At 40.9% G+C, this 111885-nt stretch carries 90 protein-coding genes, 6 pseudogenes and 1 CRISPR repeat array; of the genes and pseudogenes, 44 read left to right on the plus strand and 52 right to left on the minus strand.

The genetic code is table 11. The features are described from left to right. Positions 1-1241: 1241 nt before the first annotated feature. From V7L12_RS20595 to V7L12_RS20625, 7 genes are all read left to right on the plus strand, one after another. On the plus strand, positions 1242-2450 hold the full coding sequence (locus V7L12_RS20595; RefSeq protein ID WP_335087040.1) for an ABC exporter membrane fusion protein: 1209 nt from the start codon (positions 1242-1244) through the stop codon (positions 2448-2450). A 60-nt stretch (positions 2451-2510) separates the two neighbouring features. After that, complete coding sequence (devC, locus tag V7L12_RS20600) at positions 2511-3689, plus strand: ABC transporter permease DevC (protein WP_335087042.1); 1179 nt, start codon at positions 2511-2513, stop codon at positions 3687-3689. Between the two features lie 200 nt (positions 3690-3889). Next, a complete protein-coding gene (locus tag V7L12_RS20605) occupies positions 3890-4894 on the plus strand; it encodes an NAD-dependent epimerase/dehydratase family protein (protein ID WP_335087044.1) in 1005 nt (334 codons plus the stop codon). Positions 4895-5115: 221 nt separating this feature from the next. Beyond that, positions 5116-6099, plus strand: coding sequence for a glycosyltransferase family 2 protein (locus tag V7L12_RS20610; RefSeq protein ID WP_335087046.1), 984 nt, complete (start codon positions 5116-5118; stop codon positions 6097-6099). A gap of 78 nt (positions 6100-6177) precedes the next feature. Continuing rightward, on the plus strand, positions 6178-6645 hold the full coding sequence (locus V7L12_RS20615) for a DUF2141 domain-containing protein (protein WP_335087048.1): 468 nt from the start codon (positions 6178-6180) through the stop codon (positions 6643-6645). 114 nt (positions 6646-6759) lie between these two features. Next, a complete protein-coding gene (locus V7L12_RS20620; protein WP_335087050.1) occupies positions 6760-8019 on the plus strand; it encodes a glycosyltransferase in 1260 nt (419 codons plus the stop codon). A 410-nt stretch (positions 8020-8429) separates the two neighbouring features. Further along, positions 8430-9707 carry a glycosyltransferase gene (locus tag V7L12_RS20625; protein WP_335087052.1) on the plus strand — a complete coding sequence of 426 codons (1278 nt, stop codon included), beginning with the start codon at positions 8430-8432 and terminating at the stop codon, positions 9705-9707. A 567-nt stretch (positions 9708-10274) separates the two neighbouring features. Here the strand turns inward: V7L12_RS20625 and V7L12_RS20630 are convergent. Continuing rightward, entirely contained in the window at positions 10275-10466 is a 192-nt protein-coding gene (locus tag V7L12_RS20630; protein ID WP_335087055.1) for a hypothetical protein, read from the minus strand. A 96-nt stretch (positions 10467-10562) separates the two neighbouring features. On the opposite strand from V7L12_RS20630, the gene V7L12_RS20635 reads away from it, so the two are divergent. The 3 genes from V7L12_RS20635 to V7L12_RS20645 all read left to right on the plus strand — a co-directional run bounded on the left by V7L12_RS20635 (position 10563) and on the right by V7L12_RS20645 (position 11907). Next, positions 10563-11219 carry a hypothetical protein gene (locus V7L12_RS20635; RefSeq protein WP_335087057.1) on the plus strand — a complete coding sequence of 219 codons (657 nt, stop codon included), beginning with the start codon at positions 10563-10565 and terminating at the stop codon, positions 11217-11219. A gap of 15 nt (positions 11220-11234) precedes the next feature. Beyond that, on the plus strand, positions 11235-11450 hold the full coding sequence (locus V7L12_RS20640) for a hypothetical protein (protein WP_335087059.1): 216 nt from the start codon (positions 11235-11237) through the stop codon (positions 11448-11450). 88 nt (positions 11451-11538) lie between these two features. Then, positions 11539-11907 (plus strand): hypothetical protein, encoded by a 369-nt coding sequence (locus V7L12_RS20645; protein ID WP_334822029.1) that lies wholly within the window; start codon positions 11539-11541, stop codon positions 11905-11907. A 231-nt stretch (positions 11908-12138) separates the two neighbouring features. Here the strand turns inward: V7L12_RS20645 and V7L12_RS20650 are convergent, their stop codons facing one another. From V7L12_RS20650 to V7L12_RS20700, 11 genes are all read right to left on the minus strand, one after another. Beyond that, the gene (locus V7L12_RS20650; RefSeq protein ID WP_335087060.1) at positions 12139-12645 is read right to left on the minus strand and encodes a DUF2085 domain-containing protein; all 507 of its coding nucleotides are present in this window, start codon (positions 12643-12645) and stop codon (positions 12139-12141) included. A gap of 34 nt (positions 12646-12679) precedes the next feature. Then, complete coding sequence (gene argZ / locus V7L12_RS20655; RefSeq protein ID WP_335087062.1) at positions 12680-14791, minus strand: bifunctional arginine dihydrolase/ornithine cyclodeaminase; 2112 nt, start codon at positions 14789-14791, stop codon at positions 12680-12682. 516 nt (positions 14792-15307) lie between these two features. Next, the gene (locus V7L12_RS20660) at positions 15308-16969 is read right to left on the minus strand and encodes a DUF1565 domain-containing protein (RefSeq protein WP_335087064.1); all 1662 of its coding nucleotides are present in this window, start codon (positions 16967-16969) and stop codon (positions 15308-15310) included. Positions 16970-17211: 242 nt separating this feature from the next. Beyond that, positions 17212-18633, minus strand: coding sequence for a hypothetical protein (locus tag V7L12_RS20665; protein WP_335087066.1), 1422 nt, complete (start codon positions 18631-18633; stop codon positions 17212-17214). A gap of 202 nt (positions 18634-18835) precedes the next feature. Beyond that, on the minus strand, positions 18836-19699 hold the full coding sequence (locus V7L12_RS20670) for a hypothetical protein (RefSeq protein ID WP_335087068.1): 864 nt from the start codon (positions 19697-19699) through the stop codon (positions 18836-18838). A gap of 739 nt (positions 19700-20438) precedes the next feature. Beyond that, on the minus strand, positions 20439-22820 hold the full coding sequence (locus V7L12_RS20675; protein WP_335087070.1) for a phosphoketolase family protein: 2382 nt from the start codon (positions 22818-22820) through the stop codon (positions 20439-20441). A gap of 301 nt (positions 22821-23121) precedes the next feature. Then, positions 23122-23541 carry a hypothetical protein gene (locus V7L12_RS20680; protein ID WP_335087072.1) on the minus strand — a complete coding sequence of 140 codons (420 nt, stop codon included), beginning with the start codon at positions 23539-23541 and terminating at the stop codon, positions 23122-23124. 131 nt (positions 23542-23672) lie between these two features. Then, positions 23673-24893, minus strand: a complete 1221-nt coding sequence (locus V7L12_RS20685) for a lecithin retinol acyltransferase family protein (RefSeq protein WP_335087074.1) — start codon at positions 24891-24893, stop codon at positions 23673-23675. Positions 24894-24985: 92 nt separating this feature from the next. After that, on the minus strand, positions 24986-25396 hold the full coding sequence (locus V7L12_RS20690; protein ID WP_335087076.1) for a hypothetical protein: 411 nt from the start codon (positions 25394-25396) through the stop codon (positions 24986-24988). Between the two features lie 752 nt (positions 25397-26148). Beyond that, complete coding sequence (gene rimM / locus V7L12_RS20695; RefSeq protein ID WP_335087078.1) at positions 26149-26739, minus strand: ribosome maturation factor RimM; 591 nt, start codon at positions 26737-26739, stop codon at positions 26149-26151. 58 nt (positions 26740-26797) lie between these two features. Then, positions 26798-28081, minus strand: a complete 1284-nt coding sequence (locus tag V7L12_RS20700; RefSeq protein WP_335087080.1) for a valine--pyruvate transaminase — start codon at positions 28079-28081, stop codon at positions 26798-26800. Positions 28082-28451: 370 nt separating this feature from the next. Between V7L12_RS20700 and V7L12_RS20705 the strand changes: the two genes are divergently transcribed. The 4 genes and pseudogenes from V7L12_RS20705 to V7L12_RS20720 form a co-directional block, all read left to right on the plus strand. After that, on the plus strand, positions 28452-29561 hold the full coding sequence (locus V7L12_RS20705) for an S-(hydroxymethyl)glutathione dehydrogenase/class III alcohol dehydrogenase (protein WP_335087082.1): 1110 nt from the start codon (positions 28452-28454) through the stop codon (positions 29559-29561). A gap of 490 nt (positions 29562-30051) precedes the next feature. After that, positions 30052-30246 (plus strand): type II toxin-antitoxin system RelE/ParE family toxin, encoded by a 195-nt coding sequence (locus tag V7L12_RS20710; protein WP_335087084.1) that lies wholly within the window; start codon positions 30052-30054, stop codon positions 30244-30246. A 4-nt stretch (positions 30247-30250) separates the two neighbouring features. After that, the gene (locus V7L12_RS20715) at positions 30251-30577 is read left to right on the plus strand and encodes a helix-turn-helix domain-containing protein (protein ID WP_335087086.1); all 327 of its coding nucleotides are present in this window, start codon (positions 30251-30253) and stop codon (positions 30575-30577) included. Positions 30578-30696: 119 nt separating this feature from the next. After that, a pseudogene (locus V7L12_RS20720) lies at positions 30697-30834 on the plus strand (DUF29 family protein); the annotation flags it as partial. A 36-nt stretch (positions 30835-30870) separates the two neighbouring features. On the opposite strand, the gene V7L12_RS20725 reads toward V7L12_RS20720, so the two are convergent. The 5 genes from V7L12_RS20725 to V7L12_RS20745 all read right to left on the minus strand — a co-directional run bounded on the left by V7L12_RS20725 (position 30871) and on the right by V7L12_RS20745 (position 38542). Beyond that, positions 30871-32550: a hybrid sensor histidine kinase/response regulator gene (locus tag V7L12_RS20725; RefSeq protein WP_335087088.1), complete on the minus strand. Its 1680-nt coding sequence runs from the start codon at positions 32548-32550 to the stop codon at positions 30871-30873. A 323-nt stretch (positions 32551-32873) separates the two neighbouring features. Further along, entirely contained in the window at positions 32874-34784 is a 1911-nt protein-coding gene (locus tag V7L12_RS20730; protein ID WP_335087090.1) for a GTPase family protein, read from the minus strand. A 367-nt stretch (positions 34785-35151) separates the two neighbouring features. Continuing rightward, on the minus strand, positions 35152-36252 hold the full coding sequence (locus V7L12_RS20735) for an AI-2E family transporter (RefSeq protein WP_335087092.1): 1101 nt from the start codon (positions 36250-36252) through the stop codon (positions 35152-35154). Positions 36253-36410: 158 nt separating this feature from the next. Continuing rightward, positions 36411-37844 (minus strand): bifunctional orotidine-5'-phosphate decarboxylase/orotate phosphoribosyltransferase, encoded by a 1434-nt coding sequence (locus tag V7L12_RS20740; protein WP_335087094.1) that lies wholly within the window; start codon positions 37842-37844, stop codon positions 36411-36413. Between the two features lie 98 nt (positions 37845-37942). Next, entirely contained in the window at positions 37943-38542 is a 600-nt protein-coding gene (locus tag V7L12_RS20745) for a cytochrome b/b6 domain-containing protein (protein ID WP_335087096.1), read from the minus strand. A 462-nt stretch (positions 38543-39004) separates the two neighbouring features. Here V7L12_RS20745 and V7L12_RS20750 point away from each other — a divergent pair, with 462 nt between their 5' ends. Then, positions 39005-40480 carry an SIMPL domain-containing protein gene (locus V7L12_RS20750; protein WP_335087098.1) on the plus strand — a complete coding sequence of 492 codons (1476 nt, stop codon included), beginning with the start codon at positions 39005-39007 and terminating at the stop codon, positions 40478-40480. A 462-nt stretch (positions 40481-40942) separates the two neighbouring features. On the opposite strand, the gene V7L12_RS20755 is transcribed toward V7L12_RS20750, so the two are convergent. Next, on the minus strand, positions 40943-42487 hold the full coding sequence (locus tag V7L12_RS20755) for a PAS domain-containing sensor histidine kinase (protein WP_335087100.1): 1545 nt from the start codon (positions 42485-42487) through the stop codon (positions 40943-40945). Positions 42488-42974: 487 nt separating this feature from the next. Between V7L12_RS20755 and V7L12_RS20760 the strand changes: the two are divergent. Together V7L12_RS20760 and V7L12_RS20765 are read left to right on the plus strand one after the other, a co-directional pair. Beyond that, a pseudogene (locus tag V7L12_RS20760) lies at positions 42975-44387 on the plus strand (AAA-like domain-containing protein); the annotation flags it as partial. A gap of 337 nt (positions 44388-44724) precedes the next feature. Beyond that, positions 44725-45528 (plus strand): PEP-CTERM sorting domain-containing protein, encoded by an 804-nt coding sequence (locus tag V7L12_RS20765; RefSeq protein ID WP_335087102.1) that lies wholly within the window; start codon positions 44725-44727, stop codon positions 45526-45528. Between the two features lie 495 nt (positions 45529-46023). On the opposite strand, the gene ebsA is transcribed toward V7L12_RS20765, so the two are convergent. After that, entirely contained in the window at positions 46024-46398 is a 375-nt protein-coding gene (gene ebsA, locus V7L12_RS20770) for a type IV pilus biogenesis protein EbsA (protein WP_334822054.1), read from the minus strand. A gap of 651 nt (positions 46399-47049) precedes the next feature. Between ebsA and V7L12_RS20775 the strand changes: the two genes are divergently transcribed. Further along, positions 47050-48456, plus strand: a complete 1407-nt coding sequence (locus V7L12_RS20775) for a glycosyltransferase (RefSeq protein WP_335087104.1) — start codon at positions 47050-47052, stop codon at positions 48454-48456. Positions 48457-48625: 169 nt separating this feature from the next. On the opposite strand, the gene V7L12_RS20780 is transcribed toward V7L12_RS20775, so the two are convergent. Then, a complete protein-coding gene (locus V7L12_RS20780; RefSeq protein WP_335087106.1) occupies positions 48626-50713 on the minus strand; it encodes a DNA polymerase III subunit gamma/tau in 2088 nt (695 codons plus the stop codon). A gap of 374 nt (positions 50714-51087) precedes the next feature. On the opposite strand from V7L12_RS20780, the gene V7L12_RS20785 reads away from it, so the two are divergent. From V7L12_RS20785 to V7L12_RS20820, 8 genes are all read left to right on the plus strand, one after another. Then, complete coding sequence (locus V7L12_RS20785; RefSeq protein ID WP_335087202.1) at positions 51088-51774, plus strand: hypothetical protein; 687 nt, start codon at positions 51088-51090, stop codon at positions 51772-51774. A gap of 197 nt (positions 51775-51971) precedes the next feature. Further along, positions 51972-55832 (plus strand): CHAT domain-containing protein, encoded by a 3861-nt coding sequence (locus tag V7L12_RS20790; RefSeq protein ID WP_335087109.1) that lies wholly within the window; start codon positions 51972-51974, stop codon positions 55830-55832. Between the two features lie 196 nt (positions 55833-56028). Further along, on the plus strand, positions 56029-56184 hold the full coding sequence (locus V7L12_RS20795) for a hypothetical protein (protein WP_335087111.1): 156 nt from the start codon (positions 56029-56031) through the stop codon (positions 56182-56184). 41 nt (positions 56185-56225) lie between these two features. After that, positions 56226-56408, plus strand: coding sequence for a hypothetical protein (locus tag V7L12_RS20800; RefSeq protein WP_179065491.1), 183 nt, complete (start codon positions 56226-56228; stop codon positions 56406-56408). A gap of 31 nt (positions 56409-56439) precedes the next feature. Then, positions 56440-58125 carry a M14 family metallopeptidase gene (locus V7L12_RS20805; protein ID WP_335087112.1) on the plus strand — a complete coding sequence of 562 codons (1686 nt, stop codon included), beginning with the start codon at positions 56440-56442 and terminating at the stop codon, positions 58123-58125. Positions 58126-58166: 41 nt separating this feature from the next. Continuing rightward, complete coding sequence (locus V7L12_RS20810) at positions 58167-58472, plus strand: GNAT family N-acetyltransferase (RefSeq protein ID WP_335087114.1); 306 nt, start codon at positions 58167-58169, stop codon at positions 58470-58472. Beyond that, positions 58473-58634 carry a hypothetical protein gene (locus V7L12_RS20815; RefSeq protein WP_335087116.1) on the plus strand — a complete coding sequence of 54 codons (162 nt, stop codon included), beginning with the start codon at positions 58473-58475 and terminating at the stop codon, positions 58632-58634. It abuts the gene before it with no gap. Positions 58635-58660: 26 nt separating this feature from the next. After that, complete coding sequence (locus tag V7L12_RS20820; RefSeq protein WP_335087118.1) at positions 58661-58984, plus strand: hypothetical protein; 324 nt, start codon at positions 58661-58663, stop codon at positions 58982-58984. A gap of 283 nt (positions 58985-59267) precedes the next feature. Here the strand turns inward: V7L12_RS20820 and V7L12_RS20825 are convergent, their stop codons facing one another. Beyond that, positions 59268-59957 (minus strand): hypothetical protein, encoded by a 690-nt coding sequence (locus tag V7L12_RS20825; RefSeq protein WP_335087120.1) that lies wholly within the window; start codon positions 59955-59957, stop codon positions 59268-59270. A 912-nt stretch (positions 59958-60869) separates the two neighbouring features. Here V7L12_RS20825 and V7L12_RS20830 point away from each other — a divergent pair. Then, positions 60870-62573, plus strand: coding sequence for a fasciclin domain-containing protein (locus V7L12_RS20830; RefSeq protein ID WP_335087122.1), 1704 nt, complete (start codon positions 60870-60872; stop codon positions 62571-62573). Positions 62574-62631: 58 nt separating this feature from the next. On the opposite strand, the gene V7L12_RS20835 is transcribed toward V7L12_RS20830, so the two are convergent. Further along, positions 62632-63297, minus strand: a complete 666-nt coding sequence (locus V7L12_RS20835) for a class I SAM-dependent methyltransferase (RefSeq protein ID WP_335087124.1) — start codon at positions 63295-63297, stop codon at positions 62632-62634. 67 nt (positions 63298-63364) lie between these two features. Between V7L12_RS20835 and V7L12_RS20840 the strand changes: the two genes are divergently transcribed. Further along, positions 63365-63772 carry a hypothetical protein gene (locus V7L12_RS20840; RefSeq protein WP_335087204.1) on the plus strand — a complete coding sequence of 136 codons (408 nt, stop codon included), beginning with the start codon at positions 63365-63367 and terminating at the stop codon, positions 63770-63772. Positions 63773-64003: 231 nt separating this feature from the next. Next, entirely contained in the window at positions 64004-64777 is a 774-nt protein-coding gene (locus V7L12_RS20845) for a hypothetical protein (RefSeq protein WP_335087126.1), read from the plus strand. A gap of 172 nt (positions 64778-64949) precedes the next feature. On the opposite strand, the gene V7L12_RS20850 is transcribed toward V7L12_RS20845, so the two are convergent. Further along, positions 64950-65360, minus strand: a complete 411-nt coding sequence (locus tag V7L12_RS20850; RefSeq protein ID WP_335087128.1) for a hypothetical protein — start codon at positions 65358-65360, stop codon at positions 64950-64952. A 277-nt stretch (positions 65361-65637) separates the two neighbouring features. On the opposite strand from V7L12_RS20850, the gene V7L12_RS20855 reads away from it, so the two are divergent. Then, entirely contained in the window at positions 65638-65916 is a 279-nt protein-coding gene (locus tag V7L12_RS20855) for a hypothetical protein (RefSeq protein ID WP_335087130.1), read from the plus strand. Positions 65917-66047: 131 nt separating this feature from the next. Here V7L12_RS20855 and V7L12_RS20860 read toward each other — a convergent pair whose 3' ends face one another. From V7L12_RS20860 to V7L12_RS20870, 3 genes are all read right to left on the minus strand, one after another. Beyond that, positions 66048-66932, minus strand: a complete 885-nt coding sequence (locus V7L12_RS20860) for a hypothetical protein (RefSeq protein ID WP_334822065.1) — start codon at positions 66930-66932, stop codon at positions 66048-66050. A 69-nt stretch (positions 66933-67001) separates the two neighbouring features. Next, complete coding sequence (locus V7L12_RS20865) at positions 67002-67595, minus strand: DUF1517 domain-containing protein (RefSeq protein WP_334926545.1); 594 nt, start codon at positions 67593-67595, stop codon at positions 67002-67004. An 83-nt stretch (positions 67596-67678) separates the two neighbouring features. Beyond that, positions 67679-69244, minus strand: a complete 1566-nt coding sequence (locus tag V7L12_RS20870) for a pentapeptide repeat-containing protein (RefSeq protein WP_335087205.1) — start codon at positions 69242-69244, stop codon at positions 67679-67681. Between the two features lie 70 nt (positions 69245-69314). Between V7L12_RS20870 and V7L12_RS20875 the strand changes: the two genes are divergently transcribed. Together V7L12_RS20875 and V7L12_RS20880 are read left to right on the plus strand one after the other, a co-directional pair. Continuing rightward, positions 69315-70151 (plus strand): prephenate/arogenate dehydrogenase, encoded by an 837-nt coding sequence (locus V7L12_RS20875; RefSeq protein WP_335087206.1) that lies wholly within the window; start codon positions 69315-69317, stop codon positions 70149-70151. Between the two features lie 207 nt (positions 70152-70358). Further along, a complete protein-coding gene (locus V7L12_RS20880) occupies positions 70359-70655 on the plus strand; it encodes a hypothetical protein (RefSeq protein WP_334822067.1) in 297 nt (98 codons plus the stop codon). 399 nt (positions 70656-71054) lie between these two features. After that, positions 71055-72180: direct repeats of the CRISPR family, unit length 37 nt; unit sequence ATTGCAATTCATCAAAATCCCTATTAGGGATTGAAAC. Positions 72181-72268: 88 nt separating this feature from the next. On the opposite strand, the gene hetF is transcribed toward V7L12_RS20880, so the two are convergent. From hetF to V7L12_RS20920, 8 genes and pseudogenes are all read right to left on the minus strand, one after another. Further along, complete coding sequence (hetF, locus tag V7L12_RS20885; RefSeq protein WP_335087133.1) at positions 72269-74815, minus strand: cell division protein HetF; 2547 nt, start codon at positions 74813-74815, stop codon at positions 72269-72271. A gap of 987 nt (positions 74816-75802) precedes the next feature. After that, positions 75803-76027 carry a hypothetical protein gene (locus tag V7L12_RS20890; RefSeq protein ID WP_335087135.1) on the minus strand — a complete coding sequence of 75 codons (225 nt, stop codon included), beginning with the start codon at positions 76025-76027 and terminating at the stop codon, positions 75803-75805. A 603-nt stretch (positions 76028-76630) separates the two neighbouring features. Next, on the minus strand, positions 76631-77386 hold the full coding sequence (locus V7L12_RS20895; RefSeq protein WP_335087137.1) for an FHA domain-containing protein: 756 nt from the start codon (positions 77384-77386) through the stop codon (positions 76631-76633). A 693-nt stretch (positions 77387-78079) separates the two neighbouring features. Further along, complete coding sequence (locus tag V7L12_RS20900) at positions 78080-79675, minus strand: serine/threonine-protein kinase (RefSeq protein ID WP_335087139.1); 1596 nt, start codon at positions 79673-79675, stop codon at positions 78080-78082. 470 nt (positions 79676-80145) lie between these two features. Beyond that, the gene (locus V7L12_RS20905; protein WP_292748868.1) at positions 80146-80976 is read right to left on the minus strand and encodes a phytoene/squalene synthase family protein; all 831 of its coding nucleotides are present in this window, start codon (positions 80974-80976) and stop codon (positions 80146-80148) included. A 1098-nt stretch (positions 80977-82074) separates the two neighbouring features. Further along, positions 82075-82518: an acyl-CoA thioesterase gene (locus V7L12_RS20910; protein ID WP_334926929.1), complete on the minus strand. Its 444-nt coding sequence runs from the start codon at positions 82516-82518 to the stop codon at positions 82075-82077. 41 nt (positions 82519-82559) lie between these two features. After that, positions 82560-83147, minus strand: coding sequence for a TetR/AcrR family transcriptional regulator (locus tag V7L12_RS20915; protein ID WP_335087142.1), 588 nt, complete (start codon positions 83145-83147; stop codon positions 82560-82562). A 160-nt stretch (positions 83148-83307) separates the two neighbouring features. Further along, a pseudogene (locus V7L12_RS20920) lies at positions 83308-83472 on the minus strand (NADH-dependent alcohol dehydrogenase); the annotation flags it as partial. A gap of 649 nt (positions 83473-84121) precedes the next feature. On the opposite strand from V7L12_RS20920, the gene V7L12_RS20925 reads away from it, so the two are divergent. The 5 genes and pseudogenes from V7L12_RS20925 (at position 84122) to V7L12_RS20945 (ending at position 87349) form a co-directional block, all read left to right on the plus strand. Continuing rightward, positions 84122-84919, plus strand: a complete 798-nt coding sequence (locus tag V7L12_RS20925) for a sulfite exporter TauE/SafE family protein (RefSeq protein WP_335087144.1) — start codon at positions 84122-84124, stop codon at positions 84917-84919. A gap of 691 nt (positions 84920-85610) precedes the next feature. Then, a complete protein-coding gene (locus V7L12_RS20930; protein WP_335087146.1) occupies positions 85611-85928 on the plus strand; it encodes a hypothetical protein in 318 nt (105 codons plus the stop codon). A 10-nt stretch (positions 85929-85938) separates the two neighbouring features. Next, positions 85939-86139, plus strand: coding sequence for a hypothetical protein (locus tag V7L12_RS20935; protein ID WP_335087148.1), 201 nt, complete (start codon positions 85939-85941; stop codon positions 86137-86139). Between the two features lie 49 nt (positions 86140-86188). Next, positions 86189-86947 (plus strand): annotated as a pseudogene (locus tag V7L12_RS20940) (globin); the annotation flags it as partial. A gap of 30 nt (positions 86948-86977) precedes the next feature. Then, entirely contained in the window at positions 86978-87349 is a 372-nt protein-coding gene (locus V7L12_RS20945) for a pentapeptide repeat-containing protein (RefSeq protein WP_335087208.1), read from the plus strand. Between the two features lie 34 nt (positions 87350-87383). Here the strand turns inward: V7L12_RS20945 and V7L12_RS20950 are convergent, their stop codons facing one another. After that, positions 87384-88046: a cadmium resistance transporter gene (locus V7L12_RS20950; RefSeq protein ID WP_335087150.1), complete on the minus strand. Its 663-nt coding sequence runs from the start codon at positions 88044-88046 to the stop codon at positions 87384-87386. 153 nt (positions 88047-88199) lie between these two features. Between V7L12_RS20950 and V7L12_RS20955 the strand changes: the two genes are divergently transcribed. Further along, complete coding sequence (locus V7L12_RS20955; RefSeq protein WP_335087152.1) at positions 88200-88910, plus strand: cadmium resistance transporter; 711 nt, start codon at positions 88200-88202, stop codon at positions 88908-88910. Here V7L12_RS20955 and V7L12_RS33280 read toward each other — a convergent pair. The 3 genes from V7L12_RS33280 to V7L12_RS20965 form a co-directional block, all read right to left on the minus strand. Continuing rightward, entirely contained in the window at positions 88848-89189 is a 342-nt protein-coding gene (locus V7L12_RS33280) for a DUF3574 domain-containing protein (protein ID WP_442947902.1), read from the minus strand. The genes V7L12_RS20955 and V7L12_RS33280 overlap by 63 nt on opposite strands. Before the next feature lie 140 nt (positions 89190-89329). Beyond that, complete coding sequence (cysK, locus tag V7L12_RS20960; protein WP_335087154.1) at positions 89330-90292, minus strand: cysteine synthase A; 963 nt, start codon at positions 90290-90292, stop codon at positions 89330-89332. An 18-nt stretch (positions 90293-90310) separates the two neighbouring features. Next, a complete protein-coding gene (locus tag V7L12_RS20965) occupies positions 90311-90793 on the minus strand; it encodes an RrF2 family transcriptional regulator (protein WP_194041908.1) in 483 nt (160 codons plus the stop codon). 213 nt (positions 90794-91006) lie between these two features. On the opposite strand from V7L12_RS20965, the gene cysE reads away from it, so the two are divergent. Both cysE and V7L12_RS20975 read left to right on the plus strand, forming a co-directional pair. Next, the gene (gene cysE / locus V7L12_RS20970; protein WP_335087156.1) at positions 91007-91735 is read left to right on the plus strand and encodes a serine O-acetyltransferase; all 729 of its coding nucleotides are present in this window, start codon (positions 91007-91009) and stop codon (positions 91733-91735) included. 248 nt (positions 91736-91983) lie between these two features. Beyond that, entirely contained in the window at positions 91984-92574 is a 591-nt protein-coding gene (locus V7L12_RS20975) for a Crp/Fnr family transcriptional regulator (RefSeq protein WP_334825229.1), read from the plus strand. A gap of 6 nt (positions 92575-92580) precedes the next feature. Here V7L12_RS20975 and V7L12_RS20980 read toward each other — a convergent pair whose 3' ends face one another. Both V7L12_RS20980 and V7L12_RS20985 read right to left on the minus strand, forming a co-directional pair. After that, positions 92581-92919 (minus strand): NIL domain-containing protein, encoded by a 339-nt coding sequence (locus V7L12_RS20980; protein WP_335087158.1) that lies wholly within the window; start codon positions 92917-92919, stop codon positions 92581-92583. 22 nt (positions 92920-92941) lie between these two features. After that, complete coding sequence (locus V7L12_RS20985) at positions 92942-93607, minus strand: NIL domain-containing protein (RefSeq protein ID WP_335087159.1); 666 nt, start codon at positions 93605-93607, stop codon at positions 92942-92944. 20 nt (positions 93608-93627) lie between these two features. Between V7L12_RS20985 and V7L12_RS20990 the strand changes: the two genes are divergently transcribed. After that, the gene (locus V7L12_RS20990; RefSeq protein ID WP_335087161.1) at positions 93628-93855 is read left to right on the plus strand and encodes a hypothetical protein; all 228 of its coding nucleotides are present in this window, start codon (positions 93628-93630) and stop codon (positions 93853-93855) included. Between the two features lie 581 nt (positions 93856-94436). Continuing rightward, positions 94437-95948, plus strand: coding sequence for a hypothetical protein (locus tag V7L12_RS20995; protein WP_335087163.1), 1512 nt, complete (start codon positions 94437-94439; stop codon positions 95946-95948). Positions 95949-96078: 130 nt separating this feature from the next. On the opposite strand, the gene V7L12_RS21000 is transcribed toward V7L12_RS20995, so the two are convergent. From V7L12_RS21000 to purE, 9 genes and pseudogenes are all read right to left on the minus strand, one after another. Next, complete coding sequence (locus V7L12_RS21000) at positions 96079-96345, minus strand: NIL domain-containing protein (RefSeq protein ID WP_335087165.1); 267 nt, start codon at positions 96343-96345, stop codon at positions 96079-96081. A gap of 149 nt (positions 96346-96494) precedes the next feature. Further along, the gene (gene cysW, locus V7L12_RS21005) at positions 96495-97370 is read right to left on the minus strand and encodes a sulfate ABC transporter permease subunit CysW (RefSeq protein ID WP_335087167.1); all 876 of its coding nucleotides are present in this window, start codon (positions 97368-97370) and stop codon (positions 96495-96497) included. Then, on the minus strand, positions 97357-98217 hold the full coding sequence (gene cysT, locus V7L12_RS21010; RefSeq protein ID WP_334825242.1) for a sulfate ABC transporter permease subunit CysT: 861 nt from the start codon (positions 98215-98217) through the stop codon (positions 97357-97359). The genes cysW and cysT overlap by 14 nt, the downstream gene beginning before the upstream one ends. Positions 98218-98370: 153 nt before the next feature. Then, positions 98371-99519 carry a sulfate ABC transporter substrate-binding protein gene (locus tag V7L12_RS21015; protein WP_335087169.1) on the minus strand — a complete coding sequence of 383 codons (1149 nt, stop codon included), beginning with the start codon at positions 99517-99519 and terminating at the stop codon, positions 98371-98373. Positions 99520-99933: 414 nt separating this feature from the next. Next, positions 99934-100584: pseudogene (locus V7L12_RS21020) on the minus strand (class II glutamine amidotransferase); the annotation flags it as partial. Between the two features lie 87 nt (positions 100585-100671). Next, positions 100672-102252 (minus strand): group II intron reverse transcriptase/maturase, encoded by a 1581-nt coding sequence (locus V7L12_RS21025; protein ID WP_335087171.1) that lies wholly within the window; start codon positions 102250-102252, stop codon positions 100672-100674. Positions 102253-102860: 608 nt separating this feature from the next. Continuing rightward, positions 102861-102989, minus strand: a pseudogene (locus V7L12_RS21030) (class II glutamine amidotransferase); the annotation flags it as partial. 160 nt (positions 102990-103149) lie between these two features. After that, positions 103150-103449: a putative quinol monooxygenase gene (locus V7L12_RS21035; protein WP_335087173.1), complete on the minus strand. Its 300-nt coding sequence runs from the start codon at positions 103447-103449 to the stop codon at positions 103150-103152. Between the two features lie 186 nt (positions 103450-103635). Next, complete coding sequence (gene purE, locus V7L12_RS21040; protein ID WP_335087175.1) at positions 103636-104154, minus strand: 5-(carboxyamino)imidazole ribonucleotide mutase; 519 nt, start codon at positions 104152-104154, stop codon at positions 103636-103638. Between the two features lie 159 nt (positions 104155-104313). Here purE and nagA point away from each other — a divergent pair, with 159 nt between their 5' ends. Continuing rightward, on the plus strand, positions 104314-105501 hold the full coding sequence (gene nagA, locus V7L12_RS21045) for an N-acetylglucosamine-6-phosphate deacetylase (RefSeq protein ID WP_335087177.1): 1188 nt from the start codon (positions 104314-104316) through the stop codon (positions 105499-105501). A 417-nt stretch (positions 105502-105918) separates the two neighbouring features. Here nagA and V7L12_RS21050 read toward each other — a convergent pair whose 3' ends face one another. Beyond that, the gene (locus V7L12_RS21050; protein WP_335087179.1) at positions 105919-106191 is read right to left on the minus strand and encodes a hypothetical protein; all 273 of its coding nucleotides are present in this window, start codon (positions 106189-106191) and stop codon (positions 105919-105921) included. 496 nt (positions 106192-106687) lie between these two features. Between V7L12_RS21050 and V7L12_RS21055 the strand changes: the two genes are divergently transcribed. Beyond that, a complete protein-coding gene (locus V7L12_RS21055; protein ID WP_335087181.1) occupies positions 106688-107149 on the plus strand; it encodes a hypothetical protein in 462 nt (153 codons plus the stop codon). 168 nt (positions 107150-107317) lie between these two features. Here the strand turns inward: V7L12_RS21055 and V7L12_RS21060 are convergent, their stop codons facing one another. Together V7L12_RS21060 and V7L12_RS21065 are read right to left on the minus strand one after the other, a co-directional pair. Then, entirely contained in the window at positions 107318-108127 is an 810-nt protein-coding gene (locus V7L12_RS21060) for a prohibitin family protein (RefSeq protein WP_335087183.1), read from the minus strand. A 93-nt stretch (positions 108128-108220) separates the two neighbouring features. Beyond that, a complete protein-coding gene (locus V7L12_RS21065; protein WP_335087185.1) occupies positions 108221-111508 on the minus strand; it encodes a two-partner secretion domain-containing protein in 3288 nt (1095 codons plus the stop codon). Positions 111509-111885 lie beyond the last annotated feature (377 nt).

Below are 111885 nucleotides of genomic sequence, written 5' to 3' on the forward strand. Positions count from 1 at the left end.
GTTATGACAAAGCAGTTATCTTTAGTTATTTTTAATTTAAAAATCTCAATGAAATAACTAGTTTGTCTTACCACTTTAAAGCATTGAATTAATAAAAAGACTAACATACTTTACAGAAACTAAATCATTCCTTTAAAGTTATTTTATAAATAACCACATACTCTTACTGATATCAATTTTGAATAAAATTCAGCATCAAAGTAGAATTCATGACTACATAAATATTTTCTTGATTAAGTTAACACTACAAATCTATTGTCTAGTAAGTAACAATTCAATGAATACATAGATAAGTTCAATAACCATAAGTATTATTGCTCAAAAAAACATCAGAATTGGGTCAAAGTTTTTGGTTATTTTTTAATATAAGTCAATTGAAGAAGCAAAGTAGTTATTTATAAAGCAAATATTAATTTTAAGTATGTTGCTTGATAAACATAATATGAGTTAAATGAATCTTCAGTAAAAAGTAAACTGAAGCAAAGCTCAGGTTTTGCATCTCATCTACCACTGACCTGCTCTGCAATCAATTACAGGACTAATAGCTTAAGTAGGAGTAATTGATGAATTGCCACTACTAGAAACCGCTATAGCGCTTCTCGTTTGCGTGAGTGCCCCTACACCCCGCGATATAATGTTGTACCGCATCTGAATGAGAACAGCTATATAAGAATGTCTTATATTACACAACCTTGATAATAATAATCTGTTAGTAATATCAAATCTGCTTAATAAATAACTATTTATCGGTATTCAATTGCTAGACAATAGATTAGTGAACGGTACATTTTTTCAGCACCTAATCCTACTGTGATGAAATAATTTTAGTGAGAGAATCAGGACTTATGCAAATTCAATTAGTTGACAATAATCAATTTTTAGTCCATACTTAATAACAAGTTTATCTAGGTTTTGATCTCATTTTCATTAGCGCTTCGTTGTTCTTAACAGTTAAGTTTTCTGACTAGCGCTATTGTATTTTACGCTACGGGATTAGATGACAAAATAGGATATAACTTAGGAAGCTTTGAAATAACACGCCATTAATTTTCACGCCACAATAGTAAGTTTGGGCGTTAAAAGCGTACAACAATTCATATAAAACCAATTTAGATCCATCCACTTAATTTAAGGTAGAAACGCTAGAGGAAAAGCCCTCTTGGTAATTTGCGGATGAGTCTATTCTAATCGACTAAATCTAACCAGGATATTCTCTAAAAAAGCAGAATTGGAATGAAAATATGGCAGTAAATAAAGAAAGTCGATTATTCACAAAACCCGTAGGCCGATCGCAAGTAATTTTAGCAGCTTCTCTCACTTTAGCGGCTGGATTAATCACTTTCTATAGCTTGGCACCCTATTGGTCTAAACCGAAAGTTGTGACATCGCCAGCGAATCCTCCCAAAGCTGCCACGCCTGCGAAAGTTGCTGTGACAGCCTTGGGACGTTTGGAGCCAGAAGGCGAAATTACTTCTTTGACTGCTCCTGCTTCTAATAATGGGGTACGAGTAGATAGACTGTTGGTGAAAGAAGGAGATGCAGTTAAAGCAGGGCAATTATTGGCCTATCTAGAAAATTATGGTCGTTCTAGAACCGCATTGCAACAGGCTTTAGACCAGCTGCAAGTTGCCAAAGCCAAATTAGCGCAGGTGAAATCTGGAGCTAAAACTGGAGATGTTGATGCTCAAAAGGCTGCGATCGCCCGTTTAGAGCCACAATATAAAGGGGACGTTGCTACCCAACAGGCGACAATTGACCGCATCCAGGCTGAAGTAGACAACGCTCAAGCTGAGAACGATCGCTATCAGCAATTATATAAACAAGGTGCGATCGCGGCTTCTGTAGCAGATACCAAAGCTTTGCAACTAAAGACTACACAACAGCAGTTAACAGAAGCTCAAGCCACTCTCAAGCGGACTCAAGACACATTCCAAGAACAACGCAAGCAAGCACAAGCGCAACTCACCAGTATTAGCGAAGTGCGTAGTGTAGATGTTCAAGTTGCACAAACCGAAGTCAACAGTGCAACAACTTCTGTTCAACAAGCAAAAGCCGACTTGGATTTAAGTTACATTAAATCTCCCATAAATGGCAAAATTTTGAAAATTCACGCCAAAACCGGAGAAGTAATCAGCACCAGCAGAGGATTTGCTGAAATAGGTAAGACATCTCAAATGTATGTGATTGCAGAGGTGTATCAAACCGATGTTCAAAAAGTGCGTGTAGGACAAAAAGCCACAATTACCAGCACTGCATTTACTGGAACAATAAAAGGAACTGTAAAAGAGATTGGTTGGCAAGTTGACAAGCAAAACATCTTTAGCCTAAACCCTGGTTCCGATACAGACCGCAGAATAGTTGAAGTGAAAATCTCCATCGATAATCCCGCAGATAGTCAAAAGGTCGCTCGTTTAACTAATTTACAAGTGGATGTCGCCATTCATATTTAGTTATAGGGCATAGGTCATTCACAAATGAAAAATGACAAATGACAAATAATAAATAAATCCATGATTTTCAAAATTCCTTTAGCATGGCTACAGCTAGCCCAGCAAAAAGTTCGTTTATTAGTAGCTGTAGCCGGAATTGGTTTTATTGTGCTGCTAATGTTTGTGCAACTTGGTTTTCAGGATGCCCTCTATTCCAGTGCAACCGCAGTCCATCAGAATCTTAAAGGAGATTTATTTTTAGTTAGTTCGCAATATAAATCTTTGACCTCAAATCAAAGTTTTTCACGGACTCGTTTGTACCAATCTCTGGGGTTTGATGGCGTAGAGTCAGTTAGCCCCATGTATTTGCAATTTGCCAAACTGAAAAATCCGGCAACTGGTGAGAAATATTCAATATACGTTATTGGTTTTGATCCGGGTAGACCTGTGATGAACATCCCAGAAGTTGAGAAAAATTTAGATAAACTCAAAACTCCTGATGTCATGCTTTTTGACCGGGGTTCTCGCCCAGAGTTTGGCCCAATAGCTGAAAAATTTAATGCGGGAGAGACTGCACAGACAATTGAAATATTTCCCTTCAATTCATTAATTGGTTATAGAGTTAGAATTGGTGGCTTATTCACATTAGGGCCTTCCTTTGGTGTAGACGGAAATTTACTTGTTAGTGACTCCACTTTCTTGAGGATAAATCCCAATACTCGTCCGGCAGATATGATAGATATTGGTTTGATTTCCCTCAAACCTGGTACTAATGCAGAAACAGTACTGAAAAATTTACAAGCAAGTTTGCCTAATGATGTCCAAGTTTTTACCCGCCAAGGCTTTATTGATTTTGAAAAAAAATATTGGGCTGTCAGAACACCCATTGGTTTTATTCTTAACTTGATGTTAACAATGGCTGCCGTTGTTGGTGTAGTTATTGTTTATCAAATTCTTTACAGCAATATTGCTACACAGTTCGTTGCTTACGCCACTTTAAAAGCCATAGGTTATGCCAATAGCTATTTACTAAATGTGGTATTTCAGCAAGCTTTGATTTTGGCAATCTTAGGTTATATCCCAGGATTTATTACTTCTGTTTTGTTATATAGTTTTGCCGCCGAAGCAACTAAACTACCAATACTTATGACTACTAATAATGCAGTGATTGTCTTAACTTCAACAGTTTTAATGTGTATCACATCAGGAGCGCTTGCTATCAATAAACTCCGCTCTGCAGATCCAGGAGACATTTTCTAACTGATTCCTGGCAGCAAAATGACTTGATTTTTTTGCCACGTTCTAGACTGATATCTGAATATTAGTACAGCTTATATACAGAAAAATTCTGCTTCTACCAATTTTAGATTAGAAGTATTTACCAATATTTGAATTTGGTATTACTTAAAGTCTTTTATCTAACAACTCAAATTCACCTATTTAACAATAATTTCGATTTTATGAACCTCAAAGACAAAACTCTCCTAATTACCGGGATTAATGAATTTGTCGGTTTGCGTACAGCCGAGTTAGCCATAGCGCAAGGGATGAAGGTTCGTGGACTACAAAGTTGTACAGAACAGAACAAACGATTACAGAATTTAGGTGTAGAGGTAATTATTGGTAGTATCACCGATTCTACTATTGCTCAAAAGGCTTGTCAGGGAGTAGATATCGTTTTACATACAGAGCAAATTGCCGAAGAAACTGGTGCAATTAAGCATTTTCGTGATGTTAATGTTGGCGGTACTGTCAACATGGCTAAAGCCGCTAAACAAGCTGATGTAAAAACATTTGTACATCTTTCCAGTGTGATGGTTTACGGTTTCAACTATCCTAATGGTGTTACAGAATCCGGGCCACTATCTGGCGAAAATAATCCTTACTGTCAAACTAAAATAGAAGCTGAAACCGCAGTTTTAGAACTGAATAATCCTCCAGATTTTGGCATCATCGTTATTCGAGCCGGAGATGTTTACGGACCAGGAAGTATCCCTTGGATAGTCAGACCAATTCTGATGATGCGCCAAAAATTATTTGCTTGCGCCAATGATGCTAAAGGAGTGATTAATCATGTATATATAGATAACCTGATTGATAGCATCTTTCTGGCAATAGAAAAAGAAATCTACGGTGAAATATTTAATATTACCGATGGACAAGAAACTTCGTGGAAAGAGTATTTTATGCGTTTAGCAGCAATGGAAGATTTACAAGCACCCCTTTCATTATCGAAAGATGAAATCAAGTTGTTTCTAAAGCTGCGTGTTCAAGGACAAAAGCTTTTTCGGAAAAAAGTTGATATTCTACCAGAGTCTATAGATTTTATGACTCGTCCTTACGCTTGTTCCATTGCCAAAGCCCAAAATCTGTTAAATTACAAACCAGTAGTTGACCTAGAATTAGGAATGCAGCAAACACATGAATGGCTGCAAAAAACAGATATTCAAAGCTTGATGAAATAGTTCACAGATTTTTGGAAATTCAGGAGTCACGAGTCAGAATTCAAAATGATTGCAAAATGAATAAGCTAGAAGACACTGGATTTACTTGAAATCATTAAGCTTGGTATCAAAGTATTCTTAATTCTGACTTCTGGATTCTGAATTTTGAATTTTTATGTTGCATCTACCTAACTACGATTAAGCATAAACTAATCCACAGATTTTCCGAATTCTTGTTTTCTATGAGTAACAATCAGCCACGATTGAGCATCGGATTACCTGTATACAATGGTGAAAAATTTATCAAAGAAGCCATAGATTCACTCTTGGCTCAGACCTTTGAAGATTTTGAGCTAATTATTTCAGATAATGCATCTACAGATAAAACTGAGGAAATTTGTAGAGCTTATGCCGAGCAAGACCAGCGTATTTGTTACTACCGCAATGACAAGAATATCGGTTGTGCTGGTAACTTTAATCGCGTCTTGAAACTGTCTTCAGGTGAGTATTTTAAATGGGCAGCCCATGACGATCTACATTCTCCAGATTTTATCAAGAAGTGTGTTGAGGTACTTGACCAAGATCCGACCATAATCTTGTGTCACTCCCAGGCATATTTCATTGATGAACAGGGGAATTTTCTCCAAAATTACGATATCAAAGTCAAGGCAGATGCACTAAAACCACACGAGCGTTTTCACGAGTTACTGACCAAGCATTTATGTAATCAATGTTACGGGGTAATTCGTGCTAGTGTTTTGAAAAAGATACCGCCTATGGGTGGTTATGGTAATGCAGATGGAATTCTCTTGTTAAGACTTGGTATTCTCGGTAGGTTTTATGAAATCCCTGAATACCTGTTTTTCTTCAGAAGTCATCCGCAACAATCAATGAGTATGTTTTTCCCCAATTATTTGTTGTTAACAAATTCAAACCAAAAATCATTCTTGAGTATGCTGCCTGATTTTTATGGGTATACAGTGTGGTTTGATTCAGCAAAGAAAGGACAAATTTTATTCCCACATTGGAGAATAATCTGGGAGTATATACTCTCTATATGGCGTAGTCCCTTGAGTTTGAATGAGCGGCTATGTTGTCATAGAAGTCTACAACAGCAGTTAAAAGGGACAGAACATCTTTTGCTGAAAGATTTGCTAAGTGTGCTGCAAGTACTTTGGAAAGGTTGGAAAACAGCATCCATTAAAGAAGATCAAGTCATACTTTGAAAGAATCATTTCATAAATAAAAGCTGGCTAAGGCAGCTTTATATCAACACCAAAATCACCTATTCTGACTACAAAATTATGCTGAAACTATCTCAACTATCTCATGTTTTGCTTGCTACTTTAGTGAGCATCAGCTTTGCTAAAATAGTGAATGCAGAGCCAACTACAACACTTAATGTTGTAGTAAATGGAATACATCACCAAAAAGGTGAGATTTGCTTCCGAGTTTATGCAAATGACAAAGGATTTCCTATGAGTAGTACTAGTGAAGCTCAAAGTGGCTGCGCTAAAATTACTGGCACTTCTGTAAAAAAAGAATTCTCCGGTTTGAAACCTGGAACTTATGCTGTCGCTGTGGTTGACGATCAAAATGGCGATCGCAAACTCAATAAAGACTTTTTCGGTATTCCCAAAGAAGGTTTTGGGATTTCCAAAAATCCAACTGTATCCATACAAACAGGTACACCAAAGTTCCGTGATGCCAGTTTTGTTGTAAACAAAAATACAACAGTTAACATCATTATGAAATATTCGCTTGATTCGTAAAGCTTACAGGGTACAGACTGTTCCCTGTACCCTAATTACCAATTCTTCAGAATTACGGTTTAGATCACACCTACATATAAACAAGCCGATATTCTACCGGAGATTAAAAATTTAATGGAAGATTTGGCAATATTTCTGTCTAAGTCTTTGATGGGTTGGCTGGTTATTCAGGTGTGTTTTACGCTTGTCTTTATATGGTATCTGCGCTCGTCTAAAAAGAACTTATTACCAGATGATCAGTTGCCCAAAACAGCAGTGATTCTTTGCTTACGCGGAGCTGATCCGTTTTTGCCTAGATGTTTGCGATCGCTCCTAAATCAAAACTATCCACAGTATGATTTAAAATTAATCGTTGATAGTCACGAAGATCCGGCTTGGAAAATTGCTAGTGAAACCATCACTGAGCAAGAAGCGACTAATGTTCAAATCAGCCCTTTGAGAATAGTACGCAACAATTGTAGTCTCAAATGCAGTTCTTTAATCCAAGCTATCCGTGAGTTGGACGATTCTTATAAGGTGGTTGCTTTAGTAGATGCTGATACTATAGTTCATTTGAATTGGCTGCGAGAATTAGTCAGTCCTCTAGGTGATGCGAAAGTCGGGGCAACAACCGGCAATCGTTGGTACGTACCAACTGGTAAGTATTGGGGTTCTTTAGTGCGGTACGTCGGCAATGTGTCCACAGTAGTACAAATGTTTATCTTCCAGATTCCTTGGGGTGGAACTTTGGCTGTGAAAACAGAAGTGCTTCGCCAAACAGAACTGCTAGATAAATGGGGACAAGCTTTAGGCGAAGATTTTATGATGCACAATATCCTGAAAAAACATGGTTTTCAGGTAAAGTTTGTGCCTTCGCTGCTAATAGTCAATCGTGAAGAGACTGATTTATTCAACTTAATAGATTATCTCAAGCGCCTTATCCTTTTTTCTCGACTGTATCATCCCCGTTGGTTGGCTCTTGTTAGTGAAGCTGTTTCTAGCATTTTGTTTCCGACTCTACTGCTCGTGTTAGTTCTAGAGTCGCTGTTAGAGGCAAAATGGGAAGCTGCGGCTATGTTGTTAGTCTGCTATGGAGTTTACACTGTCGGATTACTCTTGATAATGCTGGTGTTGGAATTAGAGATACAGCGAGTGGTTCGCTCTAATGACCAGGCGATTGCCAAATTATCAGCTGCTACAATCATCAAAATGTTGATTGGGATTCCGCTGACACAGTGGGTTTATGGGTTAGCGATGCTATCATCCCTGTGGACATCAACAGTTACCTGGCGCGGTGTCAGCTATCGCGTTAAAGGGCCTTGGAATGTCCGCTTAGTGGAATATCGCCCTTATCAATGGTTGGATCAGCCGATTAATAGCAAGGTTTCTCTTTGAATTAAATCGCTAAATATCAACTAGGGCATGAAAGTTATTACACTAAACATTCCCTAGTCTTCAAATTGTATTATCTTATATTTAGTAGAACTATGTTAGCTAGAACCCTTGTAAAAAGATACGTTTTTACTTGTTGAATACCAAAATGGATTTGCATTAATGGCAAGGGTTTAGACAAATGTATTAAGGGGAATTTTGACTTAGCATTTTGGATGTTTTGATAGTTTCAATCCAGATTTATAAACATCCACTTCAAAATCGAAAATTTCAGCTATTTGACGATGCGCAAATCCTTAGTCTAACTGTATTACTGGGAATTTATGAGCCAAATAATCAGGATGTTCATGAAACATAAGCTGCGTAAATCCTAAGTTAAAAACCAGCAATTTTGTGAAATATTCCCCTTTATTATGACTAAGCAAAAACTTCGCATTGCACTGTTTACAGGATTGTACGCTCCTTTCTTAACTGGTGTTTCCGTTGCAGTTCACCAACGAGTTCGTTGGTTGCTAGAGCAGGGACATGAGGTTTTTTTAATCCATCCGCAAATCAACGATCGCTACCCCAAAAATGTCGGCGATCGCCCGATGCCAGGTTTAGAGGAAATTCAGTCTTTCCCCAATTTCTCTGCTTACGCATTCCCTACAGAACCACTGGTATTCTACAAGTCTCTTCCTCAACCGTTGAATTATCGGCATTGGAGTGATACCAAGTTGCTGGAGAAATTCCAGCCTGACATTATCGTGGTTGAAGAAGCAGCGCAAATGAGAGGTTTATACTCATTTTTCTTGCAAGGTTATGGTCGCTCTGTCGGCACTCAATACGCAAAACGAACAGGCACGCCAATAATATCACTCTTCCATACAGATATCGTTGCCTATATCAAATATTACTTTGGAGATCGCTTCTTTAATTTGGTTCGTCCCATTATTCCCGTTTTGGTCAAGCAGTTTAGTGAGTCTTATAACTTCAATTACTTCTCTTCTAAAGAACAACTGACTAAATACGAAGAATTGAAATGCCAACGCGCTGAATACGTCGCTTATCAAGGCATCGATTGCGAAAAATTTCACCCGCGAAATATCTGTTACGATCCAATTCCTAATGATAACCGACCGACTCTGTTGTTTGTCGGACGCATCACACCCGAAAAGAATGTCAACCAATTACTTGATATCTTTCCAGTCATAGCTGCCAAAATTCCTGATGTGCATCTGGTGATTGTTGGTAGTGGCCCGTTAGATGAAGAGATCCGTGAGCGTGCTAAAAAGTTTGGAGCGGGTATTACTGTATGGGGTGAATCTCATGGTACAGAACTTCTGGGTTGGTTTGCTAGAGCAGATATTTTTGTCAACCCCTCCGTCACCGAGAACTTCTGCACGACAAATAACGAAGCATTAGCGTCTGGAACTCCTCTGGTTGCTGTTGTTGCACCCTCAACCTCAGAACAGGTATTTCCTGGTCGTAACGGTTTCCTTGCTCAACCTAACAATCCTACAGATTTCGCCCAAAAAGTGATTGCAATTCTGGAAAATCCCGGTTTGAAAGCAGATATGACTAGACACGCTCGCCCTTCCATACTTGACTTTGATTGGTCGGCATGTATGCAGAAATTTGAACACAAACTTTATCAAATCGTTGAAGGAGCGCAGAAGGTGGAGGTAGGTACAGGCAGTATAAGACCATAACGATAACAAACACGGCGATCGCTAGTATCTTAAGTACTGGCGATCGCTAGCACTGCAACTTTTTGCACCAACGAGTTTTAGGATTAGTAGAAGCTGTGAGTTAATAAAACTTTGAATTTTTCTTTTCCCTACTAGGCTGCACCTTAGATACATCGACCTGCACCTTAGTTGCATCAACCTGCACCTTAGATGTATTGACCCGCAACTTAGTTGTATCAACCTGCAACTTAGATGCATCGACCTGCAACTTAGTTGCATCGACCTGCAAAAATTAAACACCTTGCTGGCGTGACAAGAGTAATAGCCTTGGCGTAGCCCACCGTAGGTATCGCTTGCTGGCTTGACCAAAATCAATCATCTTAAAACTTTGCAATATAATAAATTGTTTAGAAATAACTTGGTGTCTTACCAATATTAAACACATCCGACTCGCACTGCTGTAGTTGCAGTTTCAGTGCGGTTTATTACTCCTAACTTATAGCGGTTTGCAGTTGAGTCCAATACAGACCTAACCCCCAACCCCTTCCCTACTAGGGAAGGGGAGTAAGATTCAAAGCCTCTCTCCTCTTAGGAGAGAGGAATGGAAGTGAGGTCAAAACTGTACTGCACCCAAACGAGAACCGCTATATTTAATACCTGGCTGACATGATGCCTGATGATAGAAGTACTCAGTTTTATTCGTTGAGCGATCGCTTCATTACTCAATCTTAAAGCAGCAGCGCTAACACCTCTTTTTGCCCCTTGCTCAGTTAATTGCATTGATCAATTGTCCGCAGTGGTTCTTTAACCCTCAGCAAGACTAGCTTTACCAACAACACGGCTATAGGCGGCACTGCGACTAACTCAGGTCTTGGCTTGGGTGGGGCGATTTTTATCATCCAGTCCCTCACCAATACCAACGGCAATAACCAAGGAATGCCAACTGTTCTGCCAACTGTTACGGCTGTAAATAATCCTACCTTCAGTGGCAACCGTGCAGCTAGTGATGCCGGGATATCCACCAATAATAATAATGTCTACGGCACAATTACTCCCCTCAACCTGACGGGAACTCCGAATGCAGATGTCGTGACTGGCACAGCTAGAAACAACATCATCAATGGATTAGCTGGTAATGATATCCTGATTGGCGGTGCAGGCAATGATACCCTGATTGGTGGTGCCGGTGCTGATCGCTTCCTTTACAATACGAATGCTCCTTTTGCCCTGACTGCTATTGGTGTAGATACCATTAGTGATTTCAAACACTCCCAAGCTGACAAGATTGTTTTAGATAAGACTACCTTTAATACTCTTGCTTCTACTGTGGGAACAGGTTTTAGTAACGCCAGTGATTTTAAAATAACTTCTTCAGCAGTGACTAGCACGGCGAAAATTGTCTACGACGCTGTCAGTGGGCAGTTGTTCTACAACCCTAATGGCAGCGCGGCTGGTTTTGGCAGTGGTGGTCAATTTGCGACTTTGACTGGTGCGCCAACTTTAACAGCTACTGACTTTATTGTTCAAGCGTAGCAAGAAGTTTAGTATATGGGCTGGGCAACTGTTTGTCTAGCCGACAAGCTTGCTGCTGCAATTAAGTTGCAGGTGGATGCATCTAAGTTGCATCCACCTGCAACTTCAATGCATCAACTTGCAACTTGGATGTATTGGCTTGCAATTAAGTTGCATCGACTTGCAACTTTGATGCACCGACTCGCAACTTTGATGCATCGACATGCAAAAATGAGCTTACCCTTTGCTTAACTTTGTTTGATCTAAAAATCTCACCTTACTGTTAGTTTTAGAGTTGTAATGGGCACATTAAATATGTACCTGACAAGAGTATATTGATATGTCTACCCAAGATACAACACGCCGTTTGCGCCCTCAATTAATTAGTGAAGATGTGACTTCATGGCACGGTTTGCAAACCATCAGTACATACGACACAAACCGTGCTGATGCCTCTGCTGCAAATTTACAGCAAGCTTATCAAGCTATGTTGACACAGCAACAAGCCGAAACCGAGAAACTAGCTTTATACCGTGCTGCTGCTGATGCTGCGCGATTGGCAGAATGGGAATTTCACAATGCGGTATTAGGGATGAAAGAAGTTGTGCGTGGGCAATATGGATTAGATAGCGATCAAGCCCAAGCGGTTGGACTAAAGAAAAAATCAGAGTACAAGCGTCCCAGCCGCAAAAAGTTAGTCGCATCATGAGCAACTGTTGACTAAGCGATGTCTACGACGGGCTACGCCTACGCAAAAGTTAAAAAGGCGGTTAGAAACCGCAACTACACGAGGCTTTACCCACTTCCGTGGGTTACAAAAAGCTTTATTTTCTCTTAGCCCACGCAGGTGGGCTTTGTTTGTGTAGCCGCGAATTCCATTCGCCGTGGCTTTAAGTTGACACCAATGAGCAACGCTGTGTCATTACGAGAAATGTGGTTTTTAAACTGCACCCCGCCACCCGTGGAATATGGGCATAGTAAACAATCCCCACGCCAAACCCGTAATCAACCCAAAAGGCGTGACTACATAATTATTAAAACTCCACAAACCAAAAATCTGTGCTGCCAATTCCAAAGGATAAGCCATCATCAGCACACTTGCAATCGCCACACCACTCCCGCCATACTGACTTAACCAGTAAAATCCTTTACCACCAGTTACGCCATACAGCAGACGAGTAATTAGCAAACCCGTGACAGTGCCGTAGCAACGCATACACACAGCCATAATAAACGGTGGTGCTAAATCTAACCCCATATCTGGTTGCGGACAGACATGATTACCCATGAAATAAATGATGTCCGCAATTCCAGGAAGCAAAGACACTCCAGACGCAGCCAAAAAGGGAGCGATAGGCGGGCCAAAAACCATCCCTACCAACAAGAAATCAGCTATAAAACTGACCCAATTAATCTGCAACTCTTCACTGAAAGCTACTCTTGTCATTTCCCTTTGTCTGCGCCTTTGCGTCTACGTTTTCTTAACCTAGCTTATTTACATAAGGACTTGTCAACTTATCCAACTGCTGAATCAACAGACTGAGGAACAAACCTACATCTGTCACCACACCCACTGATTCTACAGAACCGCGATCGCTTAACTTAGTCACCACAGCTGGATTAATATCTACACATACCATTTTCACACCAGCCGGGGTCATATTTCCCACCCCAATGGAATGCAGCATCGATGACAGCATCAAAATCATCTCTGCACCTTCTAGGAGTTTGGCATATTGCTCCTGTGCTTGAATCAAATCCATTTGGGTATCAGGTAAAGGTCCGTCATCCCGAATCGATCCCGCAAGCACAAAAGGTATATTATTGTGGACACATTCATACATCACGCCACTTTTAATTGCTCCCGCCTCCACAGCTTTCGGAATGCTGCCAAAACGGCGGATACTATTAATTACCTTCAGGTGATGGCGGTGTCCTCCATGCACGGCGACACCCCGCTTCATGTCCACACCCAAGGAAGTGCCCATGATATTTTGCTCAATGTCGTGAACTGCGATCGCATTACCAGCCAGCAATGCCTGTACATATCCTTCCCGAATCAGTTGCGCCAAGTGTTCGCCGCCACCAGTGTGAATTACCACAGGCCCAGCCGTGACAACTACTTTACCACCAGCATCGCGGATTTTACGTAATTCCCAAGCCACTTGTTCAACCACCAATTCCACGCGCCGTTCGCTGGAAACTCCTGCCGACATAAAGCTGAATTCTTGAGTGCTGCGGAGTTCCCGCGATTCAGTTTTCCGGATGGTGCGGATACCTAAAACGTCTACAATTACCTGTTCGCCAACTTTTAAATCGCGGAGTATTTTACACCGAGCAACTAAACCTGTGGGAGTTTGAGTAATGGCGATCGCCCCATCCATCCGCTGATTTTCTACCTTCACCCACTGACCATTAATTCGCACTTCGGTGGGATAAATTGTACTGACGTAGAAATCATCGGGCGCAACACCATCTTGAATTACTGGCTCTAGTTTGGCATCTCGCTCATCATGGGGTAAATCTACTGCACCCAATTCAATCAACCGGGAGATGATTTCTTCCATCACCTCATGGGATGGTGCTGATACTCTCACCTCGGCGGCTGAAGTACTTTGCCGTTGTTCTCCCAAATTGAAATTCAGGACTTTGAAACTTCCCCCAGCATCTATAATCAAATCCAAAGCACGGTTAATTAAGCCAGCATCTAGCAAATGTCCTTCCATGCGAATGACGCGGCTTTCTACCGAGACATTGGCATGAATTTCATCTCTAACTGGTTCTGTCACCCGCAAAGTTAAGCATTTAGCTGCACCACCAGCTTTGAGAAATTCGGTAAGTGGCGTTTCCAGCACTTGGAAACCTGCATCCGCAAGACGGGTTTTCAAAGCATCACTCGTCTTGTTCATAATGACGATGCTATCCACATTCACCGCATTACAAGCGAAGTTGACTGCATCAGCCTCTTCAATTGCGATTCGCTTTTCTGATGCGACTCGCATTTCAATTAAGCGATTGGAGTAAGAATCAAAAGCGCCGGGATAGTATAGCAAATAGCCATTTGCTAAGGGACAAAAACAGGTATCTAGGTGATAGAAACGTTCGTCTATTAATCGTAGAGATAGCACCTCAATATCCAGCCATTTAGCTAGATAAGGGTGAGAATCTAATTCCGAGCGGAAACCGTATCCCGCCCATAACCAGCGTCCTTCCCGATCCAGCAGTGCGTCTCCTGCTCCCTCAAAGGGCAAATCTTTGGGAAGTTCATTGACTGTATAACCATTTCCCTCAAACCATTGCTTGAAGTAAGGTTCCTCTCCCTGACGTTCTTTGTGCAAAAAGCGACTGAGGACGACATTATCGCCCAGAACTAAGCCAGCGTTGGCAGTAAAAACCAAATCAGGCCAGCCTTTTTCAGGTGGTACTAAATCTACAATCGCGTGTTCTTTGAGGATTTGATGTAGTCCCTGCCACTGTTCCACGGCGCGATCGCGCGATGATTTGTGAATATTCCCTTCCATCCAAGGATTAATCACATAGTCCACGTCGTAGTGGTCAGGAGGGCACATTAAAAAGCGAATCCGGGAAGTCATAAAAATCTTACAAGCGTTTTGTATGCTACAAGCTTACTTTGAATACAGACTTTTGTTTTTCTACAAGTAAAATCTGCTACTAGAGCTTCTATCTTTTGATAGTTGAAGACTTTACAAAGGCTTCAACTATCAATTCTATGGTAATAATACCAATTCAAAATTAAGAAAGCCTGATTTAATTTAGGTTTTCAAGAAAGTCGGGCAAGTAAAAACACCAGTTTATAGTATGCTAATAACAAGCAACTAACCATCATAACGGCAGGTACAGTCAAGCGAACGCTCATTTTCCCAGCGTTCGCTTTTAACTTTTTACTAACACCCGTGGCTTCTTGGTAGCAAAAGCCCCCGCAAGTCTTAGTGCAGCAGTGGGGTTTGGGTGAACAAAAAACTCTTCAAACGCAAAGGAAGAGAAGGAAGAAATGCTTAACTCAACTGTATTGTCATATAAATAATTTGCTCCTCCTCTCTCCTGCCTCACTTCGACTACGCTCAGTGACCACCTGCGCCCTGCCTCCCTCAAGCAGTTACTATATAAGACGAATTGATCGCTGCTACACGACCAGCATCTACCAAAGCTTGATACACTATTGCCGCTACCTCACCGCGTGTAGCATCACGGGTAGGATTGAGTTGTTTCAGGTTTGGGTAATTGACGATAATTTCCTTGTCTATAGCTTTTACCACCTCATCTTTGGCATATTCAGGAATCTTGGCTTGGTCATCGAAAACTTTGATAGTTGCCGTACCATCGCTAGATAACCCCAGTCCATTCACCAAAGAGACAATTACTTGCACGCGCTGGATATTTTTGTTGGGACTAAAGGTATTGTCGGGAAAACCAGAGAGAAATAAACCTTGATATGCCTGCTGAATTACCTTGGATGCCCAGAAGTCTGCTGGTACATCTTTGAATTTGATCGCTGCCCGGCTTGGTGGTGGGTTGAAAGCTTTTACCAGTATTGCCGCGTATTGTGCCCGTGTCATCGTCGCATCGGGTTTAAAAGTGCGATCGGGAAAACCATTAACTATCCCCAATTTTACTAATTCCCGAATAAACCCACCTGCCCAATGATTCGCAATATCGGTTAATTCAATAGTTGGCGTTGGCGTTGGAATTGGAGTTGGTGTTGGAGTTGGAGTTGGCGTTGGAATTGGAGTTGGTGTTGGAGTTGGAGTTGGCGTTGGAATTGGTGTTGGAGTTGGTGTTGGAGTTGGAGTTGGCGTTGGAATTGGTGTTGGCGTTGGGGTTGGGGTTTGGGTTGGAGTTGGCGTTGGGGTTGGAGTTGGGGTTGGTGTTGGGGTTGGAACCGAACTATCTGCAAACTCTATGTTTCCGGTAACTTTAGACGCATCTATTTTATTTCCTAGAGAAATCAGCTTGTTGGAACTGACATTTTGCAAATCAAATTTACCGTTATTGCGTAGAGTATTGCCCCCTGGATTATTGATACTGCCGATATCCGGTAGAGCAGTTCCAATCACTGTAATCCCATCATCAGTATTATTTTCACTAACATTATTACGTAATACGGGACGGGCACTACCAGAGATGACAATCCCAGAACGGTTTTCATAAATTCTGTTATCTCGAAGGATGGGTGATGCAGTATCACTAATGGCAATGCCAAAACCTGTTTTGAAGTAGGTATTATTTTCAATTTGACCTTTAGAATTTTTAGCGATCGCAATTCCATTAGCTGCATTCTCACTGAACACATTACCTAAAACAACTGGATTAGCATCGCCTGTAGCAAATACTCCCTCCCGCTTATTGTTGATGAAGGTACTATTAGCAACAGTAGGGGCAGTTGATTCAATCCAGACACCACTACCACGACTAGCCAAATTTGTTACAGTCACTCCTCGGAGTTCAGCTTTATCCAGCAGCACAAAAGTGACATTCTGACCAGCAAAAGTACGGCTCAGATAGCTACCACTTCCTTCAATCAAAATGCCATTGCCTTTATTGGTTTCATTACCCACAACTGTTACGCCAGATGGAATCGTTAACGGAAAGACTTCACCGCTAGCAGCATTGTAATTACCATTTGCCAGTTGAATCTTGGTATTAACAGTAGCTACCTTGAGGGCTTGCGTAATAGTTTTGAAGGGGGCTTGTTGAGTACCTGGGTTGGTATTGCTGCCTGATACTGGATTTACGTAAAAAGTTTGAGCCATATTTATACTTTCATAAAATACATAGCTATCCTAGCGCTAACCATGAAAGTAAGTAGTATTTGATGCATTAAGTAGCTTGAAGTATTTTTCAGTGCAAACTTAGAAAATTATGCAAATACTTTTACAGGGATATACTGTCAGCTCCTGTGGGGAAGTCAAAAGTCAAAAGTCAAAAGTTAAAAGTAAGAACCTCATAAATAAATTTCGGGGCTTGTACCTTTTTGTTTCTGGTCATAAGCTAATTACTGGTTAAAAACAGTTCCAAAGTGCGAGAATAACCAGTAGCCTAAAGCCGATACAGCCAGTACAGCTAAGATGGTAGTAACAATCGATTTGAGATTCGATTGTTTTTCCGGCAAATAATCTCTGACTTTTACCGTTCGTTGAGGGAAGTATAAGCTACCAGCACTTACTCCCTCTTCGACAACTAGGCTTAGACCAAGCCAAACGTATTGGTAATTATAATCATTTGGCCCATTCTTTACACCACCAAAATGTTTAAATAAAGCATCATCGTAATAACTCGTGTCTGTTACTGCTTGGTTATGAAAGGCAACCAAAGGAGGCTGATGCTGTTTGTTGGAGAGCGAAAAGTAAATTCCCTTTTCCTGACTAGCGATATAGTCAAAGTTAGATTTTGGTTGCCAGAATGATGTGTTAACCCAAGACTGGGGCTTAACAATATCGTCATCTACTCCGTGCATAATCCCAATGGGGATATTTAACTGACTACCGATGTCACTGATATTGATTGGCGCAATTGCAAACGGAGAACGAAACAGTTTTAAAATAAAGATGGCTATCCGAGGAATTCCCATCTCCGTACTTGGTGCTGGGTCAGCAGTAATAATTTGTTGGGGAAAAAACTTTTGTTGAGTTTCACCGCAGATATAAACAGGCCAACTCAAGGCTAACAATCCTCCTAGAGAATGACCAAATACGTAGAAATCAAACTCTTGCCCAGCGAATTGGGGGTTAACTTTGCAAAGATGTTGCCAAGATTGCTCGGTTAAAGCGATCGCGTTTTTTATCCACTCTGAAGGTTTATGTGCAAGACTGAAACCAACAGTAGAAATTAGGTGGATCAGATTCTTGCCATATGTGTGATTGAACCAAGTATAAATCAATTTCACGATTAGGATAATTGTTGCTACAGCCAAGGAAGTGCGAAGATAGTCAAATCGCTTCGGTTCGTCTAGATTTGCTTGAATAGTAGGAACCTCTGGTGATGTTTTTTCTTGTTCGGTGCTGAACAAGTCTTCAGGTTGAAACTTATTGAATTTTGAACTTCTATTAGTTGCAATTTTTAAAGCCCTATAAACCCAAAGCGATAAATGAGGTTTTTTTATGTTGGCTTTCTGTATTTTTTCACCGATTATAGAGTTGGGATATTCACTTTTTTGAAAATCTGGAAAGAAGATGTAATAGCCTTTTTTAGCCAATTCTTCTAAGTGAGCTTCATAGAATTGCGGCATACATAAGCCAAAACCGTGCAAATAAGCAATGAACTTAAGTTTGCCTTGGCTGTCCAGATAAGGATTATCAGGTACAAAAACTCTAATAAAATTGGCTTTTATATGGCTGCCACACTGATATATTTTATAGCCATCTTTTTGCTCGTGAGTGCAAATTTCAGGTAAATTAAAACTTGTATTATTTTCCATATATATTATCTACCATTAAATTAATAAATCTCCAGCTATCAGTAAATACTGATTTATTTAGAGGTTTTTCAGATTTTACACAGGCTTAAGAATAGTAGAAAATAAATTATCCAATATTCTTCAGGTGTATTAACGTATCTCCAAGCGAAGCAAGCTATGCATTATGTACTGTTTATAATAAACGTACAGTTTTGAACTTATCTTATTTTTGGTTGGCTAATTTTTGTTTTATATTTTCTGGAGCAATACCTTTCATATAAATTAACCAAGTAAATATAGCTACTCCTGCTTCTGTTCCTAATAAGTCGTGGAGGATATGAAATAAAGCATTGTAAAGTACTTGCGGATCGGTATAAGGATTGCCACCAAACTTATCTAGAAGAAAGACAAAGCTTAAGTTCACTCCTACTGAAAAAATGGGCACAAGAATAATTTTCCAATCTTGGAGAACCTTATAGCCACGATAAGTTAATACGCTAAAAACTAGTGTAAGTGCAATATAGATAGGAACTTTAAAGTTATCGTTGCTTGCTTCATAACCTAAAGGGTACAAAATTGAAACAATTAACAAACTAATTGCAAACACTATGTTGATTAATTTGGTGATTACGGTAGTCTTCTCAATTAATCCATCCGACCACAAAGTAAATGCTGAAATCAAGAAAAAGTAGAACATGAAGTTCAGTATTGTAAAATCGTTTTGATAATACCAACATTGCGTAACGTGCCAGCCAATTTCTGAGGCGATCGCTACCATAATAAAAGCTAAACCTAACTGAGAGGCAAAAATTGTTCTCAGTGGAAATCCTATATTATTTAAACTTTGGTAAAAAATTCTCATCGCTAAAGGGATGAGGCCAAAAGTTAAAACGTGGGTAATAATTAATCCGAGTTTCCAGCCTCCAGTAATGCAGGTTCGAGACTGATCTGTTGTAGACTCCGCAATTCCTGGCAAAATTGTCAAAACGTAAGCAAATCCAGCTAACCCGATGAAGAAGCAGAGGGCGATAAAACCTAACTCTATACTGAATATTTTGCTATTCGTTCTATCTTTAAGTTTGTCCATAAATTGAGTTATTTTGAGAAAATTTCAAACGACTGGTTCTGAATTAATTCTTCGAGTTAGAAGCTGTTTTATTTTTATATATTTCAATGCCACTTTTCTATAATCTTTGTGTGATAATTTCCACAATTAAGAAAGTAGCAACTGACTTATGCAGCCCTCAAAACTCCTTGCCGTGCCTGTGAAGTATGGTTGTTTAGCCCGTTAAGCAAACAAGTCTGTAGCTTAACTCTAGCTTTTGTATACACGTTGACTATCCTTCATAGAACGCATAAGCAAGCGAGTACAATAAACTAGCAACTAAGCAGCGTCTAGTTTATAGCTGATAATGTATAAAAAGCTTTTGCTACTTATAAGATGTCTGATTAGAGAACTTAGATATTAACTTGGGGTAGTCAATACTGTTTCAACAGTCTTATCAGTGTTTTAACTTTCAGTGAAACACTATAAATCTAGTAACTTGCTTTTTACATCAGTATTATTACTTAATATGTAAATAATTAATATTTATTTAAGGTACTTCCAAAAAATAAGATATATAAGCAGTAATAATAATCATTATGATTAAGGAGAGAAAAGCTGCCAACGTCAGCATCTCCCTCCCGCTTTTTGTACCTTTTTCAACCCGTTGAACTCATGTTAATTTCGATGTAGACCGCTCCACTGTTTGCAGGTGATCTATATCTATCTCGTGTGAGCTACAGTAAGGAAGGAAATTTTACCTTGTCTCTCTTATCCCCTTTTAATAAGGCCACTTCCAATCGCGAATTTCCGGCATATCGTCGCCGTACTTATCAATGTATTGCTTATGTTCGATCAGCTTATCTTGCAGATGCTGCTTGACATAAGCTGCCCTATATCCCAATTTTGGTACGCGCTCAATTACGTCCATCACTAAATGGAAGCGATCGAGTTCGTTAAGAACAACCATATCAAAGGGGGTGGTGGTAGTTCCCTCTTCCTTGTAGCCGCGCACATGCATCTGATCGTGGTTAGTGTGACGATAGGTTAAGCGATGAATCAACCAGGGATAGCCATGAAAGGCAAAGATAATGTGTTTATCGGTGGTGAAAATCGTGTCAAAGTCTTTTGCGCTCAAACCGTGGGGATGTTCGCTTTTTGGCTGTAGTGTCATTAAATCGACTACGTTCACCACCCGCACCTTTAAATCAGGGAAGTTCTGGCGCAGAATGTCCACAGCCGCCAAGGTTTCTAAGGTGGGAATATCCCCAGCACAAGCCATTACTACATCTGGATCGCCGTCTTGGTCGTTGCTTGCCCATTCCCAAATACCGATGCCTCTGGTGCAGTGCTTGATAGCAGCATCCATGTCTAGGTATTGCAATGCTGGTTGCTTTCCAGCAACGATGACGTTGACATAGTTGCGGCTTCTGAGACAGTGATCGGTTACTGATAGCAAAGTGTTGGCATCGGGCGGCAAATACACGCGAACGATCTCTGCTTTTTTATTAACTACATGGTCAATAAAACCGGGGTCTTGGTGGGAGAAGCCGTTATGGTCTTGCCGCCAAACGTGGGAGGTGAGTAGGTAATTCAGGGAAGCGATTGGTCTACGCCAGGGAATATGTCTGGTCGTTTTCAGCCATTTGGCGTGCTGATTGAACATCGAGTCAATGATGTGGATGAACGCCTCGTAGCAAGAGAAAAAGCCGTGGCGTCCTGTGAGGAGGTAGCCTTCTAACCATCCTTGACAACAAGTTTCGCTGAGAATTTCCATCACCCGACCGTCGGGGGAAAGGTGGTCATCTTCCGGGAGGATCTGGGCTACCCAATCCCGGTCTGTGACTTCTAACACAGAACTTAAGCGATTCGATACCGTTTCGTCTGGGCCGAGGATGCGGAAGTTGCGCTTATCTTGGTTAAGTTGCATGATATCCCGGAGGAAATTTCCGGCAACTTGGGTAGCTTCAGCGATCGCTTGCCCTGGTTTGAGAACATCTACGGCATACTTTTGAAAGTCAGGCATTTTCAGGTCGCACAGCAAAATACCGCCGTTAGCGTGGGGATTGTCACCCATGCGCCGATGCCCTTTAGGAGCCAGTTCTGCTAGTTCGGGAATGAGTTTACCGTTGCTGTCGAAGAGTTCTTCTGGTTTGTAACTCTTCATCCAATCTTCTAGGAGTTTCAGATGTTCTGGCTGTTTGGCTATATTACCAAAGGGAACTTGGTGCGATCGCCAAGAACCTTCAGTTTTTTTGCCATCCACTTCCTTGGGCCCTGTCCAACCTTTGGGGGTTTTCATGACAATCATTGGCCACTGAGGACGTTCGGTGAAACCATGTACGCGGGCTTCTCTTTGGATACTTTGAATTTCGGCGATCGCTATATCTAGAGTCGCCGCCATCTGCTGATGGACATCTGCGGGATCGTCACCTTCAACAAAGTATGGCTTGTAGCCGTAGCCTACAAATAAGCTTTCTAATTCCTCCTGGCTGATCCGTGCCAGTACTGTTGGATTAGCAATTTTATATCCATTCAAATGCAGAATCGGCAGTACAGCCCCATCATGCACGGGGTTCAGAAATTTGTTGGAATGCCAGCTAGTCGCTAAAGCACCTGTTTCAGCTTCGCCATCACCAACAACAGCAGCAACAATTAAGTCAGGGTTATCAAAGGCAGCACCGAAAGCGTGGACGAGGGAGTAACCTAATTCCCCGCCTTCGTGGATTGAACCAGGAGTTTCCGGTGCAACGTGGCTGGGAATACCACCGGGGAAAGAGAACTGTTTAAAGAGTTTCTGAATTCCCTCAGCATCCTGGGAGATGTTGTGATAATACTCGGTGTAAGTCCCTTCTAGGTAGGTGTTGGCTACCAGTCCAGGGCCTCCATGACCGGGGCCAGCAATGTAGATTGTGTTGAGGTCATATTTTTTAATCACCCGATTCAGGTGAACATAGATAAAGTTCAGCCCTGGCGTTGTTCCCCAGTGCCCCAAAAGTCTGGGTTTAACGTGTTCCAGCTTTAGGGGTTCTTTTAGTAGCGGATTATCCAGTAGATAGATTTGCCCAACAGAAAGATAGTTAGCTGCACGCCAGTAAGCGTTTATCTTATGTAATTCTTCATCGGTTAAAGGCTTTGTCTGTGGAGTCGTTGCTAATGTCATTATTGACACTCCATTCCAAAAGGTTTTTGATGGATTCATCAGTAAGTGATTGTACTTGTTTTCCTGATGATGGCCATCTACCCATGATGAATTTTTCTAGTCTTTGTGAATAAATTCCTTGGCTGTGGAAGATAGAGAGCATTCGCTATTGCTTAGGGTCTTCAAAAAAGATTGTTGCTCGTTAGTTGAATAAAAAAAGTAGCCTGACATTTTTGATGATATTTCTAACTTTATAAAGTTAGTTAAATTTGGTACTCATCAAATAATTTTATCACCATAAAGTCTGAAGACCCGCTTTCAATTATTTATTAAATGCTAATATTGTGAAAGCTACCCACAGAAAAACCATACTAGGAAATGTTTTCATTGTTAGTTTCAGCACAGATACATATAAATCAATTGGACAAGCTACCTGCGCGTTAATATTATATTGAGTATTACTATCCAATTCTTTCAACAACAAGGTTAGACGATTCTTACGAGATTCTAAATAATTAACTAGCTTTCTAGATACAATAAATGCAAGTATTTGGTGAAACACAAAATATAAGCAAATAATTAAAATTACCCATTTTGCTACATTTTTGTTTTCTGCTAACTGTTGAGCAAACCAACCATATCCAACTAAATTTACTCCTGCAAAAAAGATGAACCAGTGTCGATAATGCTCAAATGTTTTATGAACTGATGTTATAATTTCTTGAAATTCCTGTTCTAGCATAAATAACTATTAAATATGAGATTACTAAATTTCTCTTTGTTCTTTCATCACATTTTTCGTTACATTTTGACGGCGCACAGCACCCGCAAGCTTAAAGCAATCGCATGATTCATATTTTGATTCTACAACGCCTATTTTTTTTCTCCTAAGTCTCCTTGACAACCACCAGGAATTTTAAGTTCCCATCCTGGTTTGATATAATTCTCCTTACCTTTCGGAATTTTATCCTGATTTGCTTTCTGAATTTTATGCCACTGACTAGCATCACCATAACAACGTAAAGATATATCGCTTAATGTTTCTTTTCTGTCTTTTTTGTCTTCTACTGTATACAAGGAATCATTAGATTTAATTTTACTAGGCGAGGAAGGTTTTGTGGTTGGAGCCTCAGAAGATGGCTGATTACCAGATTTAATTACACCACATTGCTGTAAAATAAAAATAATAGATAATAAGCTTATAAATATAACTCCTACAATAATTGCTCCTTTTACTAGAATTGTTTTTCTTATTTCTATGTTTTCGATCATTTTTCTTTTTTCTATGTTTTTGATTGTTATTTTTTTATAATTTTGATAACCTAAAAAAAGATTCTCTGGAAGATTATTAACACTTAACTCATAATCACTATAATTTCTATGAAAAGTAAAATGACTAAAATAAGTTTCTTGAAGTTGTATTTTCTCCCAATTATTGGGAGGGTTTGAATCAGTTTCTGTAAATAAAATTGACATTCTATTAATAACATTGTTTGGATTTCTTTGCCGATAATTCCTAAAATTTTGCGATAGACCTTGGTTAATTATTCTAAGGCTTTCTTCGATTATATTTGTTAGCCCTTGCAGCAAATGACGCTGTTTTGTTAGGGGAATAAGAACAAGCTTTTTTCTTTCTAATAGAAAATCAACTAAGTTGCTTCCAAATTTAGTTTGAAATGAGCGCCACTCTCCTGTTCTACACCATACCGCAGTATGTTCACAGTTACTTTTATTTATGAAATACTTAGGAGTTAAATTTTCAAGTATCTTGGCACGTTCTAGAACAATTTCTGGAGAAACATCAAATTTTATGTTTACAATATATGCTTTTTTTGCAATTTCTACCTGTTCTGGAGTGTATGAGCTAGGTATTTGACGATTTTCAATATCTATAGCACCTTCTAAAAAAATACTCCAACTTGTTGCATGAAATTTGTTTTTAGGGTCATTAGAGTTTAAGGATTTTTTTACATCAAAATGATATACAAGGCTTGTATTATGTGCTATTATCCCATAATGGTATAATTCTTTTATTCCCAAACTATTAAAGAAACATGTAGCAACCAAATCTCCAGGATTGAGATGTCTCGCCATAAAAAACCTCTGATTTTTAAAAATTATTAAATAATCAATATTAACTAGGATTTTTACAAACCGACGCAGTATGTATTAAATAACCATGAAATTTATATTTTTATCAAATCTAGTATTAAAACAATCATTGATATTCCTACAATAAAAAAGGTAGCAGCAAAAACATATAGCACTAATGTCAACACATTCAAGTCAGGAAACTCTTTTAGCTCAAGCTCGTTTGCTAGTAACTTAACTTCATTTTTTGTTATTTTAAAAGCACGGATTCCATATATAGCAATATATAAAAAAGAGCCACTCATGAGAGTTGGAAGTAATAAAGCATACTTTATATATTGTTTTTGTGGATTTGAAAAATAAAATGTAAGAATGCCGCCAGTAATTGCGTAAAAGAAGACGTTTGCCTTAAAAGCTGAATCAAGATAATATTTGTAAAGGTCGATCCAAAGAATATATTGTTTCCATAACATTTCTGGATCTTGTCTTTGAAATTTAGTAGTCATATTTTTCTCCTGTTAAAATTAAGTATGAGTACAATTGGTAAAATAGCCGTCCCAGCCAAATTAGCAACACAACTCCATTATAAATTTGAGTATGTCATTTAGCTTATTTGACTTATGATTTCATGTCTGGGAACACACCCATAGTAAAATGAATAAGTATATTTCCTGTCGCCAGCATCCACTGTATTAATGCCAAAACGTATTAGCATAGAGCTCATTTGGTTATAAGTTGAAACTCTGTGAAACCGTTTTTTAATGTCATCTGCGATACTAATGTGCATAGATAGTACAGATATGAGGTTGTATGGAAATAGTATTTACACAACAAAGCTACAATTGTACAAGGTGTGATTTCGGATAAATATTAGTCATTGGTTATGGGAATTTGAAAATAATGCCCAATAATACATTCATATTTTTGCAACATCTCACCTGTTCTTTTACGTTTGCGTATACCATCAGTAGATCACAAATTTTTCTTTTAAGGGAGATCGCATACTGGGAATAGGGCGAACATAAGTACCATAAAGCCGCTCATTTGATAAATAAAACTTATGATTAACAGATGGAAAAAAGTATCGAAAACTACATAATTTTGGAGTGTTCATTTTTCTAGAAAAACTTTGTGATCTACTGATATTTCCTAGATTAATAGATAGAGTGTGTACTCTAATTTTCTCATGTCTTAAGCTTTGCTTCCTGTTGAAGTATCGAGTACAAGGAAACTAGCTAGAGGCAGATTGAGGAATAACCTAATTATTAATTTCCAATAAGCCAGGTGGTGGTGTAATTTCAATGCGACCAGATGGCAAGTCTACCACTGGTGCGATCGCTTCCACAAATGGAATCAAAACAGTCTTTTGCTTTTTGTCATTTGTGATTTGTCCTTTGTCTGTGGTAAAAGATGGGTGTAATTTTACTTCTAACAAATCATTACCAGCAGGGATGATGTCTACCACCGTACCCACGAGTTCGCCAGATACTTGCATGAAGACTTCCAAACCAATTAAATCGAGGACATGATATTCATCTTCGCCTAATTGGGGGCGATCGCTTGCTGGCACCATTAACTTACAACTGCGCAACGCCTCCGCCTGATCGCAATTTTCCACACCAGCTAATTTGATTACATATAAATTTTTATTACTGATATAACGTCCTGTCAATAATTCGATTGGTTGTGGTTCTGTATCACCTGAACACAACAACCAACGTTTTCCCGGCACTTCAAATCTTTCAGGAAAATCTGATACAGGATAAACCCTTAATTCTCCAGATAATCCTTGAGGAGCAACAATCTTACCAATTTCTAGCCAATTATCTTCTAATTTGTCATTTGTCATTTGTCATTGGGGAAAAAATTCTTATAATTCCAAACTCCTAACTCCTAACTTCCCCCGATCAGGCATTCACAGCCGCACGCTTATAAGTTTCTTCAGCCACTTTTGCTAAACGTTGCATGGCAGTGGCGATCTCCTCATCACTGCCGGTGAGGCTGATACGGAAGCATTGGTGCTTGTGCGCCCACTCTTCCTCTAAACCGGGGAAGAAGCTACTTCCTGGGACAATAATCACACCTACTTGCTTAACTTGCTGATAAAATTCCCAATCACTTATGGGTAAATCCTGTAACCACAACCAAGCAAAAATTGCTCCTTCACCGCGATGGAGGAACCAAGGTAAATCCTTGGGCATCGCTTGTTCTAGGCTGGTTTCTAAAACGGTAAATTTATTTTGGTAAAAGGGACGGATAACAGTGTGAGAAATTTCCACTAAAGCACCAGAATTGATTGCAAAAGCTGCGATCGCTTGGCCGTAACGTGAAGAATGGAGACTCATATTTGCCTGGAAACACTCTAGCGCCTCAATCCACTTTTCATCCCCAATGGCAATACCAATCCTTTCTCCTGGTAATCCGGCTTTCGATAAACTCATACAGTGAAGAATATTATCACCAAACACTGGTGTCATTTCAGTAAAGTTCAATGCTGGGAAGGGAGGCGCATAAGCTGAGTCAATTAACACGGGTAGATTATAAGGTGCAGCAAGGGCAACAATCTTTTTCACCTCATCATCCGTGAGGACATTGCCAGTGGGATTACAGGGGCGAGAGAAGAGGACACAACCTGTGTTTTCTGTAATCGACAGTTGGCTGAAGTCGGGGCGATATTTAAATCGGTGGGCAGTTGCATCAATATCAAGAGTCGGTTTGTGGGCGATTAAGGCTTTTGGAACTAAGCAGATACCGCCGTAACCTGTGTAGTCAGGGCTGAGGGGTAAAACGATTTGTTTTAACTCACCGCTGGGGGTGTAGCCACCGAAGGTATTGGCAGCGTAGAAGTAGAGGGTTTGACTACCGGGGGTGATCAGGATATTGCGATCGCTTAAGTTTAACCCGTAGCGTTTGTTAAAATCATTAGCGATCGCTTCAACAAATGGTGCATAGCCTTGACTTGAGCCATAACGGCAAACTACCTCGCCATATTCTGGACTAGCCAAAAGCTGTGCAGTACAATCCCGCCATAATTGCTCTACCTCTGGCAAAATCAACGGATTACCAGCACTCAAATTAATAAAATGCTGCCCTGCACCCGCTCGTAATGTCTCGATAATATCCTTCATGATTGCTCTGACGCCAGTCAGGTTGGACATTTGAGCGCCAATTTGAGTTAGGGCAGGGTTCATAAGCTGTGACAAAATATATTAATTTAGGGGTGGACAAATTATTTGGGGGTTGCTGCTGACATCCAGTTTACATTGTTGTCAAAACAGCTGTTGCCGCCTTTAACTAATCTAGCTAGAGAATGATATTTTAACAAAGTAATATTTATCGTTATAGTGGCGATCGTGCTTAGTAAATACGATGAAGTAATACAAAAGTTTATCATGTGTTCAATGCCTATGAGGGAACCGGGGAGTAAATAAAAGAATAGGAAATAGGGTACAGGTTACAGGGTACAGATTATTCCCTATCACCTGTCACCTCTCCCCTAATCCCAATGCCCAATGCCCAATGCCCAATGACAAATGACAAAACTATATAGGAGCGCTGACATTGGAAGTTAAAGCAGCAGTAGCTTACAGTGCAGGTAAGCCGTTGACGATTGAAACCGTTCAACTATCGGGGCCGCAAGCTGGCGAAGTGTTAGTTGAGGTGAAAGCCAGCGGAGTTTGTCATACCGACGCCTTTACCCTATCTGGTGACGATCCCGAAGGTTTGTTTCCAGCGATTTTGGGACATGAAGGTGCTGGTGTGGTAGTGGAAGTAGGCGCTGGTGTCACCAGTCTCAAACCAGGGGATCATGTGATTCCCCTCTACACTCCCGAATGTCGCCAGTGCGAATATTGTTTGAGTTTCAAAACTAATCTCTGTCAAGCCATTCGCCTAACTCAAGGACGCGGTGTTATGCCCGATGGCACCAGTCGCTTTAGTATCGATAGGCAGATGATTCATCATTATATGGGTACATCCACTTTTGCTAACTATACGGTGCTGCCAGAAATCGCCTTAGCAAAAATTCGGGAAGATGCCCCCTTTGATAAGGTTTGTTACATTGGCTGCGGTGTGACTACTGGTATTGGTGCAGTTATCAATACTGCCAAGGTGGAACCTGGAGCAAATGTTGTGGTTTTTGGTTTGGGTGGTATTGGCTTAAATGTCATCCAAGGAGCGCGGATGGTAGGGGCGAATATGATTGTTGGGGTAGATATTAATCCCAACAAACGCGCCTTGGCACAAAAGTTTGGCATGACGCACTTTGTTAATCCCCAAGAAGTAGAGGGTGATTTAGTTCCCTATCTGGTTGATTTAACAAAAGGCGGTGCTGATTACAGCTTTGAATGTATTGGTAATGTTAAATTGATGCGTCAAGCATTAGAATGCTGCCATAAAGGTTGGGGTGTTAGCGTGATTATTGGTGTTGCTGGTGCTGGACAGGAAATCAGTACTCGTCCTTTTCAACTAGTAACTGGGCGCGTTTGGAAAGGTTCGGCATTTGGTGGCGCTAAAGGACGTACAGATGTGCCAAAAATTGTTGATTGGTATATGGAAGGTAAGATAAATATTGATGATTTAATTACCCATGTGATGCCTATTGAGCAAATTAATGATGCTTTTGAATTAATGCACAAAGGTGAATCAATTCGCAGTGTGGTGACTTTTTAGCTGTTAGATGCAAAGCTTTTTCTCAAAATACAATTAGCTGTAAGAGCGCACAGATGTAATGCGTACTTCAGCCAAAATACGAGAGAAAATCCTTGTTTACAGCCTCTGGCTGTAAATGTTATATTCCCTGACATCTTTGCTCATCGGCGACAGCATCGCCAACGCCGCAGCCGCTCCCAACACCTGCTCGTCAGTCACTTCCAATCCGTAACTAAATTCAGAAATAGCTGGTAGTGGTGTACTAGTTTTGATACAACTGATTTACTTATTGACATAGTATGCTAAATCTAGCATACTAACTATTACATAAGCGAAACGCACCAAAAAGCTTTCAAATGGATTGGAAGCGCTTTAGATGACTTAAAGGATTTCCCTGAAGACGTACAAGACGTAATGGGTTACGCCCTTGATGTAGCACAACATGGGGGTAAGCATCCCGATGCGAAACCCCTGCGCGGTTTTAGAGGAGGCGGGGTTTTAGAGGTTGTAGATGATTTTAGATGGAGATACATACCGAGCAGTGTACACTGTAAAATTTGCGGGGTTTGTCTACTTATTACACGCGTTTCAAAAGAAATCAAAACATGGTATTGCTACATCACAACAAGATATAGATTTAGTAAAAAAGAGGTTAAAAGCCGCTCAGGAAGACTATTCGGAACAAGCTGCTAAACAAAAGGAGTAAATAAGTGAATAAAGAAAATAGCGTTTATACTAGCAGTGGAAATGTATTTGCTGACTTAGGTTTACCTAATTCTGAAGAAAGATTAGTGAAAGCTGAACTAGCACGCAAAATCAGTGAAGCAATCACTTTCCGTAAATTAACACAAGTTCAAGCTGCTGAACTTTTAGGAATTGATCAACCAAAAATTTCAGCATTGGTGAGAGGCAGACTTTCAGGCTTTTCAATTGATAGATTATTTCAATTTTTGAATGATTTAGATAATGATGTAGAGATTGTCATCAAACGAAAACCTGAAGACCGCAAGCAAGCTCGGACAACAGTTGTTTGCTAAGTAATAAATAAAACTCGTGACAGCATATAAGATACCCCTTTAGTTGATTCTAAAGGGATATCTTTAAAAGTTAGCGATAATCTGGTTTTGCATCGTTTTAAGCTTAAGAAGCATATCAAAACGGTAGGGATTTGGCCTCAAAAGAAACAAATCTGCCACTCTCAACTTTTCCCCAGCAATGTTTATATCCTTTTGAGGAAATTTTGAGCGATCGCTTTTATCCCGGTGAGTCTACCACAGATGATTTAATGAATTGACACTCCTCAGTCAAAATTCACGAGTAGTAAAATTTGTCAACTTGATAATACTTCATCAAAGTATCGATCAATTTCTGCTACCAGTATGTCAAAGTCTACAGGCTTGGTTAAGTGGCATTTGAAACCAGCCTGAAGCGCAAGCTGCCGATCCTCTTGGCTACCGTAGCCGGTAAGCGCAATCATAATTGAGCGAGTAAATTTGGAGTCTTTACTCAGTTCCTGTGCAACGGCGAATCCATCCATTTCGGGAAGTCCGATGTCACAAATAATCACATTAGGCTCAAGCTTCTTTGCGGTTTCTACCCCTAAAATTCCATTATTGGCAATGGAAACTTCATGCCCAAAATGCTCAAGTACTGCTTGTAATGATATGGCTGAATCCTCGTTATCTTCGATGACTAAAATCTTCAACGATTTTTTAGCCGCCTCTGTAATCTCTAAGTCGTTGTCCAAGGTTGTAATCTCTTCGCATACAGGGAGAGTGACTTTGAATTCTGCTCCCAGATTAATCCCTCTACTTGAGGCTTCAACATTACCACCATGAAGTTCCACAAGACTTTTTACTACCGAAAGTCCCAAACCTAGCCCGCCCCGCGAACGATCTAAACTGCGATCGGCCTGGGTAAACGGCTCGAAAAGTTCTGGTAATATTGTCGGGTCTATGCCGATGCCTAAGTCTCTTACAGATAAGACCGCTACACTACCTGAGCCATTCTCACCTGGAATAACTGAGAAATCCACCCAGATTGTCCCGTCTGGCTTGGAAAACTTTAAGGCGTTATCAAGAAGGTTCCCAAAGATTTGGAAGAAGCGAGTGGAGTCAACATAAGCCCACACAGGCGTGTTTGGTAGGTCTTGTACTATGTTAAGATTCCATCTCTTTATTGCTTGTGCATGGTCATTAAGACTTTGGCGAACTAATTCCAGCAGATTAACCTTCTCAAGGTTTAATGAAATCTTCCCATAAGTGATGGATGATACGTCAAGTAACTCATCGATTAATTTCGAGAGGTGCTTAATCTGGTGTTGCATCCTTAAAACTGTTTCCCCAACTGCGCCAGTCTCGCCTAGCTTTAACTTGAGTAGCTGAACGCCGTTAGAGATGGGGGCAACGGGATTCCTCAGCTCGTGAGCCAGCATGGCAATAAATTTGTCTTTCAAGGCGTTTTGGTTCGTCAGTTTCTGGAAAAGTTGCACGTTTGCGATCGCAACTGCTGTAGTGTCAGTCAAAATCTCAAGCATTCCGATCTCTTGGGGCGTGGCTAGGTGTCGTGTACTCCAGTAGGCTCCAATCGCACCCAGTGGATCGGAAACCCGAATGGGAACCATCACTAAACTTTTGACAAAAGTCACTTTGTACGCCTCAATAGGAATTCGTGCATCCTGGTAAATATCCTCAATTATGGCTGCTTTTTTATTGAGCATTGCCCAACCGGAGATGCAAGACTTGAGCGGAAAACGCATACCTTTCCAAAGTGGGCCAATGGCGTTTTCATCAACATAGTGGCAACATTCACCATCCCGCAATACAAAAGTTACTCCATCAGCATTAGTGAGATCGCGAGCCGCCAAACGGACAATCTCAATAATTTCCTCAATAGTCCGCACACAAGCCAAATCCTTCACGACCGAAAGCAGCCTGTTGTAAGACGAAATGCTATAGCTCTGATCTGAATTCTGTTCTTGATAGATGGAGATGTCTAATGTATTTTTCATAAAGAACTCCGAACAAAAGGGATGTCTATATAAAAACTCAGCTAAAGTGGGTAGGTTCAATAGACACCTACTCTTAATCGTAATCTTAACTTTAATCTTGAGAGTACAATCTGTTACCGCATTTTTCCTTTTCCTTATATAGTATGAAATTCTTCAAAATTTCTAAGTAAATATTCGCAATTTACTTTTATTTACTAATGCAACTTCTGGTGTTTAATCTACGGCGTTACGTAGCAGCTTAAACTCGTTATTTAGGCGTAGTCTTTGCAAGAGAATCGAAGATACGTCACAATCCTTTGTAGACATTGCCGATCGCAGGCAAATTATTTGGCGATCGCTAAATAATACTCAAATCGCTGCCCAAGTTGTTTAACCGTTAGATTCTGAGTCCAGTACTCCACTAAGGCGTGACCAAATGCCCAGGCGTTGCGATCGGGTGAAGCGGAGTTTTCCAGCAGTAGCGGCCAAAGGGATAGCAATTCAAAGTTGAGTGAGTTGGGGTTCAAGAGCGAGAAAAGTTCATATCCCATTTGCAGTTTGCCAATCACAATCGGCAACTGTTCGACGGGAATTTGCTCCGCCAGCATATACGCCAGGGCTGGAGATCCGGTTGAGAGCGTAGAAACAAACTGAAGGACGGGACTTTTGAGCAATGTCGTCAATCCTTGTGTTGTCGTCATCTGAAAGGTGTAGTGGTCGATGATTTTAGCGGCGGCGACGATGCGGGCTTCTAGATTACGCAAAAAGCGGGCGAGACGGAGTTGCTTGGTAGGTGCGATCGCATCTACTAATCCCAACGATAGCGCCTCTACTCCCCAGGCAACTCGACCCGTTTTGCTATCGCCTGTAACCACAGGCACAACCAGATTACAGAAGTTTCCTAGCAGTTTGGCACGATACTCAGTGGCTTCGCGAATGGCAATTTCCTTGGCGCGATCGCCCCATTCCCAATCATAAGGTGGTTGCCATTCACGGATCGGACGCAGCCGATCTACCTGAGTAACGATCGCGATCGCGGGTAAATCTGCAACTTCTGCTTTGATGTCTTGCAAAAAGTCCACATCCATTTGCAGGGCAGGATCGAGGGCAGGAGTAGCTAACAGCAGCAAATCTGAATTAATGGCATAATCAAGCACCAGATTTCGCAGCTCGGCACGGTTGACTTGTTCGTAACCAGGTGTATCCAAAAGCGTTAGGGTTTCTCCACTTTCAGTCTGCCATTGATAATTCTGAATGCGATCGGTACTGGGTAAAACATCAACAGCTGCAAGATCCGCCTGAAATAGCGTGTTAATCAGGCTACTTTTTCCCGATCCCGTGCGCCCCACCAGCAGAATATTCACGGGTTTTTGCTCAACCGCCTTGGCTGGTTGAGCTTGAGTCAAGATTTCTCGGAGTGTTTGGGTTTTTGCCTTGGGTAAAGTTGGTGGGGAAACTACGGTTGCTGAAACTGGTAATGTGCTACGTCCGTAGAGAGCGATCGCTTGTCGGCATAAGTTTCTCAAAGCAGCTTCTCGGAATAACTGGCTCAAATTCCCCAATAATTGCTGAGTTGCTTGGTTACTGAAACCCTGACTGGCTTGTTTTGCCACCGCCGCCACCGGATTTAAGATCCACTGTGCCCAGTTCCAAACTTTCCAGAATTTCCGAGCCGATGGTTCCAACTTCCGGTAGACCTCATATCCTTGGTATGCTTGTCCAACCGTTACCTGATTCAGGATAGGGGATAACTTTTGCATCCACTGATCCATATCATCCACCGTTCCGCGAATCAGCCCGTAAGCTTGGGGGACGTAAATATTCAGCAGGGGATATTGAATTTGAGGATTGTAGATATGAGCGATCGCTACCACTAAATCCTGACATCGCGTCCAAAAAGTTTGCCAGTCTTCCCAAATCGGGCGATCGCTTTGTGCTGCTTGGAGAATTTCTTGAAGGGCGGCTTCTGCAAGTTTTGTGGTGTCACCTCCCACAGGTAGCCCTACTGTATCCTCTGCTGTTGATTCAAGTTCTTCACGGACTTGAGTTAAAACAGCTTCTACTTGGTTAACAGCTGGTTGAGTCCATTTGACTAGCAGCCAACGCCAACCAACAAATAAAACGGTGAATACACCCCAAATCCAATTAATGCCCCACGCATGAATTTGTGAACCGGCAGACACCAGTAAAAAAATGATGATAAACGCGATCGGAATTGCTAAGACGACCCACTGCCATAGTTTTAATCGCACCATTGCTCCATACCTGCTTTGAAATGTTAGAGAATTCGAGTTTTTGTAAAAATTACTCTTATAAAAAGTCTATCGTCTCCAATGCAGGCAGGATGTTTAATATTCTTGGATTAATGCTAGACTCCTAATTATTAATGATACCTGGCATTTCAAGTGTTTACTGCTACACAGAAGAATTTTGGTCTAAATACAATCGCTCGATTCTAAGTTTCAAAGGCTCAATTAGTGTTACAAGATAAGTAATAATTGTAACTAAAGTATTTTATTGTTGAACAGCTTTGATAGAAGACGGTAACTCGTTTATTCTTCTTAATTATATAGATAATAGCGTCAGCATCAAAAGAGTAGAGATGGCAATTTTATCCACAACTCATTGCGATATTGATTTTTCTACCAACAATTTTGATGCTGCTTCACCCTCACCCACGTTATCAGAATTAACAGATTTAGAAAAACCATCTGCTACATCTTTGATAAAACCAGCTACAGGTACCGCAACTAGTAAACCCAATACTCCGCCAACATTGGTTCCTACAAGCAAAGCAACTAATACCCATATTGGTCTAATGCCAGTAATTTTACCTAATAAACGGGGTGCGATCGCCTGATCGATTAACTGATCGATGACAACAGCTACCGCAAAAACCTTAGCTGCTAGCCAAAAGTCATGTGACGCTATTATTAAAGTTATTAAAACCAGACTGACGACATCACCAAAGGGAATTAAGCTCAAAAGCCCAACTGCCAAACCAAAGAGTAAACCAAACTGGACTTGAAAACCTAAAAACAATAATGTTATTGAAACACCCATCAGCAAAGCCAAAGTTCCCTGACCAATTAAGTAATTTTGGAAGTTTTGCTGAATAGACTGGCTTACCTGTTGGGCAATATTTCTAGGTAATTTCTTAAATATTGCCTCCCAAATTCTTGGGCCATCTAACAACAAGTAAAAAGTTAGTACTACTGTGATCAATGCCTCAGAAATACTATCAATTGTATCTATAATAATACTTAAAAGTTTATCTGAAACAAACTCTAATTCATTAGGTAATTGGTCAGTAATTTGTGCTAATAGCTGACTTAGATTCACATTTAATTTATGTTTAAAAAACCAATCATTGACAATCTGAAGTTTTTCTTCGCTAGAATCAATCCATTGCGGAAAGACTTTAACCATCTCATTAAATTGCTCTAAAACAATGGGCACTAAAGTGATACCTAGAGCCACAACAATTACCAATGCTAATATAAAAACTAATGCTACTGCATAGCTGCGTTTAACTCTCCGCTGTTGGAGAATCGAAACAGGATAGTTTAAAACGAATGCAAGCAAGGTAGCCAAGACAAGAATTGTTACCACAGGTTGAAAGTTTTTAACCAGCAAAAATGCTAGCCAACCATTGAGGAATACTAGAGGAAATAACAGCGTAAAAATTAACCATCTAAGTAATTGATTCAGTGGAAAATTCATAATTAATTTCAAAGCGAAAATTATTCTATTTACTAGATTTAACCGAATAATCAAATCTGCTCAAGAGGACATAGACAATAAAAATCTTCCCCTAGTACAGACGCAATTAATCACGTTTCTCCCAATTCCCCATTCCCTACTCCCTATTGTTGCAATTACTAACTTTCAGCGAAAGCTAAAAATTGCTCCTCATTTATTCGCCCTGCTTGATAGAGAGTATTAGTAATTTCCGAAATAGTTAAAACCGCATGACTGCAATAACCATTTTGCTGTAACCTATCTTTCACCCCCTGTTCATGATCGATAAATACCACAATATCATTAACCTTTAATCCTGCTGATTCCAACTTTCCTGCCCCTTCCATGACACTTTTGCCGCTAATGAGAATATCGTCAACCACTACAACTGTTTCACCAGCATGAAAGTTACCCTCAATTACTCTCCGAGTTCCGTGTGCTTTCACCTCTTTACGCGGGAAAATCATCGGACAATGAAGGCGCAAAGCTAAACCAGTCGCAGTAGGTAATGAACCGTATGGAATACCTGCTAATCTATCAAAATTCAGGTTCTTCAAAATATCCTCATAAGCTGTGAGAACTTGATTAAAAAGTTGGGGATTGGAAATAATTTTGCGTAAGTCGATGTAATAAGGAAATATCGCTCCTGATGCTTGGACAAAACTGCCAAACATAATGCAGTCAATATCATAAAGTTGTAAAATCAAATCTTGGTGGGGATGCTGATTTAGAAAACAAACATCAGGAAACCACACAGAACAAGTAGAATTTTCGTGAATAATTTCAGTTTTGATTTGATTAATTTCTGCACGTAGAGACTGGACTTCCTCTGATAATTGTGTATTTACCAACATATCTTGAGGAACAGGAATCAGTAAACCATCACCATTACTATTCAAGCCAGCTTCTAAAATTTGCTTCAAGTTTTGACCCCCCGCCCAGATGCTACGCGCCATAATAATTCGTTCAGGTGCAACTGCTCGAATAAGTGCTAAAACTTCAGGATTTGTAGTTCCCACTTCCAAACCCAATTGTTCTGGAGTTCCCCAGGTTTTTGATTCTTTTACTACCTGTAAATAAAGGGGCGATTCGTTTGTAGGATATTGCTGTAGAGCTTCTGCACCTGGATTAGAAGTACAGCATAAAATAAACACCGCTTTATCAGGATAGACTAAAAAAGGTGCTACGTGATCTTGTCCTGTATAAGGACTGAGAGTGATTGCATCCACCTGCCATTTTGTAAACACAGTCTGGGCAAAGATGGTACTAGTATTTAAGTCACTGTGTTTGGCATCTAAAATCACTGGGATGTGGGCTGGAATAGCTGCTAAAGTTTTGTACAGCAGTTCTAAACCAGGAATACCTAACGCTTCGTAAAAGCCAAATGTCGGTTTATAAGCACAAACGAAATCAGAAGTTTCCGCAATAATGAATTGTAACCACTTTTCCAAACCAGCGATGAGTTCTTCAGATTCATAACGCCCAGGCATCATCTCTGGATTTGGATCAAGTCCTACAAATAGTAAGCTTTGATTTTCCAAGATATTACGATTCAATTTATCAAAAAAGTTCATTTTTTTAGTTTAAAAAAGAGTTATTAGTCATTGGTCATTGGTCATTGGTCATTGGTCATTATTGTCTGCGTCTTTCTATCTCCATGACCATAGTTTGTTTACTGAAACATTGATTCTGTTAGTTGAGTACCTCCAACTTTTTTCCCTAATTGATAGTGAATCACTGCAAATAAGATAACCATCGGCACTGAGGCAAAGTGAACAATTCGCAATGCTTGCCAATCACCAAATAAATCCACAATCCAGGGAAATTGAGCAGGTTTATACATTCCTATCCCTGTAAATAATGCCAGCAGCAAAATAGGAATAATTGCTGTATAAGCAATCCGATGCCAAGCATAAATTAGGCGTTGGGAATTTGGAGTTTTTTGTAATGCTTTGAAGTCATTAGCACCTACAAAGCGATGTCGCCAGCGTCGGGTAATTAAAATGTAAATTCCATACCACAACAGATTCAGCGAAAATAGCCACATTGCTGCAAAATGCCAGTGTCTCCCTCCTGCAAGCCAACCTCCTAAAGTAAATATCGGAGGAATGTGGAAACCTGCGCGTCCACCAAAAACAGGGTTGGCGTTGTAAATTTGTAGTCCACTGGTGAGCATGATAAATAGACTAATGATGTTACAAGAGTGGAAAATTTTGGCTCCTATTGCTTGAGTGGGTCGCTTTCGAGTTGGAGAGGGAACGGTGGAAGTCATAAATTTTGACTGATAAAATTTGCTGTTTATCTGTCTTGGGTAAATAGCCCAGCAAGTTTGGATGGGTATTACTCACTTTTATTTTCCCATCATTTAGATTCAGTATTTTGACATTGATGGTCTACCATCTACTGTTTTAGCTGTCAGTTTAGGTATGGCTAGGGTTGTCTAAGCTAAATTACGCCTACGCCTAATGTGAATTAAAGTCCAGATACGATTACTAGTAGACCAGTATCAATCCAATACCTAAATCAGCAACGCAGCAGTACAGGATTGCTCTTTTTTGATGGAATGGGGTTTTCTGACGACCCTAGAGTTGTCAAATTATCAGATTTTGGCTGGCGAATGCGAGAGCGTTTTTTATCCAGTATGTATTGGTGATAAACGCGGTTTACTTTTCAGACATCCTTTAAGATTAAAACATCAACAGGTATCAAACATCATTTAAGCAAGGAGAATAAGATGGCTAACACAGATAATCTCACAGGTGTGAGAAATTCTGGTCTTGCGATCGCCGATCCCCTCATTGGTAGCACTACTCAGATATTGGAAGTTACTGGTCAAGGAGAGGTCAGCGTTGCAACTACTTTAACTGATGTAGAATTGGGGATTAAAGTACAGGGAAAAACTGCAACCGAAGTTCAAGAACAAGTTGCTCAACGTTCAACTGCGGTGGTTGATGTACTGCGGAAGCTTGGGGCGCAAGAACTTCAAACTACATCTATTCAACTAAATCCTGTCTATAGCTATAAAGATGATACTCAAACCCTAACCGGCTTTGAAGGCCTCAACACACTTCAGTTTGAGTTACCAACGGTTCAATCTGGGGCAGCAATTGACAAAGCTATTCAAGCAGGCGCAAATGTCATACAGAATATTAGCTTCACTGCCTCAGACGAAGTATTGCAGCAGGCACGCCTGCAAGTTCTGAGCGAAGCTGTTAAAGATGCTAAAGCTCAGGCTCAGGCTGTTTTTAGTACCTTGCAGTTAACCCCTGGACAGATTATTGACATTGATATTAACTCAGATGATAATCCTAGACCATCTTCCTTGGTGTCTAATCTAACAGCAGATAGGGTTTCGGCAACAGCTAGTACAACTCCTATAATTGGTGCTCCTCAAACGATAGAAGCTAGTGTTTCTCTAGATATCGGTTATTCTCCAAATTCAGCAGGGACTCTTGCTTCGGCTACTGATAATCTCACCGGTGTGAGAAATTCTGGTCTTGCGATCGCCGATCCCTTGATTGGTAGCACTGCTCCAAAAACTACTCAGATATTAGAAGTTACTGGTAAAGGAGAAGTCAGCGTTGCCACTACTTTAACTGAGGTGCAATTGGGGATTAAAGTACAGGGAAAAACTGCAACCGAAGTTCAAGAACAAGTTGCTCAACGTTCAACTGCGGTGGTTGATGTACTGCGGAAGCTTGGGGCGCAAGAACTTCAAACTACATCTATTCAACTAAATCCTGTCTATAGCTATAAAGATGATACTCAAACCCTAACCGGCTTTGAAGGCCTCAACACACTTCAGTTTGAGTTACCAACGGTTCAATCTGGGGCAGCAATTGACAAAGCTATTCAAGCAGGCGCAAATGTCATACAGAATATTAGCTTCACTGCCTCAGACGAAGTATTGCAGCAGGCACGCCTGCAAGTTCTGAGCGAAGCTGTTAAAGATGCTAAAGCTCAGGCTCAGGCTGTTTTTAGTACCTTGCAGTTAACCCCTGGACAGATTATTGACATTGATATTAACTCAGATGATAATCCTAGACCATCTCCCTTCGTGTCTAATCTAACAGCAGATAGGGTTTCTACAACTCCTATAATTGGTGGTTCTCAGACGATAAAAGCTAGTGTTTCTCTAGATATCGGTTATTCTCCAAATTCAGCAGTGATTCTCGATCTACCTCTTAATGGATTGCAGCAATTTGCTTAATCAGGACTTATGCAAGTTTCACAAGCACGTGCGCGACTACACCGCGCCACGTGCCATTCTCATCGGTGGTGTAGGTGTTGACTTTTTCCTTTTGGATTCCTTGGAACAACACCAAATAAAATGTGAGCCAATACGGTTCGGTTAAGGTTTTTTGATGAAAATTCTAGATCGCAAAGATGCGATAAATCATCACAAAGACGCGATAAATCGCCGTCAAGACAATAATCAGTCGTTTTGTCTTGACGGCGATTCATCGCGTCTCTTGCCTTAACCTGTGCTGTAATTTAGGTGTTCAAAAGACAATACTAAATCTATCAAACTCAGATATTGTGAATGCATCAACCTGCATTGTGAATGCAAGGGCCGCCTTGTTAATGCATCGACTTACATTACAAATGCGACGGACGCCTTGTTAATGTATCAGCTTGCAAAAATTAACACCTCCTCCCCAAGGTTCATTACCTAAAAGCTAGCGTGTTTTCTAATCGCGGCATAGTGTCTTACTGTTGTATTCATTTCAATGACCAACTCTGTGCCTTGACCTAATTGAGAATTACACTTAAGTTTACCTTGATGTTTTTCAACTATAATTTGCCGACTAATTGATAGCCCTAGTCCTTGACTTTTGCCTACTGGCTTGGTTGTAAAAAATGGTTCAAATATATGTCTTTGGATATGGGGAAGTATACCTTTGCCATTGTCAAAAATGCGAATTATAACTTTGTGTTTTTTTCCTAGTAGTTTGTCATTTACCCAAGGTTCATGATTATTGACCAATGATAAATGACTGCTAACAACTTCTGTATGAATCAAAATTTTTGGAGTAAAAGAATAATCATGCTTCATCCTCTCTTCTAAGGCATCAATGGCATTAGTCAAGATGTTCATGAATACCTGATTGAGTTCACCAGGGTAACACTCGATTAAGGGTAATTCACCAAAGGTTTTAATTACTTTAATCTCTGCTCTATCAGGCTTTTCTTTGAGACGATGTTGCAAAATCCTGAGAACACTATCAAATCCTTCATGCAGGTCAACCTTTTTCATTTGACCTTCGTCAGAGGTGGAAAAATTCTGCAAGGCGAAAACAATTTCTTTAACGCGCTCAGAACCGGCTCGCATTGACCACAGTAATTTTAAAAAATCTGTCTTTACGAAACCAAGGTCAAGGTGTTGCAAATGTAAGGCAATAACTGGGGTAGGCGTAGGATAGTAATATTGGTAAAGTTCAATAATTCTGATTAAGTCTTCAGCGTATTGACTAGCGGGATGGAGATTGCCGGAGATAGAGCTAACGGGGTTGTTAATTTCGTTAGCCATATCCGCCACCAGTTGACCGAGATTAGCCATTTTTTGGTTATGCAATAACTGCTTTTGGGTATATTTGAGTTCTTCGAGGGTAGTTTCTAGCTGCTGTGATTTTTCCCTAACTTGGTCTTCGCTAAACTGGCGTTGAGCAATTTCTGTTTGGAGTTGTTCAAATAGTTGGGATTGTTGAGTAGCGATCGCTTTATCCTGATTAATATCCTTGTGCGTTCCCACCATCCGCACTGGTTTACCGAATTTATCCCACTGAAATACTTTGCCACAAGTCAAAATCCACTTCCACTCCCCGGATTTAGTCAACATTCGCAATTCGACTTCAAACACAGGTATGCATCCTTGGAGATAATCGTGCAATACCTGGCGAATTCTTGGTAAATCCTGTGGATGTACAAGTTGCTCAAAGGATTTATAATTGTTGTCGATTTCGTCTACTTTATATCCCAGGATGCTTTTCCACTGGGGATCGTAATAGGTTTTGTCCGTTATGAGATTCCAATCCCACAACCCCAAGCCACTAACGATTAACGCCATTTGTAAGGCGGCTTGTGAGCATTGACAAGTATCTAAATTTTCTGGAGATAAGTCTTTTTGAGATAAGTCTTTTGCTTCTGGGAAACTCTGAGAATCTTGTACTGAATGTGGAGCTTCCGATTCATGGGTAGCGGGTTCTTGGATATGCATAGCTGCTGGTACGATGAGGAAGATATTCTGTAGCTCTCTCTCTACGCTGTTTTAGCACCCTGACGATTCAGTTATGGACAAATCGCCTAGTTGGTTTATTAGGCTGTAATTTAGATCAGGGATATATCAGCCAATATCATAAATTGGGATGAAATTTAGAAAAAGGTAAACGGATGCGTGTAGCCTCTGTTGCGATCGCAATAGCAATCTTTTAGAAAAAATCGCTAGATTGTGTGCATCTACATTCTAAGATATGTCTAAAAAAAGTAGTTAAAGTCACATACAATTACCTAAAAACCCCGAAAAATTTGTAAAAAAAATTCTATGATTGAATCACGCCAAATAATTTCAGGATGCAAAAAATTGTCAAGGCTTTTTTGTAGCTTTTTTAGTCAGGGCTGGCTGTTATGCATACAAGGCAGTCTACATTGACTTCCAAAGCTTAATGGTGTGAGAAAATATCATACTGAATTAGAGTCAATGAGTAATGACTATAGATGAACTAGTATTGCTACTAAAAGCCAGTCAAGCAACCGGTTTAACGACGCTCCAAGAGTTGATATTGCGTTCTTCGTGGGAAGGAAAAACCTACACCAATATAGCTAGTGAAGCGCACTACGGCGAGGAACGTGTCAATAAAATCGCTGCTCATTTATGGCAAGTACTGAGTAATTTTTGCAAAGAGCCAATACATAAATCCAACTTTCGCCAGACTCTAGAAAATCACCCTCTTAGCGAAGCGCATCAGCAGTTAATTAAAGAATTCAACCGAGCCGCCACAGCGATATCCTTAGAATTTCCTACTGGCCCAGTATCCCTTAATTCCAGATTTTACATCCCTCGCCCACCAATTGAAGAACTCGCTTACGCAGAAATGGCTGAACCTGGGAGTGTAATTTGCATCAAAGCACCTAAAAAGATGGGGAAAAGCTCTCTGGTTTTACGGTTGCTTGCATACGCTAACAAGCAAGGCTTTCGTACCGTAACTTTGGACTTTCAGCAAGCAGACAAAGCAGTATTTGCCAGTTTGGATAAATTTTTGCGCTGGTTCTGTACCAATGTTAGTCAGGAGTTACAGCTAGAACCAAAACTCTATGATTATTGGGATGAAGATATGGGTAGCAAAGTCAGCTGCTCTATATATTTCCAAAAATATTTACTGTCTGCGCTCTCAAGTCCCCTGGTTTTAGTATTAAATGAGGTGGATTGGGTATTTGAGTATCAGGGAATTGCTGGAGAATTGCTACCATTAGTGCGATCGTGGCATGAACAAGCCAAAAGGGTAGAAATTTGGCAAAAATTACGTCTGGTTCTGGTTTATTCAACGGAAATTCTTGTTCCCATAAAACTAACTCAATCGCCATTTAATATTGGTTTGACAATTAATTTACCTCCCTTTACGAAACAGCAGGTGCAGGATTTAGCACAACGTCACGGGTTGGATTGGACAGATGGTAAAGATGCCGATAGTTTGATGGCAATGGTGGGAAGAAATCCTTATTTGGTGCGATTGGCATTGTATCACCTTGTGGGTAAAGGCGGATTAAAAGGGGATTTAGGGCAGTTATTGCAACAAGCACCTACAGAAGCCGGAATTTATAACGAGTATTTAAGGCAGTATGTGTTAGCACTTCGAGATGAGCCAGAATTGGGCGATGCTTTTTATGAAGTAATTAATACTACAAATTATGTGAAATTAGAGCCAAGATTGGCAGATAAATTACAGAGTATAGGGCTAATTAATTTAGAAGGCGATCGCAGTACTCCTGCGTGTGCATTATATCGTTTATATTTCCAACAATATCTCAAAACAAGCGAGCATTTCAACAATACTCATATTGAACTGTTAAAACAAGAACATCAACAGTTGCTCGTTCTGCCTAACTTAGATGAACTGACTTAATTAGTAAATCGCCACTACTTTTAAATCTACCTGCTACTTTAGTTAATGCTGCTGAATAAGCACTTAATCAGGCAAAAATAAAAGGACGCGATCACGTTGTAGTTTAATATAAAAATTAGAATCAAATCACGAGATTGAAATTGATTAATGAGGCGATTCTCTCCAAGATACTCCGCAAGCGCAAGAATAAAGATAGCGATTGACAAGACTTTTTGTTGCCGATGAAACTTCCATCACCAGCTTGGGAATAATAAATCAGGCTTGATAAATATTTGCAATTCATCTCAGCAGATTAAGTGTGTTTGCCATCGACAATTAAAGGAACAATTTGTTAATGAAAGTGAGTTCATCAGCGATTAAGCTAGGTTTTGCAGTTGTTAGTAGCAGTTGTCTCGCAGCAGTGGCGAGCGCTATCAGTGGAGCAAGTGCAATTGCTGCTCAATTCATTACAATTGAAAGTACTGGTACATTATCAGGAACTATCGAACTTCCCAGAAATAATCCCAATCTCAATAACAGTATTACTCGTATTGATACGGATGACACTGGAACTTATTACCGGAACTTAGGTACTAATAATAATCCTAATTATCTTTCTGTATACCAGTCAGATTATTTAAAGGTAGAAACACGCTCTGATGGAAGTCTGCATTACTTTGTTGACTTTAAAGGTATTCCGATTGTCTCGTTTGATGGTGTTCTTACATCGCCGGTTCTTTCTGGTGGTCAGTTGACTACCTTTCTCTACCAGGGACAATTGGCAGGAACCACATTTCAAGGAGTAGTTCAGGATGAATTTAATCTCACAAAAGCTTTCTACACTGGTACTGTCATCGACCCAGACACCGGAAAGCAGTATAAAGGTACTTTTGAAGTGAGTGGATATGGGGAACGATATAGTAATCCCAATGGTAATTTAACTCCCACGGTCTTTGATTTCCAGTCCGATATCCCAGGTTTGCCAGGCGTAACATCCTTGACCGTAACTAATGCTACCTTGGCAAATTTAAGAATCAAAGTACCTATAAATGAAACTTCTATTCCAGAACCCGCTAGCCTTCTTGGAACTCTGATGGTAGCTGGTTTTGGTATCGTTTTGAAAAGAAGAAAAGACATCGGACTTAGGAAGACGTTTTAAAACTGGGAGGTTGTTGTAAGAAAGCTCACAAGGCTTATAGCGGTTGCCTTCAGATGCGGTACAAAATTATATCACCAGGTGTAGGGAACATGCCCATTGGTGTCAATTTAAGCTGAAATACTTACCCAGTATACGTTTTACCCCACCCCCAACCCCTCCCCTTGGTAAGGGGAGGGGAGGTTTTGCGTTAGCAAAGCCGGGGTGGGGTGACTCAGGATTGATTGGTAATTGAGTAATTTTGATATAACGTCATTACAAGGTTTTTACGTTAAGTTGACACTTATGGAACATGCCGTGCCCCTACGCGTGTACCTCACGTAAACGAGAACCGCTATAAACTGAATTATAAACATCAGTGCCTTGTGAGCAAATGATCTTGGAAAATAAGCACTAAAGTCCTTACTACGAACTTGCTTACCCATCAATTTAAAATTGACAAACTATTAGTGTAATTTTAAATATAAGCCGGACTTTTGCAAATCCGGCTGAGTTTAATCAATCATCTATACGCAGTAGCTTGCGGTAAAACGGTTGTGAAAAATCGGTGACGCGATAACGTTTATAGTTGTCCATAAGTTCAATTAAAAAATTAATGAACTCGAAACTAGCCATCATCAGTTCATAACTCAGGTCAGCATTGCCATCAAACTGAATTCGGCAACGGGTTAAGTCTGAGGGTAAAGTAGCAACATTCCAGGAGGCTACAAAGGGGACATGTTCGCTGGCTTCGATCTTCCGATGTCCCTCCAAGACCCCTTTTTGATAAAGACCAATGGCATAGGGTAAGAAATTGCGCCTAGCGCCCTGAACATAAGGTAAGTAAACACTGGCTTGTTGTTGAGTTGCAGGCTGGAGTTGCTCAATAGACATAGTTAAATATTCCTCAACTTAGTTAGCAACTGGGGATATTAGTGGATGTTAGTAGTATTCCCCAAAGATGTGTCTAAAGCACATAGTGGTCAGTGAAGAAGGGAATAGGGTACAGGTTACAGGGTACAGATTATTCCCTATCACCTGTCACCTGTCACCTCTCCCTAATCCCAATACCAATGCCCCATGCCCAATAAATGAAGTTACTACTAAGAAATATTAAAATTTCGGTTACAATGATGCTGCATTAACTGTTATCGAATCTGGGAACGTTAACACTAAAAGTCCCCACTGTAAAGTGGTGGATGCCGTTATTGCAGTTTTTCCTAACAAAAAGCTGCTGCTACCTTGCTATTACTTTACCCAAACCGGAGTTCTCATTGGAGAAAGTCCGACTCTACAAGCTTCCTGCCCAAGTGGCTATCAAAGGAATCAAGCTTCTGTCTAAGAGTAGTAAACGCGGTTAATATGAGGTAATTACGCACAGTGGCGGTGACAACAAAGGTAGTCCCAGCGGCTTTTGGCTTAGGGATAGCGGGTATTGCAGTTTGCCCATTCCGATTAATATCGGGAAAAGTAGCTTAGGGATATTTGTCCGTAAAATTACTAACTGTAGACAAATAGTGGTTTTTGAATCAAGCAACCTAACCTATGCCAGCGAATTCCTGGCCCGAAGAAGATTCTTATCAAGAGCTCGATCCGCTCAACTCCTTGTTATCTGACCTATCAGCAGATGAGGAGTCAGTGTTAGAGACAGATTCTATGTCTCTAACACCCCGGTTTCAAGGTCGTAGAGGCAAAGCAGCTCTAGTCTTGACTATCGTCTGGAGTGGCACGATCGCTCTACATTTAGTTTCTTGGGCTTCCATTTTTATTCTAGGACTGACCACCATTCTAGGATTTCATGCTTTGGTGGTGGTGTTTACTAAATCCCGTCGTTATCCAAAAGAAATACAGGGAGATTTGCCTTCTGTATCTGTGCTGGTGGCTGCGAAAAATGAGGAAGCGGTAATTGCTAAATTAGTCAAAAATCTTTGTAATCTGGAATATCCAGGTGGGCAGTACGAAGTATGGATTATTGACGATCACAGCAGTGATAGCACGCCACGTTTATTAGCAGAACTCGAACAGAAACACGAGCAACTGAAAGTACTAAGGCGTTCAGCAGAAGCTACTGGTGGCAAATCGGGGGCGTTGAATCAGGTATTGCCGCTGACAAAGGGCGACATTATAGCAGTATTTGATGCTGATGCCCAAGTAACACCAGACTTGCTGCAACAGGTAATACCTTTATTTCAAAGAGAAAACGTGGGGGCGGTGCAGGTGCGAAAAGCGATCGCCAACGCTAAACAAAACTTTTGGACTAAGGGTCAAATGGCCGAAATGGCACTTGATACCTGGTTTCAGCAACAGCGAACTGCCCTTGGTGGCATTGGCGAACTGCGGGGCAATGGTCAATTTGTCCGGCGTTCAGCCTTGGAAAGCTGCGGTGGCTGGAATGAAGAAACCATTACCGATGATTTGGATTTGACAATCCGTTTACATTTGGATAAATGGGATATTGAGTGTGTTTTCCATCCAGCGGTACAAGAAGAAGGAGTGACAAGTGCAGTTTCACTCTGGCATCAGCGCAACCGTTGGGCAGAAGGCGGTTATCAGCGCTATTTGGATTATTGGGATTTAATTATCAAAAACCGCATGGGAGGGCGTAAAAGCTGGGATTTACTGATTTTTCTGCTGATTATGTATATCTTACCGACAGCAGCAGTCCCAGATTTATTAATGGCGATCGCTCGTCATCGTCCACCAATGTTAAGTCCGATCACAGGCTTGTCCATTTCTATGTCGATAGTAGGGATGTTTACAGGTCTGAAGCGGGTACGTCAAGATCAAAAATTCCCACTTTCTACATATTTTATGATGCTGGTGCAAACCCTGCGTGGCAGTTTATATATGTTGCACTGGTTAGTCGTCATGAGCAGTACTACTGCCCGGATGTCTGTAAGACCAAAGCGCCTAAAATGGGTGAAAACCTTGCATACAGGGAATGGGGAATAGCCCATTTGGGGAATTCAAAATTTAAAATTCAAAATGCAAAATTATTTTTGGTAATTTTGCATTTTTTGTAGGGACTGACAAAAAATAAATTATCCAAAATTATTTGTACATTTTAGGGGCGCAAGGCCTTGCGCCCCTAAAAAGGGATCTTTTTTTAACTGAAAGTTCTTTATTCATCATCCACGTCTGATTCTTCTACCCACTCAGGTGTAGTTATGGAATCGGAGAATTCTGGGAAATCATCTGCAAAGCGGATAATTTGTCCGTTGAAAAATTCTGCTAGACGTTGAGCTGCGATCGCTACTTCATCAGGTTCCCAATCAGGTGCGGGTGTTTGTTTTGGGGGTAGAGGCAAAGTTTGCATCCCGTTTCCATTTAACCCGTTTCCATTTACCCTATTTCCATTTACACCATTTCCATTTGCCCTATTTCCATTTACCTCATTTCCATCTCTTGCAACCAACTCGGTTTTTTGTGGTGCTGATGGTGGTGGATTAGTTGGCTGTGGTGCCGGCGCTGGAGGCGAAATTTGCTGGTTGTAGCTAGGTGTGGGTGATTGCTGAGGGCGAGTAGAGTCTTTTGGCGGAGCATTTTTTTTGGCTGAGGTAGAGTTTGAAGAAATTCCTTTTTCTATATTTATCTGGATTTCACGCTGGAAAGTCTGCTGGAAAGCTGCCGTAATCATCGGTAGATAAGATTTTCCCTTGTCATACCATGCCTGTTTAATAGCAATTCGAGCCACAACACCGTCGAACTCTGTGAGTTGGCTCATTTGACGCAGCATTTCTTGCCTTGATTTTGGCTGGAGGTTGGCAAGCACTTGTTGCCAAATCTGAGTTAAGTCATATTCTGCTTCGCCAAGAACTTCTGAAGTTACTGGTTCAATATTCACCGATGGCACAGATACAGGTTCTGGGGTTGGTGGTGAAACTGAGTTAGCAGCAGAATTATGATTTGTTTGCGGTTCAACTGGGGGAGATGAAGTGACAGACTGATTTTGGGCAGCCGCTTGATGATTAGGAGATGCAGAATTATGATTTGTTTTCGTTTCAGCTAGAGGTACAGAAGAGACTGGGTGATTTTGGGCAACTGCTGGAGGATAGCTTGGAGATACAGCAGGTGTATTAACTCGCGGCGCGACACTTGAGGCTTGTGGCTGAATATTTGTCGCACTCGGTAACAATCCGAGTAATGTTACTTCCAACCACAAACGCGGCTGGGTGGTGTTTTTAATTTGCACTTCTGATGTTCGCAGGTGTTGCTGTCCTACTAAAATCGCGCTTATATCCAAGTATTGAGCAAATTCAACCAGCGCTGTCCAAGTTTGCTGAGTACAAGCAACCAAATCGTGGCGGTTGGGTGCTGTTTTAGCTATGAGTAAATCGCGGTAAAAAGCAGCGAGATTTTGCAGAATAGTTAGGGGTTCTCGACCACGATCTAAAATGTGGTGAGTACAGTCCAGAACTGCTTCCGGTTTATCTTGAGCGATCGCATTTAAAAGCGCTAACAAGTCCTGTTCGCTTACCGTCCCCACCAAATCCCAAACTCGCTCTGGTGTGACTTCACCCGTTAACAAGCCCAATTGGTCAAGTAGACTTTCGGCATCTCGCAACCCTCCCTGAGAAAGTTGGGCTACCAGGGTGACAGCATCAAGTGAAATATGAATGTTTTCATAAGATGCGATCGCACTTAAATGCTTCACCATCGCTTCTAATTGAATGCGTCTAAAATCAAACCTTTGACAGCGCGAAATAATCGTTGGTAAGACCCGTTGCGGGTCTGTTGTTGCCAACACAAAAACCACGTGTCTCGGTGGTTCTTCTAGTGTCTTAAGTAGCGCGTTAAATGCCTGGGTACTGAGCATGTGGCATTCGTCGATTACATAAACCTTGTAGCGACACTGCACAGGAGCAAACTGGGCTTTTTCAATCAACTCGCGGATATTATCGACACCAGTATTACTGGCGGCGTCGATTTCAATTACGTCTAGGGCGTAGCCTTTGGTGATTCCCTGACAAACCTCACACACGCCGCAGGGTTCAGCCGTAGGCTTATCACCTTTGAGACAATTGAGGGATTTAGCCAGAATCCGGGCACTAGAAGTTTTCCCCGTACCTCTGGGCCCAGTGAATAAATAGGCAGGGGCGATTTTGGATGTGCCGATCGCGTTCGTGAGGGTAGTGGCGATCGCCTCTTGGCCCACCAGTTCAGCAAAACTTTTGGGGCGATATTTGTGGTGCAGGGGTTCGTAAGACATGGAAAAATAGACTTCAATGCCTATCAACGTTAATTAGTAGCACCGAGTCGAGTTGAGGATTCAATTATTTTAAACTCTCGTACCTGGCTTTATTTATCGATGTTGCCATAGCCCAAGACTCAACTAATGCCGTAAATTTTGGCACTCAGGAAAGCAAGCAACCAGAGCTTATCCTCTACTATGATTTCAACATCAATGTATGGGAATTATAGCATATTATTTAGTACATTTGTTCTATTTGAAGAACTGGGGAGCCGAGGAGAATAACTCTTGACAAATGACAAATGACTATACGTTTTATTGACTGAACTAACGCCATAGTCCAGTGCGATCGCTACAATTTTATAGATAAGCAATACTCGATGGTGCAGCAGATGCTCAAGCGGCTATTTCAATGGCTCAAAAAGCTTTTTCAGAGCTTGTTTGGTGGAAAACAGACTACCTCAAAATCTAGGAGGAATGTGGAAAAAGAACCAGCACCACCCTTGAGCGATACGGATCTGGAATTTCTCTTCAACGAACTGTTGCAAGGAGTACATCAAGCACGAGGGGAAGCATGGGCACAGAAGTGGCTGCATAATATTGAACATCGCATCACAACTGAAGACTGGGTTGAGTGGTTAGGGCGCTTTGGCGACAGATTGCTAGCATCTCCTACACCAAATAATGAAATGGCTGCGCGGTTAGTGCAATTGGGTGAGTTGGGCATCGGAGAAATTGGAGATGTTGCCTATAATATCGGGATGCAGTTGTTGACACGCAATGAAGGCGAACCAATTTGGGAATACGAAGGTCCAGATGCTTTTAGCACTACTTTGACTTCTGAAGTAGCTGCCCCAGTATCAGAGTCAGCAGATGCACCAGAGAACCCCCCAGAGGGAGAATACCAAACTGTCACCCTAGAAGAGTTGTTTGTGATGTTGCAGGAGGATGAAAATTTACGTCAGCAGATTGCTCAACAGCTTGCTGTTGAAACAGACGATCCACAAGTGCTTGTCCAGGCATTAATTAGTCAGTTATATCCTGCTGGTCAATCGACTACAGAGCAAACTGAAAATTAACTGCTTGCTAGAGTCAAATTCAAGAGTTAAATCTGGGAATTGTAACGTTGTAATGCTATGCTCTTGAAGATTTGTATATTTTTTGCTAACCTGCTACGGAAGCGCTGTCCGAATCTAATGGATTTTTACGTAATTAATGATTTTTTTAAGACAACGATGGCTACAATCTAGAAAAACAAAATCCAAGAGTGTGGCAGATGCTCAGGCGGATATCGCAGTCGCTTAAAAGGTTTTTAAAGCGCCTCATTGCAAGTAAACAGAATAGTTCTCTTAAGGGTGCGAGAGGACGCAATCTGGTGGGGGTACTACCAGAACTAACCAATGCGGATCTGGAACAATTGTTTATCCAATTGTTAGAAGGCGTGCATCAAGCACGAGGACGACAGTGGGCATTGAGGTATCTGCAACGGATCGAAAATCGCATTCCAACTGAACGTTGGATAGACTGGTTGGTGATGTTTGGTGAAAGCTTGCTAGCTTCACCTACACCAAATCCTCTTTTAGCAACACAGATGGTGCAATTGGGGGAACTTGGTGTTGGCAGAATTGGAGAAGTTGCTTATGACATTGGCATTCGGCTAATGCAAAACTTACCTACAGAAATAGAAGATTATCAGGACAATCAGGCACAAGATGATGTAGAAATCACTCCTGGGCAAGAACTGATCCGCGATTTGGGCGAACAGTTATGGGAGTATGATCAGCCAGATGTAATAGAAAGTACTCCTGGGCAAGAACTGCTCCGCGATTTAGGTGAGCAGTTATGGGAGTATGATGAACCAGATGTGGTAGAAACTACAACCGATGAAGAAATTCTCCCACCTTCTCCTGGTCAAGAGCTAATCCGTAGCTTAGGCGAACAATTATGGGAATATGATCTGCCAGATGTTGAATCAATAACGTCAGCACCCCAAAATGCCTCTTTTGAGGAAAGATTGCCCGAAAACTTAGAGGAACTGGTATGGGAATATGAAAGGGAAGACGCCCAAATCACAATACCAGAAAATATCCCTCTCCCGGCAGCGGAAGATTCAATCAGCTTGTTAACCCAACTTAGGTTCGACGAAGAAGAAGAAGTTGTTCAAATTACAACACCAGCAAATCTCCTTTCCACTAGACAAAGGACTGAATTAGCAACGTCTTCCTCGGTGGAAACCTGGGATAACACTTTGACGAATTTAGAGCCAAATGTGGCTAATACCTTAGATGAGTTGTGGGTGAGGTTGGATCAAAGTACCAATTTAGTCCAGCAACTTGCTTCTGATTTGGCAGTTCAAAGCAGTAATTCCCCTGATATTATTGAGCGACATAGCGATAATCCGATTACTCATGCTCAAGGGTGGTTTTACCAAGGTCTAAGCCAAGCGAAAACAGGCGATTTGTTAGGCGCGATCGCATCTTATGACCAAGCCATTGAAATGCAACCCGAATTCTCAGAATATTGGTTTAATCGAGGCTTAACGCTGTTCCATTTAGAACGTTTTGATCAAGCGATCGCATCTTATGAAACAGCCGTAGAACTGAAACCAGACTTTTACAAAGCTTGGTACAACCGGGGTGGAACTCTCGGAGAATTAGGATATTTTGAAGAAGCGATCGCTTCTTTTGACAAAGCTATAGAAATCAAGCCAAACTACAAAGAAGCGTGGTCTAGCAAGGGTTTGGCACTGCTGAAATTAGGTTGGCTACCAGAAGCTATTGCTAGTTATGACCAAGCCCTGCAACTCGAACCAGAAGACCAGGAAAACTGGTATCACCGAGGCATAGCCCTAGCTGTCAGCGAACAATTTGCCGAGGCGATTATATCTTATGACAGAGCGATAGAAATTGACCCAGAGTACCATGAAGTTTGGATAGATCGGGGTGTAGTGCTGTTTAATTTAGGCAGGTGGTCAGAAGCGATCGCCTCCTGGGATAAAGCCCTGTCAGTTCAAGCCGACTTCTACTTAGCTTGGTACAACCGGGGTATAGCATTAGACAACTTAGGACGTAGACAAGAAGCGATCGCCTCCTATCGGCAAGCGATCGCCATAAAACCCGATTTCCACTTAGCTTGGTATAATCAGGCATTAGCACTATTTTATTTAGAACAATTTGCCGAAGCGATCGCCTGTTATGACAACGCTTTGCAAATTAAACAAGATTATTGGGAAGCTTGGATTGGTCGGGGAACTGCGATCGGTAATTTAGTAGATTCTGAGGTATTGCGGAATTTGTCGAGTAGTCTGATAGCGACAAATCCCACCTTACAACAGGGCGGCTACGAAGGAAAATTAGCCAGCTACGAAGAAGGGTTAAAGCATCTGCGGACAGATACCCATCCAGAAGGTTGGGGTAGATTGCATTTTGCGATCGCTAATACTTACTATGAGCAAGGCAAAAAACATACCAATCCCCGCGATTATTGGCGCAAAGCTGCATCTGAGTACCATCAAGCGCTGTTAACCTTGACACTAGAATATTTTCCCCAGTTGCACTTAGAGGTTTTGCTATCTCTAAGCAAAGTGTTGATGGGTTTGGGACAAACCACACAAATTCAAGAATTGCTGCAACGAGGGACAGATTTATTGCGACAATTACTGAGTGAAGAAACTCGCTCAGACGAAAGTAAAAAACAGCTAGCTCTAAAATTTGCAGGCTTCAATCAATTGGCAGTTGATTTAGCTGTGGAGTCCGGTGATTTAGTAGAAGCTTGGGAAATTGCCGAGCAAGGTAAAAATGCTTGTTTAAACTGGCTGCTTTCTGGTTGGAATGATCATATATACTCGCCTTATTATGGCGCAATTCAACAACTATTCAATCCTACAACAGCAATTATTTACTGGCATATTAGTCCAGTTGCCCTACATACTTTCATTCTCAAAGACCAAGCACCATCACCAATTCTCCTGTTTACACCCATGCAAGATGCTGGAGTAATACCTTTAGGAGAAGACGTTATCCGTCTAAATGAATTGCCTCTACCCGAAGCAGTGCAACGCCTAATTGAATTTGAAATTTGGCTAGAAGATTGGCATCAACAATACCAAGAATATCGTAGTACAGCCCAAGACAAAGAAAGTAAAAGTCAACATTCTTGGCGAGTTGATATGGAAGAGAAACTGTTGCAACTGTATAAAATTCTGAATATTTCCACAATTGCCCAGGAACTCGAAGGCATCACCCAACTGGTCTTAATTCCTCACCGTGACTTGTACAGATTGCCCATTCATACACTTTTTCATCTCTCTTCGCCATCACCAGAAGAGTTACCGAATGTGGAATCAAATTTCAGCGTCACCTATCTACCTAGTGCCAAAATAGGTTTATCAATCAGAACTGAGGATACTTGGCAGTGGCAAAATAAATTATTGCTCAGTGTAGAACATCCTGAAAGTACAGGTTATCCCCCACTGAAATTTGCCAAAATGGAGTCTGAAATTGTTAGCCAGATGTTCAATAATATCCAACGAATTCAGGGAGCAGAAGCTACAAAAAGTATTGTTGAAAATGCCTTATCTGATAATTATAATATCTTGCATTTTACGGGTCATGTCACTAATAATCTAGCTGAACCTAAAAAATCAGAATTAGCATTGGCAGGTGAAGACAGACTTACTCTAGATGAAATCTGCCAACAAAATCTAGATAGTTACAACTTTATTACCCTCTCTACTTGTGAAAATTTCAGTGCTAGTAACTACACTATCAGCAGCGAATATGTGAGTTTAGTTACTGGTTTTGTGAGTCAGGGCGTTCCTCATGTAGTGAGTACTCTTTGGAGTGTAGAATCTTCAGCTAGTGCCTTGGTGATGATCGAGTTTTATCGACGATTACAGCCAAATAAATCAGCAATTACTGCTTTAGCTGAAGCAACACGATGGCTGAAAGAACTAACTGCTGGAGAACTAACGAAATGGTATGAAGATATTTTGAATAATCTGCATCCTCAAGAAGTAAGAATTAAAACTTATTTAGCGACACAACTATATAGAAATAGTAAAATGGCATCAGATAAAAATCTTTATAATCATCCTTACTACTGGGCAGCATTCACGATTATGGGTAAGCCTAGTTAATACTTTGAAACTTCGTCACAAGCAATTTGTGATTTTAGACATTTTATTCCAGTCATACAATTAGCCAGATACTTGTTTTTAGCTTTACTCTCTAAAAGTTCAATAACCTCAGTAAAATAGTTTAATTATATACAAAAATTGTATGAATTCACTGTGGTCTGAAAGTTTCTGACGGGAGTGAAGATTAAGAATAAATATGAAATCAGAAACCAGAAATGTATTACTTAAAGCTTATGCAGAACTACATAAGCTCATTGAAGAGTTATATGAAGCTGATGATAGAGCAATAGAGGACAATGATTTTGACGATGCTAGTTTGTTGGCTAGTCGAGCAGATAGACTTTATGAATAAGTCGAAAATTTAGAAATCATTATCTCAGAATTGGAGTAGAAATGAAAACAATTGAAGAATTAAAGACTCGAATCAAAGAACTCAGTAGTCAAGCTGTAAAATTTAGTAAAAAAGCAACTGAAGTGTGTTTGACTGATCGCGAACAAGCTAAACAATTCAGACAACAAGCTAGGGAAGCTAGTAAGCGTTGTCAGCTATTGATACAAGAATTGAAACGGCAATAGGTTTAAAATAATTCGTACTGAGGGGTTTATTATGCCAGATGTTCGGTTTGATAAATACTATCGTTATGAAGACTTAACACGCATTCTACACAATTATGCAAAGGAATTTCCCCAACTAGTACGCATAGAAAGCATTGGCAAGAGTTACGAAGAACGTGACATCTGGCTATTGACAGTAACTAACTTTGCCACTGGCGCACATCAAGAAAAACCTGCCCTCTGGGTTGATGGCAACATTCACGCCACTGAACTCGCACCATCAAGTGTTTGTCTATATCTCTTGCAAACATTAGTTACAGCTTACGGTACTCACTCAGAAATTACCCGTTGTTTAGATACCCGCACCTTCTACATTTGTCCCCGTGTCAATCCTGATGGTGCTGAGTTGGCATTGGCTGACAAACCAAAATTTATTCGCTCCGGTACTCGTCCTTATCCCCATGATGAGGAAGGCAACGATGGGTTCGTGATGGAAGATATCGATGGCGATGGTCGGATTTTACTGATGCGAATCCCCGATGCTAATGGGGCTTGGAAAGTCTGTCCTATTGAACCTCGCCTGCTGGTGCGGCGCGAACCAACAGAAACAGGTGGTCAGTATTATCGCGTACTACCAGAAGGAAAGATAGAAAATTATGACGGAGTTGAGATTAAAATTCAGCGTTCTAAAGAAGGGCTAGATTTAAACCGGAATTTTCCATTTTTGTGGCGGCAAGAATCTGAGCAATCGGGGGCTGGTTCCTATCCTACATCTGAAACAGAAGTGCGATCGCTTGTTGAGTTTATCACTACACATCCTAATATTACAGGAGCGATCGCCTTTCATACCTTTAGCGGTGTTCTCATCCGTCCCTACACCCACCTCAGCGATGACGAATTCCCCGTCAATGACCTCCGCACCTATCAACGCATTGGTGCAAAAGGTACTGAACTTACTCAATATCCAGCCATCTCCGCCTTTCATGATTTCCGCTATGACCCCAAAGACGTAATTACAGGTACATTCGATGATTGGGCTTATGAATACCAAGGTCTATTTGCCTGGACAGTAGAAGTCTGGAGTCCGCAGCGCCAAGCTGGAATTAATGATTATAAATACATCGATTGGCAGCGAGAACACCCTGTAGAAGATGACTTGAAGTTGCTGCGTTGGAACGATGAAAAACTGGCTTTTAAGGGCTACGTAGATTGGTATCCCTTCGAGCATCCCCAACTCGGCCAGATTGAACTAGGCGGCTGGGATACCATGTACGCTTGGACAAATCCACCCCCTGAGTTTCTGGAGAAAGAAATAGCTCTCTTCCCAGAATGGCTGGTTTGGCATCTATTAATATCTCCTCGTTTAGAGATTTACGAAGCCAGTGTTCACAACTTGGATAAGGATACTTATCGAGTGCAATTGGTTGTGCATAATACAGGCTGGTTGCCCACCAACGTCACCCAAAAAGCCTTAGAAAAAAAGCTGGTGCGGGGTTGTATCTGTGAAATTGAACTGCCTCCTGGGGGAACTTTAGTAACGGGTAAGCTCCGTGAAGAGTTAGGTCAATTAGAAGGACGAGCCTATAAGCCTTCAACTCCCATTAGACGGCACAGCGATCCTACCAAGGATCGGGCAAAGGTGGAATGGGTGGTGCGTGTGCCTCAAGGTAGTACAGTTAAACTGCTAGCTCGTCATGAACGCGCTGGAATCGCTCGCACTGAATTGACATTTCCATAATTTTGATATTTGAGATTGTCAAAAATTACCCTAATACAGCTTTGTCAAAACCGATAATTACTGTTCGCCTAATTACACGCGACGAACTTCCCCAACTTTTGGCTTTATATCATCATCTAAATCCCATCGATGGGCCCTTACCGGCTGATGATGTTTTACAATCTATCTGGGATGGGATTTTACATGATCCCCGTTTGTATTACATTGTGGCTGATGTTGATAACCAGTTAGTAGCAACATGTAATTTAACTATTGTTCCCAACTTGACGCGTGGCGCACGTCCATACGGCATTATTGAAAATGTTGTCACCCATCTCGATTATCGACAACAGGGATTTGGTACATAGGTGCTACATTATGCGTTAGCTTTAGCATGGCAACAACAGTGTTATAAAGTGATGCTTCTGAGTGGCTCAAAACGCGAAGAGACGTTGAAATTCTATGAAAATGCCGGGTTCAAGCGGGGAGTGAAAACTGGATTTGTTGCCCTACCTCCAGAGGAGTTGTAAGGGACTTCCAGAGAATAAAATATACAGTGAATGCTAATGATAATCATTTTAATGGGGATAAAGCGGTTGCCGTCGGCAACCGCTTTATCCCCCCAATAAATATGCAAGATAAATGTCTGCACTCAAGAACTATTGAGTGCAGTGAGCTTAATTGCTCTGCGGTTTCTTTCAACAACTTCTTCAGTGAATCCGTTAATTCTATAGACACCTCTTTCCACTCACAAATTCAATCATCATTAAATTTACTACAAAACGGGGAGGAAGAGGCTGCCGACAGCAGCCTCTTCCTCCCCTTCATAATGATTATCATTTTTATTCGCTGTATATTTTATTTTCTTGAAGTCCCTTAAGAGCCATATTTTGAGTACTCTTGCTTATTAACAAATAGTATCCGACCTTAACCTCTCACAAATGCCTCAAGTTTTGTGTTTTACACAAAAAAACGAATAAGTTTGAAAATTGTATTACAAAGTGAATGGCACGCTTGTTTGTTTGTATTTGTTGAGGCAAGCTGTTCTTGAGCTTAAAAATACTGGAGGAAATAAATAGATAACTGTACTGAAAACCATCAAGTAGTAACAATTACCAAAAATCACTCTTGTTTCCTCAAGCATCTCTAAGTGCCTCCCCATCTCAAGAACAGCTTTTCAAATGTGCCATTGTGTTACGTGCCTTTGAATTAGACTGTCTTTTTTTGAGCAATAGTGTTTGAACACTGAGTAACCCAAATAGCATTAAACCTACAGTAGTGGAGGGTTCAGGAATAGTATTTGCTGAGTTAGAAGACAATGCCAAAGTAACTTTATAGTCTAAAACGTCTCCACCGAACGTATAGCCACCAGATGCAAACCATCCATCCTCAAAATCTATTGAACCTGTACCCGTATTGCCGAAAGTTTCAAAGTCTAAAATTAAACTACCAGTTCCACCGTATTGTGCATCAGCATTGGCATCAGACGGCACTGGAGGATATACCCGAAGGCTAATCTGAAGCGGTTCTAAAGGATCTGAAAAGTTGTCCTTGGAAAAAGTAATAGTATCTCCAACATTTGTCCAATCCCACCGACCATAATCATCGGAATTGTCGTAACTACCGATATAGCCATCTATTGTTAAATTAGTTGCAAGGGTTGTGCCAACTGTTGTACCAGCTTCTGTTGAGTAATTGATGTTGTTTTCGTCGTAACTCAAATTGACTTGCCAAGTATTTTGAGGTTGTCCGCTAAATACCAACGTTGTCGCGTAAGCAGGAGAAGCAATTAATCCTCCTAATGTAATTAAGCTAGAGGCTGCAATTGTAAAAATTTTTTGTAAATTTTTCATAAATTGTTTCCTAACTACAATGAAATCACACTAAACACTAAAAGTATATATGAAGATTCTTAAGTGTACCAAGGTGTTTAATTACACCAATCAAGCAAGGTTTTTACTACTTTCGCTACAACAAAAAACTTTCTCAAATTCCACCACTGTTTTGATTTTCAGTGTACGACACAATGTAGTCAAACACAATAGACATCTTCCAAAAATCCTAGTTTATCTGTAAGTTCCTTTTCATAAAATTATCTTTTGTAAAAAAATAATTCCTAGCCAAAAATCTTGGCGCAATCACGCTCGAAATTTTTGATTGCGATCGCTAATTTCCAGTCTAGTATTTGAAAATTTACCATCAACGACAACTATCTAAAGAGTGAAAGTTTTTCTTCAAAATCCAGCCCTGAGTTAGTTGTATAATCAGGGTAAAAGATTAACAATACACCATATCGCCAAGATTGATTTTATTTCTTAAATATTGCTAAAGATCATGATACATTGAATTTGACGGCATTAACCCTCCTCGGCAATTATAAAGAGACGGCTATTGAAGGCCAATTATTTTACTGCTTGACTGCAATTTTAGAACTGAATAAAATCGCCTAATTGCATTAATTCTCTTTATTGTTGCAACATATTATATTATCACAGGAGCCATGCTTATTTTTAGTGTGCTCTGTGGTTCTTAAAAAAAAATAGGAATTCGATACTATGTGTGGTGCACATGAGGATAAACGTTATGAGATATCAGAGCAGCTACTCATAATGTTCAGCATTTTAATTTTCCAGAGCTAACAGGTTTCATTTCTGGTTTTCATGTCGAGGCGAACCAAATAATCATCTAGATATTTGTATTCACTTAACCTTGCATCCAGTATTTTCCACATAATCAACCCAAGAAATTGAAAAGAGGATATTTCCATGTCTAGTTTGTCTCGTTGGTCATCAACAAAGGTTGCTTTGCTAGTTCTGGGAATGACAGCTGCTACAATAACTCCCATCACAATTTCTGCCCCAGCTTCATCTCAAACTCCTGTTCCATCTGCGACACCATCACCTGAGACACCATCACCTGCAACACCATCACCTGCAACACCATCGCCTACTTCAACAGTTAACCTGTCTGATGTTTCCTCAGATTATTGGGCGCGTCCCTTCATTCAAGCCCTAGCTGAGAATAACGTGATTAGTGGTTTTCCTGATGGCACTTATAGACCAAATCAGCCTGTGACTCGTGCTGAATTTGCTGCTTTGATTCAAAAAGCTTTCAGTAACCAAAACCGAGTTCGGCAATTAAGTGCAGGTGGATTTAGTGATGTTCCTGCTAACTACTGGGCAGCTGCTGCAATTCAAAACGCCTACGAAACTGGATTTTTGGCAGGCTATCCTGGGAATGTGTTTAGACCAAATCAAGAAATTCCTAGAGTGCAGGGGATCGTTGCTTTAAGTAATGGCTTAGGTTTAACTGGTGGCGATACAAGTGCTCTTACTAATTTCTATAACGATGCCTCAGCTATCCCGGAATATGCTGTTAACAGTGTGGCAGCAGCAACAGTAGGTAATCTTGTTGTCAACTACCCGGATGTAAAACAACTCAATCCCCAACAGTCTTTGACTCGTGCTGAAGCAGCAGCACTTTTATATCAAGCTTTAGTTAAACAGGGACGGGTGCAACCCATTGCTAGCAATCTTCCAGCTAGTCAGTACGTTGTAGCTGGAACTCCTGGCGGTACTGATATTGTTTCTCTGGCAGCATCCAGTAGTTCTTTTACAACTCTGACTTCTTTATTAAAGACAGCCGGTCTAGCAGATATTCTTCAACAGCCAGGCCCTTATACAGTCTTCGCTCCCACCAATGACGCATTTGCTGCTTTGCCTCCTGCTACCTTACAACAGTTAGAGCAACCAGAGAACAGAGAAGCATTAGTTAAGATTTTGAGATATCATGTGGTTCCGGGTGCGGTAACTGCTAGTCAACTCTCGGCAGGGGAATTGACAACCGATGAAGGAAGACCTGTAAATGTTAAAATCGATTCCGCAAACAGTCAAGTCTCGGTGAATAATGCCAGAGTTCTCCAGGCGGACGTGAAAGCTAGCAATGGTATTATCCATGCAATTAACCAAGTCCTGATTCCGCCTGATGTTAACATCAGTCAGTTAAATCAGCCACCAACAGGAAATGGGACACCTGATGTTAACGTAGGTAGAAGTACTCGTGGTGGCAGAAGCTATATCGGAGTTGGTGGTAACATTGGTTTGAGTGGCGATGATACAGCTCTGAGCGACACTAACTTTACAGTGATCAGCAAACTTGGTCTAACAAACAATATATCAGTGCGACCATCGGTGATCTTTGGGGACAATACAATATTTCTAGTTCCTGTGACTTTAGATTTTTCTCCCCGCAGAGCAGGTTCAGTGGGTGAAAGAAGCTTTGCTATATCTCCTTACATCGGTGCTGGTGTAGCAATTGAAGCTAATGCTGATACTGATATTGGATTACTGTTAACAGGTGGTGTAGACCTTCCGCTCGGTTCTAAACTTACGCTAACAGGTGGTGTAAATGCTGCTTTTGTGGATGATACTGATGTCGGACTACAGTTAGGAATTGGTTATAACTTCTAAGTAAATAGAAGTAGAACATGCAATAAGGGCGCACAGCTAGTTGTGCGCTCTTGTTGTATTAAGGTCGCTTGATTGCTAAAGTAAGTCCATCGCCGATGGGGACAAGAGAGAGGGTAATGCGTTCGTCATGATGTAACTTCTCGTTGAGCGCCCGGATTGCTTGGGTGCTTTCATCTTGATTCTGCTCCTCGGCTACTTGTCCAGACCATAAAACATTATCAATCGCAATCAATCCACCTGGACGCACTAATTGCAGCGATCGCTCATAATATCTATCATAATTTTCTTTATCAGCATCAATAAAGGCAAAATCAAAAGTCTCGGCTTGCCCAGTTGCCAATAGCTGCTCTAAAGTTTCCAAAGCTGGTGCCAATCGTAAATCGATTTTATCGGCAACCCCAGCTTCTTGCCAATACCGCCGAGCGATCGCAGTAAATTCTTCACTCACATCACAAGCGATAATCTTGCCATCAGCCGGTAAAGCCAAAGCTACAGAAAGTGAGCTATAACCCGTAAATACTCCAACTTCTAGGGTTTTCTTCGCTGCAATCAACTGCACCAGAAGGCTCATAAATTGCCCTTGTTCTGGTGAAATCTGCATTCCACTCCGGGGATGGTTGGCGGTTTCTTGACGCAACTTCCCAAGAATCTTTGATTCCCGCAGCGAAACAGATAAAAGATAATTGTAGAGTTGTTTATCAAGACCTATAGACTGTTTTGACATGATAGATCAGAGAATTGAGAGAAACTACAGTTATACTATCGCTGATAAGTGGAATCTCAGGAATAACATGGTGCGGTTAGTTTTGACAGCAATATTGCTGGTGCTAATGACAGCCTGTGGCAGTATTGGACTGCTACCGACTAGTGATTTAGTGCAAAAAGCGATCGCACTTGGGCTAGAACAAACTCAACAAAAACTTAGCCAACAGTTGGATCTAGATTTTCAAGGATTTGAAATCAAGCGGTTATCAATTACCCAGGAACAACCCCTGACGATTGAAAATTTACCAGCTTTCCACGTTCGGGGAACCTACGACTTGATTGTTAAGCTGCCAAAACGGCGGTTGACGCAACCAAAAAAACCCTTTGATGTTTATCTACAAATTCAGCAAGAAGGTAAAACTTGGCGATTGCTGCTTCCAGAAAAAGGTAGTAAAGATAGTCAATCAATTTGGCGTAGCTATCTCATCCAATAGAGATGGGGAAAAGTTTGAATTGCCTCACTGTTTTCCCAAACTACAGGTTAAATTTTGTGTATGCTGTACCGTCATCTTTTGCAATCATCTACTTGAAACTCTACAAAGAAGTATTCCATTATTTCTCCCTTCTTTTATTATGTGCAACTAGAAAAACCATCACAAATATATTTGTATAATTGAGAACCACTAGCCATAATCGAGGTATAGTTTCATCGGAGACAGGGTAAGATGTATATCAACTTTTTCATCGGTTCCATTATTGGAATTGTGGTTCCGGTGCTGGTGGCTTTTGGCTTACTGCAATGGTTGCACATCCCGACAGGTAACTTTCTTGATTGGGTGATTGGTGGTGCTAGTTTTTGGTGGCTGTTGGTAATTGTTACCGTACCGTGGAATGTGCATTTTCAAGCCAAAGAAGTTTTAGCAGAAGCAGCACAATCAACTGAAAAAGGCATTCCAGTCGATGAGAAACAAGTGAAGTATGTCACAGTATTGGCAAAGCGATCGCTCTGGCTTGCGATTGCTTTACACTTGTTCTCAGCTGTTGGTCTTTATACTCTTGCTGCCACTGGTATTAGTACAGTGGGATATATAAGTTCTGGTGCAGCTTTGTTATTAACAATTCTGCGTCCTGCGATTCGCGCTTATGAGTATTTATATGCGCGGTTAGCGATGATTCGCCAAGAATGGAAGTATCCGCGCGAAGATATTTTTGAACTGCGCGATCGCTTCTCAATATTGGAACAAAAAATCCAGTCTTTGGAAGATCAGCTTAATCCCGAACAACCCTATTCCTTATCCGCAACTCAACAACGTTTTACCGAAGAAACTCGCAGAGATTTAGCTCGAATTGCAGCTAATTTAGAAGAATTACGGGCAACAAATCAAACGGAACATGAGCGTTTGGGGAGAGAAGCCAGAAATGCGATCGCGCAACTTTCCACCGACGGGCAATTTCTCGATCATGTCCGCGAAATTATTCGATTTTTTAAGACCGCTTAATAATTGCTTTAATAGCTATAGCTATAGCAGTTATCGTTTATATAAAGTACATGTTTCAACCTCAACCCCAACGCCTCTCCTTAGTAAGGCTAGGGTGTACACACAAGTCGAATTACCCCCCTGAATCCCCCTGATATTTTGGGGGGAAATAGGAAATTTGGTTCCCTCCCCTTTATAAGGCTAGGGTGTACACACAAGTATGACCAGCATAGGTTTCAACTCTTTTAGTAGTTTCGTAGGGTGCGTTATGGACACGCCGAAATAACAAATGCGATCGCCAAAATAACAAATGAGTCCGCCGAAATAACAAATGCGAACGCCGAAATAACAAATGCGAACGCCGAAATAACAAATGCGAACGCCAAAATAACAAATGCGAACGCCGAAATAACAAATGCGAACGCCGAAATAACAAATGCGAACGCCGAAATAACAAATGCGAACGCCAAAATAACAAATGCGAACGCCGAAGTAACAAATGCGAACGCTGAAATAACAAATGCGAACGCCGAAATAACAAATGAGTCCGCCGAAATAACAAATGCGTAGGCGTAGCCAGCCGTAGGCATCGCCATGATTGCAACAATTTAGCTTTGTTACGCCAGCCTAACGCACTGCAAATCTTTGGTAGATGAAGTTTTTCCGACTTGTGTGTACACTGTAGCCTTTATAAGGGGAGGGTTAGGGTGGGGTAAAACCTTGCTTAATCAGCTATTTCAGACTTGTGTGTAAACCGTAGCCTTACTAAGGAGAGGGAAGTGTTTGCGTCAGCAAATACGGGGTGAGGTTCCGACTGTATATGTTATAACTTTGTACGAATGATAATTAGTGAAGCTCACATAACTTCAGGAGTACTCACGGTGAATCAGATACAACTGACTTTAACTATTGCTTACTTATTAATGACATGCTATTTTTTAACTAATTGGTTAATATTTTCCCTACGTCATCCTGCTTCCAATCCAGAAGATAAATTTTTATCGGTTGTGATGTTTGTGGTTACAACTATCTTCTGGCCTTTGATGATTCCGATGTCTTGTTTAGAAATGATTCAAAAAAAGCAAATAGACTTGAATAAAATGATTCCTGTTCTCTTAGCAATATTTGTATTTAGTATTTCATATTATTTAACCGAATAATTAATAATTCCTCCTCACAAATTGCATCGATATAAACAGAAGCCGGGGGATTGACTTATTACCCTCCGGCTTCTTTGTGCAACACACTACCTTCATTTCTTAGGCAGTTTATTTATTGAATTTGGAATTTATTAACGGCGTCTGCTGCCAAAACCAGTTGAGCGGCGGGGTGCTGAACTACGCCCACTACCAAAACCACTACCAGAATTGCGTCTGGGTGAAGTGGCTCTACCAGAGGGCCGCAACGTACTACCACCAAAACCAGAACCAGAAGGACGGTTATTACCTGTAGTACTACGGGGTGTATTGCGTATATTTGAATTTCCAGGATATGACCTTCTAATTGTCCCTGTATTGCGGAATGTAGTGCGATTTCTCACGGCTGCGGGTTGCGTATTGTAGCGAGTTTGGTAGCTTTGAACTGCTTGGCCATAGCTTCCGCCATATCCACCAAAGCCACTTAATCCTTGTCCTGATTGATAGACAGGGGGTACATAATACTGGGGTCTAAACAACATACTACCAATTGCCTGTCCCGCCAAGCTACCAGCCACAGACCCAGCAAATGGTGCCCAGAAGTTATTTTCTCGACGGACTACAACCGTCTCTTGTTGTCCTGTTTGGGGATTAGTTTTATTCTCGGTAACGTTGTGGACGTACTCAATTTTAAAGTCTTCCGTCAGATATAAAATCGGTTGTCCTTTTTCTACCTTTAGATAGGTTTTCTTACCCTGCTTAATTTCATCGTCAGTTAACCGTGCCATTTGCAAATTTTCGGTTGCAAAGGTTGGGGGATTATTGTTAAGTAAAAACAGGCTATACTCACCAGTTGCATCGTCATAAGTAGCTTGTTGTATTTGATACTCCCCATCGCTCAATTTTGTATTAGTAGAGGTTTGGCTAACGTTCTTAGCTGGAGGAGTACTTTGGTTTTCGCCTCCACAACCAACAGTTGTGATACACAAACTCAGAGCTAAAAAAACGGCTGTAAATTTACGTACTATGGTCATGATCATTGGATTATTGTCCTATCTCTGAGCTTAACAATTTATCATCTGAGTAGTAAGTACGGACTACCCAACAGATTACAAAGGAATTAATTCTGGGTAATATTGCAACAGTTGATCGCTAGTAAGTTCATCGCCCAACTGTGCTGGTGAGAAATGTACTTGGATTGCCTTCAATCTATGTTTATAATGCAAATTTATCAATGCTTTCAATCCTTCCTTGAGCGCCTGAACGTTAGAAAGATCGGTTTCCAAATCTGGTACTTCTCCTTCATAAGCTACTGTAATCATCACAATGACGTTGCGAGTTACAGGTATAGATAAAGGTTCATTCAATCCAGAGTTAGAGGCATAATCTGGTTCGCTGAGATATCTTTCAGCAGAGTCAGTAAATAATTCATTCACGTAATCCCCGGCTTCACCTTCATCAAAAAATACGTCACCTTCATTGGCAGCAGAAAGCCAATATTCATCATATTGCAGCAGGGTTTGGCTAATTTCTACCAATCCTTCTCCTAAAACTTCTAAGTCGCCATCGGCATCGATCGCATCTCGTCCAGCACTATTTAATACTCCCAAAATTGGTGCTACTTCGCCTCCCCCTAAGTGCAGAAATAGGCGAAACACTACATAGCGAGTCCGACCGATCATTTTATTAAAGGTATCGCGCATTTTTTCCTCCAAAATTTTGTTTTTTGTCAATAGCCATTTGTTTTTTGTCAATAGCCATTTGTCATTTGTCCAATGCCCCATAACTAATGACTAATATAATGAAATCCTTTGACAAAATCTATAATTATATCTAATGAAGGCAATATATTTTTTGTGGACTCACTGGATATATCATCATAAGCTGAAGCATTAAGAGCAGAGCGATTAATAAATCTTTTGCCAAAGTTGGGATGGTCATAAACAATCAAAGTATGGGCGCTGGAATTCGTTAAAACTATTTGGGTTGGGGCTTTACAAAAATTTAATTTTCCGGCTACTTCAATATTTTTTTTCATCTGTTTAATTGTTGTAGCCTGATTTATAGCTTGTTCTAAAAGAGTATTTAATTGTTTCACTATATGAGGCGATTTTAAGTTTTGGTTTGCAACCACTTCACTGTTCATCATTTCCACTATACTGGAAATATTCTTTTGGGTAGATGCTGCATCTAGAAAGGGAAGAATGACAATGTAAGCAGTGATAAATAATGCTTCGTCGCTATCTACATGAAAGGTAAAAATAGTTCTACGACGACCACTTTCAATGCTTGGAGGTTGTTTCAATCCCCGATATTCTTGAGCAATTTGGTAGTAAGCGCCTGCGATCGCAAAATTAGCTTCGTGTTCTAGGGCTGCATCAACAATAATCCGAATTGTTGGCGGTGTTTCGTTAAAAAAATCTCGTGACTCTTCAGAATGGAAGTTTTGGACAATGGAGCGATCGCCAGCTGGGCTAAGATCAACCCATTCACAAGTCATGCCTTCGGTTTTTAAACCAAACCTGGAGGTTGCATAAAGCTTTGCTCCAGTTAAAGTTGCTCCAGTTAAGTCAGCACCGATCCATTCTGCCCTAATTAATTTTGCCTGAGTTAAATTGGCATGTACTAAACTTGTATTTGTTAAATTGGCACTGCTTAAATCTGCGCCGCTCAAATCAGCCCCGCTCAATTTTGCGCCGCTCAAATCAGCCCACCGGAGATTTGCGCCGCTCAAATCAGCCCACCGGAGATTTGCGCCGCTCAAATCAGCCCCGCTTAAATTAGCATGGCTGAGATTGGCTTGTCTGAGTTCAGCATCTCGCAAATTTGCGCCGCTCAAGTCAGAACGACTGAGGTCACTGGCGTTTAAGTTAGCCATCTCTAAGTTGGCTCCGGTCAAGGAAGCGCCTTTCAAGACAGTCTCACTTAAGTTAGCGTGACGGAGATTCGCTTGGCGGAGTGTCGCCTCTCGCAAATCAGCACTGGTGAGATCAGCCTCCAACAAGTCAGCGCGACTGAGGTCAGCGCGAACTAACTCGGCGCGGATTAATGAGGCTCCTCTGAGTTGAGCGCGGCTTAGATCGGCTCGAATCAAATTAGCAACGTTGAGACTGGCGTTGTTGAGGATGGCGCTGCATAGATTCGCGCCACTGAGTCTGGCTACATTCAGCTTGGCATTGCTCAAGTTAGCTTCACTCAGATTCGCACCACTCAGGTTGACTATACTCAAATTAGCATCGCTCAGATTCACGCCACTGAGTTTGACCCCACTCAGGTTGGCTTCTGGGAGGTCAACACCACTAAAGTTTAAGACTCCTGCTGCGTATTGTTCCAGTAATTCCTCTACAGTCATCGATGCTACCCCTTGGATGCCAACTTTAATAGTTGGTAAAGTCATAAAAAACGGAATGTCAAAATCAAAAATGAATATTGGGATTTTAGGATTGGGACTGATTGGTGGATCTTTGGGTTTTGATTTGCGATCGCAAGGACATCATATCTTAGGAGTTAGTCGCCGTGAAGCTACCTGTCAAAAGGCAGTTACCCTTGGCAGTGTTGATGAAGCATCAGTCGATCTGAGCCTGTTAGCAGCCGCAGAAGTTGTATTTATTTGTACACCTCTAGCCCTTATTGTGCCCCAATTTGAACAGTTAATCGCTCATTTGCCTAGCGCTACAGTCGTGACTGATGTGGGTTCGGCGAAAGCACAGATAGTCAAGGATATTACTCCCCTTTGGGATAATTTTATTGGTGGTCATCCAATGGCGGGAAGAACAGACAGTGGGATAGAAGCTGCACAGCGAGATTTATTTGTTGATAAACCTTATGTTCTAACACCGATAACGACAACACCAACTAGTGCAATTACAGTTGTGGAAGAAATTGTGCGATCGCTAGGAGCTAATATCTATTATTGTCAACCAGAACAACATGACCGTGCTGTGAGTTGGATTTCCCATTTACCGGTGATGGTTAGTTCCTCGTTGATTGCTGCTTGTTTGAGCGAAACTGACCCCGATGTTTTGCAATTAGCCCAAAAGTTAGCCAGTTCGGGTTTTCGGGATACCAGTCGTGTGGGTGGCGGGAATCCAGAGTTGGGCGTGATGATGGCGCGGTATAATCGTCAAGCATTGCTGCGATCGCTCCAACAATATCGTCAAAACCTCGATGAGTTGACTAACTTAATTGAGCAAGAAAATTGGGCAGTTTTAGAAGAAAAGTTCAAATCAAGGCAACAGGCACGACCTGATTTTGTTTAATAGTTGTCAGGTGCGTTTAGCTATGGATAACGCACCCATTTTTACATTTAGTGAGTTAATTAATAAAGTTTGTTGGCTGCTTTTTTGTCAAAACAACTCTCCACAGCTACTTAGAAATTCCAACAATAAAATCTTTAAAAATGCTACTCGACAGTCTGATAGTCACCAAACCGATGTACCATACAGATAAATTTACAAAAATCAACAATGGTAGAACGTCCAATCAAGAAATCGGAACGTCAGTCTCAAGAAAGCACTGACAGCAATTCCGAAAATTCGGATTCTGTAACCCCTATTGAATCCAACCCCAAAAGCTCAAAACCGAGCCGCGATCGCTCATCTGACAAAGGGAAAAAAGGATCGTCATATAGGGATGAAGGCAGGCAACCAGTGAATCCTGCACTAGCGCGTGGCCCAAAACCGGTTAAACCTCCAGCCCCCAAAGTTCAAACAGAAGAACTTGAAACAGAATCAGAATCTATCTCTGAGGAGTCTCAAGACTAACATTACAAGTGTTGTTGTGTGTGATGTGGGAGGCTATAAGCATATAAAGACTGGGATTTCTGGCTCCGAAGGCAGCGATCGCGCCCCCCATCACCATTAGATTATTTTTAGCGATCGCATATCTTACAGAGTTCCTGTATGTCAAATGCGCGAATGGGTAGGTGTACAAATTCCACAGCCCCAAAAAAGTGCTTCTATCTCAATACCAGCAAGCATTTCACCCCATTGATCACCCAATTATCATCCGCGCAATCTCTGAAATGCTTACAAAAACTAGGGTGTCAGCCTTTAACCTTTCCCGACACTCTTCCCAAAGGAATTCTCTAATGCTATGATTGCTCCAGAATCGCGCAACCGCACCTTGAAAACTAAATATAGCTTGCCTTTCCGGCTTCCGCTATTGCAATTCATCAAAATCCCTATTAGGGATTGAAACTACCAGATGCGATCGCAAAATCCCCAACGGTGCGAGCGGCAAATTGCAATTCATCAAAATCCCTATTAGGGATTGAAACTATGGCATCCCCTGGTATGAAATTCAATCAGAGCGATTGCAATTCATCAAAATCCCTATTAGGGATTGAAACACTTTCATCTATTATGACAAGGGGATTTTTCCAAATTGCAATTCATCAAAATCCCTATTAGGGATTGAAACAAGGCAACAGCATTAATCCAAGAGATAGATCAGATTGCAATTCATCAAAATCCCTATTAGGGATTGAAACCTTTTACTAAACGGCGGGACGCTTCCCAGTGGTGATTGCAATTCATCAAAATCCCTATTAGGGATTGAAACATTAAGCGATGAAGATCAGGAATGGCTAATGCCTATTGCAATTCATCAAAATCCCTATTAGGGATTGAAACTTGATTCGTCACCCTGGTAAATAAGAACTCGGCGGCATTGCAATTCATCAAAATCCCTATTAGGGATTGAAACTAATTGTTCATCAGTGCTATTCCAGTTGAAGTTCCAATTGCAATTCATCAAAATCCCTATTAGGGATTGAAACAGAGTCCATAGCGCCTTGCTAGTAGCGCATCCATGCAGATTGCAATTCATCAAAATCCCTATTAGGGATTGAAACAGCGTTTCCTAACTTCTTAGCGTGATCAACTGCGAATTGCAATTCATCAAAATCCCTATTAGGGATTGAAACAATTTCAAAACTCACGGTTCCAATGCTTGCTCCAGATTGCAATTCATCAAAATCCCTATTAGGGATTGAAACATCAATGTCATATTCACTTAAGTTGTCAATAATATATTGCAATTCATCAAAATCCCTATTAGGGATTGAAACCTGACATTCTGCTGTATTATTTTTGCAGATACAATTGATTGCAATTCATCAAAATCCCTATTAGGGATTGAAACGGAAAAAGCCAAGTAACGGAGCATTCATAACCAAATTGCAATTCATCAAAATCCCTATTAGGGATTGAAACTGCGATTGATAGTGCTAATGTCGCTATTCAAGGAAGATTACAATTCATCAAAATCCCTATTAGGGATTGAAACTTGTTGAATTTGGCATCGCCAGCCTGAATCAACAGAGCGATCGCGCTTAACATTTACTAATTAAAAGCGATCGCTCCACCACAATATATTACTGTTCTTCACCTTTTTCCTGAAGGAGCGATCGCCAATCTTCAATCGCCTTCTCCGTCCACAGCCAATTTTTAGCTAATTTATCTACCTGGAAATTTTCTCGATCGGACTTGAGAACCGTTTGCCGCAACTTGATCGCTTCATTCAGATACTGTGTTTGCTTACCACTAGATTGACTAAGTGCAGATTTATACAATCCAAGAGCTAAACCAGCATAAGAAGTTAAAGCATCTTGAGGAACTACTGTATTTCTGGATGTTGAATTTGTATTCTGTTCTTTGAGAGCTAAATTCAAAGCCTTGAACCAAGAATCATTGGCTCGATTCAGATTGCCTTCTGTGTAGTAGGCAAATCCCAAAGCGTTATTATACAAAAGTGATTCGGGTTTAGCTTTGGCAGCAGTTTCCCAGTAACGGCGGGCATCATCGACACTATAGTTATTGTCTCCAGTTTGGATAGACTGCCACGCCAATCTTCCCTTGTAAAAATTCACAGATGGATCGTCAGCTTGTTTACTGGGAATTAGTTTTAAGGAAGTTTCAGCCGCAGCTAGTGCGCCCCGATTGAGTAGTTCTTCTACAGCCAATAAGCCACCTTGCAAGTCACCCTGGCTCAATTTTTCCGTAGCAGTAGCGGTGACAATTCCAGTCGCTTCTATTTCTAAATCGATATTCGGCTGCTTTTGAATTGGTCGAGAATCAGGTAGAGACTGAGTAAGAATTTCTGGTATTTTAGGCAGTGCTTGGGGGCGATTTTGCCACCACCAATTTAAACCGATCGCAGCTGCTAACGCACTGATCCCCACAACGCCCACAATTGGCCACAGCTGGCGGCGACGGGTACGATTTCTTGGTGGGGGTGGTTGCGATGCCTGCGGCGGGCTATGCCTACGCGAAAAATTAGAATTTTGCCAATTTTCTTCAAGGTTCCCAGGAGTTGCAGGTGGCTCAGGTGGAACTTCTCCCCACAAATCTGCTGACTCTTCTGAGGAAGTTATTTCCTCTGAAACCTGGCTTTGGTGAAGACTATTTTCGCGAATTTGTTGATCTGGTTCAGTTGCAGCTTTTTGGTTATCTAGCTGACGAAACAAATCCGAAACTATCGCAGAATCTTCTTCATAGCTGGGGTCATCATACTCAATTTCATCAACCAGATCGCCCCAAGTATCTTCACCCAGCCAGTCCAACCCAGAAGAGTCACGCGTCAAACCAGTAGGAATCATGTCTTCCATTCCTAAAGGCATCTCGCTATCATCAGGCATAGCAGGGTACATCGTGGAAGTTGCCCCTAAAAGCGAACTATACTGATTCAGCGACTCCGTATTTGCGGATACCTCAGTTTCCTGACTTAAAAAACCGTCAAATTCTGGCTGGAGATATAAAATCGGTAATGCCCAGTACATCTGGTGAGAACCATAAGCAGAAATTAATCCTTGGCGCACCCGACTTACACACAAATCTACTGGATATCCCTGACTTAAGTTGCGGTAAAACAATTGTGTGAGCGTCAACGCCACTTCATCAGGAATCCGTTCTGACATCGCCAAAACGCTTCTAATTCCGCGCTTCACCAGACTTTCTGCTAAGTTTCGTTCGCCAGTATCTCCAGAGGGATTGGACGCTGCTGTATATGCCCCCAAGCAGGAATTAAACACTGCCATTTGGATATTATTGTTGACGAGCAAACCTGCCAAATCGTCCCCAGTCAAGATTTCCGTTAAGCCAGTTCTGCGACTAACAAGATAAATTTCTCCGCCATTTGCGCCTAAGTTACTATGACCAGAGTAGTGGAGAACGTGGTATCTACCTTGTTCTAGGGCTTGCGTCAGTTCTTCCCGTCCTGGTTGGTCTAATACAGTGAGTTCAATTTCGGGGAAACGATTGCGACCTTCACCAGGTCGTGACGTTTGACGGTGAAGTTCCGCTTGCAGTTTAATCGCTTCCTGTTTCTGTAAGTCAAGACGGACTTGATCTGAGGGAGAAGCAATTACCATCAAGACTCTGACACCACCTTGTTCTAGGGGTGTGGGCATATTTTGCGTAGGCGTAGCCCCCCGCAGGGATCGCAAAGGAGAAGCCCCTAAAATTCCACTTTGGAAACGAGAAAAAGCCACATAAGGCCCAGTAGCCAGAGGGCGATCGCCTGCGTGCATCACTTCCCAAGGCAAACGAGCTAATCTAGTGTCTTTTAGCCCCAAGCGTAAGCGTAGTACTTGTTGATGGTTCTGGGCAATACCTTGGGCAGTAATCCAACTATCTCTGAGAGTGCCTTGAAATAGGGCGTTATAAAATTGTTGACCCAACGCCACCAAATTCACAGAGTTTCTGGCGATATCGCTTTCATGCCCGCCAGAGGTAAATGGATCACCTTGTAACACCGAATTCAACGGGTCATTCATCAAATGCCCAGCAGCCATCAACCAATCAGCTATAGGCCAAGTCACCAATTCTTCTGCCAATGGTACCCCAGGCGCGACTTGTTCCGTCCGCACCAAGTAGTCATTTTGCCCTACTGGGGTTACGGAAATATGGAATTCCTGGGTCACAACTTCTCCTGTCCGCCTCCTAAATCTGGTTTGAAACGCGAAAGTTTCAAGTCGATTTTTCGCTTCCTCTGATAATTTAGATGCATCCCGCCCCTGAATGTTTCTGATTCGGTGTCGTTTTGGTTTTTCTGCCTTTACAACTTTATCCGGATCGGATTACTTGGGTCTAGAACACTTAATTGGTAGATGCACCTTGATCTTCAACTCCCCTAGTTGGCTAACACCCACTGGGGGTTTTTTTATTTTTGGCAAACAACAGCAACTTCTGACGCAGATATTCTCTACCAGAAAATAGTGCTTAATCCTAGAATACTTGATTAATAGATGGATGTCCCTTGATCTTTAACTCCCCTAATTGAGTTAATATCCACTTTTGTTTTTTTGACACACGACAACAATCAATTTTCTAATAAATTTATCCGGAGCATGGTGGTTAAACCTAGAACATTTAAGTGGTAGATGCACCCTGATAACTAGCTCCCCTGGTTGGCTAACGCCCACTGGGGGTTTTTTTATGAAAATTGAGTGCTATTGATTAACCCTGACACACCCATTTTGTTAAGCAGCGCACCGATCGTTTAATTGGTAGGTCTGTCCTGATAACTAACCCCTCTGAGGTTTTTCTTCGCTCGACAAACAGTAACAACTTCAACCTCTGCTAATTTATCCGGTAGCGACCCATTTATTTTAGAAAAGATTATTGGTAGATGCACCCTGATAACTCACTCCCCTGGTTGGTTAACACCCACTGGGGGTTTTTTCTAGTTGCGTCACCGATAACGAACGCGAATGCGTCTCGTAGAGAAATCTTAGCGAGTCTTTTCCTCTCAGAGATGCTACGCGTAGCTTGCTTCTCCATAGGGGTACGAGCTTTACAGCCCATCGTAGACATCGCCTCTAATTTAGTTCATTTTTCCCGGAAGCTACTAGCTGCCCCTAGAAAAGATTATTGGTAGATGCACCCTGATAACTCACTCTCCTAGTAGGTTAACACCCACTGGGGGTTTTTTTATTTAAAAAAATAACTGACCCTGATAACTCACTCCCCTGATAGGTTAACACCCAGTGGGAGTTTTTTCTACTAGTTGCCTTACCAATAGCGATCGCGAATGCGTCTCCTAGAGAAATATCAGCGAGTCTTTTCCTCTCAGAGATGCTACGCGTAGCTTGCTTCTCCATAGAGGTACGAGCGTCACAGCCCGTTGTAGACATCGCCATCAACTCTAATTTAGTTCATTTTTCCCGGAAGATACTGGCTGCCCCTAGAAAAGATTATTGGTAGATGCACCCTGATAACTCACTCTCCTAGTAGGTTAACACCCACTGGGGGTTTTTTTATTTAAAAAATAATTGACCTTTGTACAAATTTATCCGGAGTATGGTCTTCAACCTGAGAACATTTAATTGGTAGATGCACCCTGATAACTAACTCCCCTAGTAGGTTAACACCCACTGGGGGGTTTTTTTCCGTAGACGCGTAGCGGTGAGCCACATAACTGGAGTACATCACTATCACTGTTGCTACTGCTGGTAGACCTTGAGTATCCTCCTGTTGCCAGGATAGAGCAGAAATTACTCACTCAATCCCTGAATCGCTTTCTTTTTATTGTGAGCTAGAGATGCCACTCCAAAATGATTGCTATGATATTTAATCACATTCTTAATTTTTTTTATATATTTTGACGAGTTCCCTTTTAACTTTCACTATTTGTCTGCCTGTCTGCCTCAGCAAATCTTACCTTCTTACTCAGCACAGACTAACAGACTAAATGTCACGCTATCCATGTACAGTGCTCCTGAAGCAATTGAAAACTGCTAGAAGTTCCAATTTTTTAGCTGGCTGGGATTAGACGGTATTTGTGTAGTAAACAGGCGGTCTAAAATTTCTGATTTCTGTTCTGAACTGAAGTTGTCATAAAAATTTTCAACCTTCTCAACTATTCCGAAATTTCTCAAAGCCTCTAAATTAGAATCTGATTTTTCAGTTAGAGATTTTTGTCTATTCTGGGAATAAGTAAGCATATCTACTGTATGATTATTCCTGCGATGCACAAGCTGCATCAATAAATCCATTGCAACAGTTGGCAGAACACAGTAGGTAGAAGTCACAAAAAAATCAAAAGTCATATTTCCTAGACGGATGCGATCGCCATCTTTGAGCTTGATCGGCCTAAAAGCGCGATTACCATTCACAAACGAGCCATTGGTACTGTTGAAATCACTTAAGTAAAAGCCTTGCTCGTCAATATACTGAATAGCAGCGTGGCGACGAGACAGATGATTGTCAGCAATGCAAATACCACTGGTGCGATTACGACCTATCGTCCAGATTTGTTGTGGCTGTCGTAAACTCTGAGTCTGATTGTCACCCAAGTTAGTCATCAAATAAACAGCAGTATTATCCACTACACCATGTACGTAACCCGCCTTGACTCTCCTCAACGACGGTTGAGATAGGTTTTCTAGCTGAAGAATCTCATCTAGAAGGCTGCTGTGGTGTTCATACAACTTGAGGAATACTTGATATAAAGTTAATCGGCGTTCTATTTCCGTTTGTGCAAAGTCAGTCATTATACGTAAACCTTATACTACCTGATTTCGGTTGTGATATACTTCTCAAGCCTACAATCAGGGATAATTGATTTTTTGCTTTTTGCTGCAATCTGAAAAATTTAGTGGTTTAAGATCATTCTATTTTAAAAATTTTAGGTACGAGATTCACTGTTGTTTATAGCCATAAAAAGCATGTAAGTATCTTTATAAAATTATTATGATGCTTTATTGTTTATTGTAAATAATCAATTGTTATTTGTAACAGATAAAAATCATAAAGATTTCATGAATAATTGACAACCATCTACGTATTTTTGCCAGATAGTTGCAGATTTCTTAATATTCGTGATAGTGATGGCTATCGATCAACCTAAACATTATATATATTTGGTTAATTCTGAATGAATCTAAGTTTTTATCAAGAATAATCAGGGCTAATTTTCCCAGATGTGAGAAAAGTTTAGCCTTGTGATTCTTATAAAATAAGTGTTTTAAAATTGTTAATAAAAATGGAGAGCTTAAAAGCAGGGAGTTGAGGCTATTCTGCTAATCTAAAATAATTGATTTCAATAAAAAGGGTTCATCCGTCAGGATAATCTAGAATCTAATATAGGAGAATATTCGGATAGAACTACAGCGACAAGAGAGGCTATTCCCGATGAATTGGGAAACCCCATCCGTCTATAGGTTGGGGTAATTCACGCTTTAAAATCACAACAAACCTCGTTTCCCATTGGGACGCACGGTCATCCAATTTGTTTTTGCTAGTGCTAGCTGCTCATCAGAAATTTTGGCACTGGTGAGATTAGCACCACAGAGATTAGCTCCTCGGAGGTTAGCATTGCTGAGATAAGCATTGCTAAGGTCTGCGCCTCGCAGGTCTGCTCCTTCTAAATCAGCATGATTAAAGTATGCTTTGCTCAAATTAGCATCCTTAAGATTTGCTCGAGTAAGACTGGCTCTGCCAAAGTCACTATTGTGAAGATTAGCTCCCTGAAGATTGGTTTTTTGCAATTGAGCAGAATGGAAATTTGTTTGAGATAAATCAGCACCTTGCAGATTTAGCAAATTTAAATTGTGTAAGGCAAAATCTCGTCTTCCCTTCAGATAAGCTGTTAATAAACCTTGGGTATCTAACTTTCGCCCAACTTTAGAATTTTGAACTTGTGAACCATTGCTGTTGCTAGTGAAAGTCGTTGATTTGGCCATCCCAGAACCCTGGTATAATCCCGCAACTTCCGCTGCCTTGGCTCGTCTAGCACGAATCGCTGCCGCTACCTGTGCCACTCCAGTGCTGGTAGCAGCAGGGTTGTTACATAAAACAGCAGAATTTTCCAGGTGGTTATGTGTTCGCTCTTTAGATCCATTATCAGATTTAATCAGCAAACCCTTTGCTAAACTATCTAAGTATGGTTCTATTTCCAATGCTCTGAGAACTTCTGCCGCTGACTGATAGCGATTACGTACAGACACCTCTAACATTTTTCGCAACACATTGCCCAAGTGATCGCTCACTTGCACAAGTTGCTCCCACATCATCTCGCCAGTGTTGGGATTGTAATCTAAATCTTTAGGAGTTTTGCTAGTCAGTAAATAAATGCATGTTACCCCTAATGCATAAATATCACTGGCGTAAACTGGACGCATAGCCATTTGCTCTGGAGGTGCAAAACCAGGAGTACCAATAGCATACGCAGTTAATGCTGTCTGTCCTGATGGGCCTGTCGCACTTTGGCTAATTTGGTTTTTGACGGCACCAAAGTCGATGAGTACCATTCTCGCATCTTGGGTGCGGCGGATTAAGTTGGCTGGCTTGATATCACGGTGAATCACCTTTTGCTCGTGGATGTATTGCAACAGTGGCAAAATCTCGCTCAAAAATTGCTTAACTCCAGTTTCGCTCAAGATGCCATTAAGTTTGACCTCCTCTTGCAAGGTATCGCCACTGATATATTCTTGAACTAAGTAGAATTGCTCATGATCTTCAAAATAGTCTAACAATCTTGGTACTTGGGGATGATTGCCAATCTTACCTAGAGTTTTGGCTTCTCGCTCAAAGAGTTCTCTGGCCATCTGCAAAACGTGTGGGGCGCTTCCTGATGGGCGTAATTGTTTGATGACGCAACTCGGTTCTCCTGGTAAGCCTTGATCATTGGCTAGGAAGGTCGCTCCAAAGCCACCCTGACCTAATGGTTTGATCACCTGATAGCGATCGCGCAACAGTAGTTGCGAGCCACAAGACTGACACCTTTGGCTATATACCAAATTTTCTGGATTGGAACAGGTAGGATTTAAGCAGTAGCTCATGCACTCTCAACTCGCTGCACGAATAATCACGGGGAGTGTTATACTCCCTTTCAATTATTTAGACATTAATCAACTCTTGCCAGGTAATTTTTGCTGGAAATCCTTTGAAGATTTCCTAAAGTTTAACTGAGATTACCTAAAGCGATCGCTAAACAAGATTATTTATTATACTTAACATTGGCAAATACTGTTTATACTACTTTCTACCAATTCGTAATTACTAATGACGCTCTCTCAAGGCTTGTGGCTGCATCGTGCTGCTATCCCATTGAAAAAGTCAGCTTTAATCTGGTTTGTTTGCATGGGAGAATTGGTATTTAAAGGTATTGGAGGGCAGTGCCCAACGCCAGTTACTATATTGGGGAAACCCCAAGACTGCACTGGCTACTCTACAAAAAATTGCTGTAGAATTTTGGATGCCCAAATTTGGAGGCAATTTAGAATCATCTCCATTAGTCGTTAAGAGATTATTAGCTAGCTTTCATGTTCACACTAATCAGCTGTTCGATAAGTGCAAAAACATCACTCCGGCTGAGTTTCTCTTTACCATTAGCAAGGGCGTCAAGAGTGCCGTTTGCCAAGGTGAAGGGGATTTGACAAAAATCTAAGGCTGGCCCGGTAGGAAGGTCTTTGATATAAGCTTCTGCCAGGGCTAGATTGCGCCGAGCATACTCTTGCATATTTTCTGCACTCCAACCTTCTGGGAAGAATTCTACCCCACGCCCCAAATCTTCAGTATGGTTACGCAAGATATTGACTGCTTGTAAACCCCGACCAAAACCAATCGCCTGGGTACGGTTCGTTTGTGTTCCATCATACCAAGTCCACAAGTCAGAAAGTAACAGTCCCACTGCACCTGCAACTCCAAAGGTATAACGATCTAAATCAGATTCTGTATAAATTTTCCAGTTTTTTTCTGCCCAATAAGCCATCCGGTCTGCCATTGCAGCAGTGGCATCCCAAATTCGAGGTGCAATGGTGTCTGGTGCTAGCAGTGACCATTCTCTAATCCTCAAAGTGACTTCTTCTAATGAATTCTCATACCCACTAAATCCTGCAAAGAAAGCATCTACCGCGAAGCCATCAACTCCTGCCTGTAATGTCAGGCTAATGGTTCTTAATAACTTTGCTTTAGTAGCGTTATCTAGTTCGGGATGATCTTCAATTTCATCAATGGCACGCATACACAAATATGCTGATGCTACTGCTTCTTGTAATCCTGGCGGTAAAACACTAATTGGGATATAAAAAGTTCGGCTAGTTTCTTTAAGGATTTGCAATGCATCTCTACGTAAATTCATGTTTTCACTCCCCACTTGATTTTGGCACCACATGAAGTTTGCAGTTTTTTGATGATACTGGATATAGTTTTGACTAAACCTTAAAAACTATAGACTATAAGATACGCTAGTATTTCATTTAAAAATTGATAGTTTTTGGTGTTGCAATTAACAAAACTCTCAAATTTATCAAAGTTTAGTCTAGTATAGAGGTTTTTGGGTGCAAAAGTGTTTGAAGTGTCGTTTGATATAGCTTTCATAGAATTTTAGTATATATATAAAGAATTATGGTAATATTTGGTTGGATATGACGAAATTTTTCCATAAGCAAACATCCATTTTAGCGATTTGAAAGTGCTTTAAGTCTGCGTTAATCTGACTAACAAAGTGTAATTATTGTATATATAAAGACAATTGAGGAAAAGCTGACAACGGATAACAGCATTTGTACATACCTTTGGATGGGTACAGTGGTTTACCGAAGAGTTAGGGTCAGTTAAATTAGACGACATATAAGGCTGCAATGCCTGAGTTGGACTATACCTAATCGATTGGAGTCAGAACCGCCTTGCTGTTCAAAGTGACATAAAGTGACCAAAACTCAAAACAAGAAGTTCCCGTATATTTACGAGATTGACAATAAAAAAGTTGGCTGTTTGCCCACTCAACACAATATTTGTGAATATTTGACCTCTCATATCATGTCCGCTTGATTGCTTATTAAACCTAAATAACCCCAAAGAGCTTAAGCTACACTTCGTCTCCCCTCGCCGCTTGTCTTGGCTGCACACACAAGTCTTAAAAATCCAAACTTGATGAGGTTTTCCTCGTTCCCATACTCTACATGGGAATGAGATGAATAGTAAATCGAGCTTTTTTCGACTTGTGTACATGCTAGCCCCGCTTACAGAGAGGGGATTTAAGGAGAACCATCAAGAAATTAGTAAGTTTTTAGAGACCCCTCCCAATCTGCTATTACCAAGGGGAGGTGGGAGGTGCCGCAGGCAGTGGGGTTCTTTTGCGTATTCATGAAGAATCGGTATTATAGTCGAGATTATGTTTACAAACAAACCGAACAGTCTGTAAAAACTCAAAAAAATATTGAAGTATTTCTAATTATTAAATTTTCTGAATCCCTTGTTGATACTGTAAATATTTTTTCTGTAATTCCTCTGGAATGGGAATAAGACAATTATTTTGCAGACTGACAAAACCACCCTTCTGACTAGCCACTGCTGCTAACTCATTGTTAGATAAAATTTCGGCTTGCACAGTCCACTTTAAGCGTCCTAAACTACTCAGCCATAAACGTCCAATCACCCGATCAATAATCTTTATCGGACGTTTATATTCAATTTCAGTTCCGGCTAGAATTGGTGTATATCCTTGCTCAATTTGTTGATTGAGTTGCCAATGTTCATCTAAAAACTTTAGACGTAAATCCTCTAGCCATCTGATATACACGATATTACTCACAATTCCCATAAAATCAATGTCGTATGTTTTTACAGGAATTGCTAATACTACTTCTAATGGTCTGTGTAAGTTGTTATTTACTAGCATTATTTCTCTTGATATTTTTTAATACTGCTCGGTCTGTTCAATTAAAGAGAAGTTTCTAAGTATTGATTCAGGTGATTAATTACCCTATGGATATGAATTGAATCTCCATAAAGCTTGCTCATCATTATGCCTCCTTCCAGCGTTGCAATTATGATGGTAGCGATTTCATCAACACTCACTTCCGGGCGAATTTCACCCTTTTCAATTCCTTTTTCAATAATTCCACAAATTAGATGCAGCCAAGAGTTCATCGCTTGTTGAGCGCGTTCTCGCAACGCTGGATGAGCATCATCACTTTCCACAGCAGTATTCAGCAGTGGACACCCTCCCTTGAGCGGTGGATTTTCTGCGAAGCTACTAAACACCCCAATAATTGCTTGCAGACGTTCTACTGCGTGGTGTTTGCTTTGTAATGCAAATCTAGTATGCTGCTTAATGTGAGCGATCGCAAAATCAAAAGCCTGTAGTGCGAGATCATCTTTGCTTTGAAAGTGATTGTAAATTCCTCCTTTCTGCAATCCAGTTACACGCATAATGTCTGACATCGATGAACCTGCATACCCCTGTTGATTAAACAGTTCGGCTGCTTGCTGAAGAATTCTGGTTTTTGTTTCTTCGCCTTTGGACATTACAGCGATTTTGATAGTAGGGAGTTTATTGAATTGAAAATTGCTGTAAATAAAATATTACCGACCGAATGGTTTGATTGAAGGTAGCATGATAGTTACTTGCAAGTCAAGCTTTTTTCAACACTGAGCAAAGAATTAGGCTTTGGCTATAGCCAAAGTTTGCCAATGCAGACTTCACCTGGTTATAGACGCCATTAGTTTTGATGTTACCCCCACCATAATTAATCAGGATTTTGGCATTATCAGGAATTTCAGCAGCAATGTTGGCGATTTGACCTTTGCCAAACAGGATTTTGACTGGATTGCAAAAAACAAAGTTTTCCATGAGTCATTAAACTAGGGAATCGGAATTGACCTTGAGTATTGTAATCACTTTCAGGATGTTGCCTAATTGCAGCATAAATGCGATATATCGTGTCTCTAGAAAGTTTGGAATTATCCCTATGTTTATTAACTTGTAGGTAAATTTTTTAGCAACCAGTCCGTAGGGAGTTTAACTGACTGCGGTGTATTATCCAGATAATTGAACGATATACAACGCGAATACGCTGGACGTTTAATCATGCTTACGAGTAAAATACGGTAAGTGCATCGCCTTACGTGGTTTTTATGTAAAACTGTAGAAAACCTAGTTAGAAGTTGAGTTTAGCAGAGCGACTGACCAATAAGCAGTTATCAAAGTCTGTTTGAGCTAAATGCCAGTTGTCATGCTTACAAAAACTTCCACACAGGTTTTAAGTTGTCCAGGAATCTTTGAGAAAGACAATAACTTGTCATAACTAGCCCTGTCTAGCACTGGGCTATAGTTTGGCTGAGTTGCCGTTCTTTAGCTGCTCGTAGTTAAGTCAGTGAAAAGTTATCAAGGCTTCGTTTGGGGATTTAATCAACCCTTAGCGACGCTGCTCACTTATAGAAGTGGGAGACTTAACAGGACTCTGATAACTGATAACTAATTGTTGAAACCCCCGAAGAGTATGCACTATTTATTACTACCGTTCTTAAGCTTTTTTGTTGGTATCATCGTTGGTTTGACGGGAATTGGTGGAGCGTCTCTCATCACCCCAATGTTGATTTTTATTTTTCAGGTTCCGCCTTCTATCGCTGTGAGTTCTGATGTTGTGGCCGCCACCTTGATGAAAATTGTTGGTAGCGTCAAGCATTGGGAACAGAAAACCCTCGACACAGAAGTTGTCAAATGGCTGGCATTTGGGAGTGTTCCAGGCTCACTGTTCGGAGTGGGGATTTTGCACTTCATTAAACATACAGGTGAGTCTAACCTGGATAATATCTTGTTCCGTTTGCTTGGCGGGATGATTTTGCTAGTCACAGTTTTAGCACTAGTGCAATTGTTGTTATTGACTTTTTTCCCCAAATTTAATTTACCCGAACTGCCAAAATTAGACTTAGAAACTAACTTTGGTCGATTTATGACAATTACTTTGGGAGCAATTTTAGGCTGTTTGGTTGGTCTAACTAGCGTCTCATCAGGTTCAATGTTTGCCCTAGTGCTGATTGGGTTTTTCCGCCTTGATGCACGGAAGTTAGTGGGTACAGATATTTCACACGCAGCGATTTTACTGCTGTTTACAGCCCTTGGTCATCTGAGCTTGGGAACAGTTGATTGGAATTTGGTACTGCCTATATGGCTAGGTTCTGTGCCTGGGGTGTTACTAGGTGCTAAAATCTGCCAAGTAGCTCCCCAGCGCCCACTACGGTTTATCATTTATGCCATTTTGATGATGGTAAGTTGGAAATTAGTTCATCAGGTTTGACACTCTCAGATGGATGTTTGAAAAGTTCTTACTAGGCGCTAAAATCTGCCCATTGTTAGTCACTGACTTTCATACTGTTAATCTAATCAGTTTTTGAAACTGGGTTTAACATAAAGTTTTGCTTCTACTATTTTCCTAATCAATAAAGGTCATAGTCGAATCTAAAAACGTGGAGTTAGTGTTTGTCACTTTCTCTTTCGTTTACCCTCTCTTACAACCCACGTTATGCGGGTGCGCTCGGAAAATATTGAATTTAACACCCACAAAACGGTTATTAACCTGACAATCACTTTTCCCAGCAATACGATCTGTTTATTTCCGTCAACCTTTACTAGTAGGTGTTTCTATAGTTTTTAAATATTCTTAAATTTTTATTGAACTTGTCAAAAAATTTTTAAAAAAGCCATTGATAAATTTGTCACTTAGCCTTATTGTACTTTAATACTCTTGCTGCATCACCGGTAGAAAGATAATTAATTATTGCTAAATCTACTGATTTAGCTGACAAAGACTTTTTAAATCCCATTCACGATGGGATTTAAAAAAAGCCTTTGCTTCTATCATAAAAAGTATTTTGTAGCGCAATCAACATCATTCTTTTAACATAATTTTGGAGAAGGTACATTTTTACCTGCTAAATCGAGAATAAAAACCCTTGGTTAAAGTATTTGTAAATTAGGAAAAAATAAATATGAAATTAGACAAGTTTGTATTAGCACAAAATATGGCTTTCCTAATATCTATTACCCCGGAAAGCAATCTAGCTAAATTACTGGCTTTTTGCCTGACTACAAAGGCTGGGAAAAATACTCCAGGAACAAAAATATTGGAAATGACTTATGACCTAATAGAAAATCCATCTAAGTTGCCTTATTGGACTCAAGACATTATGGGACAAGATTTAGATTACACTACTGAAGAGTGGAAAGCACTGGCAAATATGGGTATTAAGGATGCTAATGATTTTATGGCTACTTTATGGCAGGAATTAGAAAATTTGAGTTTGTAAAAGAAAAAGTATGTCTTTAAATGTTGAACTTTTAGAGCAAAGCTTTGAAAAAGTTAAACCACGCGCTGATGAATTTGCAGCCAGTTTCTACGATAATCTTTTTCAAGCTCACCCAGAAATGAAACCACTGTTTGCTAAAACAGATATGAAAAACCAAGAGAAAAAACTATTAAGCTCTCTGGTTTTGGTAGTAGAAAGAAAATCTCCGTAACCCAGAAGCTTTAGAACCAGTTCTCAAGGCTCTAGGAGCTAGACACGTCGGCTATGGAGCTATTCCCAAATATTATGGACTAGTTATAGAAGCACTACTGGTAACGTTGGAGCAATATCTCCAGCAATATTGGACTCCTGAAGTCAAAAAAGCTTGGCTAGATGCTTTTAGAGCTATTACTGCGTTGATGTTAAAAGGTGCGGGAGAAGAATCTTCACCAAAACCTGTTCAAGCTGAAAAAATAACTGAAACTTTAGCAAAACCTGCAACATTAAAAACCAAAATACAAAAAGAATATCAGCTATTTCAATCCACAGCAGAACCAGAGAAAAAATCTCTGATATCAATTCAGTTAGATGGTGAAGTTTTAAAAGAAATTATCAATGATTTTATCGTTAATTGTCAGCAATTTCAGACCAAAATATCAGAACAGCCATTAAGTGAAGTCCTCAAACAAATTCCCAAGAAACTTATTGATACTTTCTGGATAGCACCAACATGGTTAGTCTGTATAGTTTCAGTAGTCATTTTTACCGTAGTTGTTATAATTGTCGATGATAATTCGCTGCTGGCAAAGGCTTTGGGTGCTGCTGATTCTATCAGTTTGGTGGTGGCGCTAGTTCTATTCATTAAGGAAGCTCCAGATCGCAGAAAACAATTTCATTATCAAGCCTGGAGTACGATTGATGCAGCACACGATGTGAAAGTTAGTTATGCCAGAATTTTGGCACTGCAAGATTTGAATAAGGATGGTGTTTCTTTAAGAGGTTTGGATGCTCCTGGTGCGGAGTTAGTAGATATTAATCTCTCCCATGCCAATCTGAGTAAAGCTAATTTAATGGAAAGCGATTTTACTAATGCCAATCTCAGCTATGCCAATTTAGATAATGCTAATCTCAGTCAGATTAAACTTAGTGGTGCAAATTTAAGTTATGCAAAACTGGGTTTTTCTCGATTGAATCAGGCTAATCTTAGTAGTGCAAATTTGAGTGGCGCTAATTTGATTTGTGCAGATTTGAGTCATACCAATCTGAGTGGTGCAGATTTGAGAGATGCTAGTTTGAGTGGTGCTAATTTTGAGGGAGCTTATCTAACTGGTGCTAATCTCAAGAATGCTAAAGTCAGCGACTCTGAACTGAGTAATGCTTTCCTGGAAGGTGCGATTATGCCTAATGGCTCACGATATAAATCTTCACTTAGCGATCGCTGAAGTTACAATTGGCAGAAATATCTAGATATATTGATTAATTTCTCATCCAACGTAGTAGAGTGAATGTACCTCGCTCATACATAATGAATAGACCCAAGCCAATTAACACAAAAGGTACAACAGCGTTACCGTAGCGACTTAAAATATTAGCAATGGTGGGTTGACGGCTTAAAAAATAAGCGATCGCACACCAAACCCCTACCATGATAAAAAATATACTTAAAATTACTCCCAAACTGGCAAGGTCATGACCAGCGAACAAAGGGATATATATACTAATATTGTCACCACCATTAGCGATCGTTACTGCTGCCACTTTATAGGTTTGGGGATGCAAAATACTCAAAATAAAAGACAATACCGGGTTAGTAGATGTTGGCTGGTTAAAATCACTACTGACTGTCTGAACTGTTATAGTATCTTCTTCTTTATATACTAAGTGGTGAATACCAATACCAATTGGTAGCAATCCTAGCAATCCTATCCATTCTCGGTGTATGACCAATCCACCAAAAAATCCTGGTAAGCTAGCGATGATAATGGCTGAAAAACCCAGATATTGACCAAGTAAGATATGCCGCCGCCGAAAATTAGCATCTACCTGTGAAAAAAATATTAACAAGATAATGATGTCATCTATGTTAGTGGCGATGAAGGCAATTATCCCTTCACTGAAGGCTGTCCCTAGCTGACTCATGCTGGATTTTTAGAACCTACGATTTACCACCATACCAAATTAACCTTTCAAGTAATTGAACTACACGACTCCCGTTCGGCTACGCTCACGGCAAGCCTACTCCCTATTCTCCATCTCAGTCGTAGTCTAAATACCTGAAAACTACTGTCAAATATGAGCGAGTTCGTTACTGAAATTACTACAGGGGCAATTGCATTCATTGCCACTAACATCGATGATATTGTCATTCTATTGTTGTTTTTTTCTCAAAGAAATGTTAACTTTCGCCCCCGGCATATAGTTGCTGGTCAGTTTCTAGGTTTTACAGTTCTATTAATTCTTAGTCTTCCGGGTTTATTTGGGGGATTAGTTTTATCAAAAAACTGGATTGGATTACTTGGTTTACTACCAATGTCTATAGGTATCAGTAGCTTAGTGAATCGGGAAGAAGATTCATCAAAAGAAGTTGTAGCTGCCACAGAAGAAGCTGAAGCATCAACAATTACTAGCTTTTTTTCTCCCCAAGCTTATAGTGTGGCTGCTGTTACAATTGCCAATGGTAGCGATAATATTAGTGTCTACGTGCCTTTATTTGCTAGCTGCAACTTAGAGAGCTTTTTGGTAATTATCGGATTATTTTTTCTCTTGTTAGGAGTTTGGTGCTACGTTGCATACAAATTAATTAACAATAGAGTTATAGCTGATGTATTGACTCACTATGTTAATTATCTTGTGCCTTTCGTTCTGATCGGATTAGGCGTTTTTATTGTATTAAAAAGTGAAGCTTTAAGTCCAATAAAGCTAGCTGCTAGTAGTATCTGTTTAATTATTTTGGTGAAAAATAATGACAGTAACGATGAAATTGGTGAAAATTCTAGTAGATAAACGAGCCAATTTTAGATTTTTATCGAGGAAGGCAGGAGGCAGTGTTTCGACTACGCTCAACAACCGGGCAGGAGGCAGGAGGAAAACGTTTTTGTTTTGCTGAGTATAGTTAAAAAACAAGGAAATAGTCTTAGACTTTTCTTCAATAATACTGCCTGTGCTGTCTAAATACTGTCCATTGGTATTGAAAACAGTTAATCCATCTGGAAAAAGAGGGGTAACGACATTATTTAAAAAGCTTTGAAAATCATTATTATAAACCTGATATAACTTGCTCAATCAGGCTGACGCGAGACTGAGTAGAGGTTAGACCTGTAGAGACGCGAAATTGGATTGGGTTACGCTAACGTCCTGCTGTGCTAATGCGTCTCTAGCAAGGATTTTGGGCTTAACTGATGGGGATTCAGACCCCACCTGAATCAAACTTTACTCAACCACTCATTCTCTTCTGGGTCTTTGAACAGTGAGGTGCTGAGGTAACGTTCGCCGAAGCTAGGCTGGATCATCACGATTAAACGACCTGCATTTTCTGGCCGTTGTGCCACTTGAATAGCCGCGTATAAAGCAGCGCCAGTAGAAATCCCCGATAGCAATCCTTCTTCTTTTGCGAGGCGACGGCTGTAAGCGATCGCTTGTTCATCCGCTACCTGAATCACTTCATCTACCATTTCTGAACGGTAAATTGCTGGGACAAATCCCGCGCCGATACCCTGGATTTTGTGAGGCCCTGATTTACCACCTGCTAATACTGGGCTGCTGCTTGGTTCAACTGCGATCGCTTGGAAACTCGGCTTCCGTTTTTTAATAACTTCTGCAACTCCCGTAATCGTCCCACCAGTACCCACTCCCGCCACAAGAATATCTACCTCTCCATCGGTATCATTCCAAATTTCTTCGGCTGTGGTTTCGGCGTGAACTTTCGTGTTAGCAGGGTTGCGAAACTGCTGCAACATATAAGCATTGGGCGTTTGAGCTACAAGCTGCTCTGCATGAGCGATCGCTCCTCGCATCCCTTCTACCCCTGGCGTTAACTCTAGTTGAGCGCCATAAGCTTTGAGCATGGATCGTCTTTCGTGGCTCATTGTGTCAGGCATCGTTAGAATGAGATGGTAGCCCTTGGCAGCTGCCACCATCGCTAGCGCAATTCCTGTATTTCCAGAAGTCGGCTCTACTAAAACAGTTTTTCCGGGGTGAATCAAGCCTGCTTCTTCCGCCGCTTCCACCATACTCGCGCCAATCCGGTCTTTCACAGAAGATGCTGGATTCATGCTTTCTAGCTTCACGACAATCCGAGCAACCGCTCCTGAAGCTTGGGGAATCTTGTTTAATTGAACTAAAGGAGTTCGGCCGATTAACTCTGTGATATCTTTGGCTATTCGCATGGGGGTACTCCGTCGTGTCTAAATATAATACATTGGACTCTGCTGGGCGCGAGTTTCTCTTTCCTCGCACAAGTCTTGGAGTGTATAACGACCCAAAACTTCAATTGAGGCAGCGTTAGCTTGCTCCCAAACTTCATAAACCAGAGTCTTTTCTAGAGTCGGAGAGTTAGAGGTATCTTTCTCTTTCCGCTCGCCTTCGACCAAAGTGACAATTTCAAGTATTGTAATCTGCCAAGGTTCACGAACTAAAACGAAACCTCCTTTAGAACCGCGTTGACTCTGCACCACACCAGCACGCCGGAGGTTAGTCAAAATTTGTTCCAGATAGCGCTCAGGTATGGGTTGTTTGGCAACGATCTCGCTCATGGTTAGAGGAAGTTTTTTCCCGTGGTGGCTTGCTAGTTCTAAGAGTGCCAGCAGAGCGTATTCCACTTTGGAAGACAGATCCAAGAGAGCGTAGTTTTGGCTATTCAAGACTGTACTCAATATACTACGGTGAATTGAGGGACTTATCGCAGTTTATGCGAAATTAATTTTTTTCAACTGTGGAATGTGATAGCATCCCACTTATTACCCACAAAAACACTATACTCTATCGATTTACCGTAGATTGTAAACTTACACAATTCCTATAAAGGACTCGATCTTTTTCTGGGAATTATCCTGAGTTTCTGTTTTCAGAGCCTCACCTACCAACAAAAATCTCAACAGAGTATGCTACTAACTGATTTGCGAACCATTTTTGAGCGTGACCCAGCAGCCCGTAACTGGCTAGAAGTATTGTTCTGTTACCCTGGACTCCAAGCCTTAATATTTCATCGATTGGCGCACTGGCTGTATAAAATTGGAATTCCCTTTATACCAAGATTCATCTCTCATCTTAGTAGGTTTTTTACCGGAATTGAAATCCATCCTGGGGCATTAATTGGCCAGGGAGTGTTTATTGACCACGGCATGGGAGTAGTGATTGGTGAGACTGCGATCGTGGGCGACTATGCTCTGATTTATCAAGGTGTCACCCTTGGCGGGACTGGGAAAGAAAGCGGCAAACGCCATCCAACTTTAGGCTCTCATGTGGTTGTGGGGGCGGGTGCGAAGGTATTGGGAAATATTAAAATTGGCGATCGCGTCCGTATTGGAGCCGGTTCTGTGGTGCTACGAGATGTCCCCAGTAACACTACTGTAGTGGGGATTCCAGGGCGCGTGACTCGTCAGAACAACTTGACTACCAATGTTCTGGATCATGATAAAGTACGCGACGTAGAAGCTGAAGTAATCCGCGCTTTATTTGAACGCGTCAAGTCTCTAGAGAAACAGTTCGAGCAGTTGTCAGATCAATCAAGTTTGTCTCCAACTGAACTTGGAGACGAACCAACCAACAACCCTAAGAGCAAAAATTCTGATGGGATGATTGAAGATTTTCTTGATGGTGCGGGAATTTAGTTTACGGCATTGAGCATTGGGGAGCCAGCGCCGTGGTGAGGCAGTCCGGTCTTGGGGGTTTCCCCCAGGAGGAACTGCCGAAAGGGTTTCCCGACTTGAGGCGACTGGCGTCATTGGGCATTATTATTCTTCCCTTGCTCCCCTGCCCCTCTGCTCCCCACTCCCCCCTTTTTAATATCCATAGGTTCTTATAACCTGATATAAATGTAATACTACGGTTAATTTATCGGAGAATAGTTTTATATAATATGGTGTCTTTGTACACAAGCCTTTCTAGTTCAAACAGTAACAATACTAAGCAACTTTTTGCCCGTAGGTCATTTCTACCAGAGCATCATAACGACCTTTGGAAGATTGAAACGGGTTTTGTCAGAACTTTTAGCTATCTGGAAGATGGTACAACTGTTGCTCTGGGATTGTGGGGGCCTGGAGATGTCGTTGGTAAGAGATTGTCAAAATTAGAACCTTATCAGATGGAATGCCTAACTAAAGTGGAGGCAACAGTTTTACCTCTAGAGGAGTGGACTGAACTAACAGAAACTCTACTTGCCCATATCCAACAGGCTCAAGAATTGATGATTATTCGTAGCCATAAAAAAGTGGATACTATGCTCATCAAGCTATTGGCATGGTTATCCAAAAAGTTTGGTTCGGAAGTTGAGAAGGGACGTTTAATAGATATGCGTCTGACTCATGAAGACCTGGCGGAAATGCTCGGTTCAACTCGTGTTACGATCACTCGTGTTCTTGGGCAGTTTGAGCAAGAGGGCTTGATCGATCGTCTCTCCCTACATCGAATTGTGTTGCGAGAAGAAGAAATTTGGTACTATGAAATTTAAATTATTTTAGTAAAACCAGCTATCGCCGTCAGCATTCGGCTTGCCGACAATTCTAAGATTCAAGGATTCTAGGTAAGCTAAACCGCTAGAAATTTGTGGCACTGTTCCCCGCAGTTCGATGTCAAAGCATCCTTCTGCATGTGCATTTGGTAGTAACATAGCCTTAGTAATATTAACTACCAAGCCGTAAGTAGAAATTAACTGCGAAATCACGGGCGCTTGCAAATAGCATTTGGGAATATGTATCCGCAGACGAATCTGAGTAACTTGGCTTTTTTCGTAAACTGAAGAAACCAGTGATAATCTGTTGTGAAAATTGGTTTTTTGGTTATTTAGTGCTGCCATTGGATAGTGATGATTTTATTAATTAGCGTAGGCGTAGCCCGTCGTAGACATCGCTATAAACGCTAGACAAATCCAACCAAATCGGTAGTCCCAGTTTTTCTAAATAACTCAGGCTAGAGTAGAGTTGCTTTGTTCTCCCCCACAAATCCAAGTCAAACCAGCCATCATCTTGCGTATCGGGTTGAAGTAGCGCACTGGTGATATTGACTGTTAGTCCATAACGAGAAACTAACTCGGAAATCACTGGTTCTTGGTAATAAGATTTTAAGACGCACAGTTGTAAGCGTAATCGATTGGTCTGACCCTGAGAAATCCATTGCTGGAATTGTTCTTGCCATTTATTTGTCAGCCATGCAGAGTCTTTGGGACTCAGTTTGATAGCTGGATTTGGGAAAGGTAGAGTGTGCTGGTTGGGTTGAATTTGGTTAGCGATCGCTAGTTGCAGCAAATTCACTCCCAATCCTTGCAAGTAAGATAGACTATTTGTCACTTTTTGGGGATTTCCTGAAAGTTCCAAATCAAACCAGCCATCGCTGTCATTGTCGGATGTCAAGGATGCAGCTTTAATATTGACGGTTAAACCATACCGAGAAACCAGTCGAGAAATTACAGGTTGCCTGTTATACCGTTGAGGCACGAGAATTCGACTGTGGACTGAAGCGGATTCTACAGATTTACTCTGAGACATCAGATTAATTTCCAATAGCCATGCCTACGGTGGTCAATGAGCGGTGCCGTACCACATCGTGCAAGCTACGCACAACCTCTGTCTGCGACACGCTGCGCGAACGTAGAGAAGTGCGGGCTGCCCCTACGCAATTTTTTGGTTCGGCAGAGAATTTTGCTGATGCCGTGCCCCCACAACTCAACTGTGCCTGCTTGAATGTCAGCCTCATAGAAATTTTCATATTTCTGGCTTTTATTAAACTACTGTAAGTCTATCGATTTAATGCATTAATGTTATGTAAAAGAAAATCTCACAAAGACCACAAAAAAACAATTAGTAAATTTACGAAATTTGTAGTTATTTTATTTAGATAACTTTGAGGTTAATACGGTTGACATTTTTATAAAAATATATTTTTAGATATATTTTCAAGAGATAGTCCGGTTTAAGCGATCCACGCGCAACTTGAGACTTAGACTGTGGACGACGTTAGATGCTCCAGTTGGAAGGAAAGTTTTCATTTATACTTATTTCCTCCAGTGTAAGAAGTGGAACGGCGTTAATAATTAAAGGTTTATATTAAGCGGCTCTAGCCGTACTTTGAAGACTTTAGCTTTCAAAGTAGAGAAAAAATTTTTTTACATTACTTAACATACTTTAATTTATTCCTGCCTACTTACTTAAATATTTTTAGTACTTCAGCTAATTTTTAATAAAATGAAAAGTCACTGTTGACGCGATCGCAGAAACTTTAAACTTTAAGTTCATATCCTAAAATTGCCTTGCTCTTTACCCTGTTAGGATATTAATCAGTGTAGGATAGTTGCTTAAATTTTAATTATTAAGGTTGATGATTAATATTACTAAATTAAATAAAATTGACTTTCTAGTTTTGATTGCAATTGTGATTATTGGTCTTATACATTTGCCTTTTCCATTTGATGGAGATCAAGCATTTTTTAGGCTAGGTGCTTTGGAGATGCAACAAGGAAAGTTACTATATCGTGATTTTTGGGATGTGAAGCAACCAGGAATTTTTTACTTTTACTTTTTAGCGGGAACTTTATTTGGTTTTAACGAGATTGGCATCCATCTCTTTGAACTTATTTATATGGTGTTTCTGTCTATAGTATTGTTGCTGAGTCTAAAAAGCTATTTTCGGCATCCGATAATCGCCAGTCTAGTACCTTTGTTAACGGTTGGCGTTTACTATACTGTTTCACAGCCTTGGCATCTTACTCAAGTGGAAGCACTGGTTAGTTTTCCTTTATTCATTTGTCTTTGGCTGACTTCTCAATCTTTTAAATATGAAGGAAGACAAAGATTTTTTCTACTTTTACTGTCAGGTTGTGTTGGGGGAATTGTCCTCATTTTTAAATTAATACTTTTGCTAATATTAATTTCATTTTGGCTAACTATTTTGATATATTATGTGATAATAAAACGGGAGCAAATTCAAAAAAGCTTTGTAGAAATAGTTATTCCACTTTTTATGGGGATTACATTTCCTATTTTATTTATTGTTAGCTATTTTGCCTGGTTTAATAGTTTACCAATTTTGTATCAAACATTCTTTTTATATCCACCTCGGATTGTTGCTAATTCCCAATTTGACCCAAGTGGGCTTTTTGCAGGAATAAAATGGTTCTTAAACAGTTTTTACCCTCTACTTTTAGCCGCTACTGTTGCAGTAGATGTATCATTGCGTAAGTCTAAGAATATATTGACTTTGCTACTTGTGATTTGGTGTATTTTTGCTTGGGGTGTGATTGTTCTACAACGTGGGGCATTTTGGGAATACCATTATTTACTATTATTTGTACCTTTAGGTATCTTAGCAACTAAAGGATTAGATGTTTTATGGGAATCTTTCAAAAAATTGAGTTCCCCATTTACTACAATACTGCTGATATTTTTGTTTTTCTTGCCTTTATCGAACACTCTTATAAAAAAGAGTGTTGTTCTGGTTAATAATAACTTTGCTTTAGCTGAAGATACACGATTTAAATATCAGACTGTTTTTAGAGAAAAATATCCATCTCTCCGTTCAGAGGCTGAATTTATCTCCCAACCAGGAAGTCTTCCTGGTAAGATTTATGTAGCTGGTGATCCATCTATTTACTACTTCTCCAATCGGACTCAGGCAACATCACTACGTGGTTGGGCACTCGAATATTTTCTGCCTGAGCAATGGACAAAACTTCTAGAAGAGTTAGATTCATCTAAGCCTCCTTATATCTTTATTGATTATATTCAGCAGCCTACTATCAACAAAAATTTTCCAAGAATGCTAGAATTTCTTGAGGGAAGATACCGTATTTTACGTCAAAATAATAACGGGATTTGGTATATTATTTTGTAGACAAACCACTACAGCAATCCTGAATCATTCATGAAAAACAAGATTCCCGACAACTTTTACGAAGTCGGGGATCTGCGGGTTGCAATACTCTTAAAACCAGATAAATAAACTGTTTGTGTTGCTATAACCCTTACCAATCGTTTGCTTTAGTATCATCCCAGACTTCCAATTCCAAATCGCGGAGATAAGTTAACCCGCTTTGAATTTGTGCATCTGTTCCTTGTAGTTCAAGGTCAAACCAACCATCTCCGACAGCATTGGCTCCCAAAATCGCTGCCGTGATATTCACAATCAGTCCATAGTCAGACACCAGGCGAGAAATAACAGGTTCCTGGTGATAATCTTTAGGAATTCTGAGTCGAATCCGTTTATTGGTAAGTGTATTGTCAGTAGCCATATCTGAATTATTTCAATCCCTAATCGGGATTGGTACAGAACTACTCTTAACCCTAACGGTAATTTCCTGATAGGTACTAGGTAGATCGTACCATCTCCCATGATTTGCTTATATCCTATTCAAAAGATAACTATAATCGCTTGATTTTTCTATTCAACATCTTTAATGCGGGTTTTGCGTTCTAGAATCTCCTTCAGCACCAAGGTTACTACTGCTAGCAACGCTAACAGTACAGCCGCAGAGAAGGCAGCTTCAGTTTCGTATTGTTTGTAAGCGTCTTCTACAAACAGTGGTAGGCTCTGGGTTTGGTCAGCAATGTTGCCAGATACTACTGAAACTGCTCCGAATTCACCCATTGCTCTGGCATTGGTCAAAATTAAACCGTAGAGTAAGCCCCAACGAATACTGGGTAGGGTGACGCGCAAAAATATCTGCCAATCTTTCGCACCTAGAGTTCTAGCAGCTTCTTCTTGATCCTTACCAAACTCTTCTAAAACCGGAATCACTTCCCGCGCCACAAAGGGCATACTCACGAAGGCTGTAGCCAATACCATACCTGGAAAGGCAAAGATAATCTTGATATCATGGGCCTGGAGCCAAGGGCCAAACCAGCCATTGCGTCCGTAAAGTAGCACAATCATTAATCCTGCAACTACGGGCGAAATCGAAAAGGGCAGGTCAATAATGCTCAAAACTATGGCGCGTCCAGGAAATTTATGACGAGCGATCGCCCAAGCTGCACATAGTCCAAACACTGTATTTACAGGCAAAGCAATCACAGCCAACAACAGTGTCAGCCAAGCTGCATGGATAAAAGCTGGTCGCGTCAGGTTGGATAGAAACGGCCCAACACCCTTGCTGAAGGCTTGGATAAAAACGTTAATTGCCGGGACATATTGAACTAGGGCTAAATAGGCGATCGCTATCCCAATCAAAACTATTGGCACCCAACTCTTCTGCTCTTTCGGCTTGGCTGTATCTGATACAGATGCAGATGAGTGAAAACTTGGCTTATCTAGTGTCATACCGCCTTGCCCATGCTTGTAAGAAATTAATTGCCAATAACAATACCAACGAAATTGATAGTAAAACTATGCCAATTACTGTTGCACCAGAATAGTCGTACTGCTCTAACCGTTGGAAAATCAGTACAGGTGCGATCAAATCTTTGAATGGCGTATTGGAAGAGATAATCACAGTCGAACCATACTCTCCAACTGCACGGGAGAAACCCAAGGCAACACCAGTCAAAATTGTGGGAAATAAAGGTGGCAAAATCACTTTCCAGAAGGTCTGCCATTGAGAAGCACCCAGACACCAGGCGGCTTCTTCAATTTCATGTTCCATTTCCTGAAGCACGGGTTGCACAGTTCTCACAATAAAAGGTAGTGAGATAAATATCATTGCTACCGCTACTCCCGTGCGGGTAAAAGACACCTTAATTCCCAGTGGTGCTAGTAATGAACCCAGCCAGCCATTATCACTGTAAACTGTTGCCAGGGTTAGCCCTGCTACCGAAGTTGGTAGTGCAAATGGTAAATCTACTGTGGCGTCAATCAAGCGCTTTAAGGGAAAGTCGTAGCGAACCAGAACCCAAGCAATCAGAGTTCCAAATACGCCATTGAGTAAGGCAGCAAATATTGCCGTAACAAAAGTTACGTTGTATGTTGCTAGTGCGATATCACTGGTTGCGATCGCCCAAAACCTAGATGGAGGTTCTGTAGCTGCTTTCAGGAACATGGCAACTATCGGGATAAACAACATCACCGTCAGATATGCAATAGTGATTCGCCAAGTCCAAGGAACTCGCCCCAATCTCTTCCAGAATGGCGTTTTGCGTTCAACTTCCACAGAAGGAGATACAGTTGTCATAGTGAAAAATTCAAAATTTAAAATTCACAAGGAGCTTTTTGCCAGTGTTCGTAATTGCTAATTCGTAATTCAAGCACAGACCAACTACTTTTAATTCTGGAGAAAGGAAAGTTGTGGGGTCATAATTAGGAATTACGAATTAAGAATTACGAATTATTTTTGGGCTTGAATCTTGTCAAACACGCCCCCATCTGCGAAGAACTTCTTATCAATTGCTTCCCAACCGCCTAAGTCTGCAACTGTACCCAGAGTTTTCAGCTTGGGAAATTTGTCTGTGACTTCCTTGGTTTGAGCTAAAGTCTCATCCACAGGACGGAATCCCAATTTAACAAACTCTTGCTGTGCTTCTGGGCTATAGAGGTATTTCACAAAACCTTCAGCAACTTCGCGGGTTCCGTGCTTATCGACGTTTTTATCTACCACAGCGATCGGATTGTCGATGGATATATTCACATCGGGAACGACATACTCAACCTTCTCGCCCTTTTGCTGTGCCAAAATAACTTCGTTTTCGTAGTTGATTAAGACATCTCCCTGCCCTTGCTTGGCAAATGTATCAGTAGCTTCCCGCGCATCTTTAGGCAAGATTGGCACATTTTTGTAAACTTTAGTCACAAATTCAGTAGCTTTAGCCTCATCGCCACCTGTTTTAATTACAGAATCCCATAGTGCTAAGAAATTCCACTTAGCACCCCCGGAAGTTTTGGGGTTAGCAGTAATTAATTTGACACCATCTTTGGCTAAATCTTGCCAGTTTTTGATGCCTTTAGGATTGCCGGAACGAGTGACTAATGCTGCAACAGATTTGGAGACAATACCATTGTTGGGAACTTCTTTCTCCCATCCTGGCTGAATCAATCCAGCCTTCTCAATCTTTGTGGTGTCTCCAGCTAGTGCCAAGTGAACAACATCTGCTTCCAAACCATCGATAACAGCACGAGTTTGGGAACCAGATCCGCCATAGCTTTGCTTGAAGACGACTGTTTGATTATGATCTTTCTTCCACTGTTCTACAAACTTAGGAATAATTGCTTCGTGAGCTGCTTTAGTAACTGCAAAGGAAACTAGAGTTAATTCAACATTATCTTTGCTTGCAGCCACAGGAGTAGCACTAGCAGCAGGGGTTTCAGAGGCAGAATTATTCCCAGTTCCTCCACCAGAGCAAGCGGCAAGGGCTACACTTAATACAGTACCTACCAAAAAGAGTGATACAAAGCCTTTGAGCGAATTTAGTCTGAACCGATAGGTTCTATGTTCAGCGATCGCTTGTAATCTTTTCAGTGGGCGTTGCCACAAACTCATTTTATTTCCTCCACTAAATCTACAAATAATTGATGGGAATACAGTTATATAATGTTTATAATACTGGATGATTCCATATATCTAGTACAAACACCAAAAAACCTCATATTCTTTATCAAGAATATGGTGATTCTACCAGTTCTGTGAGGAATTATAAATGCTTTTACTTTCAACTATCAAATTGCGTAGGCGCAGCCCGCACTTCGGCAAAGCTCAGTAACGACTGTAGGCATCGCAATCAGCTACCTGATGTATCAAGCAACTTGCTAGGGAATAGCTAATTTTTGAGGACAGTCTATTCTAGTGATTGGCTTGGCTCAACGTAGGGCAACAAAATCAAGTAAGTCCTGAGCATCAAAAACAAAACCCATCTAGAAATTATCTAAATGGGAAAAATCGACCAACTATTTATTATTAACTGAATGCATATTTCAGGGGCAGGCCGTCCTGAAAAACTAGTAATTCCCCTGGTTGGATTTGTGTCCAAACTTCGTTGTCAGTGAGGGGTGTGGTAGCAATGACAGCGACGCGATCGCGTTCAGTAGTCACTTCCCGAAAATCTACGGTCATGTCTTGGTCAATTAAATGAGCAGCAGCAAAGGGCGCTTGACGAACAATGTAGCTGAGTTTAGTTGAGCAATAAGCAAAAAAGTGTTCTCCATCTGACAATAAGTAATTAAATATACCCACTTTCGCAATTACAGCAGTAATTTCTTGCAGCACAGAGTACAGTTCCTTTATATCGGGCTTACCTTTAGGAAAGCGCGATCGCAATGTTTCTAGCATCATACAGAATGCTTTTTCACTATCGGTGTCACCTACGGCTTGATAAAAACCCAAATTTTCTGGATCAAAATCTGGCAAATTACCGTTGTGGGCAAACACCCAATACTGACCCCACAATTCTCTGCGGAAAGGATGGCAATTGTGTAGGGCAATTTCACCCTGAGTAGCTTTGCGGATATGGGCTATGACATGGGTTGAGTGGATGGGATAACTCCGCACAAACTCCGCTATCGGAGAAGCAACAGAAGGTTGGGCATCTAAAAACATTCGACATCCCTTTGGTTGAGTCGATGGGGGATATTATTCCCCGCACCTCTCAGTTAAATCTGGGCGTGCGACTTTCATCGCACCCAGCTTCCGATGTTCTCAGCTTGCGCTTTTGCTCATGTGTTTGTAATCGTGGCAACTCTCGTGAATTGCTTCAAGATTATTTTTCTTCCAGTTGGCATGATTTCCGTCGATGTGGTGCAAGTGTACCTTTTCTTCATCAATGAATTTCAGACCGCAGGAAGCACATCTATGGCTTTGCTTCTTAAGGGCTTTAGAGGTTTCACCGTCGTAGAGCTTACTTTTACGTTCGCTCCAGTAGGCTGTATTACCGTCATAGGGGGATTTTGTTCCTTTGACCATGACGTGATTATTTTCGGAGTAGGAAACTGTTGGGAATGCCTTTTTAACTAACTCCTTGCTGGTGTGGCGTGTTTGCTTGGTTTCCTTGTTAAATACCGCGTATGCTCTGTGATTTAGGAACCAAAGTGAGAGCTTTGACCCGTCCATCTTGCAGAACTTATGGTAATTCCTCCAACCTCTAACTATCGGGGCTAATTTCTCAGCCTTTGTGGTAGCGCCATAATTCGAGTTGTTAACGATGTGTTTTACTTTCTTACGAAATGCTTTGAAGTTATCCACTGAGGGAGTGCTTCTGAGTTTCCCGTTTTCCTGTACTTTAAAGTGCCAGCCGAGGAAATCAAACCCATCTGTCGCGGCGGTAACTTTGGTTTTCTTTTGGCTTACATTCATTCCGCGTTTGCGGAGAAACTCGCTGATTCTTTCAAGTATCTCTATCGCATCATCTTCGGGTCGAAGTATAATAACCATATCATCCGCATATCGAACTGATGGCTCGGCAATTTTTTCTACCGATGTTTTAGGTGTAATCCTTTTACCTTCTCTATATTGAGCGTGGTATCTGTGGATACTCTCAATCCCATTGAGTGCGATGTTGGCTAGTAATGGGCTAACTACTCCCCCTTGAGGTGTGCCCTGTTCGGGGAATTCTGGGTTGACTCCCGCCTTGAGACATCGGAAAATACCGAGTTTTAAGCCTTTGGGGGCAATGAGTTCATCCATTATTGCTGAGTGATTAATCCTGTCGAAGCACTTTTCAATATCGAGTTCTATAACTCGTTTTTCTATTCCATTGGTTCTGGAGCAAAGGTTATTAAAGATGTACTGTTGTGCATCATGGGCAGAGCGCCCAGTTCTGAACCCGTAGCTCCTGGCATGGAAAGTGGCTTCGTGTGCTGATTCTAGTGCATATTTTGCTAGGCATTGCCAAGCTCTATCTGCGATGGTGGGTATCTTAAGTATTCTGGTAGACCCGTCCTTCTTAGGGATGGGGATTTCCCGTAGTCCTTGATGCTTCCAATTTCCACTATTCATTTTCAGTAGTTCTTCAAGGTTGAAGCGTTCTTCAAATGAGAGGGATTTCTTCCCATCAATACCAGCCGTCTTTTTACCAGCATTTAGCTGAGATACTTGTCTTATTGCAAGAAATCGAGCCGAGGTAGATTTTAGAATAAGCTTTTGGAGTAACCGAGCTTTCCGCTTGTTTCCAACTTGAATAGCTTTGTACACGCGCTTCTGAAGGCGGAAAAGATTTCGGCGGAATTTCTTCCACGGTAAAGCTCTCCAAGATTCACTAGTTTTGTAACTGTGTCTAATCATTTTCTCTTCTTTAGTTTGTGTATTCTGAACACCTCAGACCAATTACGGTCTGTCCTACCCGACTTGTGAGGATTCCGCTTCTCGTCTAGCCTACTTGGGGTTCGACTGCCCCAAGACTCCCAAATCGTTTTTATTCGTTCCCTCGGAGAGATTGATGAGCCACTGCGTTGCGGGGGTTCCCCCCGTTGTAGCATGTGGCGTTGTTCCGTTAGATGTAGCCAATTTGACCATTGGATTCCCTGGACTCTTGCCGTTATTTGAAGAAGAATGCGGCGGGAATTAATTCTCCAATAAAGTCAGGGATTTTTTGTGTTACGCCCTGCTTGTTCTTAAGTCACTTTTCTAGGCTCTGTTTCATCATAGGAACTCCCTATTAGCGCCAGTGTCAACCCGTAACGGTTGTCTGATTACGCCCTGTTCCCAGCTTCACTCTACAAGAACCGAGCTTGTTCGGTGTGGGCAGGTAAGGAGTCAATTCTGAGTCTGAATGGTAGGACTTTCACCTACATCTGACCGAGAGTTCAGCCTTTTAGTGACAGTAATCTGCTGTCAGGCTGGCTTAGTTATGTACGGACTGATTACCGTGATTCACTAAGCAACGAATCGCACCCTTCAAAGAAAGCAATGCCCCAACCATCGCTATGGTCATCCGTTTTTCCTCCCCGTGCAGAAAACCCTTCAAAAGAAAAGCAAATATCCGTTGGAACATTGCAATTCATTCCGAGCAGTTGGCACATGGATGTTGCAGCTCTCAATTTTTGACTAAGGCCTCAGGATCAAGATACTTCAGAATGCTGCATGATTCTGGAGCGATCGCTTCAATCTTAGAATTTAAGGCTGAGATATTCCAAATACTCCCCAACAATAAAGAGTCTGTTTCAAGTTAGCAAGATGACACTATGCCAAAAGATCGTAGCGGCGGATATCTGGTGCAGCAGTCACTAAACCTTCTAGTTTAGCTGCTGCCGCTTGGAAATGGGGTGAATCTAGATGAGTATTTAGGGCTTCATGAGAAGTCCACTCTTCTACAAAAGTAAAGTCTGTTGGATCGTCTTGGTTTTGCAAAAGTTTATACTCGATCGCATCTACTTCCTGACGGGTTGGCTCAATGAGCTCCAACAGTACAGCTTTTAGTTCTTCTACTTTGTTAGGCAAAGCAATAATACGGGCAACAATGCGAATAGTTTGGTTTGTCATTTGTCATTTATCATTTGTCATGGGGTAAAACAGTTCTGTTAGCGGATAGCTAGGGTTTAGCCCGTTCTGAGCAATGACGTGAAATTCCCTACTCAGCACTCAGCACTCATTACTCAGCACTATTGTCGGACACAGGGAAAAGACTTTCTCCTTCTCTGCTCCCTGCTGCTCTGGTATTAATATTTATTAAAACATCTGCTGTAAATATTGCTCATAGCCTAGTTGTTCTAGTTTTGCTTGCTTTGCAATTACTGATTCACATAGGGTTTGCCGATATTGTTGCACTTTTTCTAGCAATTCTGGTTGATGAGTTGCGAGGATTTGTACTGCTAAAAGTCCGGCATTTTTGGCATTACCGATCGCTACTGTTGCCACAGGAATACCACCAGGCATCTGTAAAATAGAATACAAAGAATCTACACCTTGTAAGTTCCGAGTGGGTACAGGAACACCGATCACAGGAAGGGGAGTTAAAGACGCTACCATTCCAGGTAGATGGGCAGCACCACCGGCACCTGCAATAATTACCTTAATACCGCGTTGGTGTGCAAGTTGAGCATATTCCACCATACGTTCTGGAGTACGGTGAGCCGAAACGATCGCCACTTCGCTCTCAACACCAAATTCTTCACAAACTGCGATCGCATCTTTCATAGTGGGCAAATCGGAATCGCTGCCCATGATAATACCAACTAGGGGAGTCATAATAATTCAAAATTCAAAATTTAAAATTCAAAATTATTTGAGCTAGCTTATGGAAGCTAGGTAGTGCGGATCATCATCTCATCTATTGGCGTTGTTTGAATTGATTCATTGATGTTAGTTGCATCTAAAATCAGATTTAGCTATCTTCTCGTCAGTGTGATGACCCAAACAACACAAAATCCTGTAGATATTATCAATGTTAGAGTACCTGGTTACAAAGATTTGCAGATGCTCTTGGTTAATCAAGAGGGCATAATTGAGCAAATCTTGCCAATGGGTACAGTAGAGAAGGACATCTGTGCATCCGTGATAGATGTTGCAGGTGACTGGATTTCATTGGGTGGAGTTGATTTGCAAATTAACGGTGCGTTGGGTTTGGCATTTCCTGATTTAACGGCTGAAAATGCTCATGTACTTCAGAAAATAACGCAATTTTTGTGGGATGTCGGGGTAGATGGATTTTTACCGACACTTGTGACAACTTCAGTAGAAAAGATTCAGCGATCGCTAGCAGTCATTGCTAATTTTACTCCCCTCTCTGTCAACAAAGAGGGGTTGGGGGTAAGGTCATCTGCCAAGATTCTCGGAGTACATCTAGAAGGCCCATTTTTGAGTTACCAAAAGCGCGGCGCACACCCGCCAGAGTACTTATTACCCTTAACAATTGACGAGGTAAAGCGGGTTTTGGGTGATTATGCCCATGTTGTGAAAGTCATCACCTTAGCGCCAGAGTTAGATCCCACTGGTGAAGTAATTCCATATTTGCGTTCTTTGGGAATTACCGTTAGTTTAGGACATTCTCAGGCAACATCAGCCCTAGCGCAACTTGCTTTTGAACTTGGTGCAACGATGGTAACTCATGCTTTCAACACCATGCCACCATTGCATCACCGCGAACCAGGATTATTAGGGGCAGCAATTACCCATCCTGATGTGATGTGTGGTTTTATTGCTGATGGTGAACACGTTTCGCCCACGATGCTGCAAATTTTACTCCGCGCTAGCTATCAAGAAAAAGGGCTATTTCTTGTGAGTGATGCCCTTTCACCTCTGGGGCTACCCGATGGCGTGTATCCTTGGGACAGTCGGCAAATTGAAGTTCAAAACGGTACAGCACGACTAGCCGATGGCACTTTATCGGGGACGACTTTACCCTTATTAGTGGGAGTGCAGAATTTGGTAAAGTGGGGGATTTGTGATGTGGAGACTGCTATTTTACTAGCTACAGATGCACCTAAACAAGCGATTGGTTTGCCTGGAATTGCCAAGAGTCAACCCGCTAATTTATTGCGCTGGCATTGGGACGAAGCAACAAAAGAACTAGCTTGGCAGCGATTACTGGGCTAAATTTCGTATCCAGGTAAAAGAATCAAGGTGACAGGGTAAGAAGCGTTAATATACTCAGTAAAAATGTACATTTCTGAGATAGACATCATAAACCAATGGATATAGCTCTACTCGTTAAATTTCTCGCTCCCTGTCTGCCATTCCGATTGGTCAGCAAATAAATTAAGAAGCCGAAGATTAGATAAAATCAAGAGAGTACCTACTCTCCAGATTTATCTCCCATAGAACTGTGTTGGTCGAAACTGAAGCAATTTCCCCGTGGCTGTGATACACGCACACTCGACTCACTCGACGCAGCAATGGCTCTTGCTGTCAATTACATTACCGAAGATGATGCCTTCGGTTGGTTCAACTACTGTGGTCTATTTACCTGAAAATTGCTGTAAGATGCCGACAGAAAAGTTTATTTATGATCTATTACGAACCTTGCAAAAGGTCATTAATTGAACTTATACTCTGTTTTATTTGTTCTGTCAGAGAAGTTCTTAATAAATCCAGGTTTATTGTTGAAAAATTGAGTAGTCCTAAAGCATATAATAGGATCAAAATACCAATAATTAAAGCCAAAATTCTCCCAAAACAACCAGGATTGATTTCAATAAAAGCTAATTTAGATTGCCCGATGACAGCAATCGTTATAAAAACAATTCCTACTATTAAAAAGGTGCTGTTTGGAGTTAAATCTGTCATTTCTCGATTAAGATACCTCAGCACTTTTATTGTAGCTATTATTAGTTCAAATTTCTGCCACTGCTATATGCAAAAACATAAAAATTTTGCAACTCAACATTCACCCCAACCTAAGAAGGCTCTAGCTATTACAGTATCGGTGTTGGAAGTCATCGTATGCTATGATTTAGGAAGATATATATTTATTTTGAAATTTATTTAGCAATAAATAGCGTTGATTGTCTGAATGTGTATAAATTATTCTATCTTACTCGGATGTTCAAGGAAAAACCTAGATTCTGCAAGAAGCGAACTAACTGATGTGTCTCTAGCAGAAATTCAGATATCGTGAACTTGCAGTTGATTTAAACTCAATTTTACTTTTTACGATTTTGCTGAGACTATGCAGTGGTAAAACTTTCAGCATTAAAAAGCCAAAATGTCATCACTCGTGTACTAGACGTTAATTTAGTTTATATATTAAACTACACTAAGACGATAGGAATAGTGGTTTTTTATGGAAAACGTCCAAAACGTTAGTCAAGAGCTAAATGTAACAAGAGACACAGCACTAGAGCAATTACAACAGTCTACTCCAGTAGAGTTCAAAAAAGACATTTTCAAAAAACTCAGAGGTGGATTTTTTCTAGTACTAGGATATTTATTATCACCACTATGTTGGTGGAATGACTTACTATTCAATTTGCCAATAGCTTATGGTTTTGGGTATGCATGTAGTTTACTTTCCCCAAAATTGCTTCTACCTTGTTCAATTATCGGATACTGGCTCTCTAATATTGTAGGAATTCTCTTGATGCAATTCGGTTCTAAGGACATTTTTCAAAAAGAGCCTCAAGAGCATAACCTCAAAAAAGAATTGTTCACAGGTTTAATTTCTTCGACAGTTTATACCCTGTTGATTATGCTGTTGATCCAGTTGAAGATTCTTGATTCTCCTATTTTATTCTCCAACAGTTAATTTAGTTTATCACCTTTCTGATAGTATGGGTGTATATCTGTGCGCGCATACTATCATGTAACAGATATAGCAATCCATGCATGAGTTACGAACAAAAAGATCCCCGCATTCTTGAATAATTCGGGAATCTGAGTTTCTGGATGGAGAGCAAATCAGCGAACAAGAAGATCAATTTTTGTCAAACTTTAAAAATTCACTTAAATTCAACAATTTTGGAGCCTCCTTACCTAAAATTAATGGCAGCTTACCATTCCATTTTTCTATTGCTTGCCTTTGCAGAATTTCTGGAGTCAAACCATCACGTAATAATCTGTGTGCCTCAGCCTCTCCTTTGGCTAAATTAACTTTTGCCTCAGCCTCTTTTGTTGCTTTCAGTGCAATAAACTCTGCTCGTTTTGCTTCTTGTTCAGCAATCTGCTTCGCCTCCACCGCTTCACCAAATCGTTCTGAAAAATGCACATGAACTAGAGAAATGTCATCAACTGCAACGTGATAGTTACCCAGTCGTGTGGACAAGGCATCATCTACTCCACTTTTGACTTCTCCTCGTTTAGTAATAATTTCTTCAGCAGTATACTTTGCTATTACTGCTTTTAGTACTTCTTCAACTGCTGGGTTAATAATCCGAATAACTACATTTTGATCATCTCCAATTTCCTGAAAAATGGCATTTGCTTCTTGAGGGATAATATGCCAATTGAGAGCGACATCAGCAAAAACATTTTGTAAGTCTTTGGAAGAAGCCTCAGCATAAATTTCCTGTTTTTGGACTCTAATACTCAACTTTTTCACAGTATTGACTACAGGAATAATTAAGTGAAGTCCTTCTCCTAATATCTGTTTTTGTACTTCGCCAAATTTCATTAATACACCACGTTCTCCTGCATTTACAATCACACAAGGTGTGAGGAAGAGAGTTATCAAAAACAAAAGAGCGGTCAGTTTCCCGGCACTGTTAAAAGTTGTAATTTTTCTCATCTGTGTGAACCATGTATGCATCTTATATAGAGACACATATTTAGGAGTTATAGGCTTCTTTCCGTCATGATTTTAGCTCGACTTTATCCAAAATTAAAAACATTTTCGAGTCAATAGCAACTTCCCATTATTCAGCCGATATACACCAGTAGGTTCGATAATCGGATCGCCTTTTTTCCAGGGACGGAATGTAGTTTCGACACCTCTCACCTCACCAGTAGTGTAGGTAGAAACCAAAACACCAGGACGATTAGTAGTCAAAGCACCAGAACCTGTAATAGTAAAAGAGTTTTCTTGTCGCTTGGTGCCGCGTGAAATGCAACTATTGGCGATGAGTGCGTTGGTATCGATGACTGGGGGTAATTCGGTGAAGCTGTTTTGAATGGAACTGGTATCGGGTGCGTTAATGTTGATTACACCTGAAACGCCTTGCTCAGAACTGGCTGTAATATCACTTTTTTCGGTTGGCTTTGGACGCGACTCGATACCGAAAATACCTTGAGAGTTGATTTCCACATTTCCACCGCTGCCTAGAAAGGCGTTGGCACTAATGTCGCTGTTTTCTTTGGGGATGGCGACAATAAATTTGGAATTTATATTGACATTACCGCCATTACCTGCATCTTTGGCCAAACCAGCAGTTGCAGAAATAGAGCTATTACTACGTAGCAATAGGAGATTATCAACCGTCAAATTAATATTTCCTCCATTAGTTGTTGCAGTTTCAGCAGAGATTTGAGATTGATTTTTCAGTTGCAGAGTGTCAGTTTTAACTGAAATATTTCCTCCTTCTCCCTTCCCAAAACTATCAACTAAAAAAAGTGATTGATTGTTGAGGTCAATAGATCGCCCTGTTATAAAAATACTGCCTCCTTTTCCTTCTGCATTGGTGGTTACAGAACTAATAATTTCGCTGTTGTCAAAGTAAATACTATCGCCTGCATTTAAAGTAATATTACCCGCATCACCTTTGCCAAGTGTGGCGGAAATTAACTTAGTTTCGTTGGTTAATGAAATAAAATTACGAGCGTTTACGGTAATATTACCCGCATCGCCTTGCCCTCGAGTTATTGCATCTAATTGAGCGTTATTACTAAGAGAAAGGGAATCTGCTGTAATTTCAATATTGCCACCTTTACCTACATCATTTGATCCAGTTAGACTGCTAGCAACTCCGCTTGCACCAAATATACCGCTGGACGTTAATTGTACGCCACCATCAAATACTACATTATTGCGGGCATTAATTATGACATTGCCTCCATTGCCGCGTCCATTGGAAACATCTGTTAATAATTGCCCTCCATTAGTAGCAAAAAGAGAACCCGTTGTTATTTGAATATTCCCGCCATTGCCAACTGATTGTTCTAAAGTTGACATTTGTCCTACACTACTAAAGATGCCGCTAGGAAAGCCATGTTCTCCTGCCAATACTCCAAAATCATTAGGAGGAATTTGCTGTATTTTATAGCCATCAATAATAATCTTCTCCTGAGCATTAATGTCTATATTTCCGGCATCGCCTTTTCCAAAAGTGCTAGCATCTATTTGACCGCCTTGAGTGAGAAAAAGGGAATCGGTGGTGATATTAATATTTCCTCCTTTACCTTCTCCTGTTCCGATTACTCTGCTGGCGATAGTGCTATTGTCTAAAGTAATAGTGTCGCGGGCAATAACTGTGATATTCCCTGCATCTCCTTTTCCGCCCGTGCTGCTTTGCAGTTGAGCGTCATTGCTGAAGAAAAGAGAACCAGTACTAATATAAATATTACCGCCTCCACCAACTGCGCCAGAATCTACAACACTGGAAATGCTTAATCTAGGCTGACCCGTACCATTTACTGAGGTGTGATCGCGGGCGTTGATGGTAATATTTCCAGCATCACCTCTACCCTTGGTTGAAGCGTTGATAAATGCACTGTCAGAGATAGAAACTGAACCTGCATTAATTTCTATGTTGCCACCTTTGCCCTCACCTCCTAATTCCACCATATTGAAAATCGCACTGGCTACTTTTCCACTTGCTCCCTCTAGTACAAAGCGATCGCTAGCGTTAATAATTAAGTTACCTGCGTTTCCTTGTCCAAGGGTACTACTATCTAACTGTGCGCCACCAGTGAGAGCAAGGTTGCTTGTCGTAATATTGATGTTGCCTGCATTACCTACGCCTCTTTCTTCTACAGCGCTGACAATACCACTAGATGTTTGTTTAACTGGACTTATATTATCTAAAGAGATATTGCGTGCTTGAATAGTTATATTACCTGTATTTCCTTGACCATTAGTATTAGCAACTATTCTTGAACCACCTGTAGCAATTAACGAGTAAGTGGTAATTATAATGTTTCCACTATTTCCTATACCCTCAGAAAATACAGAGTTATCAATTAAGCTTTCCTCTGCCAGTCGCAGAGTTCCGGTAATATTGAGACTAATATCTCCTGCTGAAATATATGGTTCTGACGACGCGATACCAGCGACTATCCGACTTGCTGCCAAAATGTCTAAATTGTGTGCAGTGACCGCAACATTGCCATTGAGAACATTAACTATAGATTTATTTTTTAGTGATACATCTGCACGGGGGAGGTCTGCGGGAAAATTTAAAGTACCATCAGCATTCAAACCGACAGAACCCATACCTCCGACTGCGCCAATTTCTACTTTTCCACCAGGAGCTGTCAACAATCCGCCATCCATTGTTACATTACCACCTACAAGCACCAAATTCTTACCATTCGCAACCTGTAACCCTAAACTAAAACCTGTGAGTGAATTGAAACTGATAGTTGCATTATTTGGAATCACTGCATTCTGATTAATCTGATTAAACAACAACGCAGAAGGATTCACTGTTAACAATGGCGCTGCTTGGGGATTTGTCGCACTAAAAACCCCTTGATTGTCAAACTGTACCCCGTTCGCAGTTGTCCCCACAAACGAATCTTGCACATCTAAACTAGCATCTTTACCAAACATAATGCCATTGGGATTTATCAAAAATAAATTCGGGCTAGAACTGCTAAGTGTGCCCAGTCTCCCCAATATTTCTGAAGAGTTATTACCTGTTACCCGTGCCAAAATATTCTGAATGTCGGCATTAGGAGTAAAAAAATAAGCCCCTCTACCAGCGCTGATATTAAATTCTTGAAAGCTATGAAAAAGATTGATTTGGCGAGTTGCACCACCAGTAATTACTTCTATCGGTAGTCCCTGAAAGTTGTCTATAACTTGAGAGGACTCACCCCCAAGTGTGTTATCAGGCACGATATTGCTTTGCTGTGCCTGGGTTTTGCTAGTGAGGAGACTTACACTTAAGCAGCCCACCAACCCTGCCAATCCGAACTGCAAACACCTGTTTAATCCGTATTTGATCGTCATTGGGTGCTATTCATATAGATTATTTGAGTATCTAATAAAACTGCACCTTTGGACGATAAACAAGCGAATATTCGTTAATTATGCAGTTTTCTGCAATGAGGCGATGTCTGACAAAGACTGGACGGCGATAAAATAAATATGTCCTAAGCTTAGTGTTTTTATAGTTCGCCAAACTTACGATAAACTGTTAGCGCGATCGCTCTAAAAATGGAGATTACAAGTCCTACAAAAATCAATTTGAATATAGTTATTAATTGCATAGTTTTTTTGTCACACAACCATAACAAAAAGCTCCAAGCCGTGATGTGAGCTTGGAGCTTTTGATTTAGAGAATGAAACCTGGCATCGAGCTATTTTTGCGTAGGGCAACCCCTAAA

The sequence above is a fragment of the Nostoc sp. genome (genome assembly GCF_036918245.1).
Taxonomy (GTDB): domain Bacteria; phylum Cyanobacteriota; class Cyanobacteriia; order Cyanobacteriales; family Nostocaceae; genus Nostoc.

Excerpts from the sequence above, each read along its gene's own strand:
- V7L12_RS20595 (WP_335087040.1), top strand. The coding sequence starts at position 1,242 with ATGGCAGTAAATAAAGAAAGTCGATTATTCACAAAACCCGTAGGCCGA.
- devC (WP_335087042.1), top strand. The coding sequence starts at position 2,511 with ATGATTTTCAAAATTCCTTTAGCATGGCTACAGCTAGCCCAGCAAAAA.
- V7L12_RS20605 (WP_335087044.1), top strand. The coding sequence starts at position 3,890 with ATGAACCTCAAAGACAAAACTCTCCTAATTACCGGGATTAATGAATTT.
- V7L12_RS20610 (WP_335087046.1), top strand. The coding sequence starts at position 5,116 with ATGAGTAACAATCAGCCACGATTGAGCATCGGATTACCTGTATACAAT.
- V7L12_RS20615 (WP_335087048.1), top strand. The coding sequence starts at position 6,178 with ATGCTGAAACTATCTCAACTATCTCATGTTTTGCTTGCTACTTTAGTG.
- V7L12_RS20620 (WP_335087050.1), top strand. The coding sequence starts at position 6,760 with ATGGAAGATTTGGCAATATTTCTGTCTAAGTCTTTGATGGGTTGGCTG.
- V7L12_RS20625 (WP_335087052.1), top strand. The coding sequence starts at position 8,430 with ATGACTAAGCAAAAACTTCGCATTGCACTGTTTACAGGATTGTACGCT.
- V7L12_RS20630 (WP_335087055.1), bottom strand. The coding sequence starts at position 10,466 with ATGCAATTAACTGAGCAAGGGGCAAAAAGAGGTGTTAGCGCTGCTGCT.
- V7L12_RS20640 (WP_335087059.1), top strand. The coding sequence starts at position 11,235 with ATGGGCTGGGCAACTGTTTGTCTAGCCGACAAGCTTGCTGCTGCAATT.
- V7L12_RS20645 (WP_334822029.1), top strand. The coding sequence starts at position 11,539 with ATGTCTACCCAAGATACAACACGCCGTTTGCGCCCTCAATTAATTAGT.
- V7L12_RS20650 (WP_335087060.1), bottom strand. The coding sequence starts at position 12,645 with ATGACAAGAGTAGCTTTCAGTGAAGAGTTGCAGATTAATTGGGTCAGT.
- argZ (WP_335087062.1), bottom strand. The coding sequence starts at position 14,791 with ATGACTTCCCGGATTCGCTTTTTAATGTGCCCTCCTGACCACTACGAC.
- V7L12_RS20660 (WP_335087064.1), bottom strand. The coding sequence starts at position 16,969 with ATGGCTCAAACTTTTTACGTAAATCCAGTATCAGGCAGCAATACCAAC.
- V7L12_RS20665 (WP_335087066.1), bottom strand. The coding sequence starts at position 18,633 with ATGGAAAATAATACAAGTTTTAATTTACCTGAAATTTGCACTCACGAG.
- V7L12_RS20670 (WP_335087068.1), bottom strand. The coding sequence starts at position 19,699 with ATGGACAAACTTAAAGATAGAACGAATAGCAAAATATTCAGTATAGAG.
- V7L12_RS20675 (WP_335087070.1), bottom strand. The coding sequence starts at position 22,820 with ATGACATTAGCAACGACTCCACAGACAAAGCCTTTAACCGATGAAGAA.
- V7L12_RS20680 (WP_335087072.1), bottom strand. The coding sequence starts at position 23,541 with ATGCTAGAACAGGAATTTCAAGAAATTATAACATCAGTTCATAAAACA.
- V7L12_RS20685 (WP_335087074.1), bottom strand. The coding sequence starts at position 24,893 with ATGGCGAGACATCTCAATCCTGGAGATTTGGTTGCTACATGTTTCTTT.
- V7L12_RS20690 (WP_335087076.1), bottom strand. The coding sequence starts at position 25,396 with ATGACTACTAAATTTCAAAGACAAGATCCAGAAATGTTATGGAAACAA.
- rimM (WP_335087078.1), bottom strand. The coding sequence starts at position 26,739 with ATGACAAATGACAAATTAGAAGATAATTGGCTAGAAATTGGTAAGATT.
- V7L12_RS20700 (WP_335087080.1), bottom strand. The coding sequence starts at position 28,081 with ATGAACCCTGCCCTAACTCAAATTGGCGCTCAAATGTCCAACCTGACT.
- V7L12_RS20710 (WP_335087084.1), top strand. The coding sequence starts at position 30,052 with ATGATTTTAGATGGAGATACATACCGAGCAGTGTACACTGTAAAATTT.
- V7L12_RS20725 (WP_335087088.1), bottom strand. The coding sequence starts at position 32,550 with ATGAAAAATACATTAGACATCTCCATCTATCAAGAACAGAATTCAGAT.
- V7L12_RS20730 (WP_335087090.1), bottom strand. The coding sequence starts at position 34,784 with ATGGTGCGATTAAAACTATGGCAGTGGGTCGTCTTAGCAATTCCGATC.
- V7L12_RS20735 (WP_335087092.1), bottom strand. The coding sequence starts at position 36,252 with ATGAATTTTCCACTGAATCAATTACTTAGATGGTTAATTTTTACGCTG.
- V7L12_RS20740 (WP_335087094.1), bottom strand. The coding sequence starts at position 37,844 with ATGAACTTTTTTGATAAATTGAATCGTAATATCTTGGAAAATCAAAGC.
- V7L12_RS20745 (WP_335087096.1), bottom strand. The coding sequence starts at position 38,542 with ATGACTTCCACCGTTCCCTCTCCAACTCGAAAGCGACCCACTCAAGCA.
- V7L12_RS20750 (WP_335087098.1), top strand. The coding sequence starts at position 39,005 with ATGGCTAACACAGATAATCTCACAGGTGTGAGAAATTCTGGTCTTGCG.
- V7L12_RS20755 (WP_335087100.1), bottom strand. The coding sequence starts at position 42,487 with ATGCATATCCAAGAACCCGCTACCCATGAATCGGAAGCTCCACATTCA.
- V7L12_RS20765 (WP_335087102.1), top strand. The coding sequence starts at position 44,725 with ATGAAAGTGAGTTCATCAGCGATTAAGCTAGGTTTTGCAGTTGTTAGT.
- ebsA (WP_334822054.1), bottom strand. The coding sequence starts at position 46,398 with ATGTCTATTGAGCAACTCCAGCCTGCAACTCAACAACAAGCCAGTGTT.
- V7L12_RS20775 (WP_335087104.1), top strand. The coding sequence starts at position 47,050 with ATGCCAGCGAATTCCTGGCCCGAAGAAGATTCTTATCAAGAGCTCGAT.
- V7L12_RS20780 (WP_335087106.1), bottom strand. The coding sequence starts at position 50,713 with ATGTCTTACGAACCCCTGCACCACAAATATCGCCCCAAAAGTTTTGCT.
- V7L12_RS20785 (WP_335087202.1), top strand. The coding sequence starts at position 51,088 with ATGCTCAAGCGGCTATTTCAATGGCTCAAAAAGCTTTTTCAGAGCTTG.
- V7L12_RS20790 (WP_335087109.1), top strand. The coding sequence starts at position 51,972 with ATGCTCAGGCGGATATCGCAGTCGCTTAAAAGGTTTTTAAAGCGCCTC.
- V7L12_RS20795 (WP_335087111.1), top strand. The coding sequence starts at position 56,029 with ATGAAATCAGAAACCAGAAATGTATTACTTAAAGCTTATGCAGAACTA.
- V7L12_RS20800 (WP_179065491.1), top strand. The coding sequence starts at position 56,226 with ATGAAAACAATTGAAGAATTAAAGACTCGAATCAAAGAACTCAGTAGT.
- V7L12_RS20805 (WP_335087112.1), top strand. The coding sequence starts at position 56,440 with ATGCCAGATGTTCGGTTTGATAAATACTATCGTTATGAAGACTTAACA.
- V7L12_RS20825 (WP_335087120.1), bottom strand. The coding sequence starts at position 59,957 with ATGAAAAATTTACAAAAAATTTTTACAATTGCAGCCTCTAGCTTAATT.
- V7L12_RS20830 (WP_335087122.1), top strand. The coding sequence starts at position 60,870 with ATGTCTAGTTTGTCTCGTTGGTCATCAACAAAGGTTGCTTTGCTAGTT.
- V7L12_RS20835 (WP_335087124.1), bottom strand. The coding sequence starts at position 63,297 with ATGTCAAAACAGTCTATAGGTCTTGATAAACAACTCTACAATTATCTT.
- V7L12_RS20840 (WP_335087204.1), top strand. The coding sequence starts at position 63,365 with ATGGTGCGGTTAGTTTTGACAGCAATATTGCTGGTGCTAATGACAGCC.
- V7L12_RS20845 (WP_335087126.1), top strand. The coding sequence starts at position 64,004 with ATGTATATCAACTTTTTCATCGGTTCCATTATTGGAATTGTGGTTCCG.
- V7L12_RS20860 (WP_334822065.1), bottom strand. The coding sequence starts at position 66,932 with ATGATCATGACCATAGTACGTAAATTTACAGCCGTTTTTTTAGCTCTG.
- V7L12_RS20865 (WP_334926545.1), bottom strand. The coding sequence starts at position 67,595 with ATGCGCGATACCTTTAATAAAATGATCGGTCGGACTCGCTATGTAGTG.
- V7L12_RS20870 (WP_335087205.1), bottom strand. The coding sequence starts at position 69,244 with ATGACTGTAGAGGAATTACTGGAACAATACGCAGCAGGAGTCTTAAAC.
- V7L12_RS20875 (WP_335087206.1), top strand. The coding sequence starts at position 69,315 with ATGAATATTGGGATTTTAGGATTGGGACTGATTGGTGGATCTTTGGGT.
- V7L12_RS20880 (WP_334822067.1), top strand. The coding sequence starts at position 70,359 with ATGGTAGAACGTCCAATCAAGAAATCGGAACGTCAGTCTCAAGAAAGC.
- V7L12_RS20890 (WP_335087135.1), bottom strand. The coding sequence starts at position 76,027 with ATGTCTACAACGGGCTGTGACGCTCGTACCTCTATGGAGAAGCAAGCT.
- V7L12_RS20895 (WP_335087137.1), bottom strand. The coding sequence starts at position 77,386 with ATGACTGACTTTGCACAAACGGAAATAGAACGCCGATTAACTTTATAT.
- V7L12_RS20900 (WP_335087139.1), bottom strand. The coding sequence starts at position 79,675 with ATGAGCTACTGCTTAAATCCTACCTGTTCCAATCCAGAAAATTTGGTA.
- V7L12_RS20905 (WP_292748868.1), bottom strand. The coding sequence starts at position 80,976 with ATGAATTTACGTAGAGATGCATTGCAAATCCTTAAAGAAACTAGCCGA.
- V7L12_RS20910 (WP_334926929.1), bottom strand. The coding sequence starts at position 82,518 with ATGCTAGTAAATAACAACTTACACAGACCATTAGAAGTAGTATTAGCA.
- V7L12_RS20915 (WP_335087142.1), bottom strand. The coding sequence starts at position 83,147 with ATGTCCAAAGGCGAAGAAACAAAAACCAGAATTCTTCAGCAAGCAGCC.
- V7L12_RS20925 (WP_335087144.1), top strand. The coding sequence starts at position 84,122 with ATGCACTATTTATTACTACCGTTCTTAAGCTTTTTTGTTGGTATCATC.
- V7L12_RS20930 (WP_335087146.1), top strand. The coding sequence starts at position 85,611 with ATGAAATTAGACAAGTTTGTATTAGCACAAAATATGGCTTTCCTAATA.
- V7L12_RS20935 (WP_335087148.1), top strand. The coding sequence starts at position 85,939 with ATGTCTTTAAATGTTGAACTTTTAGAGCAAAGCTTTGAAAAAGTTAAA.
- V7L12_RS20945 (WP_335087208.1), top strand. The coding sequence starts at position 86,978 with ATGGAAAGCGATTTTACTAATGCCAATCTCAGCTATGCCAATTTAGAT.
- V7L12_RS20950 (WP_335087150.1), bottom strand. The coding sequence starts at position 88,046 with ATGAGTCAGCTAGGGACAGCCTTCAGTGAAGGGATAATTGCCTTCATC.
- V7L12_RS20955 (WP_335087152.1), top strand. The coding sequence starts at position 88,200 with ATGAGCGAGTTCGTTACTGAAATTACTACAGGGGCAATTGCATTCATT.
- cysK (WP_335087154.1), bottom strand. The coding sequence starts at position 90,292 with ATGCGAATAGCCAAAGATATCACAGAGTTAATCGGCCGAACTCCTTTA.
- cysE (WP_335087156.1), top strand. The coding sequence starts at position 91,007 with ATGCTACTAACTGATTTGCGAACCATTTTTGAGCGTGACCCAGCAGCC.
- V7L12_RS20975 (WP_334825229.1), top strand. The coding sequence starts at position 91,984 with ATGGTGTCTTTGTACACAAGCCTTTCTAGTTCAAACAGTAACAATACT.
- V7L12_RS20980 (WP_335087158.1), bottom strand. The coding sequence starts at position 92,919 with ATGGCAGCACTAAATAACCAAAAAACCAATTTTCACAACAGATTATCA.
- V7L12_RS20985 (WP_335087159.1), bottom strand. The coding sequence starts at position 93,607 with ATGTCTCAGAGTAAATCTGTAGAATCCGCTTCAGTCCACAGTCGAATT.
- V7L12_RS20990 (WP_335087161.1), top strand. The coding sequence starts at position 93,628 with ATGCCTACGGTGGTCAATGAGCGGTGCCGTACCACATCGTGCAAGCTA.
- V7L12_RS20995 (WP_335087163.1), top strand. The coding sequence starts at position 94,437 with ATGATTAATATTACTAAATTAAATAAAATTGACTTTCTAGTTTTGATT.
- V7L12_RS21000 (WP_335087165.1), bottom strand. The coding sequence starts at position 96,345 with ATGGCTACTGACAATACACTTACCAATAAACGGATTCGACTCAGAATT.
- cysW (WP_335087167.1), bottom strand. The coding sequence starts at position 97,370 with ATGACACTAGATAAGCCAAGTTTTCACTCATCTGCATCTGTATCAGAT.
- cysT (WP_334825242.1), bottom strand. The coding sequence starts at position 98,217 with ATGACAACTGTATCTCCTTCTGTGGAAGTTGAACGCAAAACGCCATTC.
- V7L12_RS21015 (WP_335087169.1), bottom strand. The coding sequence starts at position 99,519 with ATGAGTTTGTGGCAACGCCCACTGAAAAGATTACAAGCGATCGCTGAA.
- V7L12_RS21025 (WP_335087171.1), bottom strand. The coding sequence starts at position 102,252 with ATGATTAGACACAGTTACAAAACTAGTGAATCTTGGAGAGCTTTACCG.
- V7L12_RS21035 (WP_335087173.1), bottom strand. The coding sequence starts at position 103,449 with ATGACAAACCAAACTATTCGCATTGTTGCCCGTATTATTGCTTTGCCT.
- purE (WP_335087175.1), bottom strand. The coding sequence starts at position 104,154 with ATGACTCCCCTAGTTGGTATTATCATGGGCAGCGATTCCGATTTGCCC.
- nagA (WP_335087177.1), top strand. The coding sequence starts at position 104,314 with ATGACCCAAACAACACAAAATCCTGTAGATATTATCAATGTTAGAGTA.
- V7L12_RS21050 (WP_335087179.1), bottom strand. The coding sequence starts at position 106,191 with ATGACAGATTTAACTCCAAACAGCACCTTTTTAATAGTAGGAATTGTT.
- V7L12_RS21055 (WP_335087181.1), top strand. The coding sequence starts at position 106,688 with ATGGAAAACGTCCAAAACGTTAGTCAAGAGCTAAATGTAACAAGAGAC.
- V7L12_RS21060 (WP_335087183.1), bottom strand. The coding sequence starts at position 108,127 with ATGAGAAAAATTACAACTTTTAACAGTGCCGGGAAACTGACCGCTCTT.
- V7L12_RS21065 (WP_335087185.1), bottom strand. The coding sequence starts at position 111,508 with ATGACGATCAAATACGGATTAAACAGGTGTTTGCAGTTCGGATTGGCA.